At 61.4% G+C, this 115,343-nt stretch carries 93 protein-coding genes, 1 tRNA gene and 2 pseudogenes (1 of these 96 running past the window's edge); 43 read left to right on the forward strand and 53 right to left on the reverse strand.

Annotation, left to right across the window (positions count from 1 at the left end; all coding sequences use genetic code 11):
• Together tnpC and DPM33_RS28105 are read left to right on the forward strand one after the other, a co-directional pair.
• A pseudogene (gene tnpC, locus DPM33_RS28100) lies at positions 1 to 762 on the forward strand (IS66 family transposase); the annotation flags it as partial.
• A gap of 2 nt (positions 763 to 764) precedes the next feature.
• Positions 765 to 998: a hypothetical protein gene (locus DPM33_RS28105; RefSeq protein WP_112100666.1), complete on the forward strand. Its 234-nt coding sequence runs from the start codon at positions 765 to 767 to the stop codon at positions 996 to 998.
• A gap of 86 nt (positions 999 to 1,084) precedes the next feature.
• Here the strand turns inward: DPM33_RS28105 and nodU are convergent, their stop codons facing one another.
• From nodU to DPM33_RS28120, 3 genes are all read right to left on the reverse strand, one after another.
• Positions 1,085 to 2,767 (reverse strand): nodulation protein NodU, encoded by a 1,683-nt coding sequence (gene nodU / locus DPM33_RS28110; protein ID WP_112100667.1) that lies wholly within the window; start codon positions 2,765 to 2,767, stop codon positions 1,085 to 1,087.
• Between the two features lie 14 nt (positions 2,768 to 2,781).
• Positions 2,782 to 3,414 (reverse strand): nodulation methyltransferase NodS, encoded by a 633-nt coding sequence (gene nodS / locus DPM33_RS28115; protein WP_112100668.1) that lies wholly within the window; start codon positions 3,412 to 3,414, stop codon positions 2,782 to 2,784.
• Between the two features lie 350 nt (positions 3,415 to 3,764).
• Positions 3,765 to 4,355, reverse strand: coding sequence for a NodA family N-acyltransferase (locus DPM33_RS28120; protein ID WP_112100669.1), 591 nt, complete (start codon positions 4,353 to 4,355; stop codon positions 3,765 to 3,767).
• Positions 4,356 to 5,463: 1,108 nt separating this feature from the next.
• Here DPM33_RS28120 and DPM33_RS37645 point away from each other — a divergent pair.
• Together DPM33_RS37645 and DPM33_RS28130 are read left to right on the forward strand one after the other, a co-directional pair.
• Positions 5,464 to 5,844 (forward strand): tyrosine-type recombinase/integrase, encoded by a 381-nt coding sequence (locus DPM33_RS37645; protein ID WP_342634376.1) that lies wholly within the window; start codon positions 5,464 to 5,466, stop codon positions 5,842 to 5,844.
• Positions 5,845 to 5,925: 81 nt separating this feature from the next.
• Positions 5,926 to 6,399 (forward strand): hypothetical protein, encoded by a 474-nt coding sequence (locus DPM33_RS28130; protein ID WP_112100670.1) that lies wholly within the window; start codon positions 5,926 to 5,928, stop codon positions 6,397 to 6,399.
• 790 nt (positions 6,400 to 7,189) lie between these two features.
• Here DPM33_RS28130 and DPM33_RS28135 read toward each other — a convergent pair.
• From DPM33_RS28135 to DPM33_RS28175, 9 genes are all read right to left on the reverse strand, one after another.
• Positions 7,190 to 8,401, reverse strand: a complete 1,212-nt coding sequence (locus DPM33_RS28135; RefSeq protein ID WP_112100671.1) for a hypothetical protein — start codon at positions 8,399 to 8,401, stop codon at positions 7,190 to 7,192.
• Positions 8,401 to 9,114, reverse strand: a complete 714-nt coding sequence (locus DPM33_RS28140) for an SDR family oxidoreductase (protein WP_245442429.1) — start codon at positions 9,112 to 9,114, stop codon at positions 8,401 to 8,403. Before DPM33_RS28140 ends, DPM33_RS28135 begins: the two co-directional genes overlap by 1 nt.
• A gap of 20 nt (positions 9,115 to 9,134) precedes the next feature.
• Positions 9,135 to 10,460 (reverse strand): FAD-binding oxidoreductase, encoded by a 1,326-nt coding sequence (locus DPM33_RS28145; protein WP_112100673.1) that lies wholly within the window; start codon positions 10,458 to 10,460, stop codon positions 9,135 to 9,137.
• On the reverse strand, positions 10,457 to 10,879 hold the full coding sequence (locus DPM33_RS28150; RefSeq protein WP_112100674.1) for a GtrA family protein: 423 nt from the start codon (positions 10,877 to 10,879) through the stop codon (positions 10,457 to 10,459). The genes DPM33_RS28145 and DPM33_RS28150 overlap by 4 nt, the downstream gene beginning before the upstream one ends.
• On the reverse strand, positions 10,876 to 12,003 hold the full coding sequence (locus DPM33_RS28155; RefSeq protein WP_342634377.1) for a UbiA family prenyltransferase: 1,128 nt from the start codon (positions 12,001 to 12,003) through the stop codon (positions 10,876 to 10,878). Before DPM33_RS28155 ends, DPM33_RS28150 begins: the two co-directional genes overlap by 4 nt.
• Before the next feature lie 888 nt (positions 12,004 to 12,891).
• On the reverse strand, positions 12,892 to 14,880 hold the full coding sequence (locus DPM33_RS28160; protein ID WP_425373593.1) for an acyltransferase family protein: 1,989 nt from the start codon (positions 14,878 to 14,880) through the stop codon (positions 12,892 to 12,894).
• A gap of 286 nt (positions 14,881 to 15,166) precedes the next feature.
• Positions 15,167 to 16,081 (reverse strand): LysR family transcriptional regulator, encoded by a 915-nt coding sequence (locus DPM33_RS28165; protein ID WP_112100676.1) that lies wholly within the window; start codon positions 16,079 to 16,081, stop codon positions 15,167 to 15,169.
• Positions 16,082 to 16,497: 416 nt separating this feature from the next.
• Positions 16,498 to 17,397, reverse strand: a complete 900-nt coding sequence (locus tag DPM33_RS28170; RefSeq protein WP_112100677.1) for a dihydrodipicolinate synthase family protein — start codon at positions 17,395 to 17,397, stop codon at positions 16,498 to 16,500.
• A 48-nt stretch (positions 17,398 to 17,445) separates the two neighbouring features.
• Positions 17,446 to 18,681, reverse strand: a complete 1,236-nt coding sequence (locus DPM33_RS28175) for a trans-sulfuration enzyme family protein (RefSeq protein ID WP_112100678.1) — start codon at positions 18,679 to 18,681, stop codon at positions 17,446 to 17,448.
• Between the two features lie 80 nt (positions 18,682 to 18,761).
• On the opposite strand from DPM33_RS28175, the gene pdxR reads away from it, so the two are divergent.
• From pdxR to gmd, 6 genes are all read left to right on the forward strand, one after another.
• Complete coding sequence (pdxR, locus tag DPM33_RS28180) at positions 18,762 to 20,249, forward strand: MocR-like pyridoxine biosynthesis transcription factor PdxR (protein ID WP_112100679.1); 1,488 nt, start codon at positions 18,762 to 18,764, stop codon at positions 20,247 to 20,249.
• A gap of 220 nt (positions 20,250 to 20,469) precedes the next feature.
• Positions 20,470 to 20,961: an MOSC domain-containing protein gene (locus DPM33_RS28185; RefSeq protein WP_112100680.1), complete on the forward strand. Its 492-nt coding sequence runs from the start codon at positions 20,470 to 20,472 to the stop codon at positions 20,959 to 20,961.
• Positions 20,962 to 20,988: 27 nt separating this feature from the next.
• On the forward strand, positions 20,989 to 21,918 hold the full coding sequence (locus DPM33_RS28190; protein WP_245442431.1) for a PDR/VanB family oxidoreductase: 930 nt from the start codon (positions 20,989 to 20,991) through the stop codon (positions 21,916 to 21,918).
• Positions 21,919 to 21,931: 13 nt separating this feature from the next.
• Positions 21,932 to 24,328: a transketolase gene (locus DPM33_RS28195; RefSeq protein ID WP_112100682.1), complete on the forward strand. Its 2,397-nt coding sequence runs from the start codon at positions 21,932 to 21,934 to the stop codon at positions 24,326 to 24,328.
• A 157-nt stretch (positions 24,329 to 24,485) separates the two neighbouring features.
• Positions 24,486 to 24,677, forward strand: coding sequence for a hypothetical protein (locus DPM33_RS36415; RefSeq protein WP_167449252.1), 192 nt, complete (start codon positions 24,486 to 24,488; stop codon positions 24,675 to 24,677).
• A 181-nt stretch (positions 24,678 to 24,858) separates the two neighbouring features.
• Entirely contained in the window at positions 24,859 to 25,920 is a 1,062-nt protein-coding gene (gene gmd / locus DPM33_RS28205; protein WP_112100684.1) for a GDP-mannose 4,6-dehydratase, read from the forward strand.
• Positions 25,921 to 26,117: 197 nt separating this feature from the next.
• Here gmd and DPM33_RS37650 read toward each other — a convergent pair whose 3' ends face one another.
• Both DPM33_RS37650 and DPM33_RS28220 read right to left on the reverse strand, forming a co-directional pair.
• A complete protein-coding gene (locus tag DPM33_RS37650) occupies positions 26,118 to 26,612 on the reverse strand; it encodes an exopolysaccharide production repressor protein (RefSeq protein WP_342634378.1) in 495 nt (164 codons plus the stop codon).
• Positions 26,613 to 26,785: 173 nt separating this feature from the next.
• Positions 26,786 to 27,247: a phasin gene (locus tag DPM33_RS28220; protein WP_112100686.1), complete on the reverse strand. Its 462-nt coding sequence runs from the start codon at positions 27,245 to 27,247 to the stop codon at positions 26,786 to 26,788.
• Positions 27,248 to 29,352: 2,105 nt separating this feature from the next.
• On the opposite strand from DPM33_RS28220, the gene nifT reads away from it, so the two are divergent.
• Positions 29,353 to 29,580, forward strand: a complete 228-nt coding sequence (gene nifT / locus DPM33_RS28225; protein ID WP_112100687.1) for a putative nitrogen fixation protein NifT — start codon at positions 29,353 to 29,355, stop codon at positions 29,578 to 29,580.
• Positions 29,581 to 29,749: 169 nt separating this feature from the next.
• Here the strand turns inward: nifT and DPM33_RS28230 are convergent, their stop codons facing one another.
• Entirely contained in the window at positions 29,750 to 30,502 is a 753-nt protein-coding gene (locus tag DPM33_RS28230; RefSeq protein WP_112100688.1) for a carbonic anhydrase, read from the reverse strand.
• 1,035 nt (positions 30,503 to 31,537) lie between these two features.
• On the opposite strand from DPM33_RS28230, the gene nodB reads away from it, so the two are divergent.
• The 6 genes from nodB (at position 31,538) to DPM33_RS28265 (ending at position 38,509) form a co-directional block, all read left to right on the forward strand.
• Positions 31,538 to 32,191 carry a chitooligosaccharide deacetylase NodB gene (gene nodB / locus DPM33_RS28235; RefSeq protein WP_112100689.1) on the forward strand — a complete coding sequence of 218 codons (654 nt, stop codon included), beginning with the start codon at positions 31,538 to 31,540 and terminating at the stop codon, positions 32,189 to 32,191.
• A 16-nt stretch (positions 32,192 to 32,207) separates the two neighbouring features.
• Complete coding sequence (nodC, locus tag DPM33_RS28240; protein ID WP_112100690.1) at positions 32,208 to 33,560, forward strand: chitooligosaccharide synthase NodC; 1,353 nt, start codon at positions 32,208 to 32,210, stop codon at positions 33,558 to 33,560.
• A gap of 313 nt (positions 33,561 to 33,873) precedes the next feature.
• On the forward strand, positions 33,874 to 34,788 hold the full coding sequence (gene nodI / locus DPM33_RS28245; RefSeq protein WP_112100691.1) for a nodulation factor ABC transporter ATP-binding protein NodI: 915 nt from the start codon (positions 33,874 to 33,876) through the stop codon (positions 34,786 to 34,788).
• Between the two features lie 3 nt (positions 34,789 to 34,791).
• The gene (locus tag DPM33_RS28250; RefSeq protein ID WP_112100763.1) at positions 34,792 to 35,580 is read left to right on the forward strand and encodes an ABC transporter permease; all 789 of its coding nucleotides are present in this window, start codon (positions 34,792 to 34,794) and stop codon (positions 35,578 to 35,580) included.
• A 257-nt stretch (positions 35,581 to 35,837) separates the two neighbouring features.
• Entirely contained in the window at positions 35,838 to 36,848 is a 1,011-nt protein-coding gene (locus DPM33_RS28255; RefSeq protein ID WP_281004828.1) for a nodulation protein NodZ, read from the forward strand.
• 707 nt (positions 36,849 to 37,555) lie between these two features.
• Positions 37,556 to 38,509, forward strand: coding sequence for a GDP-L-fucose synthase family protein (locus DPM33_RS28265; RefSeq protein WP_112100694.1), 954 nt, complete (start codon positions 37,556 to 37,558; stop codon positions 38,507 to 38,509).
• Between the two features lie 541 nt (positions 38,510 to 39,050).
• On the opposite strand, the pseudogene DPM33_RS28270 reads toward DPM33_RS28265, so the two are convergent.
• Positions 39,051 to 39,221: pseudogene (locus tag DPM33_RS28270) on the reverse strand (co-chaperone GroES); the annotation flags it as partial.
• 302 nt (positions 39,222 to 39,523) lie between these two features.
• Here DPM33_RS28270 and DPM33_RS28275 point away from each other — a divergent pair.
• Positions 39,524 to 39,973: a Ros/MucR family transcriptional regulator gene (locus DPM33_RS28275; protein WP_245442435.1), complete on the forward strand. Its 450-nt coding sequence runs from the start codon at positions 39,524 to 39,526 to the stop codon at positions 39,971 to 39,973.
• A 257-nt stretch (positions 39,974 to 40,230) separates the two neighbouring features.
• On the opposite strand, the gene DPM33_RS28280 is transcribed toward DPM33_RS28275, so the two are convergent.
• Both DPM33_RS28280 and DPM33_RS28285 read right to left on the reverse strand, forming a co-directional pair.
• Complete coding sequence (locus tag DPM33_RS28280) at positions 40,231 to 41,646, reverse strand: mannose-1-phosphate guanylyltransferase/mannose-6-phosphate isomerase (protein ID WP_208648460.1); 1,416 nt, start codon at positions 41,644 to 41,646, stop codon at positions 40,231 to 40,233.
• 3 nt (positions 41,647 to 41,649) lie between these two features.
• Entirely contained in the window at positions 41,650 to 43,077 is a 1,428-nt protein-coding gene (locus DPM33_RS28285) for a phosphomannomutase (RefSeq protein ID WP_112100695.1), read from the reverse strand.
• 342 nt (positions 43,078 to 43,419) lie between these two features.
• Here DPM33_RS28285 and DPM33_RS37520 point away from each other — a divergent pair, with 342 nt between their 5' ends.
• On the forward strand, positions 43,420 to 43,551 hold the full coding sequence (locus DPM33_RS37520) for a hypothetical protein (protein WP_281004826.1): 132 nt from the start codon (positions 43,420 to 43,422) through the stop codon (positions 43,549 to 43,551).
• 770 nt (positions 43,552 to 44,321) lie between these two features.
• Complete coding sequence (locus DPM33_RS28295; protein ID WP_112100696.1) at positions 44,322 to 44,618, forward strand: helix-turn-helix transcriptional regulator; 297 nt, start codon at positions 44,322 to 44,324, stop codon at positions 44,616 to 44,618.
• Here the strand turns inward: DPM33_RS28295 and DPM33_RS28300 are convergent.
• The 3 genes from DPM33_RS28300 to DPM33_RS28310 form a co-directional block, all read right to left on the reverse strand.
• Positions 44,572 to 45,828 (reverse strand): tyrosine-type recombinase/integrase, encoded by a 1,257-nt coding sequence (locus tag DPM33_RS28300; protein WP_112100697.1) that lies wholly within the window; start codon positions 45,826 to 45,828, stop codon positions 44,572 to 44,574. The genes DPM33_RS28295 and DPM33_RS28300 overlap by 47 nt on opposite strands.
• Before the next feature lie 291 nt (positions 45,829 to 46,119).
• Positions 46,120 to 47,697 carry a glutamine-hydrolyzing GMP synthase gene (gene guaA / locus DPM33_RS28305; protein WP_112100698.1) on the reverse strand — a complete coding sequence of 526 codons (1,578 nt, stop codon included), beginning with the start codon at positions 47,695 to 47,697 and terminating at the stop codon, positions 46,120 to 46,122.
• Between the two features lie 56 nt (positions 47,698 to 47,753).
• On the reverse strand, positions 47,754 to 48,257 hold the full coding sequence (locus DPM33_RS28310) for a MarR family winged helix-turn-helix transcriptional regulator (RefSeq protein ID WP_112100766.1): 504 nt from the start codon (positions 48,255 to 48,257) through the stop codon (positions 47,754 to 47,756).
• An 86-nt stretch (positions 48,258 to 48,343) separates the two neighbouring features.
• On the opposite strand from DPM33_RS28310, the gene DPM33_RS28315 reads away from it, so the two are divergent.
• Positions 48,344 to 48,661, forward strand: a complete 318-nt coding sequence (locus tag DPM33_RS28315) for a hypothetical protein (protein WP_112100699.1) — start codon at positions 48,344 to 48,346, stop codon at positions 48,659 to 48,661.
• A 12-nt stretch (positions 48,662 to 48,673) separates the two neighbouring features.
• Here the strand turns inward: DPM33_RS28315 and DPM33_RS28320 are convergent, their stop codons facing one another.
• From DPM33_RS28320 to DPM33_RS28335, 4 genes are all read right to left on the reverse strand, one after another.
• The gene (locus tag DPM33_RS28320; RefSeq protein ID WP_112100700.1) at positions 48,674 to 49,312 is read right to left on the reverse strand and encodes a 5'-methylthioadenosine/S-adenosylhomocysteine nucleosidase; all 639 of its coding nucleotides are present in this window, start codon (positions 49,310 to 49,312) and stop codon (positions 48,674 to 48,676) included.
• 141 nt (positions 49,313 to 49,453) lie between these two features.
• Entirely contained in the window at positions 49,454 to 49,912 is a 459-nt protein-coding gene (locus DPM33_RS28325; RefSeq protein ID WP_112100701.1) for a PaaI family thioesterase, read from the reverse strand.
• A gap of 87 nt (positions 49,913 to 49,999) precedes the next feature.
• Positions 50,000 to 50,422: a TspO/MBR family protein gene (locus DPM33_RS28330; RefSeq protein WP_342634379.1), complete on the reverse strand. Its 423-nt coding sequence runs from the start codon at positions 50,420 to 50,422 to the stop codon at positions 50,000 to 50,002.
• A gap of 79 nt (positions 50,423 to 50,501) precedes the next feature.
• The gene (locus DPM33_RS28335; RefSeq protein ID WP_112100703.1) at positions 50,502 to 51,791 is read right to left on the reverse strand and encodes an RsmB/NOP family class I SAM-dependent RNA methyltransferase; all 1,290 of its coding nucleotides are present in this window, start codon (positions 51,789 to 51,791) and stop codon (positions 50,502 to 50,504) included.
• Here DPM33_RS28335 and DPM33_RS35960 point away from each other — a divergent pair.
• Positions 51,760 to 51,975: a hypothetical protein gene (locus DPM33_RS35960; protein ID WP_146770338.1), complete on the forward strand. Its 216-nt coding sequence runs from the start codon at positions 51,760 to 51,762 to the stop codon at positions 51,973 to 51,975. The two genes, DPM33_RS28335 and DPM33_RS35960, sit on opposite strands and share 32 nt — an antisense overlap.
• Positions 51,976 to 52,124: 149 nt before the next feature.
• On the forward strand, positions 52,125 to 52,802 hold the full coding sequence (locus DPM33_RS28340; protein ID WP_112100704.1) for an MIP family channel protein: 678 nt from the start codon (positions 52,125 to 52,127) through the stop codon (positions 52,800 to 52,802).
• 70 nt (positions 52,803 to 52,872) lie between these two features.
• On the opposite strand, the gene katG is transcribed toward DPM33_RS28340, so the two are convergent.
• Positions 52,873 to 55,083, reverse strand: coding sequence for a catalase/peroxidase HPI (gene katG, locus DPM33_RS28345; RefSeq protein WP_112100705.1), 2,211 nt, complete (start codon positions 55,081 to 55,083; stop codon positions 52,873 to 52,875).
• 175 nt (positions 55,084 to 55,258) lie between these two features.
• Here katG and DPM33_RS28350 point away from each other — a divergent pair, with 175 nt between their 5' ends.
• Positions 55,259 to 56,167: a hydrogen peroxide-inducible genes activator gene (locus DPM33_RS28350; protein ID WP_112100706.1), complete on the forward strand. Its 909-nt coding sequence runs from the start codon at positions 55,259 to 55,261 to the stop codon at positions 56,165 to 56,167.
• A 13-nt stretch (positions 56,168 to 56,180) separates the two neighbouring features.
• On the opposite strand, the gene DPM33_RS28355 is transcribed toward DPM33_RS28350, so the two are convergent.
• Together DPM33_RS28355 and DPM33_RS28360 are read right to left on the reverse strand one after the other, a co-directional pair.
• The gene (locus tag DPM33_RS28355) at positions 56,181 to 58,733 is read right to left on the reverse strand and encodes a glycosyltransferase (protein WP_167449253.1); all 2,553 of its coding nucleotides are present in this window, start codon (positions 58,731 to 58,733) and stop codon (positions 56,181 to 56,183) included.
• 140 nt (positions 58,734 to 58,873) lie between these two features.
• Complete coding sequence (locus DPM33_RS28360; RefSeq protein WP_112100708.1) at positions 58,874 to 59,695, reverse strand: sulfotransferase family protein; 822 nt, start codon at positions 59,693 to 59,695, stop codon at positions 58,874 to 58,876.
• Between the two features lie 247 nt (positions 59,696 to 59,942).
• On the opposite strand from DPM33_RS28360, the gene DPM33_RS28365 reads away from it, so the two are divergent.
• From DPM33_RS28365 to DPM33_RS28375, 3 genes are read left to right on the forward strand one after another with little or no spacing between them, the layout of a single operon-like run.
• On the forward strand, positions 59,943 to 62,675 hold the full coding sequence (locus tag DPM33_RS28365) for a hypothetical protein (RefSeq protein WP_112100709.1): 2,733 nt from the start codon (positions 59,943 to 59,945) through the stop codon (positions 62,673 to 62,675).
• Between the two features lie 59 nt (positions 62,676 to 62,734).
• Positions 62,735 to 63,592, forward strand: a complete 858-nt coding sequence (locus tag DPM33_RS28370; RefSeq protein WP_167449254.1) for a UbiA family prenyltransferase — start codon at positions 62,735 to 62,737, stop codon at positions 63,590 to 63,592.
• Positions 63,593 to 63,623: 31 nt separating this feature from the next.
• Positions 63,624 to 64,394, forward strand: coding sequence for a glycosyltransferase family 2 protein (locus DPM33_RS28375; protein ID WP_112100711.1), 771 nt, complete (start codon positions 63,624 to 63,626; stop codon positions 64,392 to 64,394).
• Positions 64,395 to 64,424: 30 nt separating this feature from the next.
• Here DPM33_RS28375 and DPM33_RS28380 read toward each other — a convergent pair whose 3' ends face one another.
• The 7 genes from DPM33_RS28380 to hisS all read right to left on the reverse strand — a co-directional run bounded on the left by DPM33_RS28380 (position 64,425) and on the right by hisS (position 72,793).
• Positions 64,425 to 65,285, reverse strand: coding sequence for a class I SAM-dependent methyltransferase (locus DPM33_RS28380; RefSeq protein WP_112100712.1), 861 nt, complete (start codon positions 65,283 to 65,285; stop codon positions 64,425 to 64,427).
• A 126-nt stretch (positions 65,286 to 65,411) separates the two neighbouring features.
• Positions 65,412 to 66,035, reverse strand: a complete 624-nt coding sequence (locus tag DPM33_RS28385) for a poly-gamma-glutamate hydrolase family protein (protein WP_112100713.1) — start codon at positions 66,033 to 66,035, stop codon at positions 65,412 to 65,414.
• 129 nt (positions 66,036 to 66,164) lie between these two features.
• Entirely contained in the window at positions 66,165 to 67,268 is a 1,104-nt protein-coding gene (locus DPM33_RS28390) for a calcium:cation antiporter (protein WP_112100714.1), read from the reverse strand.
• Between the two features lie 191 nt (positions 67,269 to 67,459).
• The gene (locus tag DPM33_RS28395) at positions 67,460 to 69,226 is read right to left on the reverse strand and encodes an AMP-binding protein (RefSeq protein WP_112100715.1); all 1,767 of its coding nucleotides are present in this window, start codon (positions 69,224 to 69,226) and stop codon (positions 67,460 to 67,462) included.
• A 73-nt stretch (positions 69,227 to 69,299) separates the two neighbouring features.
• Entirely contained in the window at positions 69,300 to 69,998 is a 699-nt protein-coding gene (gene hisG, locus DPM33_RS28400) for an ATP phosphoribosyltransferase (RefSeq protein WP_112100716.1), read from the reverse strand.
• The gene (locus DPM33_RS28405; RefSeq protein ID WP_112100717.1) at positions 69,995 to 71,116 is read right to left on the reverse strand and encodes an ATP phosphoribosyltransferase regulatory subunit; all 1,122 of its coding nucleotides are present in this window, start codon (positions 71,114 to 71,116) and stop codon (positions 69,995 to 69,997) included. The genes hisG and DPM33_RS28405 overlap by 4 nt, the downstream gene beginning before the upstream one ends.
• A 174-nt stretch (positions 71,117 to 71,290) precedes the next feature.
• The gene (gene hisS / locus DPM33_RS28410) at positions 71,291 to 72,793 is read right to left on the reverse strand and encodes a histidine--tRNA ligase (RefSeq protein ID WP_112100718.1); all 1,503 of its coding nucleotides are present in this window, start codon (positions 72,791 to 72,793) and stop codon (positions 71,291 to 71,293) included.
• Positions 72,794 to 73,132: 339 nt separating this feature from the next.
• Between hisS and DPM33_RS28415 the strand changes: the two genes are divergently transcribed.
• Entirely contained in the window at positions 73,133 to 73,360 is a 228-nt protein-coding gene (locus DPM33_RS28415; protein ID WP_112100719.1) for a hypothetical protein, read from the forward strand.
• Between the two features lie 94 nt (positions 73,361 to 73,454).
• On the opposite strand, the gene DPM33_RS28420 is transcribed toward DPM33_RS28415, so the two are convergent.
• Positions 73,455 to 74,093 (reverse strand): DNA-3-methyladenine glycosylase I, encoded by a 639-nt coding sequence (locus DPM33_RS28420; protein ID WP_112100767.1) that lies wholly within the window; start codon positions 74,091 to 74,093, stop codon positions 73,455 to 73,457.
• Between the two features lie 213 nt (positions 74,094 to 74,306).
• On the opposite strand from DPM33_RS28420, the gene DPM33_RS28425 reads away from it, so the two are divergent.
• Positions 74,307 to 75,047 (forward strand): L,D-transpeptidase, encoded by a 741-nt coding sequence (locus DPM33_RS28425; RefSeq protein ID WP_112100720.1) that lies wholly within the window; start codon positions 74,307 to 74,309, stop codon positions 75,045 to 75,047.
• A 367-nt stretch (positions 75,048 to 75,414) separates the two neighbouring features.
• Positions 75,415 to 76,335 carry a bifunctional 5,10-methylenetetrahydrofolate dehydrogenase/5,10-methenyltetrahydrofolate cyclohydrolase gene (locus DPM33_RS28430; RefSeq protein ID WP_112100721.1) on the forward strand — a complete coding sequence of 307 codons (921 nt, stop codon included), beginning with the start codon at positions 75,415 to 75,417 and terminating at the stop codon, positions 76,333 to 76,335.
• Between the two features lie 150 nt (positions 76,336 to 76,485).
• Here the strand turns inward: DPM33_RS28430 and glcF are convergent, their stop codons facing one another.
• From glcF to DPM33_RS28455, 4 genes are all read right to left on the reverse strand, one after another.
• A complete protein-coding gene (gene glcF / locus DPM33_RS28435; RefSeq protein ID WP_112100722.1) occupies positions 76,486 to 77,814 on the reverse strand; it encodes a glycolate oxidase subunit GlcF in 1,329 nt (442 codons plus the stop codon).
• Positions 77,815 to 77,824: 10 nt separating this feature from the next.
• Positions 77,825 to 79,030, reverse strand: a complete 1,206-nt coding sequence (locus DPM33_RS28440) for an FAD-binding protein (protein ID WP_112100723.1) — start codon at positions 79,028 to 79,030, stop codon at positions 77,825 to 77,827.
• Positions 79,031 to 79,268: 238 nt separating this feature from the next.
• Positions 79,269 to 80,765, reverse strand: coding sequence for an FAD-linked oxidase C-terminal domain-containing protein (locus DPM33_RS28450; protein WP_112100724.1), 1,497 nt, complete (start codon positions 80,763 to 80,765; stop codon positions 79,269 to 79,271).
• Between the two features lie 162 nt (positions 80,766 to 80,927).
• Positions 80,928 to 82,250 (reverse strand): DUF3422 family protein, encoded by a 1,323-nt coding sequence (locus DPM33_RS28455; protein ID WP_112100725.1) that lies wholly within the window; start codon positions 82,248 to 82,250, stop codon positions 80,928 to 80,930.
• 208 nt (positions 82,251 to 82,458) lie between these two features.
• On the opposite strand from DPM33_RS28455, the gene DPM33_RS28460 reads away from it, so the two are divergent.
• From DPM33_RS28460 to DPM33_RS28470, 3 genes are all read left to right on the forward strand, one after another.
• Positions 82,459 to 83,262, forward strand: coding sequence for a FadR/GntR family transcriptional regulator (locus tag DPM33_RS28460; RefSeq protein WP_112100726.1), 804 nt, complete (start codon positions 82,459 to 82,461; stop codon positions 83,260 to 83,262).
• 9 nt (positions 83,263 to 83,271) lie between these two features.
• A complete protein-coding gene (locus DPM33_RS28465) occupies positions 83,272 to 84,411 on the forward strand; it encodes an alpha-hydroxy acid oxidase (RefSeq protein WP_281004829.1) in 1,140 nt (379 codons plus the stop codon).
• A gap of 61 nt (positions 84,412 to 84,472) precedes the next feature.
• The gene (locus DPM33_RS28470; protein WP_112100728.1) at positions 84,473 to 85,240 is read left to right on the forward strand and encodes a metallophosphoesterase family protein; all 768 of its coding nucleotides are present in this window, start codon (positions 84,473 to 84,475) and stop codon (positions 85,238 to 85,240) included.
• 529 nt (positions 85,241 to 85,769) lie between these two features.
• Here the strand turns inward: DPM33_RS28470 and DPM33_RS28480 are convergent.
• Positions 85,770 to 86,468 (reverse strand): type 1 glutamine amidotransferase, encoded by a 699-nt coding sequence (locus DPM33_RS28480; RefSeq protein ID WP_112100729.1) that lies wholly within the window; start codon positions 86,466 to 86,468, stop codon positions 85,770 to 85,772.
• 86 nt (positions 86,469 to 86,554) lie between these two features.
• On the opposite strand from DPM33_RS28480, the gene DPM33_RS28485 reads away from it, so the two are divergent.
• The 4 genes from DPM33_RS28485 (at position 86,555) to DPM33_RS28500 (ending at position 90,762) form a co-directional block, all read left to right on the forward strand.
• On the forward strand, positions 86,555 to 87,202 hold the full coding sequence (locus tag DPM33_RS28485; protein ID WP_112100730.1) for a hypothetical protein: 648 nt from the start codon (positions 86,555 to 86,557) through the stop codon (positions 87,200 to 87,202).
• A gap of 132 nt (positions 87,203 to 87,334) precedes the next feature.
• Entirely contained in the window at positions 87,335 to 88,069 is a 735-nt protein-coding gene (locus tag DPM33_RS28490; protein WP_112100731.1) for a 16S rRNA (uracil(1498)-N(3))-methyltransferase, read from the forward strand.
• Positions 88,070 to 88,271: 202 nt separating this feature from the next.
• Positions 88,272 to 89,645: a glutamate--cysteine ligase gene (locus DPM33_RS28495; RefSeq protein ID WP_112100732.1), complete on the forward strand. Its 1,374-nt coding sequence runs from the start codon at positions 88,272 to 88,274 to the stop codon at positions 89,643 to 89,645.
• Positions 89,646 to 89,745: 100 nt separating this feature from the next.
• Positions 89,746 to 90,762: a DUF937 domain-containing protein gene (locus tag DPM33_RS28500; protein ID WP_112100733.1), complete on the forward strand. Its 1,017-nt coding sequence runs from the start codon at positions 89,746 to 89,748 to the stop codon at positions 90,760 to 90,762.
• Positions 90,763 to 91,069: 307 nt separating this feature from the next.
• Here DPM33_RS28500 and DPM33_RS28505 read toward each other — a convergent pair whose 3' ends face one another.
• Positions 91,070 to 91,360 carry a DUF1127 domain-containing protein gene (locus DPM33_RS28505; RefSeq protein WP_112100769.1) on the reverse strand — a complete coding sequence of 97 codons (291 nt, stop codon included), beginning with the start codon at positions 91,358 to 91,360 and terminating at the stop codon, positions 91,070 to 91,072.
• 181 nt (positions 91,361 to 91,541) lie between these two features.
• Between DPM33_RS28505 and DPM33_RS28510 the strand changes: the two genes are divergently transcribed.
• Positions 91,542 to 92,498, forward strand: coding sequence for a LysR substrate-binding domain-containing protein (locus tag DPM33_RS28510; RefSeq protein ID WP_112100734.1), 957 nt, complete (start codon positions 91,542 to 91,544; stop codon positions 92,496 to 92,498).
• Positions 92,499 to 92,602: 104 nt separating this feature from the next.
• On the opposite strand, the gene DPM33_RS28515 is transcribed toward DPM33_RS28510, so the two are convergent.
• Complete coding sequence (locus DPM33_RS28515) at positions 92,603 to 94,813, reverse strand: bifunctional diguanylate cyclase/phosphodiesterase (protein ID WP_112100735.1); 2,211 nt, start codon at positions 94,811 to 94,813, stop codon at positions 92,603 to 92,605.
• 119 nt (positions 94,814 to 94,932) lie between these two features.
• Between DPM33_RS28515 and xseA the strand changes: the two genes are divergently transcribed.
• A complete protein-coding gene (xseA, locus tag DPM33_RS28520) occupies positions 94,933 to 96,498 on the forward strand; it encodes an exodeoxyribonuclease VII large subunit (protein ID WP_112100736.1) in 1,566 nt (521 codons plus the stop codon).
• Positions 96,499 to 96,505: 7 nt separating this feature from the next.
• Positions 96,506 to 97,630 carry a DmpA family aminopeptidase gene (locus tag DPM33_RS28525; RefSeq protein WP_112100737.1) on the forward strand — a complete coding sequence of 375 codons (1,125 nt, stop codon included), beginning with the start codon at positions 96,506 to 96,508 and terminating at the stop codon, positions 97,628 to 97,630.
• Between the two features lie 27 nt (positions 97,631 to 97,657).
• On the opposite strand, the gene DPM33_RS28530 is transcribed toward DPM33_RS28525, so the two are convergent.
• From DPM33_RS28530 to DPM33_RS28540, 3 genes are all read right to left on the reverse strand, one after another.
• Positions 97,658 to 97,912 (reverse strand): DUF768 domain-containing protein, encoded by a 255-nt coding sequence (locus tag DPM33_RS28530; protein WP_112100738.1) that lies wholly within the window; start codon positions 97,910 to 97,912, stop codon positions 97,658 to 97,660.
• A gap of 197 nt (positions 97,913 to 98,109) precedes the next feature.
• Positions 98,110 to 98,186 (reverse strand) — tRNA-His (locus tag DPM33_RS28535).
• 343 nt (positions 98,187 to 98,529) lie between these two features.
• Positions 98,530 to 98,991 (reverse strand): phasin, encoded by a 462-nt coding sequence (locus DPM33_RS28540; RefSeq protein WP_112100739.1) that lies wholly within the window; start codon positions 98,989 to 98,991, stop codon positions 98,530 to 98,532.
• Between the two features lie 261 nt (positions 98,992 to 99,252).
• Between DPM33_RS28540 and DPM33_RS28545 the strand changes: the two genes are divergently transcribed.
• A complete protein-coding gene (locus tag DPM33_RS28545; protein ID WP_112100740.1) occupies positions 99,253 to 103,332 on the forward strand; it encodes a PAS domain S-box protein in 4,080 nt (1,359 codons plus the stop codon).
• 355 nt (positions 103,333 to 103,687) lie between these two features.
• Here DPM33_RS28545 and DPM33_RS28550 read toward each other — a convergent pair whose 3' ends face one another.
• Positions 103,688 to 105,646, reverse strand: a complete 1,959-nt coding sequence (locus DPM33_RS28550; protein ID WP_112100770.1) for an acetoacetate--CoA ligase — start codon at positions 105,644 to 105,646, stop codon at positions 103,688 to 103,690.
• A gap of 265 nt (positions 105,647 to 105,911) precedes the next feature.
• Between DPM33_RS28550 and DPM33_RS28555 the strand changes: the two genes are divergently transcribed.
• Positions 105,912 to 107,792 (forward strand): AsmA family protein, encoded by a 1,881-nt coding sequence (locus DPM33_RS28555; RefSeq protein ID WP_112100741.1) that lies wholly within the window; start codon positions 105,912 to 105,914, stop codon positions 107,790 to 107,792.
• A 39-nt stretch (positions 107,793 to 107,831) separates the two neighbouring features.
• Here the strand turns inward: DPM33_RS28555 and DPM33_RS28560 are convergent, their stop codons facing one another.
• The 6 genes from DPM33_RS28560 to DPM33_RS28585 form a co-directional block, all read right to left on the reverse strand.
• A complete protein-coding gene (locus DPM33_RS28560) occupies positions 107,832 to 108,650 on the reverse strand; it encodes an ABC transporter permease (RefSeq protein WP_112100742.1) in 819 nt (272 codons plus the stop codon).
• Entirely contained in the window at positions 108,647 to 109,612 is a 966-nt protein-coding gene (locus DPM33_RS28565; protein ID WP_112100743.1) for an ABC transporter permease subunit, read from the reverse strand. Before DPM33_RS28565 ends, DPM33_RS28560 begins: the two co-directional genes overlap by 4 nt.
• A 9-nt stretch (positions 109,613 to 109,621) precedes the next feature.
• Positions 109,622 to 110,761 (reverse strand): ABC transporter ATP-binding protein, encoded by a 1,140-nt coding sequence (locus tag DPM33_RS28570; protein WP_112100744.1) that lies wholly within the window; start codon positions 110,759 to 110,761, stop codon positions 109,622 to 109,624.
• Between the two features lie 82 nt (positions 110,762 to 110,843).
• A complete protein-coding gene (locus DPM33_RS28575; protein WP_112100745.1) occupies positions 110,844 to 111,941 on the reverse strand; it encodes a polyamine ABC transporter substrate-binding protein in 1,098 nt (365 codons plus the stop codon).
• 337 nt (positions 111,942 to 112,278) lie between these two features.
• Positions 112,279 to 113,229 carry a DMT family transporter gene (locus DPM33_RS28580; RefSeq protein WP_112100771.1) on the reverse strand — a complete coding sequence of 317 codons (951 nt, stop codon included), beginning with the start codon at positions 113,227 to 113,229 and terminating at the stop codon, positions 112,279 to 112,281.
• Positions 113,230 to 113,443: 214 nt separating this feature from the next.
• Entirely contained in the window at positions 113,444 to 114,886 is a 1,443-nt protein-coding gene (locus DPM33_RS28585) for a helix-turn-helix domain-containing protein (protein WP_112100746.1), read from the reverse strand.
• Positions 114,887 to 115,137: 251 nt separating this feature from the next.
• Here DPM33_RS28585 and aceA point away from each other — a divergent pair, with 251 nt between their 5' ends.
• Positions 115,138 to 115,343: the 5' portion of an isocitrate lyase gene (gene aceA / locus DPM33_RS28590; protein WP_112100747.1), read on the forward strand. Its footprint extends 1,084 nt past the window's final position; the window shows 206 of its 1,290 coding nt (coding positions 1–206); its start codon is at positions 115,138 to 115,140; the stop codon falls past the right edge of the window.

Below are 115,343 nucleotides of genomic sequence, written 5' to 3' on the forward strand. Positions count from 1 at the left end.
TGTTCTACTATTCCCGCGATCGCCGAGGAGAACATCCCGCGGCGCATCTCGCCGGCTGGAGTGGCATTCTGCAGGCCGATGCCTTTGGCGGTCATGGCGATCTCTATGCGACGGATCGTCAGCCGGCGCCTGTTCTGGAAGCCAGCTGCTGGGCCCACAGCCGGCGCAAAGTGTTCGAGCTGGCCGATATCGAAGCGGCGGCGCGCAAGAAGGCGCGCGGCGAGAAGCCCAACCTGGTCTATCCGCTCGCGGTTGAAGCCGTGAAGCGCATCGATGCCCTGTTCGATATCGAGCGCGCGATCAATGGCCTGTCGCCAGCCCAGCGCCACGCCGTGCGCCAGGAGCGGAGCATGCCGCTGGTCACCGAATTCGAGCGCTGGATGATCGAGACGCGCGACAAGCTCTCGCGCGGACACGATCTGAGCAAGGCCTTCAACTACATGCTGCGTCGCTGGTTATCTTTCACCCGGTTCCTCGACGATGGGCGGATTTGCCTGTCGAACAACGCAGCCGAGGGAGCCCTGCGTGGCATCGCTCTCGGCAGAAAGTCCTGGCTGGTTCTGCGGTTCCGATCGCGGCGGACAGCGCGCTGCCGTTCTCTACAGCCTGATCGTCAGCGCCACGATGAACGATATCGACCCTCAGGCCTGGCTCGCCGATATCCTGGCGCGCATCGCGGCACACCCAGCCCAGCGGATCGATGATTTGCTGCCGTGGAATTGGAGATCCGCAAAACTGCGGACCCAACCAGCGGCGGCCTGATCATGCAGCGCAATAAGGTGCATCACGTCCACACCATCGACCGTGTCGCCAGGGACCTCGGCGTCAGCGAAGAGCTCATCCAGGACCTTGCCCTCGGTCTCGAGCCCGAGGACGGCGTCATCTGGGTCTACGGAGCCAACGATGACGACGGGATCTTGGCCTTCACCGATGAAGGCATCGAGGAGGTCGAACTCCTCCTCGAAGAATATCATCGCGTCTCCGCATCGAAAACTTGACCTCAGCACCCGATGCTCATGGCCGCGGGATACGCACGTCTGCGGTCCTCACCGGATGCGTACGACGATCCAGCGCCAGCCTTCGTTTAGGACAGGTCAGGTTCGCTTGTCTTCGTCAGCAACAAGCCATCGCACCATACGTAGCCTACTTGTCCCCACTCGCAGGCCGCTGCAGCATCGGGAAAGAAACCCCGGCCGTTATAATTGGCACTCGTGTTGCAGAGCAGAGGGATGCCGGTAAGACTTTCATATTCGACCAGGAGTTTTGAGACCTCGTGATCAGAATGTCTCGATACGGTTTGGAGCCGAGCCGTTCCATCAAGGTGCACAACGGCAGGGATCCGTTCTCGCCACTCCGGACGGGTCGTATGATCAAAGAGCATATACGGATCTGGCGTGCCGGGTGTGAAAATCTTCTGCGCTCGATCTTCCAAGCAAATTGGTGCTACTGGTCGGAAATACTCGCGAAACTTCACCTCGTTCAGATGATCCTTCATCCAAAGTGAAGTCGCGGCGGCCAAGATGCTTCTGCCACCCAACGCCCTGGGCCCAAGTTCAGCCCGGCCCACCAGGAAAACAACCGGTTCATTAGATGCCAGTATCCCGGCGAGTTCGGCCAAGGTGCACGGAGCGGCCTTCCATCCGCGTGGGATCGCGCTGTTCCTCAGCTTAGGACCACTGTAGACTGACCAGTCCAGCGAAACGAGACCACGGTCGACAGCGAGCGCGCAGCAGGCAGCGCCAATAGCTGATCCGCTGTCATTGGGGAATGGGGGCACCCAAACCGATTCAAAGAGACCGCTCGCACGGAGAGCGCTGTTCCACTTGATATTCAGGCCGCATCCGCCGGCAATGCACAAATTGCGTGCTCCCAATTGGGAATGAGCCTGTAGAACAGTCGCCAACTCTCCGACAAGGAGCCGCTCAAGGAAAATATGAAATGACGCGAGTACATCCTCGGCACATTCGTTCTGCAACCGAAACGCGCCTGCACTGAAGTAATCATGCACACGCGCCAGCAATGCCTCGACATTATGAATATCTTCTCTATAACTCGCTGCAAGCGGATTCTCGCCAGAAAAGTGTTCTTCATAGAGCTCGCGGAAAACATCTACGATATTTTCCCGGGCGGTCCCTAGTGCGATATAAGCCATCAACTTTCCGGCGACACCTAAGTCCCAGCTTTCTGAACCCGGCTTCCTGTACGGCCCAAAATGGTGCCCGGCGATGGCATAGGCATGACCTATCATCGGGAACAGACACTCGACCAATCGGACTCCTTTTTGTTCTACATAGTAGAGCCTTGGAAATATGCAGCCATCCCACACTAAACAGAACGAAGGTTCTTCGGCCTCTGCAAACGGGCTGGTACAGTACGCCGAGACTACGTGGCTTATGACATGAGGAAAACTTTTGTAAGGCAGGATTGTGCCGCCCAATGCGAGGCCAGAACCGTCATGGGGTCTCAGAGGGTCCTCTGGCCACCGTTCGATATAGGGACCTCCGCTGAGAGTTATAGGAGCACCTTCGCTGATTACCTGGAACTGCGATTCAACTTCTCCGTCCCATCCGTCGATTACGAACTGATCAACGTCGCCTATGCTAAAGCCGTGTTCTTCCAAGGCTTCGACAATAGCATCGAGGTTGTCGATAGCCTGATATCGGGGGTTGTTGTTGCGCTTCTCCTGCTCGATGCAGAAGACAAGTTTCCCGTCTTCAACGAGGGCAACTGCTCCGTCGTGTGTCAGTTTAATTCCGCAGATGAGCATAAGGTCTCCATATTTTAAGCGGCAGCCGCATCGTTGAGGGAGGGATGCCGATATCGGGCAAGTAGACAGTCTTCGTTGGCGGACGGGCCGGTGCATCGCAAACGCTCGATTTGCACCAATTCCTCGTCCAAGATGGCTATGACGGTCTCGGCTCCCGCCACGTGTCCCCAGCGTAGGCAGTTCGCATCACCAGCCGAGCCGAATATTAGGTGACCGGTCGGCGCAAGCAGCTTTGCCAACTTTCTGACGGCCGTTCGCATGTCATCGACACTTCCGAGGTAGTAAAGCACCTCAGCCACCACTATCAGATCAAATAATTCATCGGCCATGAACTCCAGAACATCGCTTTTGATCCAGGAGACATTCGGTGGGTAATTTAGACGCGTCCGGGTTCGATCGAGCGCTTGAGGCACAACGTCAATCACGGTCAGTTGCTGGCAATGGGGCACAAGTTTTTCGGTGAACGCACCGGCAGCGCATCCTACTTCGAGCGCATTTGTGATTGGCTGCTGCGCAAGCGCCAGCCGCAGCATCTGTCTATATCGATACTGTTCGAATGGGTTACTATCAAGTCGCCATGGGTCGTCTGCAGCCAGTTCATCGTGCAGCAACTGATAGAGTCTTTTCTGGCTCGGATCGTTGGGCATCCTACGGCTGCTCCTGTCACTGATATTTATGTTTGCCTTCCGCCGCGCTCGCGTTGGCTCGATCGTTGAGGGTCCCAAAGGCCATTCGCAACGACCCTGATCCTTCCGCGCTGCAGGCGGACCTTTCTGCCGCTGCAAATACGCGAGCCGACACAGCAAAAGGGCCGCGAAGAGCCCTGCCACATCGCGTGCACGGTGAGGGATCAGCCAAGGCACCAGGAATTCAGAATGTCGCGGCACGCTATTTGGCTGAGCTCGGAGGTCAGGCATGGAGAATGGGTTGGGCCGCTTCAATCAAATACACATTGCGCTCGGCGCCATTGGGCGACGATCTGTAAGAATTTGCTCCGTCATAACTCTGGACCGTTACGGACAATTGTCGTGCCGGACGGCCATTGATCTATCGGGCGTGCTATCGGAAAAACTACGGCAAGAGGCTCCTCAATTCGCGTGGCGGGCAGATCGGGATAGACCTCTGGAAGCGTGGAATGCACGCGGACACCGGGCAGGATGGTCCCAACACCGCCGCGGCATAGCCTATCGACGCGTTTGTAGAGCGCGTGGCGAATTGTGCCGAACGCGAACGGGACTCCGAGCCGCTGCAACTCCGGATACATCATAAACATTGAATGAGTTAACCCAAGCCCTTCAAGGTTAGAACGGACTCCCCATAACCCCAACTCTCCCACCAGCAGATCGACCTCTCCGACCCTAATGAAACGTCGGAGCATTCCGATGTGGGCGGCGACTCCATAGGGGTCGTACCCAATCACGCGCATTTCAGGCCGCGCCCCGGCCCAGCTGCGACCCCCTTCAAAGGGCTTTGCATTGAATTCTCCGGTCGGCCCGTATGTATTACGGAAGAACTCGGACAGTTGTGCGTGATCGTCTACTTGCAATTCTGTTTCCCAACAGATCTTCCATTTCAAGTCAGGTGGCATTTTCTTTCTCCATCTGTCATTTCAATGTCGAGGGATCGCCTCACCGCCAAGCCGGAAAAGACCCATCCTATTAGACGTATATGAAGTAATAGCGACTTACAGCGAAATTGATTGTTTGGATGAAGACCATCCATCCTATGGATTGAGAATGTGTAGGATGCATTATGAGAAGAAGCCTAGATGGCGTTCACGTTTCCCTTCCACTTGACGCCTCGACCTCATCGGTCCACAGGATGCCGCTAGCGCCGATGAGAGACCGAGTTTAGCCGAATGAAACCTTACAGCTTGTGCTACGTGCATCCTGCAGTCTTGCACCAGCATTGGCGGGAGCTACTTTGACGCCGAGATCGGGATCGCGATCCGTTACGGTTTGCCGTTGGCGGGAGGTCCCCTTCGCGGATGGCCATTACACACGCGGTAGCCACGCCTTCCCTGCCAGTCGCACGCACTCCAACAGGCCGTAACTACCCCCCGGCAATAGCGGGCGCTGCTACGCGAAAATTTGGTCCGGTCTCCTAAAGAATCAATCTCGTCGACGAAGTTGATCGATGGCGCAGTCTTCTTCGCCCCGTCGAAAGGTCGTCGCATCGCATTCAGCAACTCTCCGAGATGGCCGGTGCGCTTGCCATGGGCCTGGATCCGGCAACCAGGTGGACACCGCAGGTGCGTGCCAACGAACTCGTCTTCCCGCATCCAAGCGGCCCCGACAGCAGGGTTCCCTTGTCCACGGCCGCCCATCGGAGACGGCCGGCTTGCCAATCGGAAAGGTCGACCGCCAGCTCGCTGCCCCGATCGGCAGCCGCCCAGTAGTGCAGGTTTGGAGATAGCTTCGCACGCAAGGCATGTTCTTCTTCAAAGCTAGTTCGGTCGAAAGCTGCTACGTGTTTGGTGATTGGCTATCGTGCCTTCCCATGCCAGTACCTGCGGCGGCACACGGCCGCTTCCGGTCCTATTTTCGCCCCGTCGAGTTCAACCTCAATGAAAGCGACGCAGCACCAGGGATGCATCGTCGCCTTCCGGGAAACCCGGCCCATGGCAGGGTAGGCACCATCGCGCGGTTCAGGAAGCCGCCGAAGTCACCGGCACCCTCAAGCGCGTCAGCCCGCATATGCTGCGGCACAGCTTCGCCACCCACCTGCTCGAGCAGGACGTCGACATCCGCGTCATCCAGGTGCTGCTCGGGCACAGCAAGCTCGAAACGACCGCGCTCGACACCAAGATCTCGACCCGGACGATCCACGCGGTCGCCGGGCCGCTCGACCCGCTGATAGCGCTGATGGACGATAAGTCGCCTGAGCGTTCGCGACAGGCGCTGGCACACCCAGCAACACAAATTCCCATAGCGCACAGCATGCGGCCCGCGGGTTCCTGCATGGGAGGCTTTCGTACGCCTGACGGCACCCGAAACCCGAAACCCTTCACAATGTCGGACATCGGACATGCCCTCGGGCTTCGTACTTTGCACTGCCTAGGCTTTTTTCTGGCATGATTTCTGCTGATCAAGGCGTAAGCACTCGCAGTCGGCTCACCACACGACCAGTCCGCCCTCTATCTGCATTGGAGAATCGAGATGGCTACACCCATTCAGCAGTTGACCAACCAGGTCGACGACAATCCCGGGCCCAAATACCAGCCCCCGTGGGATTTTCTGCCCGTCGACACGAACACGGGCGTAGGCGGAAAATACATCTACATTGGCTACATTTCAGGCGACAGTAATCCAGTAACGTCAATTAACTTCGTTGCCTACAGCCAGGCGCAGGCAAACCCGCCCTCGGGCTGGAGCTGGACGGGTCAAGATTTGAAACAAGGAGCAGGCGGCAAGTTTATCTATATGATTTGGAAAAACGGCGAGCCGGGCAAACAGCCCATCTCAGCGCTTCAACTGCTCGTGACGAACCAGCCTTCCCCCCCTTATATCGCTGGCTACGAGGCGATCAACCAAGACCTGAACCAAGGCGCTGGTGGACCGTACATCTGGCCATATTACAGCACGACCGTCCAGATGCAGGCCAAGGCAGAGGCCATCCTTGTGAAAGAATAGCCGGGTCTCGAAAGGCTCGTCCTGTCACGACAACATCGCCTCGGCAAAGCTGTTCGCATCGTGGTACTGCATCTCCTGTCCCCGTGTCGTGCAACCAGCAGATGCGCACATCTGAAAAGCCGGCCCGGCAGAGTGTTTTTCGGTGGCGTCACAGAGGGCGGCCAAGCCTGCGCTGGAGCCAGCTCAGCGCGCCGCCCCACTGGCTCACCAACCTGCTGGAGCAAAACGATGCCATACGGGCACGCCGCCATGCACCGGTATCGAGGCTGGAAATCGCCCTCATGCTAAGAAAGGCTCGCTGCCGGGAGGAGGTGACAGCGGACCGATATGTTTCCGACAGCGGCTCGGCCCTAGCAAAGGGACACGCAACTGTTCGCCCAGGCACTGAGCCCTGTGCCGCGCTTCACACCCGTCGCCCGCTCCCAGCCCAACGGCATGTCAGAAGCCTTCGTCCAAAACGTCAAGCGGCACTACATCCGCATCTCACCCCTTCCGATGCCGAAACCGCGCTCCGGCAGATCGGCGAATGGACAGACGGGTATCACGAAATTCATCCCCATTCCGGCCCCAAAGGCACTTCATCAGAGGTCTCACCCTAAGCCGACTGTCGAGTAAACGGCGAGCGCTCAAATGACCGGGGGGCAATGACCCTGGTTTGGTTTGGCTGTCCTGAGGCTATATGTGATGAAAACCTACTGCGTTGAAAGCCTCTGCATGTCCGCGTCGACGCTATAAGCAGTGGTTTGCGGGGGACCGCCGAGATAATCACCAGTGAGACACCAACCACACGTCACTCATTGGGCAAATGACGTTCAAGCGGTTCAATCAGTCTGCTTGCCGTCGCCAAGATTATCCATATCGCTAAGACGACTAAGGGTATGGCCGGATGTGCATAATCGGGAAACTGAGCAAAGAAGCCGGAAATGTCATTGTTCGGCCCCTGGGAGACCGGCTGCTGGTACGGCTCAAGCATATGGTTTGTTAGCAGCCAGCCAAAGAAGGCAAGCGTAAATGAGGTTATGCTTGACTCACGAAACGTTATTATCAGTAACGGCACATACAATGGAATGAAGCTATAGAATATTCTGGTTACATCAGACCCGCCAATTATCGACAGGATAACGCAGTACACCATCGCAATCGTGGAGAACAACGCGGCATCGTCGGATTTGATTTCTAAAACTTTCTGCCTGTCCAGAATAACGTATAATGGCCCGATCGTCATCGATAGCGCGGCCAATGACGCCAACGCATGATTGGGATCCGATATAAAGCGGTAGAACCAAAAGAGTGCTGTCACCAGTTGCGATTGCGATTGGCAGCCAGTCACCAAGAGCATAAGCTCCTTCAGAACGTACCCGGCCGCAACGATCGAGATACCCGTCAGCCACTTGGCACCAGATCTTTCTGTATCCCTTATATAAAATGCAACAAGCAAAGGCAACACATAGAAACTCGCCTCCCTGAATGGAATTCCTGCTATGCATACGAGGCTGGCAATTAGAAGTTTCCTTCTAAGTACGAAGAAAAGGCAGCAGGACATTATCAATAGGAATGGCGGATCCATATAGTCGTGGTAGAAGACTGTAAACTTTATCGGCGCAAAATATAAAAACAAAGACGCTGCCATCGCTGCCGATAAGCCTTTTATGCTCCCACGCCAGAGTGGGCGAGTCGCGAAGAGCAAAACAGCGGAGAACAGCACCGAGGCAATTAGATTGAAGCCATAAAAACCGAGTCGATTATGGAGAATGTTCACCAGGATCCACGGTGTCCCGACGCGAACGCAATAGGGAAAGGCTATATCGGACCCCGAACCACCTTCAGCAGCTAAAAACCGAAGAATTCTATCGTAGTATACTCCATCCCAACCCAGGCCATTTGACACTCGTACAGACTCTTGAGCAAATAAAATCCAGGCTAGGCCCGCCATTCCGGCAGTTATAAAAAATCCGGCGATAATCGACTCTATTCTTCTCCTGCTCATGGCAACGCTGACCATCACAACCTTAATCCCTTAAATAGCCTCTCCGGTATCAACTTGATGATCAGCATGATCAAATACCAGAATCGGCGAACATAGATGACGTCCTTCTTTCGCTTTACAGCTAGAACGATCGCCTCAGCTACTTCGTTCGGTTGAGCCGTGAGTCCTGCTGGCAGATTCATACCTTCAGTCATTTTGGTCGCAACGTAGCCAGGCAACACCGTCACAACGTGGACTCCGCGTTTTGCCAGACGATTGCGAAGGCCGGAGAGAAATGCTGTAAAGCCTGCCTTTGCGGAACCGTAGATGTAGTTTGTCGCGCGTCCGCGCTCTCCCGCAACTGAACTGAGGCCAACTAGGGTCCCATGTCCGCGTTCTTCGAACTGGTTGGCCAGCAGTGCCAGTATGTTGGCAGGCCCTTCGTAGTTGCTACGCATGACGCAACTGGCGAGGAGGTGATCGTGCTCGCTTCTTTCCTGACTTCCCATCAAGCCAACGATGCTCACCGCAACCTCGGGCAATTCGGGCAGCATGGCGAGGAATCGCGTATGAGATTCTGTCAAAAGTGCATCGAATTCGAGCAGTGTTACTGGAACTGAATATCGGAGCTGCAAGTCAGCCCTTTGGGCCTCAAGCGTTTCTGATTGCCGCGCGGCCAGTTGGATCGGATGGCCAAGCGCTGCGAACTTTCGCGCCACCGCTTCGCCTATATCCGAACGTGCACCCAAGATAAGGACGGACGGCTTTGTCACAACGAGAGTCTTTCTGCTTGCGCCGATTGAAACGCGTTTTTCCAGCCGCGCTCGGCCCTCAGTCGGACGAAGTCTCCGACCCGGCTATCGGCGGCACGTAGCGTTTCAGCGGACATGCGGCTGTCTTTGGCGAGATAGAAGCGACCGCCGTGCTCGACTGTAATGCGGTCCAACTGCGCCAATAACTGGTACACTTTGGTCGTCAGAGGAAAGTCCAGTGCAAGGGAGAAGCCTTCCATCGGGAACGAAACCGGGCTCTCCTGCGGACCGAACCGCTTGAGAACGGCCAAGAAAGATCCGGTGCCTGCCCGGGCCACTGTCTGCAGCAAGGTCGAGAGCGCTTCTTGCGAGCGATCTAGGGGAAGAGCGCACTGGAACTGAGCGAACCCCATGCGCCCGTAGATCCGATTCCAGTCGGCAACCGTGTCAAGGGGATAGAAATAGCTATCCCAGTCGACGAGTTGCTGTCCTCGATTCCAAGCGCCGCGTCGGTAGTACAGCGTATTGAAGGTGCGCAGGCTAAGCCTGTTCAGTGCAAAGCGGGGGAAATTGAAAGGGACCAAGACTTTGCGCTTGGACGGCGTATCGAAAGGGTAGAGCGACAGATGCGTTGGAAGATCGGAGAGCTTCGCATGGTCTCCCAGGAAAACGAGTGAGCGTCCAAGGTTTGCGCCCGTCGCAAGACAGTCGATCCACGCCACTGAATAGGTCGACCCCTGGGCTCGCTCTAGAGCGGCCATCGCTGAAATGAGGTCTGGCTCAGGTATTGTTGTCTGGCGGATCCATCCAGTTTCGACCGCGCGCAGTCGGATTGCCGCGCGTGAAATAATGCCAGTCAGTCCCATGCCGCCGAGAGTGTGCTTGAAGAGCTCTACGTGGCTTTCAGGTGAGCAGCGCTGGATTGAGCCGTCGGCCGCCATTACCTCGATCCAGTCTACGCATGCCCCAAAACTTCCATCCCTGCGATGGTTCTTGCCATGAACATCGGCGGCTATCATGCCGCCCAACGTCACGAACTTCGTGCCCGGTGTGATTTTCGGGAACCACCCTTGGGGCAGGAAAGTCGCGATGATGTCGCAAAGAGCAACTCCAGCTTCCGCGATTAGTTGGCCCGTTTTCGCGTCGAAGGCCAGCATTCGGTTCAAACGCCGCATGTCAATCGTCGCAGATGAATTGATGGCGCTGTCGCCATACGCCCTACCACAGCCGCGAGCGATCATACTCGGCTTTGAGACCACAAGCTTCTGGAGAGCTTCTAGGTCACGTGGCACGTAGACTTGCGCATCCACAACCGGTGATCTGCCCCAGCCCGAGAGCATCATCGAGCGGTCCTCAACTGCCGATGCGCAAACACGAAGCGTTTATCAAGCTGGTATTTGACCATATAGCCGGCCGTCAAACCAATCACAGCGCCCAGGTTTCGCATCAATTCAGTTCTCCATATCGCCCAAGCAGCTGCCTCAGCGCCCCAGAAGATAATCGTGGTGAACCCGCCTACCGCGGTATAGATCAAGAACTTCCAACCATCTGTTTTGAAGTCGATGCCCTCGTCGTAGAAAATCCAAAGCTTGTCGAGCAGGTACTTGACCAGCAGGCCGGCAAGGGTGCCCGCGCCCACGGCTAACACGAGAATGCCACCAGTATCCCAAAGTAGGAGAACAGCGTATTGGACGGCGACATTGATTACCGCAGCGACCGCCGCGAATGCCGAATAGCGTAACGCTAGGCTTCGCCGTTTCACATCAACACTCCGCCTGCGACGAATATCAAAATGATCACAAGGCAGAGCTGGCTTATACGATCCTTTGCGGCGTAGATCACTGGATCGTCATGCATGTTGCCACGGTGCGCCACCATGACGGTGCGGGTAATCCAATAGAGCAGAACTGCGCATATGCCCCAGAGCATCTGAGGATGTGGATAGAGCTCCATGACGACAGGTGAATTGACGTAATATGTCATCACCAGGACCGATACGTACCCTGCCCCTATCGCGATCATAGAGATGATTGGCAGATCATTGACGTGGTAGCCGCGGCCGCCAGCCCGCAGACGGCCACGCCCGGCGCTGTCAACCAATTCGCTCTGTCGCTTCACCGCGGCCAAGGAGAGAAAAAAGAACACGGAAAAGGCGATAAGCAAGACCGACAACGGAATTGATGTCGCAACGCCACCTGCAACGATGCGTATCGTATAGAGACCTGCGAGAATGCAGATATCGATGACGATGTGACGTTTCAGATGCAGCGAATAGGCTGCCGTCACAAGAAAGTAGCCCGCCACTACCAGGAAAAAGCCCCAGCCAATAGACATTGCGATGAGTCCACCTGGAATAATGAGCCCTGCGGCCATCCACGTGCCGTGTGCGGTGGGGATGTTGCGCGAGGCAAACGGTCGGTGCCGCTTGCGCGGATGCGCCCGATCCGCACTGACGTCGAGGAGATCGTTCAGGACGTAAACGCCAGAAGCTACCAGGCTGAAACAGACGAATGCCTCCAGTGATATCAGGAGGGTCGGCCAGTCAAGTCTATGTGCTGCCAGTGCCGGCAAGAACACCAGCACATTCTTTAGCCATTGATGAGGTCGAAAGGCTTCGACATAGTGCTTGAAGGACCCCGCTGCAGTTGTAGTCATTTCCGACATGGTCTGGTCACTCTTGCAATTGGTGGCGGCAAACCCGGCGAAGGTATCTGCGCTACGGTTGAACGTCGCGGCCGCACCATTTGCCTCGGCCCTCCAAAGACGGGGCGAGGCCTCAAAGTGCTGCGGCTGAACTGCTCTATTGGCCACCCTCGACCCACATGCTTGGTGGATGCTTCGAGTGGCAAAGCCCAGGGTCCCAGCGTCACATGCACTCGGGCGCACGCGAGTCTCTATTGTCTTCGCTACCGCCGGTCATGGTTAACCTTACCGTTTCCAACCCGGTATCTGCCGGACTGGGCTTGATGAGACCAGCTGGCTCGACAGGCGGACTCGCCACATTAGATGTTTCTGCTATGCCGCATCGAATAGAATCAGGAAAATTCATTGTTTGGATGCGAGGCATCTGCGTTACGGATAATATTGCCTGCTCGAGGGCATTGTGCGCAGAACCAGGTCATCAGCCTAAGCCTGCGAAAGCCCGGACCACGATCGCTCAACAACAACAGCCCCCTTGTTGGGGCGGCCCACAAATCTCAAAAACTAAGCCTTCGGCGTGGGCTGGCGTAGTTTTCGGTTACTCATTGGCCTAGCTGCCACAAAGAGCTTCCAGGTGGAGAGCCCTTCGTGGTTTCACGATTGAGCCGGGGGCGCCGCCGCATTCCTGAGCACTCGCCCCGTGCCCCTCGAGCATGTCGCCGTTGGTATCGGCGACGAATGGCGCTCTCTTGATCTTTTTGCTGGATCAAGGCCGCGCGGGCCGGCGTCTTCAGTCGTGTTCGCCGACGGGCTGTCGAGTATGCGCCCGTGGGGTACCATTCAGCGCGCGCAAGCATACGATTGCCGCGAGCTGTTGCCAGCTGACCAACGCAAACAGCCACGGTCGCGCCCCCAGTGAAATGGTGCACATCATTGCAAGCACGGAAAATTCCTGGGCCGACGCCATCTTGACAGCTCGACGCCGCAACGTTTCCGCCTTCACATGATGGCTCTGTGTCTGAAGCCTGACGTTGGCTAATCTAAGACCACCTCACGCCGACCGGGAAGAGAAAAAGCCTGAGTAGGGTGACTAACGCCCACGGCGAAGATCGTTGACCCTGTGCACCGGCTGCGTCAGTTGGTCTGTGCGCTGGTGTTCATCGTTCCGAAAAGCTCCCGCTGGAGCCGTCCGGTAAGCGTCGCCGCAAAGGGGGTCGCGATGTGGTGGCGGTCGCGGAAAGTCAGCCTGCCGCCAAGAACGGCGGGGCAGGTTGTTCCGTTGCAGAACAGGTCGGTGATGTCAACATAAGAGGCATTCGCAACGTCTGAAATAGCCTTCCTTTCCGCGTCTGGAATAGTCTCTTCCATCGCTTCGCGGCGCGGCGTGTCACAGGTCTCAACGGGCCGCTTTTGCCAGAGTGCGCGCGCGACGCATTTATTGAGATAGGTTTTGTGTAAAGGCCCGTCCCGCAGCACGACGATCTTGGTCGCAGTGCCTGCCAGGGCGTTCACAGTCTTGCGAAGCCCCTGCGCCCATGTGGCGGCGTCGATCTGGCGCGCAGATACCACGTTGATGTCATTCCTGACGTAGACGGACGAATATTCCGCAATGATCACCATGTCGGGCTTGCGTGTGGCGATCTCGCTTATCGCAAGATCCCTCCAACGATTGCATTCCTCGTAGTCACGCACGAGCATTGAATTCCAGATCGTGACGTCTGCCGCCGGACAGGAAGATTTCATGTATGTGACGAGCTTCCAGCGGTTACGGCTGACGATGTCGATGAGGGGCGTCGACCAGTGGTCGGCGTGCGAATCCCCGAAAAGAACGATCGTCTGACCAGGGTTTTCGGTACCGAACTCACAAGGCTTGGGCTGCACCTGTTGGGCGTTGAGAAGACAGCCTGCATCGGACTGCCGGGCCGCCGAATCGCGCTCAGCGCTTTGGAGGATAAGCTCCTGCTGAGGATCGATGTTGTGATTGGCCAGCCGCCCGCTTCCATAAGAAATTGCCGAGCAACACGCGGTCACAATCGCAGCTACACCGAGGGAGCGGCTCGCCGTGACCATCAGCCAAGCGTTGCTCCGCATCGGGTTTTCAATGAAGCGGTAGCTGGCCATGGCAAGGGCCAGGATCAGAGCGATGCACAGAGACCGCTCGAAGATGGTGAGTTCGGGTTTCAAGATGCCAGCATAGACAATCACCGGCCAATGCCAGAGGTAGAGCGAATAGGATATTCGTCCCACCCATTGCAGCGGCGGCAGCGAGAGAAGGACTTGCGGTCCCGCCCGGCCGGCCAGCGAGCCGCTGAGCAGCACAATTACTGTGCCGCCCACCGGAACCAAGGCTATCAGCCCTGGGAATGGTACGTCTTCCGTCATCCCGAGATAGGCTGTCACGATCAGGCCGATTCCTATCCAGCCCAAGACGGGGGTCAGCCGAAAGCGCTTTGCCGCTTCCACGGAAATCATTGATGCAAGGCCTCCGCTGGCAAACTCCCAGGCTCGGAATGGTGAAAAGTAAAATGCCCATGGCTCGGATATGGCAGTGTAGTGCCAGCAGAAAGCGAAGGAGATGGCGCCGATCAGCGCCATAGTTAGAAAAAGCCCGTATCGGCCCGGACTTAGCCGCGCGAAAAGCAGCAGCAGGGCGGGCCAGACAAGATAGAATTGCTCCTCGATCGAGAGCGACCAGAAATGAATGAACGGGTTGTTGAATGCATCCGGGGCGAAATAGTCCATGGCCCTGCTGATAAGCCACAGGTTAATCATATAGGTCGACGCAAAAAAGGACGCGTCAGAGTAGAGCTGCTGCTCAGGCGGCGAAAGAATCACGTAGCCGAGGAACAGCGTCGCCAGGATGACAAAACATGCTGCGGGAAGAAGCCGGCGAGCTCGTCGCGCGTAGAAGCGCAGCAGGCTGAACGAACCGGTGCGGTCGATTTCTAGCAGGATGTGCCTGGTGACAAGATAGCCCGATATCACGAAGAAGATGTCGACTCCAACAAAGCCGCCAGGCAGACGCGTCATGCCGAGGTGAAAGGCGACTACTCCCGAAACGGCAAGAGCGCGCAGTCCCTCAATATCCATACGGAAGTGGTTTGACTCCACTCGTTCAGCTATATTCACGATTTAAACGCCTTATGCTTCAGTCTGCTTAGATAATAATTCGAGCGAACACAGATAATTTCTGAGTGCAAAATCCCAAGGTTTGCGGCTGGGTTGCAGTTAAATCGGCACGTTATCTTTAGTGCTGACCGTAGAGCATTGTGAACGATCGAATGGCAGGATACGCTGCAGTTTGCTGGGAGTGTCGAGGACCGCCCCTCTGCGCCAGCAAGCAAAAGCAGGCGGGTTACGCCCGTTGGCCATGGCAGATGGCCTGTAGCTGCTTCAACTGTCGCCTGCCTTATTCCGCTGCCATGCGCGACGCCTCTTCTATCAATATCTGGCGCATCCAGACACTGGCCGGATCAGCGTTTTGAAGTGCGGGCCACTGAACTGATTCCGTGAAGTCAGCAAGCGGCAACGGAAGATTAACGATCCGCAACGGTGTCGTTTTCTCGAAATACTTTACCAATCGCAAGGGCATGGTGGCTATGCGGTTTGTGCCGCGCAGTACCTCTGGTATTAGGCTAAAGCCTGGCACGACGACTTCGATGCGTCTCTTGATTCCTCGTTCGAGCAGAAACCATTCATCGATCGAAGGTCTCAACGAGCGGCCGAACATAGCTACCACGTGCCCCATCGACATATATTGCTCGAATGTAAGCTCCTGCGGTACCGCATCGTTGCCGGGACAGGTCACGCATACAAGTTTCTCGTCGAACAACTTCTCTCTAGGATGCGGGTTTGCCATAAACAGGTCCGGCAACAGCAGAAAATCAACCTCACCGCGACGAAGAAGCTCATTTGGGTCATTATCGGGCGGCAGAAGATCAAAACTGACGGCAGGCGCGTCGCGTGCAACACGCGCTACAACCCTCTCGAGAAAGACAAGGGTCATGAAATCCGAAAGAATGATCCTGAAACGACGTTCGGATTGAGCTGGATTGAATGGCTCCCGAGAGATAATTGAACATTGAATCTGCAGAAGAACGTCACGGACCACCGGGGCGAGTCCTTCGGCTCGCGGTGTGAGGCAAAGTTCGCGACCATTCATTGTAAACAGGTCATCGCGAAAATATGCCCTTAACCGGCTGACGGCCGCGCTCATGGCCGGCTGGCTCAGATTGATGGTACGTGCCGCCGACGTGAGACTCCGTTCCGACATCAGCGCGTCGAGCGCGACAAGAAGATTTAGATCAAGCCCTTTGAATCGCACGTTTTAAACCATCCATATTTGAATCTATCTGCAGTCCACCGATCTTGAAGACCGACTTGGAAGTTCATGATGAGGCTAGTGGCACCATTGCCGCTGTTGGCCAGCGCTCCAAGCGCGGCCGAAAGAAGCGACGTTACGAACGCGGCTCCCGTTACAAAGACTAGATGCACCATCCAGGCGCGCTGGCGACGCCCGGTTCACTAAGCGTTGTGACCTGTCGAGAAAGGGGGCGGTCTTCCCAGCAGCCGCACCCTGTTTCTTTAGACTTGGAAGCTAAGCTCCATCGTCAGGGCAAGTCCTATGACCGATGGGCCGATTTTGATCGTTCTCTGCGTCGCAAGCAGGCTTATGAGAACAATCCCTGGAAATGCCCGGCAAGCAAAGAGAGCGTTCGTGATTGTCCCGCATAGCCATCTTTAGGTCAGATCCTGCCCGAGCAAGTTGAGGGAGTAAGCGAGCTTCTCCTTTGCTGAAAACGGCAAGGGGAGAATGGGACGAGGTGGCTCCGCTTGGCAGACGCCGAGTAGATCTGCCATCGTATAGACCGTCCTAATGCTTGAGAACTGCTTGAATATTTCCCAGATGGGAGCGAGACGCGCATCATTTCCGCGTGCGTTTTCAACATCGCCGTTTTGAGCGGCCCTGACAATGCGCAGGCAAACGTCGGGAAGGATGCCGGCGAGAACGCTGTACCAGGTGTCGGCTCCGCAGATCATGGCTTGCGCAGCATTCGAGTCCCCGCTGTAGCCGATTGAGAAATCCCTGGGTGTGGTGGATCTCTGCTGCGCCAAGTGGCTTGCAATCTGCTCAGATTTTTCCGTGGGGTTCTTGATCGCTACGATGCCGGGCACTCGAGACAATCGCTCGACCAGTGCAGCCGTAAAGCGGAAATGGGTGGTCCCCGGGTTGTCGTATATCACAATCGGAAGGCCGCTCTCGCGAGCCACGGCGGAGAAATGCTCGAAAACCTCGTCCTCCGTGAGTGGCGCATACGAAACGGCGGCAAGAAGACCTGCGGCGGCGCCTGAGGCTTTCGCGTCCTGCGCCAGCCTGACCGCCTCATCGGTGCGCAAGGCGCCCACGCCCGCTACGACCGGTACATTGCCGCCGGTTTCTTCTATGGCCGCGTTCAGAGCACGCAGCCGCTCCTTGCGGGACAGATACATGTAAGTCCCGGTGCTGCCGAGAAGGCCGATGGAATCGACGCCTGCTGTGCAAAGCCTAGCTACAAGCCTTTTCAGCGCGGCAGTGTCGACGTGACCGTCTCGGTCACTCGGCGTGATTGGAAATGCGGAAAGCCCACTCAAAAAGGCCATTCAATGCTCCAATGTCGTTATTGTGTATTTGCAATTGTTGATGGGCAATCACAAGCCCCGGAGGGCCTGGCGCAGGTCGCCAATCAAATCATTAACGTCTTCAAGGCCAACCGACAGGCGGATGAGGTCGTCCCCGACACCCGAAATCATGTGAGCGTCCTTGCGGACCGATTGCCGCGCCCGTGTGATGCTGGCCGGATGATAGATAAGGCTGTCCGTGTCGCCGAGGCTCACTGCGCGTGTCAACAATTTCAACCGGTCCAGCATTGTCCTTGCACCGTCGAAACCGGCATGAAGTCCAAACGCCAGCATGCCAGACCCCTGTGCCATTTGCTTGCGCGCGATGGCGTGATCGGGATGCGTTTCAAGGAAAGGATAGCTCACCCAGGATACGGCGGGATGCGCTTCGAGTATTCGGGCGATCGCCAGAGCCGAAGTGCCGTGCCGCTCCATTCGAAGCGAGAGCGTCTTGAGGCCGCGCAGGATCAGAAAGGCCGAGTGCGGTGCCAAGGTCGCACCGGTGATGTAGCGGAGCCCTGTCTCGTGCAAGCGGTAGAGCGTTTCAGCGTCGCCGAGCAGCGCTCCTCCCAACGTATCGCCGTGCCCACTGATGTATTTCGTCAGAGAGTGCAGGACAATGTCGGCACCGTGCTCGATCGGCCTCTGGAGTGCGGGAGAAGCAAAGGTACTGTCCACCGCGACTTTGACCCCATGCGTGTGAGCGCGCTTGGCGATCGCCGCAATATCGAGAATGCTGCTCAGCGGGTTGACGGGTGTCTCGAAATAGACCAGTTGGGTCCTTTCCGTGATCGCCGCATCGAGCTTCGACGGATCGGCCAGATCCACGGGGACGACCTTGATGCCGAAGCGAGGCAGACCCTGCTCGACCATCGCAACGGTATTCGAATAAAGGGTCTTGTGAACAACGAGCTCGTCGCCTTGCGACAGCAATGAGAGGATGAGGGTGCCGAAGGCGGCCATTCCAGTGGATAGGACGACGCCTGCTTCGGCCCCTTCCAGATTGGCAAGCCTCTGCTCCAAGATCTCTGTAGTTGGGTTATATTCACGCGCATAAAGCCTGCCGCCAAGGGCTGCAGCAGCATCATTTGCCTCGACGCTCTCGAAGCCATAGGTAGACGTCAGGAATACCGGTGGCTGAACCGCTCTCTTGAATGCCGCCGGGTCGAACCCATGATGAATGGCACGCGTATCAAATCCTAAGCTCGCAGTGTGGGAGCCATCGGGTTGTTCCTGATGCTCGCCGTGGTCGCTGTTGGATCTCATGGGCCATATATCCTCTTTGCTTTAGCCCAGACTTGGCATCATACTGGCAGGTAAGAAACTTCCAGTTCGGCGGAAAGAAGATGGTCCAGTCGAAAATGCAAGCTGCGACCGGACACGCGCCCCAGATGGGTTCGCGCAGGATTTACGAGGCGCTCAAGGAGCAGATCCTTCGTCGCGTCTACGAGGCAGGAAGCCAGCTGCCATCCTCGCGCAGCCTGGCGAATGAACTGCACGTGTCGCGAACAACGGTCACGATCGCCTATGAACAACTTGCCGCAGAAGGCTTCGTGGAATTACGACAGGGCGCGCGGCCCCGAGTGACAGCGTTACAACTGGGAGAGCGCCCGCGGGACATCAGCGCAGCGCGACAGGAGTATGGGCCGCTCTCGGCTTACGGCGAAAGACTTCGCGCCCTTTTACCTTGGCTCGACTATTTGCCCAGTAATCTGGCCGTCGATTTTCGGTACGGCGATCTTGCCCCATCCGATTTCCCGGCATTGGTTTGGAAGCGGGCCGTCAATTCGGTGCTGGCCCAACGACCGGGACGGCTTGCTTATGTGGACCCGCGAGGATCTCGGCGCCTGCGGCAAGCACTTCAGGGTTATCTTTGGCGGGCACGGACATTGCAATGCGACCTAGAGCAAATCATCGTGGTCAATGGCTCCCAGCAAGGGCTGGATCTCTGTGCTCGGATTCTGCTCGAGGCCGGCACCGCATTCGTGATGGAAAATCCCGGTTACCACATGGCACGCCAAATCTTTTCTAGCTCCGGGGCCTTGGCTGTGCCGGTGGACGTGGATGCGGATGGCTTGAAAACCGAGGATTTGGCAGGAATTGATGCCCGGATGGCCTATGTAACACCGTCCCATCAGTTTCCCTTGGGCGGGGTTATGCCGATTGGCCGTCGCCGTCAGCTTCTGGATTGGGCCGGCGACCATGACGCCTACGTTGTAGAAGACGACTATGACGGCGAATACCGGTACGACATCAGCCCGGTTCCGCCGCTCCAAACGCTGTCGGACGGGCGAAACGTGATTTATCTCGGCACAGTTTCGAAGACACTGTCGCCGATGATGCGCATCGGCTATCTCGTGGTGCCACCGCAATTGCAGGAGGTGATTGCAACCGCCAAGCAGTTGATCGACCGGCATACACCCGTCACCGAGCAGGAAGCGCTTGCCTCACTTATCGAAAGCGGCGCCTATGAGAGGCATGTTCGGCGCGCGAGGAGGCTTAATCGAGAGCGCCGCGAGACCTTGTTGAACGCCCTGGAATATGCATTCGGTAAGCGGATAACCGTCGAGGGGGCGGATGCTGGCTTGCATGTCGTAGTCTGGTTCAGGGAACTGCCAGGATCGGCTGAGGCCGTCTTGATGGATGCCGCGCGCCAACGCGGCGTCGGCGTTTACGGTATTTCACCGCTCTACGATTGGGCGTTAGGACGAACCGAGCCGCCAAAGGATCGCTTGGGCCTCGTAATGGGCTATTCTGCATTGACGCCGAGGCAGATTGAGAAGGGTGTCCAACTTCTTGCCGCAGCGTTCGACACTTTGAAGGTTGCGAGCTGACGCGCAGCCGCCAGCCGTTGAGCATCTCCCTGTACCCTCCATGGCCCGCGCCGTTCAAGCAACTGGACTAGGCATATGCCAGAAAACTGGCACTGTTGATAAAGCCAGTTTCGCGGCAGATTTCCCGCTCCAGCCGGATGTGGGGATAATCCCATCAGTTGCACGCGCCGGCGCGAAGACTCGCCTTAATCGAGACCTAACGGTACTGCGGGAGCCGCTTATGACTTGGCAGGGAACACTGCTCCACGTTCACATTGCCCCTGCCGCTTCCTACGAGATGGAAGAACGGGCTGAGGCACAGCTCGTTGCAGGCCGCGGAATTGTTGGGGACCGTTATTATCTCGGTATCGGGACCTATTCCCCCAAACCTGACGTTCGTGAAATCACGCTGATCGAGGTCGAAGTTCTCGAGGCAATCGCCAACGGAGAGCCGAAAATTCCGGGGTTCAAGGGCTTGCTCAAACCCGAAGAGCATAGGCGCAACCTGACGACCCGAGGCGTTCCGCTCAATCATCTGGTCGGCAAACGCTTCCAGATCGGCGAAACGGTTTTGCGGGCTGCACGGATGAATTTCCCCTGCAAGTACATCGAGGAGCTTCTCGGCATGCCGGGCCTATACGAAGGACTGCTGAACCGCTCCGGTCTCAACTGTTCGATTGAGGTCGGCGGCGTAATCCGCCCCGGCGACCCCATTCTGCCAATGGACGAGTGAAGCGACATGGGAAGTCCACGCATCATCATGAAGCTGATCGTTGCCGGCGTCCATGTCGAGCCAGGCGACGTCCGCGTGATCGAGTTGAAGCACCACCGAAGACCTCTTCTGCCGGCCTTCGAACCGGGATCGCATGTCGACGTCCACCTTCCCATTGGGAAGGTACGCCAGTATTCGCTCTGCGGAGATCCGGAAGATCTCAGCCGCTACACGATAGCGGTGAAGCGCGAAAACGGCGGCAGGGGCGGCTCGGCATGGATTCATGACCAGCTGACGCCCGGCGCCGAGCTGCCCGTGACCGCCCCTCGCAATCATTTCCCACTTAAGGAGAGTGACGGACCGGTCCTTCTTCTGGCAGGGGGTATCGGGATCACGCCGATCTTTGCGATGGCGCGCGCTCTCTGGCGGCAGGGCAAGCCCTTCGAGCTGCATTATTTTGCACGGAGCCGAAGCCTGGCACCCTTGCTCGGAGCTTTGGAGAAGACAATCAGCTCGGAAAACCTGAGGCTCCATTTGGACGATCAAGTCGAAACCCGGCAAGACCTTGAGGAACTGTTGTCGACAAGGCCCTCTGGCGCGCAGCTTTATTACTGCGGCCCGCCCGGGTTCATGGCAGCGGTCGCCCTAGCTTCGGAGGACTGGCCCGATGGTACGGTCAATTTCGAAGCCTTCCAGCCGCTTGTCCAGGACGATACACCACCGGAACCATTCATGATCGTCCTTCGCAACGGGGCCGTTGTGTCGGTTCCTGCCGACAAGTCGGCGCTGTCGGCCATCCGTGCCGCCGGCGTGTTGCTGATGGCATCTTGTGAGAACGGCGTCTGTGGAACCTGCGAGTGCGGGTATCTGGAAGGGCAGCCCATCCATCGCGATGCAGTGCTTCCAAGCAACGCCCGCAGCCATCGGTTCATCCCGTGCGTGTCGCGCGCGACTGGCGTTCTGAAACTCGACCTGTAAACGTGGGGGAGAGATGAGCTCCAAGATCAGCTACTTGAGCGAAATCGAACGCTGCGTTTCATGGCTTGCCGCATGGACAATCCACCACGCCAACCATATCCGTGAGGGAGACGAAGTGAAGGTCGGCGGCCATCAGGCTTCCTGCGCTTCATTGAGTACGATCATGACCGCGCTATACTGCTCAGTGCTTCGCACCCAAGATCGCGTCGCGGTCAAACCCCACGCAGCCCCAATATTCCACGCTCTCCAGTATCTGGCAGGCAACCAGACCCGCGAAAAGCTGGAAAACTTCCGTGGATTCCAGGGCGCCCAGAGCTATCCGTCGCGGACGAAGGATGTCGATGACGTCGATTTCTCCACGGGCTCCGTGGGTCTGGGGGTGGCACAGACGCTCTTTTCTTCGTTGGTGCAGGATTACGTCTCGGCACATGGCTGGATGAACGATCGACCCGAAGGCCGGATGGTCAGCCTGATCGGCGATGCCGAGATGGACGAAGGCAACATCTACGAAGCTCTGATCGAGGGCTGGAAACACGGCCTCAGGAACTGCTGGTGGATCGTTGATTACAACCGGCAGTCGCTGGACGCGGTGGTCCGAGAAGGCCTCTGGGCACGGTTCGAACAGATATTCACAAACTTCGGCTGGGATGTCGTCATTCTACGCCATGGCTCGCTGCAGGAGGCAGCCTTTGCCGAGCCCGGTGGGGACAAGCTGCGGCAGTGGATCGAGAAGTGCCCGAACCAGCTCTATTCTGCTTTGATATTCCAGGGTGGCGCAGCCTGGCGAAGGCGGTTGCTGGACGAGGTCGGCGACCAGGGGCCCGTGACCGCACTGATCGAGCGACGCTCCGACGAGGAGCTGCAAGCGCTTATGGCCAATCTCGGAGGACATGATCTGCCGAGCTTGCTCAAAGCCTTCGAAGCAGCTTCGCGGCACGATCGTCCAGTCTGCTTCATCTGCTATACAATTAAGGGATATGGCTTGCCGCTGGCGGGCCACAAGGATAACCACGCCGGTCGGATGACCCCCACCCAGATGGAGGGCTTCCGCCAGCAGATGGGCGTAAAGCCTGGACAAGAATGGGAAAAATGGGCGGCGGCCACAACCTTGACTGAGGAGCTCGACGACTTCGTCGCTCGAGCGCCATTCTTCAGGGAAGGCCGCCGCAGGCGATCCGCACCGGCAATCCCCGTCCCTCCCGCCCTTCCCTCGCCTGGTCAGCCAGGCAAGCCGCTTTCAACCCAGATGGGATTTGGCCAGATCCTGAACGATATCGCGCGCGGTGACACACCGCTTGCCGAGCGCATTGTCACAACCTCTCCGGACGTGACGGTGTCGACCAATCTCGGCCCGTGGGTCAATCGGCGCGGGCTCTTTGCCCGAGAAAGCATGGCCGATACCTTCAAGGATGAACGGATACCGTCGATCTACAGCTGGGAGCTCGGTCCAAAGGGGCAGCATCTCGAACTGGGGATAGCTGAATCCAATCTAATGATCATGCTCGGGGCACTCGGCCTTTCGCATGCGATCAATGGCGCTCGGCTCCTGCCCGTCGGCACTGTCTATGACCCGTTCATATATCGCTCAGCCGACCAATTGAACTACGCCTGCTACCAAGATGCGCGCTTTCTGTTGGTTGCGACGCCGTCCGGCGTGACTCTTGCTCCGGAAGGCGGAGCACACCAGTCGATCGGCACGCCATTGATCGGCATGTCGCAGGACGGGCTCTGCTCCTTCGAGCCCGCCTTCGTCGACGAGCTTTCGGTCATTATGCGCTTCGCTTTCGACTACATGCAACGGGACGGTGAAGGTGACCCTGGTGAAACGACCTGGCTGCGCGATCAGACGGGAGGATCCGTTTACCTTCGCCTTTCGACACGACCGCTGGAGCAGCCAGCACGACAGATCGATCCAGATCTGGAGCAAGATATTATCAACGGGGCCTATTGGTTGCGCCGACCGGGACCGAATGCGAGCATCATCATTGCCTATCAGGGTGTCGTTGCGCAGGAGGCGATTACTGCGACAGGCCTGCTCGCCGAAGATCGACGGGATATCGGACTACTGGCGATCACATCAGCAGACCGGCTCAACGCTGGGTGGCAGGCTGCGGAACGGGCCCGGCAACGCGGAGCGGTCGGGGCGATGAGCCACATCGAACGCCTGCTGGCGTCGTTGCCACGCGATAGCGGGATCGTCACAGTCATTGATGGGCATCCAGCAACGCTCTCCTGGCTTGGCGGCGTCTACGGCCATCGTGTGAAGTCGCTGGGTGTGGAGCATTTTGGGCAGACCGGCACGATTGCGGACCTTTATAGGCATCATGGGCTGGACACCAATGCGATCATGCATGCGGCTCAAGCTGTAAGCCACGGACGGACAATTCGCTATCTTGAAGCGCTTTCATGATCCACGCCTCGGCCTCATTTCGCAGGCAGCAAAACGGCGGTTCGTGTTGCTGGGGGCATCTGCCGCATTCACTTATCTCGTGTGAATGAGAACTCGCTAGCACAGTGCCATGATCACTCATCGGCAGAGGTTGAACGCAATCCAAGCTGGACCAATCTTGGCGCTGCTCGGGCTCCATCTGGTGGACAGAGAAGCATTCATCATGTGGATGCACGCCATCGAAACAATCGATTTTACGAAGAATAAAAGGAATGAAAAAAACATCGTTCGAGAAGCGATGCCAACAGGAAGTCTCTCGGCTGTGCGAACGATGAAAGAGGCCTTTCGAGACCAGGTGCCAATAGCATAGCACCGTTCTTTATCATTTGCTCCGTTCTTACACCGCTTCGAGGCACCACTGCCATATAAGTCGGCGTAAAGACAGAGAATACCGCATTGTGCTTGAATGTTACGGGGCATCATTTTCCGATGATCCTGCCCAAAGCTTCATCCCACGACATTTTCATGGTTTTTATCGACGGAAACAGAGAATGAGTTCATCTCGGCGCACAGCATTCATTACAGGGATTACTGGCCAGGACGGTGCGTTGCTTGCCGAACTGCTACTTTCGAAGGGCTATAAGGTCCATGGCCTCAAGCGGCGGGCGTCGTCAATCGGGAATACCCAGCGCATCGACCACCTCTACCAAGACCCGCATGCGAACCATGCCGATATGGTCCTGCATTACGGGGACATGACGGATGCGACGAACTTGATTCGCCTGCTTCAAGACACGCAGCCCGACGAAATCTACAATCTCGCTGCCCAGAGCCACGTGCAAGTCTCTTTCGAGACCCCCGAATATACGGCCAATGCCGACGCTCTCGGCACGCTGCGGCTGCTGGAAGCAGTCCGCATCCTTCGCCTCGATAACAGAACGCGGTTTTACCAAGCCTCCACGTCGGAACTCTTCGGTTCGGTCCAGGATATCCCCCAGCGGGAGACCACCCCCTTTTACCCACGTTCCCCATATGCCGTGGCGAAGCTTTACGCCTACTGGATCACAGTGAATTACCGCGAGGCTTACGGGCTCTATGCCAGCAATGGCATTTTGTTCAATCACGAAGGACCGACGCGAGGCGAAACTTTCATTACGCGCAAGGTGACCCGTGCAGTAGCTGCGATTATGGCAGGCCAGCAGGACTGTCTCTATCTTGGAAACCTGGAGGCTAAGCGTGACTGGGGCGCGGCTCGCGATTATGTCGAGGGCATGTGGCGCATCCTGCAACACCATGAGCCTGACGACTTTGTGCTCGCGACCGGTGAAACGCATTCGGTTCGCAGCTTCGTAGAAGCTGCCTTTAGACGAGTCGGAAAGGAGATCGTCTGGGAGGGCGAAGGTGTTGACGAGGTGGGCCGCGAACGCAGCAGCAATCGAACGTTGATCCGCATAGACAAGCGTTATTTCCGTCCGACCGAGGTTGACCTGCTGATCGGCGACGCCTCGAAGGCAGCCACCAAACTTGGCTGGAAGCCAAAGACCACTTTCGATGAGCTCGTTTCGGAAATGGTCGAGGCCGATTGCCGGGCCTTCGGCATCGGGCTCGATTAACGCTGAAAAGATAATGAGTTCGCTGGGGGCAAACGCTTGGGTGGCCGGCGATCGTGGTGCAGTTGGATCCGCTCTGGTGCCCCGGTGTCCCGGTTGCAGGACCCGCAGCGTCGCCCGATTTTGGCCATGCCATACTCACCTCTAGGAGTGCGTGCCGAGCGTTTGACCAGGCTGGGGCACATTTGAAGATTCGTTCCTCACCTCACCATAGTCTGGCGACTGGTATCGAGCTTCCTCGTGACTGCCGAAATGCTCAGACGCTTGCCCCAGTTCTGCGTGCGCGGCCGGACCGCCATCAGAAAGAGCACGCTCCCGAAATAGCCTACCTGAAGAAGCAGTGAACATGCCACAGTTGTGACAGTTACTCTGCGAATGGAATGCGACGCGACCCAGATTTTCCATGCCCCGTAGGTATCCTGTCCACCGACAAGCCGAAGGAGGCATTTGAGGAACGGGGTGGCAAGGGCTGCCTCGAGCTCGTTGATAGCAGGGCTAACGGCCGCATCGGACATGCCACGTTTATTTCTCTCGTTGCAGCCTATGCACGCACTTGATGCCTGTGTGGCCGGCCCTGAGTTCGAGATGTTCCACTTGCCGCCAGCGAGGAGCGTGTCCGGCGCCTTAGAGGAATCGGGCCGGCCAGTCGGCCTCGAGGCCGCAGCCGTCGAAGAGTACCTTCTGCCGTTGTTCATCAATGCAGCGTGCTTTTCGAGAGGTGGTTGGCTTTCGATGTCCCTTCCGTCTCTCTCGAACCGGACGCAATAACGGCTCCAGCGGAGGGTTTCCCGCACCTTCCCGGTTTATCTCGGTCCCTCTCTCGACCTCAGTCTCTTCCCGTCTAAATTCGATCAGCATGTTCGCCTCCCTATGCCCGGGGCCCGTCCCGCGGCAGCAGCTTCTCGAATTCGTCCCTGATTGGCTTGGAGATTTCGGCCACTGCCTTGGTGGTGAGTGCCTGGAATTCCTTGGCCTGCTCCAAACCCATCTCGACACGTTTGCGCACAAAGGTGGACTGCAGCTCGATAACTTCCGAAGGGAACTTGGCGCCAATCAACGCTCGCAAGTGCGAGAAGTCTGCCTCGCCGTTGGTCCGCAGGGCACCGAACGTCTTCTGTGACAGTTCGTTGCCGATTGCCTTTGTGGTTTCAACAGTCGAATTGAGTATTCTCCAGGCGTCTTCAACGCCTGACGCGAATTTCACAAACACTCCTGTCAACTGCTCGCCCCCATTTTCGGCAACAATACGAGGCTGACCGCTGGCTTTGCCAGTTTTCTGGAAATCCACAGTTTCATCGCTTCCGACGGTTTTGTCTTCGGGTCTGGCCATTCCGGTACTCCCTTCTAATTGATGATGCTATTGACCTAGCTGTAATATTTCTGTCTTGTTCATAATTTCCTGTGCATCGCAAGGCTTTGCACTCATTTCGCTTTTCGCAAGTTGATCACGTGGTTTTCGCGCGGCTCACATTCGTCGTCTCACCTCGCCTGACGGAAGACGACCAAGAGATAGACTGAAAATCTTGCTAAGTGTTAGCCTATAAGTTCATCATATGGAACCCACCATTAATTAGCTTTGATGATATATTTGCTACGTTGTTTAAGATTATTAACGCAGTTTTTTCGATTTGTTACATTTTCGAAACGCGCCTTACACCAAAGTGAAAGCGATCTGATACGCCGGCGCCATAATATTTCTCACTTACGCTCAGCCAGATGGAGACTGGGAATGGGATCGCATCTGTCACCGGTTCGGTAGTTCGGGGCGGTCAGTTAGCCGGCTGACCCTGATCGTACGGACCATGCCGGAGGGGGAGACCGTTTTCAGTTTCGTTCTGAGCCGGCTGAAATGGACCTCTGCGGTACGTGGACCGACATGGATGTTGTCCAGCTAGGCCGCGGCACTCAGCTGATCCGGTTATCACCCTTGGCTGGTTCTGAAGCAGATGCCGCAGCAGATTGGATTCGATGGGAATCTCGTGGGCGCCGCAGCGAACCCGGTGGGAAACGGGGTTCAACTCACGACTGCGACAGCAGAACAAGCTGCCACTTCGATCCTGTGGGAACTCGGCCGCGCAGCGCCAACCTCGATTGCAGACGATCGGGCAGTTTAACTGGCGCGATCGGCATCGCAAACCCCCGTCAATCCCTGCCTTTGAGAGATCGAGGTGCTGGCGCTCGGCGCCGGAGGCGATCAGGTGATGAATGACAGGCAGCCACTGATCCGTGGTCTCTTGCTTCAGGCGGCCGCAGATGATGGACCCTGTCGCACTTGCCGGTTGGCAGTCCAGCACGATCGCCTGCGGCCCACTTTCGTCGGCCAATGCACCGCTTCCTCCACGCCACCGGACAGCTCACTGGTGAAGCAGTCCATCTCCAGAATTGGCTTAGGATCAGACACTACTTTGCATCGTACGAACAGACCAGTCAGTGGCTTGGTTAGCGCAATCCTGGCTCAAGCTGCCAAATCGGTAGCCATCAAAGCTCCTCGCGGGCTGACATGATTCCCTCGAAAAGATGCCGTCATGCCGGCGCCCGGCATGCCGTGTCGGAGGAGGCTATGCTCTCGCGGTCGAGGAGATGCAACGATCCATCACCGTCAATAGCGCCGCCGTCCGAGGCGATCCTTTGGCGCGTCTGTCAAATAGGGCCACGATCACCTTCGAAGGTACCTCTTCTGGATCGCTGACGTAGAGCCGTGTAAAGAAGACAATCGGTGTTCCCGCTTCTGCGGCAATCCGGTTCTCTCTGTCACGCGACAATTGCGAACAGGATGTCGACCGGGTCCTCGAGCTCAGGCCGGCAATCGTAGAGAAGCTGCGCAATTCTTCGCCGCCGGAGCTACACTCGTGCCCGACGTCGCATGCACGAGGACGGAAAAGCTGGGATAATTTGAGTCGCTCGCGGCAGCTAGCATCCCAGAGATCAAAATCGGCAGACCCTCGGGGGAACCAGCGAAAATCGACGTAGTTTGCACCGCCATTGCGCTCGGTTTGCCAGTCCGGCTCTGGTCGCTTGTCGCCACCTTATTGTCATCGGCAAATCATTCTGGTGCAAACGGCTTTTGATCACGATCTGGGGAATAACAGTCGTGATTTCGACCTGGCTCTGGCTTCGGCGACGAGGTCCCTCCTAGAAAAGCGCCATTGCCAATCCTCACTACGACCGATTTGATGAAGCTCTACGGCAAAGTCTGCAACCTGCAGAGCTGCTGAAATCCAGTGAGGGCCAGCCACCATGTCCTGCTCCCGGGTTGCACCGCGCGATTGCCTCCGACCCGCCTGGGCGGCTGGCCGAGGTGGGTTGGTCTATGGGAGGTACTCGGCACATCGCACAGGATCTCTGGCACAGTCAGCGTGAACTGACGAGCATTGAAAAATCCATGGCTCCTCGCAACAACAAAGTCACCGGTGGCGTTCATGAAGGAACAGACAAATGAAGGTAATGATCCGCAGCACCGACGCCGGCTTATCAGTGTATCTTCCCAAGAAGGATCTCGAAGCGCCGATCATCAAGGTCGAGAACGACGACTTATGGGGCGGGACCGTAAGATTCAGGACCGCCTGGACGCTCATCCTACCAGACCTTCCTCGGGATACCCGTCGCCCGATCTCAGTCGAGGCAAAGAAAACTTCCGACGGGACTGATCCTGACGCGGGATGATAACGGCAGGACGAAACGACATGAACGCGATCTTGGCCGCGGGAGATTGAGTTTGGCCGTCCATGGGCGGTTGAGGACAAGGACAGGGACCCTCCTCGACTTGCAGGGCGACAGCATTGCCGTCTGTCGCAGCCGAGGTGCCTGTCCTGCAGTAACTCAGCCTATCACCTCAGCCGAGGCGCAAGATGAAGCGCCGATTAGGTGAGTTCATCGGTCGAGCGTTCGATGGGTAGAGCACGGTAAATCGTTCAATGTCCGCTGGGTCGACGTCGACTGGTTCCATTACCACCATCCACTCGACGTTTTCGCTGCAAGGCGGCGTCGTCAATGATCCCTCGTAGGTCCAATAGCCAAGCGAAGCCGGCAGAAGCCCGTTGGGATCGAGCGCGTGCATCGGCACCTCAATGCCGGACGTTGCGGGAAAGGCTGCTGCAAGCTCGGCAAAGCTGGTGTTTGTTGCGCCTGGCCTCAGAAAGACGCCCAGCACAGCCAGAGTATCGCCATCGGCAGCTTTGTGGACGAAATGCGCTTCCATTGGGAAGCTGTTGCCAGCCACCTGGTGTTCGCTGGGCGCATGGAAATGGAACTGCACCAGTTCGTAGACGCGATCGCCGCGGGTGAGCGTGCTGCCTGGCGGCATATTAACTTGAATGGTATGGCCGTTGTTCACCATCTTGCCGCGGCCTTTTTGCCAACCGACGGCAATCTGCGGAATGTCCGCCCTCACCGCGCTTGTGATATTGATGGGTGATTGCTGAGTGCCTGCCGAACAGGTGAAATTTTCCTTGTCCAAATCGGCCCAGTGCTCCGGTCCGTCAGGGCCTAGATATCCCCAATGAGACCCCGCCCCACGAGCGGCTTCGGCACAAATCGGACACATCCCGAGTGCCACAAAACCTTTGATCAGACTACGACGATGCATATTTCTTTCGCTCCTGAACATGAACTGAAATTCGAACTCGGGCGGCGATGGACGAGCTGCAGTCGCAGCTATGATGCCGCAATTATCGCGTGCCGCTGTGCCGAACAGCGTTGCCGCCGGGGCTTCTCCCAAATCGCAGACAAGACCGCACTGGCCACCCATGATGCGCCAAGCTCACCTCATTGTGAATCAACTTCGATGGATCGCTCCGATCAGGCCACTGCCAAATTACGACCTCGTAGCCACTGTCGGAAGGTGAGAGAAATCGAATTCTTGAATTTATAGCATGCACGCAATCAATGCATTCACGTAATGATCCGCAGCACTGCGGAAGGCCTCCATTGTTGACAGCGACCTCCGCTCGGTCGGCATCCCCTCGATATCACCTGGCTGCGGTTATAGATCAAGGCCCAGCCGACAATGGCAGATCATTGACTGATAGAGCCGACCCCTGAGCATCTCACCGTCCGGAGCGTAGGAAGAGGCTTGCCATAGCGCGGGTCCCATGCGCTGCAACACTGTGGCGGGCGGGGCATGCCAGCTCCCTTGTCGCACTCAGCTTTTCGTGGGTCGTGCACCGCCACAAGGTTCAGGGTAAGACCGGCGAGTTCATGTTTCAACTATTGATGACATGGATGGGTCTCATCGAAACAAAGAATTTTACCGATTTATGAAAAGCTTGCATACGGAACCCGCAATGGCTTAGGATTCGGGATATTTGTCAATGTTTGCGTTGGCTCAGATCAATATTTTCTGGCGCGCGGCCAAAACTAACAGGCGCCTAGAAACAACAACAAAGATGAGGCCTGGCGCTCCATTTGCTTTCTGCATGGTCCGGCACGCGCTGAGGATTCATATTGAGAGGTTCAGACCAGACGCTTGGCGGCGATCGCATCGGTGTTCGCATGCGATTGATCACTTCCCATGCCTGCATCGACCACCCAGGGCAGAAGGCATGGCTGTTGTCGCAGCCGATCATGCGGCCGATGAATGGTTGGCCGCCCGTACAATGAGTGATCGGAGCGATCCGGAGCTATGACGCATCTCGATTACATGTCCGAAGTGCCGGACGAGTGCTCTGACCGAACTAGCAGCGTGTACTTGACCTTTGATGACGGCCCCAATCCGGCTTTCACATCGCAGATCCTGGATGTGCTGGCGCAACATCAAGTGCCGGCCACTTTCTTTGTCATTGGCGCCTACGCCGTAGGTCAGCCGGAGCTCATTCGTCGAATGGTTGCAGAAGGGCACGAGACCGCCAACCACACGATGACTCATCGGGATCTGTCCAGATGCGAACCAGGCGAAGTCAAACGTGAAGTACTTGAGGCGAATAGGGTCATCAAAAGGGCGTGCCCAAGGGCCTCGGTGCGGCGCTTTCGCGCGCCGTACGGGAACTGGACAGAAGAAGCGCTCGCTGTGTTAGGGGCCGCTGGGCTGACGGCTGTCCATTGGTCGGTAGACCCGCGAGACTGGTCACGCCCCGGTGTCGACGCAATTGTCGATTCGGTGCTCACCTCTGTCCGGCCGGGCGCAATTATTCTCCTACACGACGGGTGTCCGCCCGATGAGATGATCCCCGGTACACACGCCAGTCAGCGCGACCAGACGGTCACGGCGCTGTGTCGTTTGATTCCGGCATTGCACGGCCTCGGATTCACAATCCGCGCGCTTCCTCAACCTCACTGAACGAAACCGACATCACATGAATCTGCTTGCCACAGCCAGTACGGCCGCCATCTCGTGCTATGCGCTACTCTCGACTGTTTATAAGGGCATGCAGGGAATTTATGCCCTTCCGACAAAACTTGCATCGGCGACGCACGACCCGGTCGGGCCGAACCTTTGGCCGAGCGTGGATGTCATTGTCCCCTGCTACAACGAGGACCCGCTGACGCTCTCGGCGTGCCTGGCTTCCATTGCAAACCAAGAATACGCCGGACAATTGCGAGTCTATGTAGTTGACGACGGGTCCGGAAATCGTGACGCCGTCGCGCCTGTGCACAGCACCTACGCACGCGATCCGAGATTCAATTTCATTCTGCTGCGCGAGAATGTCGGAAAGCGCAAAGCGCAGATCGCCGCAATTCGGCGCTCATCTGGAGACTTGGTGCTCAACGTCGATTCGGACACGACGCTCGCATCGGACGTTGTCACCAAACTCTCTTTGAAGATGCAGGATACGACGATCGGGGCGGCTATGGGCCAATTGACGGCAAGCAATCGAACCGACACTTGGCTGACCCGCTTGATCGACATGGAGTACTGGCTAGCTTGCAATGAGGAGCGCGCGGCACAGGCTCGTTTCGGTGCTGTTATGTGCTGTTGCGGCCCATGCGCTATGTACCGCAGATCCTCGCTCCTCTTACTGCTAGATCAATACGAGGCGCAATTTTTTCGGGGAAAGCCAAGCGACTTCGGCGAGGACCGCCATCTTACCATTCTCATGCTGAAAGCAGGCTTTCGAACTGAGTACGTCCCCGACGCCACTGCCGCAACAGTTGTTCCGGACAAGCTAGGGCCTTACCTTCGCCAACAACTTCGCTGGGCACGAAGTACTTTCCGGGATACTTTTTTGGGGCTGCGCCTGCTGCCGGGCCTCGATCCTTATCTCACATTGGACGTGGTCGGACAAAATCTTAGCCCGCTGCTTCTCGCCCTGGCTGTAGTGACGGGGCTCACGCAGCTGGCAATGACCGGCACCGTGCCTTGGTTCACTGTCCTGATGATTGCAGCCATGACCTTCGTACGATGCAGCTTGGTTGCGTTTCGTGCCCGCCAACTTCGATTTCTCGGTTTTGCCCTGCACACCTTTATCAACATCTTCCTCTTCCTCCCACTGAAAGCCTACGCATTATGTACATTGAGCAATAGCGATTGGCTGTCTCGCAAAGCAGCCAACCCGCCTAACGGGGGAATTAATCGTGACAGCTTCAGAGACCCGACCGCTGGAACAAATGTAAGGGGGGGGTCAGGACTTCCGGCGTCAATCCGCGGGACGGATCTTCCGCACGATTCCGCAAGGCTGGTGAAGTCTGGTGTTTGCAGCGAGGAGTGACCGCCGGTGGTGGCACTCCGGGGTCCTGAACTGACTCGAGAGGCCGATCGCATTGACGAGGGAATGCACCCCAGTAACCAGCTCAGTTATTCGAAGTGATGCTAGTAGCACAAACCTTTTATTCAAGCGAACTGCCGCCCTTATATGGAGTGACCACGCGCTCTGCGCGACCGTCGTTATACACAACGGGCGGATTGCTTTCATTGCAAAACCATGGAGCATCTTCCCCATGCAACGTTCTGCTTTGGACGAAATCGCTCATCATAAAGGGTTTCACTGACGCAACTGGTAACAGCAGGCTGGTATAAAGCATATGTCCACAGCAGCAATTGAACTTAGGGAAGTGGAAAAATCATACGGCGGCAAACTCGTCGTCGATAGGTTGTCGCTCACCGTCGCGCCAGGAGAGTGTTTCGGCCTGCTAGGGCCGAACGGCGCTGGAAAAAGCACCCTGACGCGTATGCTCCTGGGCATCACGCCGCCTGACGCGGGCAAGATCACCGTGCTCGGAGTCCCGGTGCCTGCACGTGCTCGTCTGGCACGCAGAAGCATCGGCGTGGTTCCACAGTTCGACAACCTCGATCCAGAATTCACAGTGCGCGAGAATCTGCTGGTATTCGGGCGTTTCTTCAACATGAGCACACGTCAAATCGAAGCAGTCATTCCGTCCCTCCTCGATTTTGCCCGCCTTGGGAACAAAGCGCATGCGCGTGTTGCGGATCTGTCCGGCGGGATGAAGCGACGCCTGACTCTTGCACGTGCGCTGATCAATGATCCGCAGCTAATCGTGATGGACGAGCCGACCACCGGCCTCGATCCACACGCGCGCCACCTGATCTGGGAACGGCTGCGCTTCCTGTTGTCGCGTGGCAAGACAATCATATTGACGACCCACTTCATGGAAGAGGCTGAGCGGTTATGCGATCGGCTGTGCGTGATTGAGGAAGGTCGTAAGATTGCCGAAGGCAGACCTCAAACATTGATCGAGGAGCAGATCGGATGCGACGTAGTTGAAATCTACGGAGGCAATCCACAGGAGCTGAGTTCACTTCTCAAGCCGTGTGTTCAGCGCGTCGAGGTGAGCGGCGAGACGCTCTTTTGTTATGCCCCCGATCCAGAGCAGATGCACGCGCAACTGCGCGGGCGCGCGGGTCTGCGTCTTCTGCAGCGCCCGCCCAACCTGGAGGACGTTTTCTTACGGCTGACCGGGCGCGAATTGGAGAAGTGAATGATGTTTGAAGGTTTTGCGGGGGCATTGCCCGCGAACGCGTGGAACTGGATTGCGGTTTGGCGCCGCAATTATCTCGCTTGGAAGAAAGTCGCACTTGCTTCGATTTTGGGTAGCCTCGCCGATCCGATGATCTACCTTTTCGGGTTAGGCTCCGGCCTTGGACTGATGTTAGGTCGCGTTGAAGGTACCTCGTACATTGCCTTTTTGGCAGCCGGAATGGTCGCGTCCAGTGCCATGACAGCGTCGACCTTCGAGACAATCTACGCGGCATTCGCCCGCATGCACTCTCAACGAACCTGGGAAGCAATTTTGAATACCCATCTTACCCTCGGCGACATCGTCCTCGGGGAAGTGGCGTGGGCAGCCACCAAGGCCTTCCTGGCCGGCACGGCAATTGCGATGGTTGCCGTCTTGCTTGGCGACGCAGAATGGCCGTCGGTCGTCTATACATTGCCAGTCATCGCCCTCACCGGCCTAGCTTTTGCGAGCTTGGCGATGGTCGTCGCAGCGCTTACCCCCGACTACAACTATTTAGTATTTTACCAGACGCTGTTCCTTACACCGATGGTTTTCCTATCCGGCGCCGTCTTCCCAGTCACCCAATTGCCCGAGGTCCTTCAACAGGTCGCCAGCGTGCTGCCGCTGGCACATTCAATCGACCTCATTCGACCGGCGATGCTTGATCGCCCGGCAGCTGGCATTCCCCTGCACATCGGTGCCCTTTGTATATACACGGTACTGCCATTCTTCCTGTCGATGGGACTGTTTAAGCGGCGCCTGATGCGTTGACACCAGCTCCGCTGAAGCCACCCCAGAAGCACAACAGGATCCGGACATAGGCCGCAGGGAAGCAAAAGCGGTGACTGTAAAGCAGGTGTCGCGTTGGGCTGTATCGTCACGTGCCTCTTACGCCGCCCACCAAGACCGCGGCCATACGACGGCCGGAGCATAACAGACACGCACCAACCTGTGCCGCATCGGAATTCCAGATGAATGGGCCTCGATGTCTCGCCCAATTTGGTCATCGCCGATCGCGATTGTAGTCAATTGAAAAGAGACAAAGGCAAACTCTTGATGGAGGCTCAGTGAACGCTCGATTTGTTGTATCTCGACGGCGAACCGGTTTCGGTGATTGCCTGTGGTCTCTAGCGGCGGCTTGGTCATACGCGCGGCGGACAGGGCGAACGCTAGCGATAGATTGGCGCGGCTCCTGCTATCTCGACGCCCCCCTGACGAACGCCTTTCCGGTGTACTTCGAGCCGATTCAGGAGATCTCTGGTGTGCCGGTTATTTGCGACGATCAGGTCAACCATCTGTCATTCCCCGGACCCTTTTTCCCGTCCTGGTGGAATAGGCCATCTATCGACTGCGTTTATCGCCCAGACGAACAGATTTTCCGGGAACGCGACGAGCTGAGGGAGCTCTTGGAGGCCCAAGGTGATACTGAAGCCAACACGGTAGTGTGTGATGCCTGCTTAATGTGGGGTTGCGACGAGGCCGCTGAACGACAGATTTTTGAAAGTGTCAAACCGAAGGCTGAAATTGGGGCGCGAATCGAAGCCTTATACCAGGAACATTTCAAGGGACACAGCATAATCGGGGTTCATGTCCGGCATGGCAACGGGGAAGATATCATGGCGCACGCGCCCTATTGGGCAGATCCGGAATTCGCCTTGGGCCAGATATGCGAAGCCATTCGCAAGGCTAAGGCGATAGTATACCCAAGATCTACGAGGGTATTCTTGTGCACAGATAGCGAGCGGGTTATTCATGACCTGTCTGGCGTGTTCCCGGATCTTTTCACCATTCCGAAACGCTTTCAGGCAGATGGAGTCGGGCCATTACACAGTGCAGCACTGGGGGTCGACGGCGGTTTTTCTGCTCTCGTTGAGATGTATCTGCTTGGGCGGTGCGACACCGCAATTCGGTTCCCGCCGACTAGCGCATTCTCGCGTTATGCCCGCCTCTTCGTGCCACGCATCATCGAGTTCGATTTGGACTATCCGGGTCGTTTGTCCTTGATTGATAACTCACGCGAAACATCGCCGACTTCATAGGGTCGTAGCATCCCCTTCAGATTTGGTTCCCGTGGGTGGACACGCTCAAGGCGTCGGGTTGGACATATATCGAGAAGAACGTATTTCAGGGGCCGATGCAATCGTCATTCATCGGGGGTACTCCTTCGGCGATCGGCCCGTGCCACACTTAGCCAATCATCCAGGGCTCGAGAACTGCCTGCTACGCCAGCGGCTGAAGCAGGCTGACGGCCTGGAGTCTGTTTTGGGGAGTGGTGGAAGAGTGACATCGAGCCGCCACCGCCGGGATTACCTCCACGTCAAGAACGGGGTTCTGCAAGCGTCGCGAAATCGTCGCCGCAACGAATAACTCGATGAAGGCTTTGAGCCGAGTGTATCCAGCCATCCACCGCGTAAATAAACTCTATTAAGAAAAACGATTTCCCCGAAGCCGATGAAGGTTGCATATAAGGATAGAAGATATGAATTCCTTAGAATAGTTGTCGATACTTGCGTTGGCTAAGGAGTGGCTTCCCGCGCATGGCGAACACCAGCCAAGGTATATGTCGGTGCGGTCCAGCTCTTCCACGATCTACGTAAACGAAACATAGCGAAGCCTTGGTGAAGAGCCTGACAAGTCACGTAGGTATTTACCCGGTTTCTCCGACCGCTGTCGGTGGACGTGGCACTCAAATTGCCACGGTTCACCACAATCCGAGTTATTGGTGCAATCTGGTTAGAAGCAAGATATGAAAAAGATCTATATCGCTGGCCATAGAGGGCTCGTTGGATCCGCCACTGCGAAGGCGCTTTCCAATTTAGGATCGTACGAGTTAATAACCCGGTCTCACGAGGAGTTGGACCTCTCAGACCGCGCCGCGACTCGCGAGTTCCTAATCTCGCAACGACCTGACTATGTCGTCATGTGCGCAGCAAAGGTTGGGGGGATTCTTGCAAACTCGCGGTTTCCCGTTGATTTCCTGCATAAAAACCTCGAGATTCAATTAAGCATCTTCGAAGCCGCCCATGCATCCGGCGTCGAACGGATGATTTTTCTTGGTTCATCGTGTATCTATCCCCGGAGCTGCCCCCAGCCAATACGAGAAGATTACCTCCTGACCGGTTCGCTTGAAGCAACAAATCGTCCCTACGCGCTGGCAAAGATTGCAGGAGTGGAAGCGTGTTGGTCTTTCAACCGACAGTACCAGACGCGCTATCTCGCGTTAATGCCGACCAACTTATTCGGTCCCGGAGATAATTATCACCCCGACAATTGCCACGTTCTGCCTGCTTTGATACGACGTTTTCATCAGGCCAAAGTGAACGGTGACTCCTCGGTCATCGTGTGGGGATCTGGAAGACCACGCCGAGAGTTCATGTACTCGTTGGATATCGGAGATGCCATTGCATTCCTGCTTGGCTTGCCGGATTCAGAGTTTGATGCCCTTACAGCTCCCGACACCGCGCCACTGATTAATGTTGGCGTTGGCAAGGACGTCACGATACTTGAATTGGCGCAACTGGTGAAGGCGGTCGTCGGCTACGAAGGCGACTTGGTGTTCGACACGACGAAGCCAGACGGCACTCCGCGCAAGCTACTGGACGTAACACGCTTGCATACCCTTGGCTGGAAAGCCAAAACGGCCTTTGGTGCAGGGTTGCAAGCAACGTATCAGGATTTTCTACGACATCATAATTGCTGACGTTAATGTCCGCGACCTGGTTGGCCGCATCGTTGTCGTTCCTGTCGCTGTCGAACCTGCCGCTGCGAGCGTGAGCCGCTGATCTTTAGGCCGTCCGAATGTGGATCGCGTGGAAATGTTTGGACGCCGCAGACAAGCCGGTGCACTTCCATGGTTGCGTCGGTCCCATAGCGTCTTGGTCGATTGCCGTAGGCACCATCCCCGAAACCCGCCTAGGCTATCAACCCCAGGACCGGCTTGACGCTCTGAACCGCCCGGTCCCGAATAGTCTTGATGCTGAGCGGCGTTCGCCGCGCGGGGCCCGTGCTCGCGGCGTCGCGCGACTGTGTCCGGAACTCCGGCGGCCGCCTCTCCTCCCCTCAGCTCTATCTGCGCGAATGCCTAGCATCCACCCGCGGCGAACCAGCATTGACGTGGCGAGCCAACAGGACGGCGCAAAATGTCCTGGCAGCAGGTCTTGTCGTAAGGCGCAGAACGGGAGAGCAGGCTCCGCTTAGCCTCACGTCGCCTTGTCTGAAGATCGCTTGCACGTTCACGTCGAGGGGACGAGGTTGACGCTCTCGTTGCGGGCGCCCGGGCCGACGGCGATGACTTCGCCTTCCTGTGGCTTTTCCTTGGCAGTGTCGGGGATGATGATACCGCCAGCGGTTTGCCCAGCGAGCAAAGGTGACTTGAAAAAAGGCCCGCCGGCGATCGCACGGCGGGCCTTCATCGAATGCAACGCCAATAGAGCGCCACAACGAGCGCTGACCGGAGAGGGGGGTCTGAAGCTCAGCGCCATCAAAGCATCTCAATAAGCTTCGCCGATGGGCAAGTCCGATTTTTGCATAGGAGGCATGCATACCAGGGCTGATATCTGGCACGGATTGTGAGACGGCCGCCGGTCCGGAACAATTGTTCGCATGGGAGATCCCATGGCTCGCAAGCATTGCCTCGCCCTCGCTTAGCTGCTGGCCCTTCTTGTTTTGGGTGACATTCCCGAATATGAACGAAATGCCACCATGGAGTTTTAAATTGAGCAACCAAACCGAATCCAACGACGAGCTAATCGGGCTAACCGCGGATATTGTTTCCGCATATGTGAGCAACAATCCCCTGCCCGTCGCGGGATTGGCTGACCTTATTGCTTCGGTTCATTCGTCATTGGCTGGTTTCGGTCAACTATCTGCGGCCGAACAGCCGAAACAAGAGCCCGCAGTCAATCCTAAGCGATCAGTGTTTCCCGACTACATCATCTGTCTTGAGGATGGTAAAAAGTTCAAGTCCCTCAAGCGCCATCTTAACGTTCATTACGGTCTGACGCCCAACGAATACCGAGAGAAGTGGGGTTTGAAGCCGGATTATCCGATGGTGGCGGCGACCTATTCTGCTCGGCGGTCAACACTGGCGAAAGCGACTGGACTCGGTCAGAAACCAGCGGCTAAGCCGGCGAAGGGCAATAGCGGAAAGCGTTCTCCGCGATGAACGCGCAGCCATGCCATGCACGAGCGACGTCCTATACGCTGGGCACTCAGCGGCATCAAATTCCATGATGGTCATCCTTTTTCCAACATGGAAAGCGCATCGGACAGCCGTGCGGACGAACGCCGTTGGTTTCGTCCAGCTGGATCGGACCCCGATGCCTCAACTTAAGCCATTATGGATCGTCACCGTAGCTGGGCAACAATCGTCGACTCTGCGTAAAATCGAAAGACGCTCCCGCCCTGCGAGCCGATCAACCGTCAGGCGCGGCCATAAACGTCATCGAACCGCACGATGTCGTCTTCCCCGAGATATTCCCCGCTTTGCACCTCGATCATCACGAGCGGAAGGATGCCCGGGTTTTCCAGGCGATGCTTGTGGCCGCACGGGATGTAGGTGGACTGGTTGATCGTGAGCAGGATTTCGCTTTCGCCGTTAACGACCTTGGCGGTTCCGCTCACCACCACCCAGTGCTCGGAGCGGTGGTGATGCGCCTGTAGGCTCAGGCGGGCATTTGGCTTCACTTCAATCCGCTTGATCTTGAAGCGGTGTCCTTCCTCCAACACGGTATAGGTGCCCCAGGGGCGATGCACGGTGCGATGCAGCGTCGCCGTCTCGTGCCCCTCCGCCTTGAGGCGGTTATAGAGGTCCTTCACCTCCTGTGCCTTGTCCTTGTGCGCGACCAGAAGCGCGTCCGGCGTGTCCACGATCAGAAGATCTGAGACGCCGACAACACCGACCAGCCGGTCTTCGCTATGCACATAACAATTCGCCGCATCGTGCAGGATTGCCTCGCCAGTGGCGCGGTTGCCCTTGCCGTCCGCCGGAACAAGCTCCGACAGCACGGACCACGAACCGATGTCCGACCAATCGAAACCGCAGGGCACGAAACCCACGTTGCTTGCCTTCTCCATCACCGCATAGTCGATGGAAACGGCGGGAACGGCCGCGAAGCTGTCCCTATCCACCTCAACCGTGAGTCTGTCGGTGCTGTCCGCCGTCCTGCCTTTCTCGAGAGCTCTGCGCGCATTGGACAAGATGTCCGGGCACAGCTCCTGCATGGCTTCGAGCATCGAGCGGGCGGTGAAACAGAACATCCCCGAGTTCCAGAAGAAACGGCCGCTGGCGACGAATTGGGCTGCCGTGGCCGCATTCGGCTTTTCCACGAACCGAAGAACTCCGTTCCCCTCAGCCTCGATGTAACCGAAGCCCGTTTCCGGGCGGTCAGGCCTCACGCCGAATGTGACGATCTGGCCGGAGGCCGCAAGCGCCGCCGCTCTCGCGACGCTTGCGCGGAAGCCGGCTTGATCGACGATCAGGTGATCCGCGGGGAGCACGACCAGGATGGCGTCCGGATTCTCATGCGCGAGGTGCAATGCCGCGAGCGCCACTGCGGCCGCAGTGTCGCGGCCGAACGGCTCCAGCAGGAACGTGTTCTTCACGCCCGGAGCCGCGATCTCCAAATATTCGTCGGCGGTGAGAAACAGCAGGTCACGGTTGGTGACCGTCACAACCTGATCGACGCCCTCAAGCTCCACGGCGCGCGCGTAGGTCTTTCGAATGAGCGTCCCACCCTCCGGCAACGGGATGAAGGGCTTCGGATGCAAGGCGCGGGAAATCGGCCATAGCCGGGAACCGACGCCGCCACTGATGATGACAGGAACGATATTGGTCAAACTTCAACTTTCCAAGATTTGAGCCCGGCCGAGAGCAAGTCCCCAACGGAGCAATTCGTCTGCGCGCGATTCCGCCTTTGCCTCGACATAGCAGCGTAATTCAGGCGCGTTGCCCGACGCACGGAAGTGCACAACTTCTCCGTTATGGGCGGTGATACGCACACCGTCACGGTTATCAATATTCGCGATGCCTCCGAGAACCGAGAAGCTCTTGTCGGCATAGGTTGCGCCAGTTGCCAGCTTGTCGAGAAAGGACGCGCTACTCTCGGTCGGCACGCCTTCAAGCCGACCGCTTGCGGCGGCGAGAAAGCGAAAATCGGCCGCTATTTCGGCGAGCGGACGGCCGGTCCTTGCAATCGCCGAAAGCACGCAAAGGATTGGCAATACCGAATCCCGCGTCTGCAAAGCCGGAAGGGTGCGCCCATCTTTCTCGACGCGCGAGCCGAGCAGAACGCCGCCATTCGCCTCGAACCCGACCACACATTTTCCGCCCTCGCCGAGAGCGGTCGCGATACCTTCAATGACGTAGGGCGAACCCACGCGCGTGCGCACAACTCTTGCAAAATAACCGCAGCGTTCCAGACCCGAGTTGGAACTGACTGGCGTTACAACCCGATCGGCGCCCAAGAAATGCGCGGTGATGGCACCTGCAAGATCGCCGCGCACGAAAATGCCGCCAGCGTCCGCCACGAGCGGCCTGTCGCCGTCACCATCGGTGGACACGATCGCATCGAACGCTTCCGCCGCCGCCCAGTGCTTGAGAAGCGCCACATCCTCCTGCCTAAGCGCCTCGGTGTCGACCGCAATGAAATGTTCGGCTCTGCCCAGAGCAATCGTCTCGGCGCCAAGCCCGCGAAGAACATCGACAACGATGTCTCTTGCCACGGAAGAATGCTGGTAGACGCCAACGCGCAGGCCAGAAAGGCTGCCTTTTTCAAAGAAGCCTAGAAAGCGGTTCATGTAGCCCTGGGACGGCTCGGCGGCTAACCGCAAGGGATCAATTGCTGACAGTGACGGTACGGTGTCTGCCATGGCCGCCTGGATTTCGATGATGTGGCGTTCATCACGCTTGTCGATCTCGCCATCCGCCCGGTAAAATTTGAGACCATTTCTGTCATCGGGAATGTGACTCCCCGTGACCATTATAGCCGGAGCGTTATTGCTGCTGGCGTGAAGCGCGAGCGCTGGCGTCGGTAACGCTCCACAATCGACCGGCACCTGCCCGGCTTTGGCGATCGCCGCGTGAACAAACTGTGCGATGTCTGGACTGGATGCGCGAAGGTCACGTCCGACATAGACCTTCGAGCCTTCATTTAATGCGCCCCGATCCTGGAGCATGCGCAGGAAGGCGACTGTATAGGTGTACGCTGGCAGCCCTCGAAGCTCGCTGACGAGACCGCGCAGTCCGCTGGTACCGAACCTCAAAGTCACCGTTCGCCATCCTTTCCAAAGAGATTTGGCACGGTGCAAGTTAGGCAAACGGACATCGATTTCGCGAACCCTGCGACAGCATTACGACGGACACGGAGCATCAGCTAACGCATCGCTATAGATTAAAGCCAGCTGTGCTAGCTTGTCGTATATCTCCATTTAATACTAGACGCTTTAACCTAATGAGCAAAGATATATTCCTCTGCTTTCAGCAAGGATAGTGCCTTTTAAGAAGGTCTCCTTAAGTTGCCGAGCCCCCCGGCCCCGCAAGCTGCTCGTGCTTAGGTTTCGCGACGTAGCTTGTCAATCTCCGGATGAGCCTGCGCATCAATTGGATCCGGAATGACGCAAGGCCGAGGGCCTGGCCTGCAAAAGCGGGCCAAGGTCAATGCGTTGGTCGAGCACGGCACGCAGATCGAAGCCGTCTTCAGAAAGGCTTTGTCTGGATATCTGCTCGAGGAGGGCCCGACGTGATTGGACCAGCCTTGGACTGACCGGAAACGGCCCATCGTTTGATGGCCGGAGCGCACCACCTGACCAGGCCCATCGGGCCAGACACGACCTGCATCGGCCCTGAGGCCTCATTGCGCCACGCACCGACAATAATCTTCGTCATCCCGCTGCGGCCAGTCGGGAACAGCGCGGCATGTCAGGTGAATATGCCGCACATTCTCCGCATGGGCAAGATTACTCACCGCACATCACGCGGCGAATAGAACAAAGCTCCGCTAGACACTTGCACATCGCCTATCGCCCAGAGTTTGACGCCAGTGACCGCTTACAGTATCGGGGCCGCAAAAGCTCCGGAAGTTTCAGGGGTCGACGGCGATGCCTCGGCCTGCGAAGTACCACCCGAACATGCGGAGATCCATGGCGACGTTCATCTGCGTCTCGCGCTCGAAGCCGGTAGGATTGTGAAAGACGACAGAGTATCTGATGCTGCAGTAACCCAGTACGAGATGGCCGCCTTTTGCAGGCGGGTGGGCGGCATCGGACCTCTCCGATCACTCGCGCGGGCCTCAAGCTTTACTTCCTCGATATGATTCGACGTTGCAGACGACGCGGCATGAGCAACTGGCGACTCCCAGGTGCGCGGCACGGCAACCCACTCGCGTCGAGGTTGTGGAGCGCTAGACCTGTCCCTTTCACCGGCCTCACCCGCCCGTGATACGACGCCGAGCCCGAAGCTCTTTTCCCATCGAACACAATCGTCTTCAATCTAGGTCGTTACTGAGGAGTAGAAGATGGTCCGATCAAATGAAGCAGCACTCCGCCGTACAATTAGGAGGCATCAACTCCGAGAAATGGTGCCGCTAGCCGACAGCACCATTTATGAAATGGAACAGCGGGGCGAGTTTCCGCGACGCTTCGCTCTCACTCCAAGATGTGTGGTTTGGGATCTAAGCGAGATTCAAGCATGGCTCGCTGCGCGCCGTTCAAAACCAATCCTTCGCGCCCCGAAACCGGACCTGAAGCAGCGTCGAACCCGACCGGTCAGAGAGAGGGATCAGGCCCCAGGAACGGCATCGAAGGCGGGATAAGCGTTGGAATCCGCTTTCTTCCGTCGACCCACGCATCCACCGTATCCGACCACTCCTGCATCATGTGGCGGCGCTGCAATTCATACTCGGCTTTGTTGTAGACGCCCCGCGACGAACGTCCGTCCTCGTGCGCCAGGCACTTTTCGATCCAATCGCTATTGAAGCCGAGTTCATTCAATAGTGTCGAGCCCGTTCGCCGCAAGTCATGCACGGTGAACGGATCCAGAGGCAACCCTTCAGCCTTGGCCCGCTCGACGACAGCGTAAGTGACCCGGTTAAAGGTTGCACGCGACATAGGGGCATCAGCATCGTAGCGCGATGGAAGAAGGTATCTGGAATTTCCAGCACAGGTCTTCAGAGCAATCATGATGTCGAGCACTTGGCGTGACAGGTAGACGTTATGAGCCTTCGAACGCTTCATGCGCTCCTTAGGGATCGTCCAGACCGCATTCTCGAAGTCGATCTCGTCCCAAACCGCGTCCTGCAGTTCGCTCTTCCGCACCATCGTAAGCAGGTAGAGCCGCATGCCCAGACGGATCGTGGGAAGTGTGGCGATGTGCTCGAGCTGCTTCAGCATCACGCGAATTTCGGAGGGTGAAAGCGAGCGCTCCTTCGGCACGAATGTGGCAATCGATGCAGGCCCTACTTCGTCAGCCGGATTGGTCACCTTCTCCCCGTGCAGAATCGCGAAGCCGAAAATCTGCTTGAGTATGTCCCGTACATGGATGGCAGTGGCCGGCGCGCCACGCTCAACGATGCTGCGGCAATGGGCTCGTAGATCCGCGGGTGTAATCTCCTTCAGGAGGCGATTGCGCCAGACCGGAAGAAGCTCGCGATTGAAGATGGAACGGCGCATGGCTCGGGTGCTGTCGGCCATTGGAGCGGCACTGAGCCATTTCTCGCCGAACTCGCCAAAACTCTTCGCCTCCTTTAGACGACGTTTCGCGCGCTGCTTCTCGATTGCCGGCGATCGTCCCTGCCTAACGGCGCGCTTCGCGTCGAGGCACTTCTCTCGGGCCAGAGCAAGCGAGATTCCGTCACGTCCATATCTGCCCAAATAGACCGTCTCGCGGCGTCCGTTGAGCCTGTAGTCCAGTCGAAACGAGATTGCGCCACTGGGCATGACGCGAACATACATGCCGTCGCGGTCCGCAATTTTGTACATTTTACCTTTTGGTTTCAGAGCCTTAAGGGCGGCGTCTGTCAACATTCCAACTGCCTCCTGAAAAAGTACCGTCAGAACAGTTTCGGGCTCCGCGACAGAAATTCGCTTTTATTTTCAAATGTTTACAAGCAAAAAAGTACCGCCATGAGCCTTACATGACAGACGGTACCTTGGAAAATCCGAGCGAGCAATACGCGGAAGGGCCGTCACGCGGTCCGCCACTACCGATCTCTGCGCACCGATTGTCGCCGATTGTCCGCGAACTGATTTATTTTTGATTTCAGTATGTTACGTCGTAGATCGGCGTATTTCCGGCGACGTCGGAGTGGGTCTGAATTATTCCCACTCGATCGTGCCCGGCGGCTTCGACGTCACGTCGTAGACGACGCGGTTGATGCCTTTCACCTCGTTGATGATGCGGGTGGCGGCGGCGCCGAGGAAGTTCATATCGTAGTGGTAGAAGTCGGCCGTCATGCCGTCGACCGAGGTGACGGCGCGCAGCGCGCAGACGAATTCATAGGTGCGGCCGTCGCCCATGACGCCGACCGTCTGCACCGGAAGCAGCACCGCGAAGGCCTGCCAGATGGCGTCGTAGAGGCCGGCCTTGCGGATCTCGTCGAGATAGATGGCATCGGCCTCGCGCAGGATCTCCAGCTTCTCGCGCGTGATGCCGCCCGGGCAGCGTATGGCAAGGCCGGGACCCGGGAAAGGGTGGCGGCCGATGAAGCTCTCGGGCAGGCCGAGCTCCTTGCCGAGCGCCCTCACCTCGTCCTTGAACAATTCGCGCAGCGGCTCGACCAGCTTCATGTTCATGCGCTCGGGCAGGCCGCCGACATTGTGGTGGGACTTGATCGTCACCGACGGGCCGCCGGAGAAGGAGACGCTTTCGATGACGTCGGGATAGAGCGTGCCCTGCGCCAGGAAATCAGCGCCGCCGAGCTTCTTCGCCTCTTCCTCGAACACCTCGATGAACAGGCGGCCGATGGTCTTGCGCTTCTTTTCGGGATCGGCCTCGCCTTCCAACGCCGAGATGAAGCGGTCGGAGGCATCGACCAGGATCAGCGGCAGATTGTAGTGCTGGCGGAACATCTCCACCACGCCCGCCGCCTCATCCTTGCGCATCAGACCGTGGTCGACGAGGATGCAGGTCAACTGGTCGCCGATCGCTTCATGGATCAGCAGCGCCGCGACGGAAGAATCGACGCCGCCCGACAGCGCGCAGATGACCTTACCCTTGCCGACCTGCTTGCGGATCGTCTCGACCGCGTGCTCGCGATAGGCGCGCATCGTCCAGTCGCCCTCGATGCCGGCGATGTTGTGGACGAAATTCCTGAGCAGCCTCGCGCCATCGGGCGTGTGCACCACTTCCGGGTGGAACATGATACCGTACATCTTGCGCTCGATATCGCCGAAGATGGCGAAGGGCGAGCTTTCCGACTTGCCGAGCACCTTGAAGCCCGGCGGCAGTTCGATGACGCGGTCGCCATGGCTCATCCACACCTGGTGGCGCTGGCCGGGCGCCCACAGCCCCTCGAACAGCGGGCTTTCCTTCTCGATCTCGACGAAGGCGCGGCCGAACTCGCGATGGTTGGAGCTTTCGGCGACGCCGCCCATCTGCACGCAGAGCGCCATCTGGCCGTAGCAGATGCCGAGCACCGGCACACCGGCGTCGAAGACGATCTGCGGCGCGCGCGGGCTGCCGATATCGGTGGTCGAGGCCGGGCCCCCGGACAGGATCACCGCTTTCGGATTGATGCGCTTGAACGCAGCTTCGGCCGATTGGAACGGCACGATCTCGGAGAAGACGCCGGCCTCGCGGATGCGGCGGGCGATGAGCTGGGTGAACTGGCTGCCGAAATCGATGATCAGGACAGTGTCGGGCAGGACGGTGTCGGAATGATTGGCTGTCGTCATGGCGAGCCTTTAGAGAAAGAAACGAGTCGGCGCAATGGGTCGCGAGGTCGCGCCGCTCACTTCGATTCCGAGGTTTCGCCTCGAATTCGGGCGGTCGTTTCCAGCAGGTCGCCTTGCCCCGCGTCGAGTGCGCGCAAAGCGTCCACAAGCGCCGCGAACCGCCGCTCGCCGATGCGATCTATGTAGCCGCGTTCGATCTGAAGCTTGATGCGGTCGCCGTCGCGCAAGGCGTCCAGCCCCTTGCGCGTATAGCGCACAAGCTTGCCGCGCCCGTCCCGCGGATCGGGCAGCCGCTCGATCACCCCTTCCGCCTCCAGCCCATCGAGCAGTTGCTGAACCGCTTGCTTGGAAACGGCGGAACGCTCGATCAGCGCCGACTGGCGCGTGCCGCCGCGGGGGATGTGGCCGAGCAGCCCGGCACGAGCGTCGGTGAACCAGGCATGGCCGTCGGCGCGCATGGCGGCGGCGAACTCCGCCTGCCAGGCGCGGCTCGCCTGCCATAGTCGCCAGCCGACGTGATCGGGAAGCGAATCGGATTTTTCGTCAAGCTCCTTGACCATTTGTCGAAACTCCGTATAGTCAAGATACTTGACGATATTCTTGACGTCGAGACCATTCGAAAAACGCAAACCCATGGACAGGGACAATGACGATACTGAACAGGGACACGCTGGCCATTATCATGGTCGGAACCACGCATGTCATCGACATGGGCGGCAAGAACGCTTTCATCCACTACGAAACAGAAGATCGAGCGCACATGCTTTTGCCGGATGGCAAACGCTTCCACGGACTTTGGACTCTTCTGGACGACGGCTACAAGGTGGAATGGAAGGACGGCCCGACCGGCGCGTGGAAACTCGATCACACACCGGGAGCAATCGACTACATCGACGCGACAGGCGCCTCTCGTGGGCGCATTTCACGCATCGATTTCGGCGATCCGCAGCGCCTTGCGGCTTGATCCGATTTGCAGTCAGCCACCAAGCAGGCCGCCGGCGATCGCCTGCTCCAGCAGGCCGACAGCCGCGGCCAGCTTCTCGTCGATGACGTGCAGATACTCCTTCCAGTCATTGACGTGGCGCAGATCGGCGGCGCCGTCGGATATGCCGCGCAACCCGATCAGCGGCACGCCGAACAACTGGCAGGCGCGCAGGCAGGCAAAAGTCTCCATGTCGACCATATCGGCATCGATGGCGTCATAGGCGGCTCCGGAGATGATCGCGCCGCCGGTCGAGAGCGCGGCGGTCTTGACGCCTGGAATGACGAAGGGCAGCGGCACTGTCACCGGCAGGTCGAGAAAAGGCGTCGCGCCCTTCTCGAAGCCGAGCGGCGAGGCGTCCATGTCGCGGTAGCTCACCGAGACCGCTTGGTAGATTTCGGCCTGTTCCAGCTTGCGGCTGCCGGCCGAGCCCAGCGAAACGATGAGGTCGGGAAGCGCCCCTTCGGTCTTCAACGCCGCGAGCTCGGCACCCAGCCGCACACCGGCCTCGACCGGACCGACGCCGGTCATCAGCGGCGTGAACAGGTTCTCGAGGTGCGGGCCGTATTCCGCCTCGGCCGCCATGACGAAGAGGACGGATTTGCCTGACAGACGCGACACTTGAACCGACATGACGACTCTACCCCCTATTTGTTACGACTACAAAAGGGGGCAACGTGCCCTCGCCGCGTCCCGGCCCTTCGCTATGGCTCCGGGCGTTCGTCGCTCGAAAAGCCCATTCGGGGGCTTTTCGTCCGCAGCGCGGGCCGCTCCTCACCCCTCGATCCCGTCGCGGCCGACCACCGTCATCATCGTACCGGTCATGGTGGCGATGAGCTTTGCCTCGCCATCGGCGGCGAAGGCGTAAGCCTGGCCGTCGGCGACGATGATGGTGCGGCCGGGCTTGGTCACCGAGCCGCGGAACAGGAAGCGCTCGCCCCGGCCCGGCGCCAGGAGGTTGACCTTGAATTCGATGGTCAGCACGCTGGAATTCTGCGGCATCAGCGAAAAGGCCGCGTAGCCGCAGGCCGAATCCAGCGCGGTCGAGATGACGCCGGCATGCAGGAAGCCATGCTGCTGGGTGAGCGCGGCCGAGTATGGCATTTCGATCTCGATGATGCCGGGCGTCACCAGCGTCAGCTCGGCGCCGATCGTGGCCATGGCTTTTTGCCGCGCAAAAGACGTCCTGACGCGTTCCTCGAAATCAGGAGCGGGTACGATCTTGGCTGCCATGATCTTCGCCTCACGTTTGCTGGCGCAAGCTTATTGCAGAGCCGGGAGCGGGGCGCAATCTCAATTGCTGCACTGCAGCAAGACCGATCAATTCAGCCAGAAGAGCGAGGCGTTGAGCAAAGTGGCAAAAGCCACCCAGGCCGCATAGGGCTCGAACAGCCAGGCGGACAGCCTGTCGCTCTCCCAAACGCGGGTGATGAAGAGCACAATGGTGGCGAGGAGCAAAAGGATGACGACCAGCGCAAGTCCCATCATCCTGGCGCCGAAGAAGGTCGGCGACCAGAGGAAATTGAGCACCAGTTGGACCGCCCAGATCCTCATCGCCCCGTTGCCAGGCTGCAGCTGCCATGTCCGCCAGCCGGCAATAGCGATCAAGACGTAAAGCAGCGACCAGACCGGCCCGAAGACCCAGTTCGGCGGATTGAACGGCGGTTTGGCCAGCGATGCGTACCAGGCACCCGGAAGCGTGGCATAACCAATCAGCAGGCCGCCGCCGAGGACGAGAAGCAAGAAGACGACAAGCGACCGGTATTTCAGCAAGCACACCCCCGGATTGACAGGGATAAAACTGGGGCGATGCAAGCTTGCGTCAAGCGGCCCTGCGCAAGGCATGGAAATAGAACCCATCGGTGCCGCTGAGCGCCGGCGACAGCGAGATACCGCCGGCGCCGGCAATGCGCGCGGCGCCTGCATGGCCAGGGAAATGGCCATCCCAGAGCGCCTTGTGGTCGACCGGCGCAAACTCCTTGTGGCGCTCGCGGAAAGCCGCGACCTGCTCGCCGTTTTCGGCATCGAACACCGAACAGGTGATATAGACCAGCAGGCCACCCGGTTTGACGTAAGCCTGAGCCGTGTCGAGGATCGTCTGCTGTTCTGCCTTGCGGGCGTCGAGCTGCCTTTCGGTCAGCCGCCATTTGGCGTCGGGCCGCCGCCGCCAGGTGCCGCTGCCGGTGCAGGGCGCATCGATCAGCACGAGATCCATGTGCCTGGCCAGCGGCGCAAGCTCCGCAGGCTTGCTGACGACCTGGATGTTGCGGTTGTGCGAGCGGCGGATGCGCTCGAAGATCGGCGCCAGCCGCACCTTTTCCGCGTCATGGGCAAAGAGCTGGCCCGTATTGCCCATCTCGGCCGACAGTGCCAGCGTCTTGCCGCCGGCGCCGGCGCAATAGTCGAGCACCTGCATGCCGGGCGAGGCACCGGCAAGTGCCGCGGCAAGCTGCGAGCCCTCGTCCTGCACCTCGAACCAGCCTTTCTGAAAGGCCGGCTCGGCCTGCACATTGGGGTGACGGCCGTCGCCGTCGATCGGCGGGATGCGGATGCCGTGCGGTGCGATTGCCGCAGGCGCCGCGCCCGTGCCCTGCAGCTCGGCCAGCACCTTGGCGCGATCGGCCTGGAGCGTGTTGACCCTGAGATCCAGCGGCGGGCGCTGCGCCAGTGCAGCACCTTCCTCGACCCAGGCGTCGCCATAGGCCTGCTCAAGCAACGGCGCGCACCAGTCCGGCACATCCGCCCGCACCGCTTCGGGCGCCTCGGCAAGCCTTCGCTCGGCCGCCGCCTTCAACTCGGCCGCGTTGAGCGGCGGCGGCGCGAATTTGTCGCCGTCGAGCGCGCCGTTCAGCGACTGCGCCGTCTGTCCCCATTCGAGCAGCAGCGCGCCGAAGCCAATGGCGCGCGGCGTGTCCTCGCCAAACTGCCAGCCGGCCGAGCGTTTGCGGCGCAGCGCGTCATAAACGATGTTGCCGATCGCCGCGCGGTCGCCGCCGCCGGCGAAGCGATGCGACAGGCCCCAATCGCGCAAGGCGTCGGCCACCGGCCGGTGACGCCGGCCGATGTCTTCCAGAACCTCTATGGCCGCCGCCAGCCGTCCGCCCAATCGCATCCCGTTTTCCGCTTACCCTGCAAATTTGTTCCAGCCCGCTCTTAAAGCGTTTCAGGTCTGGATTGAAAGAGTTCTGTTCAGCTTCCCCGGCGAAACCACATTTTCAAACCAGGCGATTTTTGCCGAACGGTTTTTCAAAGCGGGCGATGCGATCGGAAAACAAGAACAACCGACCAGAATATGAAAGGTCTCTAATGTCTTTGACTGGTATGCACAAGCAAGCCTACCGGCTTAACCTCTCAGCTTTCCAAGTTTTGCCGGCAGGAATACTCTTGCGGCGGTGATTCGCGGTGCGGAAAAGCGCGGTCTGGCGGATCCTTTGAGGAGAGGGCAATGAAGACCTATCTGGCAGAAGTTCTCGGCACGTTCTTGTTGGTGTTCATCGGTACAGCCTCCGTTGTCACGGGCGGTTTCGGCGGCGCGTTGCCGCTCGGCCAGGAAGGCATCGGGCTGGCGTTCGGTATCGGCCTGATCGCCGCGGCCTATGCGATCGGCCCGATCTCGGGGGCGCATCTCAACCCGGCAGTCACCCTCGGCGTCTTCCTGGCGGGACGGATGCCGGCCAAGGATGTCGTCCCTTACTGGATCGCGCAGGTCATCGGCGCCGTCATCGCTTCGTTGGCGCTGTGGATCATCGTTTCCGGCCAGGCCGGCGGCCACACCGGCGGCTTCGGCGCCAATGGCTGGGACGAGACGAAATGGGGCATGAGCTCGGCCTTCCTGTGGGAACTGATCGGCACCTTCACCTTCGTCACCGTGATCCTCGGCGTCACCAACGCCAGGCACACCACCGCCTTTGCCGGCCTGGTCATCGGCCTGACGCTGGCAGGCATTCACTTCGCCATGATCCCGGTGACCGGCACCTCGGTCAATCCGGCGCGCTCGATCGGCCCGGCGCTGTTTTCGGGCGGCGCGGCGCTCAGCCAGCTGTGGCTGTTCATCGTCGCGCCGCTGATCGGCGGCGCCATTGCCGGCGTCGTCGCCAAGGCCGGCATCTTCGAGAAAGACTGATAGCTCTACATCAATGCAAAAAAGGCGCGGGGCGATGGCCCCGCGCCTTTTTCGTTGGGAGGATACGATCTTATTTCGCGATGTCGAAGCGGTCGGCGTTCATCACCTTGGTCCAGGCCCTGACGAAGTCCTTGACGAACTTGGCCTTGGCGTCGCCCGAGCCATAAACCTCGCAGAGCGCGCGCAGTTGCGCGTGCGAGCCGAAGATCAGGTCGGCGCGGGTGCCGGTCCACTTGACCTGTTTCGTCTTGCGGTCGCGCGCCTCGTAGACCTCGTCCGAGTCCGGCTCGGAGCCGGCGGCCGGATCCCAGACAGTCGCCATCGACAGCAGGTTGACGAAGAAGTCGTTGGTCAGCATGCCCGGCCTGTCGGTGAAGACGCCATGCTTCGAACCGCCGGCATTGGCGCCGAGCACGCGAAGGCCGCCGACCAGCACCGTCATTTCCGGCGCCGTCAGCGTCAGGAGCTGGGCGCGGTCGACCAGTATCGCCTCGACCGACATCGGCAGCTTGCCTCTGCTGTAGTTGCGGAAGCCGTCGACTTTCGGCTCCAGCGCGGCGAAGGAGTGCGCGTCGGTCTGTTCTTGCGAAGCGTCCATGCGGCCGGGCGTGAAGGGCACCTTCACCTCATTGCCGCCGTCCTTGGCCGCCTTCTCGACCGCGGCAACGCCGCCAAGCACGATGAGATCGGCGAGCGAGACCTTCTTGTCGCCGCTCTGCGCCGCGTTGAACTCCTTCTGGATGGTTTCGAGCTTGGCCAGCACCTTCGACAACTGGGCCGGCTGGTTGACCTCCCAGTCCTTCTGGGGGCTGAGGCGGATGCGGCCGCCGTTGGCGCCGCCGCGCTTGTCCGAGCCGCGGAAGGTCGAGGCAGAGGCCCAGGCGGTCGACACCAGCTCGGAAACCGAGAGGCCGGAAGCCAGGATCTTCGCCTTGAGTGAAGCGATATCGGCCTCGCTGACCAGCTCATGGTCGATCGCCGGGATCGGGTCCTGCCAGATCAGCTCTTCCTTCGGCACGAGCGGGCCGAGATAGCGCACGACCGGGCCCATGTCGCGATGGGTGAGCTTGAACCAGGCGCGGGCGAAGGCATCGGCGAATTGTTCCGGATGCTGATGGAAGCGGCGCGAGATCTTTTCGTAGGTAGGATCGAAGCGCAGCGCCAGGTCGGTGGTCAGCATGGCCGGCGCATGACGCTTCGAGGCATTGTGCGCGTCCGGAACCGTGCCTGCGCCGGCGCCGCCCTTCGGCGTCCACTGATGGGCGCCGGCCGGGCTCTTCGTCAGCTCCCACTCATAGTTGAACAGGTTGTCGAAGAAATTGTTGCTCCATCTGGTCGGTGTCGTCGTCCAGGTCACTTCCAGACCTGAAGTGATCGCGTCGCCGGCGATGCCGGAGGCATGCTTGCTCGACCAGCCGAGGCCCTGCGCCTCGATGCCCGCGCCTTCCGGCTCGGCGCCGACCAGCGCGGCGTCACCCGCGCCATGCGTCTTGCCGAAGGTGTGGCCGCCGGCGATCAGGGCCACCGTCTCCTCGTCGTTCATCGCCATGCGGGCGAAGGTCTCGCGGATGTCGCGCGCGGCGGCGATCGGATCCGGCTTGCCGTTCGGGCCTTCAGGGTTGACATAGATCAGGCCCATCTGCACGGCACCGAGATGGCCGCTCAGCTCGCGATCGCCCGAATAGCGCTCGTCGGCAAGCCATTTGCTTTCCGAACCCCAGTTCACGTCCTGCTCCGGCTCCCAGACGTCGGCGCGGCCGCCGGCAAAGCCGAACGTCTTGAAGCCCATCGATTCCAGCGCGACGTTGCCGGTGAGGATCAGAAGGTCGGCCCAGGAGATCTTGCGGCCGTATTTCTGCTTGACCGGCCACAGCAGCCGGCGCGCCTTGTCGAGATTGGCGTTGTCCGGCCAGCTGTTGAGCGGCGCGAAACGCTGCTGGCCGGCGCCGGCGCCGCCGCGGCCGTCGCCGATGCGGTAGGTGCCGGCGCTGTGCCAGGCCATACGTATGAACAGCGGCCCGTAGTGGCCGAAATCGGCCGGCCACCAATCCTGCGAATCCGTCATGACCTTATGCAGGTCCTTGACCACCGCATCGAGGTCGAGGCTGGCGAACTCCTTGGCGTAGTCGAAGTCCTCGCCCATCGGGTCCGAGAGGTTCGACTGCTGGTGGAGAACGGCAAGGTCGAGCTGGTTCGGCCACCAGTCACGATTGGTCCGGCCGGCGGATCCATGCGCCACCGGGCATTTGCCAGCGCTGTTGTCGTCGGTTTTCGCGTCCATCTTAGTCTCCGATTCTGCCGAGGTTTTTGCCGAGGTTGAATTTTTGCCGAGGTTGATTTTCCCGAAATTTTTCGGGGGCAGCCATCGGCCGCGCCAACCTGGAACGATTCTAGACTAGGCCGGCCAACCGATAAAGACAAATTGCCTTTCCTGTTTGTTTTGATAATTTTTGCTTATGATTGGTCTCACCGTTCGCCAGATGCTTTATTTCGACGCGCTGGCGCAGACGCTGCATTTCGGCCGGGCCGCCAGGCTTGCCGGCGTCAGCCAGCCAGCACTGTCCTCGCAGATCGCCGAGATGGAAGAACGATTGAACTGTCGTCTGTTCGAACGCGGCGGCAAGACGGTGCGGATGACCGACGAAGCGCATGCCTTGCAGCCGCGCATCGAGCGCATCCTCGCCGATATCCGTGACGTCGAAGCGACGGCGCGACGCGGCCGCCCCGCGATGGAGGGCCGCTTCCGGCTGGGCATCATCCCGACGGTGGCGCCGTATCTTCTGCCGTATGTGCTGCCGGAGCTGAAGAAGAAGTACCCTGCCCTGCAGCTCGAGCTGCGCGAGGCGGTGACGGCATCGCTGGTCGAAGACACGGCCACCGGCCGGCTCGACGCTTTCATCGCCGCGCTGCCGCTCGACCATCCGGGCCTCGTCGCGCAAGAACTGTTCCCCGATCGCTTCTTCCTGGCCGTGCCGTCGGGCGACCCGGCTTTCGCCTCGCCGCCCGTGCCGCCGGAAAGCCCGGCGCTGGAGCGGCTGATGCTGCTCGAGGAAGGCCACTGCCTGCGTGAACAGGCCCTGGCGGTCTGCGGCAATGTTCGGCCGGTGGCGATGGCAAGCTACGGCGCGACCAGCTTGACGACGTTGCTGCAGATGGTGGCGCATGGGCTGGGTGTGACGCTGGTGCCGGAGATGGCGGCAAGTGCCGCCGGCGTCATGCCGGACCTCAGGATCGTGCCGTTCCAGGAACCGATGCCGCAGCGCCTGATCTGCATGGCCTGGCGCCGCAACAAGGCGCGGCAGGACGAGTGCGCGGAACTGGCGCGGATCATTCGTGGATTGGATCAGGCGGTGCTGGGGGGTTGAGGCACAGCAGGTCTCACTGCCCTATCAGCGCATTGCGATGTCCGTAGATCTGTTTCAGCCTGGTCTCGGCGATCCTTCCTACGGCCCGCAGGCTGTGAAAATTCTCGATGAACGACTTCGCCGCGCCGCCCACGGCCCTTGCCATGTCGCGATCGTCGGCAAGCGAGGCCATGATACGCGCCGCCGCTTCGATGTCGGGTTCGGCCCACTGCTGTCCCTCGACGAAATACGGATACTGATCCGGTTCGACGTCGATCAATCTGTAGGGGACCGGAAAGCCGGTTTGGCTGCTGACGAAATCCCTGCTGCCCGAGAAATCCGTGGCGATGACCGCCTTGCCCAGGGCCATAGCTTCGGCGATGCCCAGTCCGAAGCCTTCCGAACGGTGCAAGGAGACGAAGACATCGCAAGACGCGGTAAGGCTATGCATGGCGGTGCGGGTCAGGACATCGTCGATCATGACGATCCTGCGGTCGTCCTGCGCCAGGCGCCGCACGGCGTTCAGGATCTCGACCCTCTCGGTGCTTTGGCCCATCGTCTTGATGATGAGGGAAACGTTCCGCTTCCTGTCCTGCCCGAACGCGCGCAGATACGCTTCCAGCACGGCCTGGGGATTCTTGCGGGTCGGATAGGAGGAAAAGTCGAACGCGAACAGAAATGCGGTCGCGTCATGCGGAATGCCGAAGCGGCGCCTGTTCGGCTGCACGTCGGACGGTACCGAAACCGACACCGGCATATGGATCACGGGACGATCGGTTTCGGCGGCAAACGCATCCCGCACGAAGGTCGTCGGCGCCCAGATTTCGTCGACTCGCCTCAAGCCGTCTATCCATTGCGGATGGATGCGCGGCAGTTCCCAGAACGGTCGCAGGATGTTGTAGCGGTTCTGCAACGCGGCGCTGCCTATCCCACGAACCGTGGACCCCAGCATATCGGCATTGACGCAAAAGACGTTGACGGTTTTTGACGGCGTGTCGGTAAGCCGGTCCTGGAGCGCGCGATCCTTCTGCGAGGAACGCACCTGCTCATCAAAGTTCACGACTTCATAGTTGACGTCCGCGCTCTCGAGCGAGCGGGCAAGCGAGCGCATGGCCTCGCCGACGCCGATCTCGGCGAACGGATAACCGATGAGCGAGACGCCATGGCTGAGCGGCAACGATCCGCCACCGAAGGCGGCGGGCCAGGCGCGCCTGAACAATCCGTCGAGAAAACGCTTTCTCCTCTCCGACGGGATCAGCCTGTAGAGCCATCTGATGTTGGGCTGGACTTTCATCAGCAGCCGATAGGCGCCACGCGCGACGGCTGCCGTGAGCTTCGAGGTGCGTGAACGTTTCCTGGCCTGCGCCCCGACATCGGAAATTCTTTTCGCGACAGGCCGTATGAATTCCGCGGGGACTTTCGCTTCCGCTGCACCCCCCGAAGCGAACCAATACGCGTAGCTCAGCTGCGATTGGCTTCCCCGCAAGTCGAAATGGGCCCGCAGATCGGAGCGTGACGTCCAGAGGGCGTAGGCAAATCGCGTGACGACCCCGTCGGGATTCGGCTCAAGTTTCGCCGGGCGGTTGAGATAGGCGGGCAAATCCGAGAACGGGTCACCGGAAAAGGGTTCGAGCTGCTCGCGAAAAACGCGCCTGGCCGCATCCGGAATGCGGGTCCCGTCGGTGAAAGTTCCGAAACCGTAAGGGATGCTTGAGAAATGCTTCAGCCCGAATTTCTCGAGACGATCGTGATAATCGTCGAACAGGGCCTGCAGTTCAGGGGTGCTGCCGGGCCTCCATCGTCTCTGGTGCTTCGACAGGATCGACCGGTTCCCGGGAACCACGCCGCTGAAATGGAAAAAGGCAAGCGGCACACCGTCGACCTCATAGGCATCGCCCCGCCGTCTGACCGGGCGGCTGTCGAGGTTCCAATACGCCACGTTATAGGCCGGATTGCGCAGAATGCCCGTTCCCGGGCAATAGGCCGGCCAGAGGTCGATGAATTTCTGGTCGACGAAAAGGCCGTCGGCGACCCGGTTGGAGACGCATTCGGTGCGCAGGCGTGTTTCCCACCACTTCAGCAACCGAAGCGTCTCGGGCGTGTTGGCCAGCGCCATGAAGCCCAGATTGTAGACGCCTGCCTGCATGAACGTCAGATCGTTCGGGCTGTCCCGATGCATATTCGGCGCCAGCGCGTGCGGCGTGAGAACCGACGACGCGCCGCCGTCGAGAACATCGAACAGCTCGTCGAAACGGCGGTAGGCTATGATATCGGGATCGAGATAGATGACGCGATCATATCCCTCGGCAAACAGCCGACTGAACACAGTCGGCTTGATCGCAGTGTTCAACTCCATGACGTCGTAGCGGAAGCTGAAGGCCCGGCGATCCGGCAGGTCGAGTTCGTCGAAGAAGACACACTCGTCGAATTCGGGGAAATCGCCGGCGCTCAGGTCGTCGCGCCGCGTATCGGCGACGGCGACTATGCGCCCGACATCCGGGTGGTATGTGGCCAGGGACGAGGCAAGCGCGCGCGCATAGTGCAGATAGTTCCAGGAAGAGATCGTGAAGAACGCGGTCCTTGCCACACCAACTCCAGCCCAGTCCGCCTTTGACCCGCGGTCCATGGCGCAAGCCGGACCTGAGATCATATCGATGCGCCAAAGGCAAGCTTGCCCGGCGCCTGACTGGTTTCTCCGGCCGGCTCGCGGCCACCTGCCCGCCTGCCTCAATATCCCCAAAGGGCCGACAGGTCGCGCCCGATCAATCTTCCGGCAATCTTCACGTCCGGGGCAAAAAGCGCTCTCAGCTCGGCAATCAGCTCCGGCTCGACCGTCGGCGGTTCATCCGCCACCTGGTTTTCCCATACCCGCCGGTCGATCGCGACGCCAAGGAATGACCGCAAGCCTCGCTCCCACCGGCCCCTTCGCCAGAACCCGCGAGGTTGCAGCAGATCCTCATAGACCAGAACCAGGATCCGCTTCCTGGGAAAGCAACCGAAATAGCGTTCGAGATTCCGCCCGTAGAAGGAGTGCGTCATATTCAGCGCGGCGGAATACCAGCGATATGGCTCCAAGGGACCCGCCCGCAGATCGGACAGGCCTTTCCTGATGTAAGCGTTGACGTCGAGGCGAAGATCGATGTCCAGCGAAGGATCTTTCGTCTGCCGCATGTGGGTGTACTGCGAAAGCACGCGGGCTACCGGCTCGCGCAGCGTGGCGATGATCATGGCGTCGGGATTGTATGACCTGATGCTTGAGGGCACCTGCGCGTCCGACAGATAGACCGGCGAGAAGTCGGCGATGTAGCGGTGCTGCCCGCGCGCTCCGGCAAAACGCAGATCGTAAAGTGTCTGGGTCAGTTCGGGCGTGATGCCGAAGCCATTGACCTCTTTGCCGTCCGGAACAAAAACCTGTCCCGTCGCGGCCAGCATCTTGGCGAGGCTGGTGGTGGCCGTGCGAGGCGCCCCGACGCCAAACAGGTTCACGCGTCGGGCATCCTGGATGCCGCGCGTTCGCAAACCCTGCCGGGCGGTATTCTGGTCGCTCATGGTTTCTCCACTTCGCGGCAAATCGACCAGGCCGCAAGGCAGATAAAGGCCGTTTGAACAATTTGTTTCGTCTGCCGCTGCCGGCTTTGATGGGGATGTTCGCGGCAGCGACGCCCGTCTGGCCTCGCAAGCCCGCGAAGCCGTCCGGCAAACAGTCTTTTGTCAATGCATGGAAACGGGCTGTTGAAGCATCCGAACCGCGTCGATATAGGTCGGCTGCAACATCGCACGGCATGGGGTCAGGGCATTGCCAACCGAAGCAGGTTCGGCCCGTGCGCCGGGGCAAGAGCAATCATCCGGGCTTGCGCAGCGCAGCACGCTCAGGGATTTCGCGATCGCGATCCTGCTTGGACTTGCCGCCTTCGTGGTCTTCAACGCCAATATGCGGTCGATCCCGGCAGGCGACACATATGCCGCGCGCTATCTGCCTTTCTCGATCTGGCGCAACCACAGCCTGCTTCTCGATCCTATCGTCGACGTGGTCGCGCAGGGCCGCCAGCCGCCGGCGGTTCAAGGCAAGGGCAGCAGCGCCTATTGGATATTGAAGGGACGTGACGGTCATTTCGTCTCGCAATATCCTCTCGCCGTCCCGGTGATGATCGCGCCGGCCTATCTGCCTGTCATCAAATATCTGCAAGCAAGAAACTGGAATCCGCTGCTGCTCGACCGGGTCGCGCGGGCCATGGAGAAGCTTTGCGCATCGCTGCTCGCGGCCGCTTCGGTGGCGCTTTTCTACCTCTTGCTGCGGCGGCGCAGCACGCCGCGAATTGCGGCGCTTCTCACCCTGCTTTACGCCTTCGGCACGACGACCTGGGTGATCAGCAGCCAGGCGCTCTGGATGCATGGGCTGGCCGAGCTGCTGGTCGTCGTCACCATGCTGCTGATCACCGGGCGATGCAGCCCGGCGCGCGCGGCCGCGGCCGGCTTCCTCTGCGCCCTCATTGCAGTGAACCGCCAGCCCGACGCCGTACTGGCGGCAAGCCTCGGACTCTACGGCCTCTGGTGGGCCGGACGGAGGATTCCACTGTTGGTGATCGCGGGCCTGATCCCGGTTGGACTGGTCGTCGCCTACAATCTGGACGTCGTCGGCAATCTCGCCGGTGCCTATGCCCTGGTCGGTCGTTCCCACGACTACAATTACAATGTGATCGAAGGCATTGCCGGCCTGTTGTTCAGCCCGATGCGCGGCCTTTTCGTCTTCTCGCCGTTTCTGTTGTTCGTGCCGCTCTTCCTGGCGCCAATCCTGCGCGACGCGAAGATGCGCGGCCTCACAATCGCGATGCTGTGCGCCATCGTCGTGCAGGTGGTGCTCTATGCTTTTGTCGACTGGCGGCAGGGTGTATCGTGGGGACCGCGCTGGCTCACCGATTTCGTTCCGATGCTGATCTGGATGCTGCCGCCGGTCCTGGCGGCGCAGTCGCCAAGGAGCCGGGCTGCGTTCGCGCTGGCCGGCTGCGTGGCAATCGCCATCCAGGCGATCGGCGCGTTCTGGTACACCGGCGCGTCGGACAATGTGCTGATTGCTGCGACGGGCGCGGACAAGATGCGGGCAGCTTGGGATATCAACAATGCTGCCTTTATCGCCGAACTGAGACATCCGCCGGCTCCGATGGATCTCTTCGCCGAGCTCGCCGGCAGCGTCGACCAGATCAATGTCATTCAGATCCCGCCATCTACCAACGTGATGTCGCGACGGGTCGAGGCCCTGGGCTGGGCGCTCGTCGACAGGAAAACGCCCCTGGACGTCGCGGTGTCGGTGGATGGCCAACCGATGGGCGGTACGGTCCAGTTTTTCGAACGCAGCGACGTCGTCAAGGCTCTTGGAAGCTCAAATCCGGCGGGCTGGCGTGTCGCCTTCCCTGCCAATCAACTGGGACCTGGCGAGCATATCCTGACGGCGCGCGTCCGCGCGCAGACCGGCAGCGTGCCGCGGCTGCTCGTGGAGCGCAAATTTAGCCTGGCGCCGGATGCGGAGATGATGAATGTCGCGCTCAAGGCAGAACAGGCCTTGGCCGGACGTCTGCAGGCGCCCGGCTACTGGCTGACGTCGTTCACCAGCGGCCTGGAGTTCGTCAAACCACATCCGGAGCTGAACACATATCTGAATAGTTTGGTCCTCGACGTCATGACGCCGGTGGCGAAAGAAGCCGGGATCGAGGACACGCTGGTGCGGGTGCGCCGCTACCTGAGCGACCAGATCGAGCCGGATGGCCTGGTCCGATACCATGGCCGGCCCGACGCGCCGACGATCGGAAAGCTCGGCTGTGCCATCACGCCGGACGCCGACGACACGGCCCTGGTCTGGAGAGCCGCTCCCGGCAAACGAACGGAATTGCTGTCGAAGGCGCTGGCCACCCTCGACCAGTATAAAAGGCCGGACGGCCTTTATCGGACCTGGCTTGCGCCGCGTGAGCGCTACCAATGCCTCGATCCGGGCAAGGATCCGAACCCGGCCGATCTCGGCATCCAGATGCATGTCTACATGCTGCTGGCCCGGCAAGATCCGGCCGCGGCGCAGGCGCTGTGCGAAGCGATGGCGCGCAAGGCGAATGACGACGATGTCTGGGTGTACTACGCCAAGGCGCCGCTTCTTCTCGCCCTGCGGCTCGCGGATCTGCGCAAGGCCGGCTGCAAGCTGAAAATCGCGCCATCGCGGCTGCAGAGTGCAGTGCCCGGGCAGGATATCTGGATCCGGGTGGCCGAGCTGATTGGCCAAACGGAGAACGGCGACGCCACGGGACAGAGCCGCCTGGAGACGGCCCAAATTCTCGGCAAAATCGCCGAGAACGATTTCTCCTTGCTCAACAGCGCGCCGCCGCTGTTCTATCACAACGATCTGAGCGCCACGGTCCGGCGATTCTACTGGTCACAGGAACTCGGCTATGCGCTCTGGCTGAGGCTTTACTTCGCCAACCAGTCCGGGCAGACAACGCTGTCGTGCCGCCCCAGCGGCCCCGAACAGAAATGTGGTGAAATATGACACCGCTCGAACCGGCAGTCGCGATCCGTTCCAGATCGATACGATCGTGGTCCCTGCTGTTGTCCAGCATCCGTTTCGACGAAGTCTGCGCGCTACAGGGCACACCGCTGATCGGAGCGACGCTTTCGATCGGCGCCCTGACGATGAACACCATGCTGGAGGCGGGCGTCGTCGTCGCCGGCAATCTCTGCCTCGTCGCGCATGTCTTTCTGTTCAACGACTGGTCCGGCATCGACGGCGACGTCAACGATCCCAAGCGGGCGGCGGACACTTTTGCCGCAAAAGGCCTGCCGCGAAGCGAGGTTGGATATCTCGCGCTTTCGCTGCTGGCGCTCAGCCTGTTGCTGTTCGCGATGGTCGGCGCGACGCCTTTCTTCATCGGGCTGGCGATCGCCGGCCTGAGCGCGCTTTATTCGGCGCCCGGCCTCCACCTCAAGGGCACGCCGCTTTTCAGCTCCGCCCTTCACCTTTCGGGCGGCGCGCTGCATTTTCTCCTCGGCTACGCGGCCTTCTCGGCAATCGACGCGCGTGGCCTCCTCATCAGTTGCTTCTTCGCGCTCGTCTTCACAGCCGGTCATTTCACCCATGAAGCCCGCGATCACGAGGGCGACATGTTCAACGGGATCCGCACGAACGCGGTCGCCTTCGGCAAGATGCAAGGCTTCGTTGCCGGCCTGGCGCTTTTTACGGCGGCCTATGTCCTGCTGGTCGGCCTCGCGTTTTACCGCTTGGTCCCGCACGTGCTGATGCTGGCCGCGCTGCTCTATCCGCTGCACCTCGCGGCCTCGTTGCGGGCGCTGCGGGCCGGCCTCGGCTTTGAAAGCCTGGTCAGCCTGCAGCGCTGCTACCGCGTGCTCTACGCAATCATAGGCATCGTGACGGTCGTTGCCACGCTGACACCCCTGTCGGCACCATAATCCGCTAAACAGCCAGGCGCCGCTTCGTCCAATGCTTTCGATCATCGTCCCGGTCTTCAACGAGGTGGCAACCCTGCCGGGCGTACTTGCCATGGTCAGCGAGGCGCTGCCGGCCGTCGACAAGGAAATCATCGTCGTGGACGACGGATCGACCGACGGAACCCGCGAGTGGTTGCGGACCAATTTTCCGGACGGTCCTCGCGGCGGCGGCACCATCAGCGTCGACGCGCACAATAACCTGGTCGTCGCCACGGCTCAGCCGGCGGCCAGCATAATCATTCGACCGGCCTACCACCAGGAAAACAGCGGCAAGGGCGCCGCGGTGCGTACCGGACTTGCGGCCGCGAGCGGCGACGTTGTCGTCATCCAGGACGCCGACCTCGAATATGATCCCGCCGATTGGACCGTGATGTACGATCTCATCGCCAGGCGCAAGGTGGCCGACGTGGTCTACGGCTCGCGCTTCCATGGCCGGCCGCACCGTTCGTTGTACTTCCACCATTATGTGGCGAACAGGTTCATCTCGCTGACGTTCAACCTGCTCTACAACCAGACGCTCACCGACATCGAATGCTGCTACAAAATGTTCACGCGCGCCGTCAAAGAGCGGCTGCGCCTCACCTGCGATGATTTCGGCTGCGAGATACAAATGAGCGCGCAGATCGCGCGCGCCGGTGGCCTGCGCATCTATGAGGTCGGCATCAGCTATTACGGCCGGACCTATGACGAGGGCAAGAAAATCGGCTGGCGCGACGGGATCAAGGCACTCTGGTATCTGATCCGGTTTCGCGTTTCCCCCTGATGCCAGCCGGGACCGCCGGGCTTACACGGATCAAGAACGTCCGATCTTGGATGGATCCTGGGTGACAACCGGCGGCGGCTTCTTGCCATAGGGAGCAACGTCCTCGCCGAGTTCGACCGGCGCGCCCTGCCCCTTCTTCCGGATGTGAAGCACCCATTGAAAGCCCCTGATCCCCGGAGGCTTCGCCAACGTCACCTGCAGGCCGGCGCTCGCAAGCAGCTCCACCAGCCAGGTCCGGTCGAATATCGTCGCATTGGTCGGATCGAATTCGTTGATGTACAGCGCGTTCTGGAAATCTTGCATCATCGGGAAATTCTTCTTCTCGAACAGGAACCAGGTCGAGACGAGAATTCCGCGATCATGAAGGACCCGCGCCGTCTCGTCGATGTAGTGCTCGGTCTGCCGCTGGGTGGTGTGGGTAAAGACCGACCAGGCAATCACCAATGTCGCGGCGCCGTCCTCGACCGGGAACGGGGCGAAGCGCGGCAGGGACGGATCGGGATTGAATCCGGGATTGAAGACGTTGTGATGCGCGAAGGTAAAATCGGGGTTGGCGGGCGTCAAATTCTCCTGGCACCACTTCACCATGCCTTCGTGCAGGTCGATACCCTGGTACCTCGCCGGCGGCGGCGACTGCTGCATCATCTGCCTGGCAAGCCGGCCGCAGCCCGAGCCGAAGTCGAAAACATTGTCGTAGGCACCATCCGGCAGGCCGGCAAAGACAGGCGCGCGGCGCGGGTTGTCGAACATCTCAGGGTCGGTCGGACCGACCAGCTGCCGCATTTCAAACGGCGGAATGGGCAGTTCGGCCGGCAAGGGATTTGCGCCGCCATTCTCCGCCGCCACCCCCACTTGCCGCGTCCACAGACCCTTCATCGACCACGACGACATGGGGATCAACTCCAGTTCCCGAGTGCGGTTCGCAGAAACCGCTCCGTCTCTTCGTTTCGACGCAATTCCGCACGGAGAGCCGCTGCGCGCTTTTCCCGGAATTGCTCCGGTGAAAGGCGATGCGGCTTAGGACACCGCCCATGATTGAACACCATTTTGGGCATCGAACATCTCGATTGCCTTGCGAACAGCATCACAGAATCTTTCCAGAAGTTCCGGCTCGTTGCCGATTCGACGGCGCAGCGAGAAGGGTATTTCCAGTTGCGCTCCTTTCCCCGTCAATCCCCGGTTGACGATGTTCAAATCCTGGATACCGGGAAACGGATGGTCATCCTTTCTCGTCTCGAAGCCGGCGGCCTGCAGACGCCAGGCTATTTCTGAAACCAACGCGGCGTCCTTGCCGCCCATGTAGACTGCCGAGGGATCTTCGCGGTCCTGACGACCGTGGATAGCGACGACGGTGGACTTCGTCCGCAACAGTTCGAGCGCGGATTCCTCGTCGAAATTCCTGGACGTTATGTGCAGCTCCCGATTGCTTTCCGGCATGAGGCCCTCAAAGCAATACATATCGAGATCACGCCCTGCTATCGTCTCGGTGATAAGGGATGTGCGGGGTTCGATTTTCCCGCCATGGGGAGCGATGACAATCGCATTGCCGGTTCGCGCGCCGCGCCGGACGACGATGCGATAGTCCACGTTTTCGGTTTTGGCGGCCTTCAATGCCGCGAAATTTGGGAACTCGTTGTCCATGACCTTATCCAATACGCGTGCCGAGCGATCGCGCCCTCCGGCTCGTTGCGAAGGCTAACTATTTCAATCCCGCTCCACGCCGTCTCTGTACCACCAGCCCAGCTCATCACTGCATCCGATCGCCAGCTGTCACGGCACAAATGTCAGAAATACGTAGGTAAAAAACACCACGATATGGACCATGCCCGTCAGGAATGTCGTTCTCTCGGTGCTGAAGCTTACATTGCATATCAGGAGCGCCAAGACCAAAAGGACTGCATCAGCCGACGGAACGCCCAAGGTCAGCCCTCTGCCCGTCAGCAGGCTGGCGGCCGCGACCGCCGGTATCGTCAAGCCGATCGTGGCGCAAGCCGAACCCATCGCCACGTTCAAGCCGCGCTGCAGCTCATTGTTGAGCGAGGCGCGAACCGCCGAAATGGCTTCCGGCATCAGAACCAGCCCCGCGATCAACGCCCCCACGATGCTGTCGGCCTGGGTGACCTGGTAGGCAACGAGCGTATCCTCGACACTTGCGGCGACCTGCTCGGCAAGCATCACAATTCCGACCAGCCCGCTCAACAGCAGCAGGGCGGCGACAGAAACGCTTTCGTGAGAGGCAGATCGCATCGGCGCTTCGTGTGCCTGTCCTTCGACGAAGTCTTCGCGGTGCCGGACGGTCTGGGCGAACACGAAACTTGCATAGAGCACCACTGAAAGCGTGCTTACAAAACCAAGCTGAGCCGCCGAAAACGTGCCGGGGTCAGTGGTTTGAGTATAGGTCGGCAGGATCAGGATCATGACGCTCAGCGCAATCAGGACAGCCAGATACGCGCTGGTGCCTTGCCGAACGATTGCCTGCTTGCGATGACGCCAGCCGCCAAGCGTGAGACACATGCCGACCACGCCGGTGGAGGTAATCATCACGGTCGAGAAAACGGACTCACGTGCCAATGTCGGGTTGTTCTCCCCATGCAGCATCATGGAAACGATGATCGACACTTCGATTGCCGTCACGGCAAAGGTCAGCACCAATGTTCCGTATGGCTCCCCTACGCGCCGGGCCACTGCCTCGGCGTGGTCGAGCACCACGAAAATGGTGATGAACATGATCGCGCTCGAAAGCGCTCCGACAAGGACCCTGACGTTCAGCGAGCCTTCGTCCACCGAAAGGCCGCTGGCCCTGACCGCGACAGCCATCGCCAGGGCGGCCAATGGCATCGTGTAGGAAGTCACTGAACGTCCGAAACCAGTCATTCGAGCCCCCAAACGCAGCCCCTTTTGCGCGAACTTAGCGGAAATGCGTGCAGGGAGCATCCAGCCTAAGCCTGAAACGCCGCAGCCCGGCGTCCGACGCTTCAAGCGACGTCGATCCACAGCCGCCGGCGACGCCGCAGGGTTGCGGCGTGGCTGTATTCAGCACTGTGACAAAATCGATATGCCCCTTCTCACGCCGTCTTCTGCACCACCAGTCCCAGTTCCTCGACCATTGCCTCGCGCATCAGGAACTTCTGCGGCTTGCCGGTGACGGTCATCGGCAGTTCGGTTCGGAAGCGGATGTAGCGGGGAACCTTATAGTGGGCGATCTGGCCGGCGCAGAAGGCCTTGATCTCCTCGGCGGTGGCAATCTGGCCGGGCTTCAAGACGATCCAGGCGCAGAGCTCTTCGCCAAATTTGTCGTCGGGAATGCCGAAGACCTGCACTTCCTTGATCTTGGGATGGCGGTAGAGGAATTCTTCGACCTCGCGCGGATAGACGTTCTCGCCGCCGCGGATGACCATGTCCTTCACCCGGCCGACGATGTTGCAATAACCCTCGGCATCGATGGTGGCGAGGTCGCCGGTGTGCATCCAGCCGTCGGCGTCGATCGCCTCGCGCGTCTTCTCGGCGTCGTCCCAATAGCCCTTCATCACCGAATAGCCGCGCGTGCAGAGCTCGCCAGGCTCCCCGACCGCGACGGTGGCGCCATCGGCGCCGATCGCCTTGACCTCGACATGCGGGTGGATGCGGCCGACGGTGGAGACGCGCTTTTCCAGCGGATCGTCGACGCCGCTCTGGAAGGAGACCGGGCTGGTTTCGGTCATGCCGTAGGCGATGGTCACCTGGCTCATATGCATCAGCGACACCACCTTCTTCATCACCTCGATCGGGCATGGCGAGCCGGCCATGATGCCGGTGCGCAGGCTGGACAGGTCGAAGGTCGAAAAATCGGCATGGTCGAGCATGCCGACGAACATGGTCGGCACGCCGTAGAGGCCGGTGCATCGCTCCTGCGCGACGGCCTTCAGCGTCGCGCCGGCATCGAAGCCCTCGCCGGGGAACACCATGGTGGCGCCCTTGGTGACGCAGCCCATCGTGCCCATCGACATGCCGAAGCAATGATAGAGCGGCACCGGGATGCAGAGCCGGTCGTCGACCGTGAGCTTGATCGCCGAGGTAACGAAATTGCCGTTGTTGACGATGTTGGAATGCGTCAGCGTCGCGCCTTTCGGCGCGCCAGTGGTGCCTGATGTGAACTGGATGTTGATGGCGTCGCCCGGCTTCAGGCTTTCGGAGATGCGGTCGAGGCTGTCATGCTCGTCGCGGCCGGCCATGGCCAGTACATCGCCGAAATTGAACATGCCGGGCGAGTTGTCGTCGCCCATGCGGATGACGATCTTCAGCGCCGGCAGCTTTTTCGCCTTGAGCTTGCCCGGCTCCGCCGTGGCGATTTCCGGGGCCAGCGTCTCGATCATGCCGAGATAGTCGGAGGTCTTGAAGCTGACCGCGGTGACCAGTGCCTTGCAGCCGACCTTGTTGAGGGCATATTCGAGCTCGGTCAGCCGGTAGGCCGGGTTGATGTTGACCAGGATCAGGCCGATGCGGGCAGTGGCGAACTGCGTCACCAGCCATTCCCAGCGGTTGGGCGACCAGATGCCGACGCGGTCGCCCTTTTCCAGCCCGAGCGCCAGGAAGCCAGCGGCCAAAGCATCGACCGCGTCCGACAGCTCGCTCCAGGTGAAGCGCTTGTCCTGGCCGACGAAAACAGCGGCGTCGAGTGTGGCGTATTTGCTCACCGTGTCGGAGAACAGTTCAGGGATGGTCTTGCCGAGCAAGGGCACCGAGCGGTCGCCCGAGACATGCGCCTTACCGCCCACCGGGGCAATGAAGGTACCACTCGCGCGATGCCCGCGCAGATTCGTGGCGTTCATAAGCTCGTCGAGTTTGATCGCCATCGCCGTCTCCTCCCGGGATGACTGAGCCTATCAGCCTGCAATGGCGGTGGAAACCCGCCGAAGGTAGGGAGGGCTAAGCGACCAGAGCGCTCATTTTGGCTGCGATATCGCGCAGCCGCGCCTCGTCCGCGGCATCACGCTGCTTCTTCGAAGCGACGAGACAGGCCTGCGATTTCAGGATCGTGCCATCGCCCAAGACCTTGAGGTGGTTGGCGCGCAGCGTCGAGCCGGTGGTGGTGATGTCGACGATGACGTCGGCCAGGCCGGCGGCGGGCGCGCCTTCGGTGGCGCCGAGGCTTTCGACGATGCGGTAGACCTGGATGCCGTGCTTGAGCGAAAAGAACTGCTGCGTCAGCCGCCAGTATTTGGTGGCGATGCGCAAGCGCCGGCCGTGGCGCTGGCGGAAATCGGCGGCGACATCGTCGAGATCGGCCATGGTATCGACATCCAGCCATATATCCGGCACGGCGACCACGACATCGGCGTGGCCGAAGCCGAGGCGCGCGACGATCTCGGCGCGCGCCTCCCAGTCGGCCAGGTTTTCGCGCAAAAGATCCTCGCCGGTGATGCCGAGATCGACGGCGCCCTGGCCGATCTCGCCAGCGATCTCGGACGCGGAGAGAAAGGCCACCTCGACATTGTCGAGGCCGTCGATGCGGGCACGGTATTTGCGGTCGTCCTGCGGCAGCGTGACCGCCAGGCCGGCCTTGGCCAGCACTTCGATGGACTGCTCCTTGAGCCGGCCTTTCGAGGGGATCGCCAGCGTGATCATCGCGTGCCCTCCCGCAGGGCGTCGATACGGTCGAGCCAGACAGAGAAGCCGACGCCGGGGATCGGCTTCTTGGCGCCGAGCAGCGTCAGCAGCCGGTCGTAGCGACCGCCGCCGGCCACCGGCCGGTCGCCGCCTTGCGCCACGATCTCGAAGACCAGACCGGTGTAGTAGTCGAGCGGACGGCCGAAGGCGGCATCGTAGCGGATTTGCGCCGCGGACAGGCCATGCGCCTCGATCGCCTTGGCGCGAGCGGCGAAATTCTCCAGCGCCGGGCCAAGCGAGAGGCCGGCATCGGCGGCGAATTTTTCGAGCGCCGCGGTCGCGCCGCTGAGCGCCACGTCGATCTCGAGAAAACCTTTCAGCGCCGAGAAGGCGTCGTCTGACAGACGCACGCTGCGCAGTTGCGCCTTCTCGATCAGCCTGCGCGCTATGTCGGCCGGCGCGCGGCCGCCAGAAGCCGACAGCCCGGCCTCCTCCATGCCGCCGGCAATGTGCCCGGCGAGGCCGTCCGCATCGCCGTCGAGCACCAGCAAGGCGACCGGCCCGGAGAGCTGGCTGTTGCGCGGCGGATTGGCGAGATCGGCAAGGGCCGCCTCCAGCATCGGCGCCGAGCCGAAGGCGCGCGCAAGCCGCATGCGCCAGCCGCGCGGCAGACCAAGGGCCGCCAGCACCGCTTCGAACAGGGTCTGGTCGCCGAGCGTTATCGCCAGCGGCTTTCCGGGCAGCACCAGGGACAGCAGCGCATGCGCGTCGGCAAGCGAACGGGCATCGGCGGCGGCGGTGTCACCATCGCCGAGATCCTCGATGCCGGCCTGGAAGAACTCGTTGCCGCCCTCGCGGCGCTGGCGGAACACTTCGCCCAGATAGGAGTAACGGCGCGGCGTGCCGGCCTGGCTGGCGATGTGGTCGAGGCAGACCGGAATGGTGAATTCAGGACGCAGGCAGAGCGTCTTGCCGGTCTCGCTTTCGGTCAGGAAGATGCGGCGGCGCAGGTCCTCGCCGGCCATGTCGAGGAACGGATCGGCCGGCTGCAGGACTGCGACTTCGACCGCGCGCGTGTCGCGGGTGGCGAAGAGGTTGGTGATGTCGGCGGCGATGGCGGGGTAGCGGGAGGTCATAAAGGGCCACCTCCCCTTCTCCCCTTGTGGGAGAAGGTGGCCGAGCGAAGCTCGGTCGGATGAGGGGTATTGGAAGAAATGAGGCGTTGGCGTTCCCTGGAACACCCCTCATCCGTCTCGGCGCTGCGCGCCGATCCACCTTCTCCCTCAAAGGGAGAAGGAAAGGTCGGCGCCCTACCTTCCACGTGCCCGCTCCTCGGCCTGCGCCGCCAATATCCTCTTCACTTCAGCGACCAGTTCACCCTCCGCCACCGTCACCTGAGCCGGCCTTGCGGCGCGCCATTCGGCGTTGTCGGTGATCTCGGCCGACATGCGCGCGCCTTCGATCAGGTCCTTGATCTGCACCTCGCCCCTGGCGCGCTCGTCGCCGCCCTGGATGATGGCGACCGGGCTGCCGCGGCGATCCGCGTATTTCAGCTGCGCCTTCATGCCGGCGCCACCGAGATACATTTCGCAGCGGATACCGGCGGCGCGCAGGTCGGCGACCATCTTCTGGTAGCGACCGAGGCTTTCGGTGTCCTTGTCCATAACCAGCACGACGACGGGGGCGATGACGTCGGAGGTGTCGAGCTTGCCGAGGTTCTTCAGCGCCGTCATCAGGCGCGAGACGCCGATCGAAAAACCGGTCGCCGGCACCGGCTCGCCGCGGAAGCGCGAGACCAGCCCGTCATAACGGCCGCCGCCGCCGACCGAGCCGAAGCGCACGATCTGGCCTTCGTCGTTGGGGATCTCGGCCAGCAGCTCGGCCTCGAAGACCGGGCCGGTGTAATATTCGAGGCCGCGGACGACGGAACGATCCATCAGGACGCGGTCCTCGCCATAGCCTGCTGCCCTGACCAGGGCCTCGATCGTTGCCAGTTCGCCGACGCCTTCCTGGTACACGGCATTGGCGCTGACGCCAGAATCCTGGCCGGCCTGTCCGTTCCTGGCCGTCGCGAGCAGAACCGCTTCGGCCTGTGCGTCATCCAGTCCGGCGCCCTTGGCGAAGTCGCCTTCGCCTTCCTTGCCGCCGTCCCAGCGCCCTGGGCCAAGCAGCAGCTTCACGCCTTCCGGGCCAAGCTTATCCAGCTTGTCGATGGCGCGCAGCACGGTCAGCCGGCGGCCCGCATTGTCCTCGCCGCCGAGCCCGATGGCCTCGAGCACGCCATCCAATACCTTGCGGTTGTTGACGCGGATGACGTAGTCGCCGCGCTTGATGCCCAGCGCCTCCATCACATCGGCCATCATCATCGCCATCTCGGCGTCGGCGGCGACGCCCGGCGTGCCGATCGTGTCGGCGTCGAACTGCATGAACTGGCGGAAGCGGCCGGGGCCGGGCTTTTCGTTGCGGAACACCCAGCCCGAGCGGTAGCTGCGATAGGGTTTCGGCAGCTTGTCGAAATTCTCGGCGACGAAGCGCGCCGTCGGCGCGGTCAGGTCGTAGCGTAGCGACAGCCACTGCTCGTCATCGTCCTGGAAGGAGAACACGCCTTCGTTCGGCCGGTCCTGGTCGGGCAGGAATTTGCCCAAAGCATCGGTGTATTCGATCATCGGCTGGTCGACCGGCTCGAAGCCGTAGAGCTCATAGACCGAGCGGATGGTGGCCATCATCTTCTCGACGGCGCGGATGTCTTCGGCGCTGCGGTCGGCAAAACCGCGCGGCAGCCGCGCTTTCGTCTTTTCCGATTTGTCGGCCATGATGAAATCTTTTCCAGTCAGCAGTGACTTATTTCGAGCGCGCGTTTCCTAGACGATGCGGCTTTGAGCGGCAAGGGTGCCGACCTCTCCTTCTCCCCTTGCGGAGAAGGTGGATCGGCGCACAGCGCCGAGACGGATGAGGGTGTTCCAGGGGAGTGAGACACCGGCTTCCCCTGGAACACACCTCATCCGGCCGCTTCGCGGCCACCTTCTCCCACGAGGGGAGAAGGAAGAACCGAAACAAAACCACACCAAAACGAAACAATTCCGCCATGGCTGCGGCATCGTGCCGACACAATCGAGGACGATAAAGCGCGCCGAAACAAGGGGTTCGGGGCCATGACCACGGCTGAAGACATCATCGAGAGCGAGACTGCAAGGCTGAGGCCTGCCGGGGTTCCGACGCTGAAACCGGCGCAGCAGCCGGCCGGGCCGTTCGAGGTTGCGGCGGCTAAGCCGAGCGCGCGCGATGCGCTGGTGACCGGGCTTTTGGTCATCTATCCGGCTTTCGCGGCGGTGGCGGCGATCCTGGCCGGGCTGTTTTTGGCCGGCGCCAGCAGCGTTTGATTTTGGGGCCACCGAGAAATCTCGAAGGTCGGCGCCGCCCCTCATCCGCCCTTCGGGCACCTTCTCCCCGTAAACGAGGAGAAGGAAAAAGCATTCATTTCGGCCGCTTCAGCTTCTTGCGCTCTTTCTCGACCTCGGATCGGCAGTAGCAGCCTTCGAGATGGTCGTTGACCAGCCCCATGGCCTGCATGAAGGCGTAGACCGTCGTCGGGCCGACAAAGCTCCAGCCGCGCTTCTTCAGTTCCTTCGATAGCCTGACCGACACCGCCGTCGTCGGGTTGGCGCGCAGATGCGCGAGGTCGACGATCTCCGGCCGCTCGTCCGGTCCTGGCTCGAACTGCCAGAACCAGGCGGCCAGGGAGCCGAATTCGTCGACCATCTCGCGGGCGCGTTTGGCGTTGTTGATGGTCGAGACGATCTTGCCGCGATGGCGGATGATGCCGACGTTGCCGAGCAGGCGCTCGACATCCGCGTCGGTGAATTGAGCCACCTCATCGAAATCGAAACCGGCGAAGGCCTCGCGGAAGTTCTCGCGCTTGCGCAGGATGGTCAGCCATGACAGGCCCGACTGGAACCCTTCCAGGCAGATCTTTTCGAACAGCCGCTGATCGTTGGTGACAGGCCGGCCCCATTCATGGTCGTGATAGCGGAGATAGTCCGGCAGATTGCCGTGCCAGAAGCAGCGCGCCTTGCCGTCGGGACCATCGAGAATGCCGGCATTTTCAGTTGCCATAACGAGCAGATCCATTCGTTAATGCGCTTCAGCGCTTGGTTTACCGTGGCTTTACCAGATTCCTGAACCGGCCGGTAACCACACCAAAAGGTTTACTGACAAAGCGGCATTTTACGCATTCCGATTCATGTTTTGCTTGCCGCTCCGCGCCAAGGATCGCGAAACCGAGGGCCACCCCGCCCCGGACGAGTTCGACGATCAAGGTGCGTTCCGATGAAGACAGCGTTTTGTTCCCTGCTTGGCGCGGTGGCGGTCCTTGCCGCCGGCGCCACCACCACGCTTGCCAATGACCGCTACGCTGACATGCCGCCGGTGATGGTGAGCCCCGACCTTTCGGCGCCCTGGGTGCTGCAGCTTGGCCATGCGCCGGGCATCGTGCGCCCGACCCGGCAGGCAACGCAGCAGCCGCTGCGCCGGCTGTTCCAGGCGCAGCCAGACCAGCAGCGCACGGCGGCCGTGCAGCAGCCGGCCAAGCGCATGGTGATGCGGCCGCAGATCGACCCGATCTACCTGCCGCAGGAAGTCGCCTATGACGGCCCGGCGAAGCCCGGCACCATCGTCATCGATACGCACCAGAATTTCCTCTACCTCGTCGAGAAGAACGGCAAGGCGAGGCGCTACGGGGTCGGCACCGGTAAGCCCGGCTTCGAATGGTCGGGCACGCACAAGATCACCGACAAGAAGGTGTGGCCGGACTGGCGCCCGCCGGCGGAGATGATCAAGCGCGAGGCGGCCAAGGGTCGCTACCTGCCGACCTATCTGGCCGGCGGCATGGAAAACCCGCTCGGTGCGCGCGCGCTCTATATCGGCACCACCGAGTATCGCATCCACGGCACCAACCAGCCCTGGACGATCGGCGGCGCGGTGTCTTCCGGCTGCATCCGCATGCGCAACGAGGATGTCGTCGATCTCTACGAGCGCGTGAATGTCGGAACCACGGTGGAGGTGATATAGTCATAGCCAGTCAGTCGGTTAGGCGGCGCGGCACTTTTCGTCTCCTGCTGTTGCCGCCAAGTCATAGTGCGATCCCGCGGGATGTGCTTTAACGGTGAAGGGTTTACGGGGGACGGGCCGTGTGGGGATACGGCCGGTCGCGAAAAGGCAGCGCAGGGAAACCGCGCTGCCTTTTTCGTTTTCGCGTTTTCATTTGATGGATGGCGCGGCAAGTCGCCCCGGAAGCAGGCGGTTTCGCTTTCGGGGCTGATTTCCCGGCGCTCATCTGCTATTGCAGTGCACAAATCTCGGTAGTTACGCAATTCCGGACGCAAAGCCGCTTCAGCGCTTGTCCTCGAATTGCTCCAGAAGGCAAAGGGTGCCAGCCATGACCCGGACCGACGACAGCCGCTATCTGAAAGGCGGCCCGGTCGCCCAGCGCATCATCGCTTCGGTGCGCGAGGACGCAGCAATCGCGGCCGCCGAAGGTTTTCCGCCGAAGCTGGTCTCGATCACCGTCGGCGATACCGCCGCGGTCGACGTCTATGTGCGCAACCAGCGCGCCAAGGCAGCCCTTGCCGGCATCGGCTTCGAGGAACGGCGATTCGCCGCCGATATCACCGCCGGCGAGCTGGAAGCGGCGATCCACGGCCTCAACGCCGATCCGCGCGTCACCGGCATCATCATCCAGCGGCCGGTGCCGGCGCATATCCCGATCAAGACGCTGCAGGCGGCGGTGCATCCGCTGAAGGATGTTGAAGGCATGCATCCGGCCTCGATCGGCAACATCGTCTACAACCAGCTCGACCTGGCGCCTTGCACGGCGGCCGCCTCGGTCGAATTGCTGAAGGAGACCGGCCTCGAGCTCAAGGGGCTCGAAGTGGTCGTGGTCGGCCATTCCGAGATCGTCGGCAAGCCGATCGCCTTCCTGTTGATGAGCGAAGGTGCGACGGTGACGGTGTGCCACCACATGACGCGATCCGTCGCTACGCATGCGCGGCGCGCCGACGCGCTGTTCGTCGCCGTCGGCAAGCCGCGCCTGATCAAGGCCGACATGGTGAAGCCGGGCGCCTGTGTCATCGACATCGGCATCAATTCCGAGATCGGACCTGACGGCGAAAGCCGCATCGTCGGCGACGTCGACACCGACAGCGTCAAGGAAGTGGCGTCGTGGATCACGCCGGTGCCCAGCGGCGTCGGCCCGCTGACGGTCGCGATCCTGCTGCGCAACACGATGGTAGCGCTCAACCGCCAGCGCGCGCTCTATCGTGCGACCTATGGCGTGGCGGATCAGCTCGCGGCGGAGTAAGGCGGCACGCCCCTCACCCAGCCTCCGCTTCGCTCCGCTGACCTCTCCCCGAGGGGAGAGGAGATTGTCGACGCCGGCGCAAGCCTCTTCTCCCCACCGGGGAGAAGGTGGCCGCGAAGCGGCCGGATGAGGGGGAACCGGCGACGAGGATCACTCTGCTGCCACAGGCCCTCGCTGAGAAACACCCTCAGGCTTCGGGCCGCCATAAGCCCAGTCCAACAGCTTGATCGTGTGCACCACCGGCAGCTTCGCGGCGGACGCGATCTGGGTGATGCAGCCGATATTGCCGGTCGCCACGATTTCAGCTCCCGTCGCGTCGATGTTCTTCACCTTGCGGTCGCGCAGTTTCGCCGAGATCTCGGGTTGCAGGATGTTGTAGGTGCCAGCCGAACCACAGCACAGATGCCCTTCGCGCGGCTCGCGCACGACGAAGCCCGCTTTGGCGAGAAGCTCCTTCGGCTCGCGCGTGATCTTCTGGCCGTGCTGCATCGAGCAAGCGGAGTGATAGGCGACAACTGTCCCCGGCTTGCGCACCGGTTCGGGCAGGGCGAGGGTGGTCAGATACTCAGTGACGTCCTTGGCCAGCACCGAAACGCGCGCGGCCTTTTCCGCATAGGCCGGATCGAGACGCAGCATGAAGCCGTAATCCTTGATCGTCGTGCCGCAGCCCGATGCGGTGATGATGATGGCGTCGAGTCCGCGCTTCTCGATGGCGCGCGTCCAGGCGTCGACATTCTGCCTCGCCCAGGCGAGGGCGGCCGCCTCGCGGCCCATGTGATGGACCAGCGCGCCGCAGCAGCCCTCGCCTTCCGGCACCACCACTTCGACGCCGAGCCGCGTCAGCAACGAAATGGTCGTGTCGTTGATGGCGGGATCGAGCACCGATTGCGCGCAGCCGGTAAGGATGGCGACGCGGCCACGTTTCTTGGCCCCCTGCCCGGCATGCGTACCGGGCGAAGCCATCGGCGATGCCGGCGGGAGCGACGACGGCGCAAGCTTCAGCATGGCCGCAACCGGCTTCAGCGCCGGCAGTTTCTCGAACAGGCCGATGAACGGCCGACCAAGCCCGGCAACCTTCAACGCGGCGCGGAAGCGGCTCGGGTAAGGCAGCACGGCAGCCAGCATGGCGCGCGTCAGCCGGTCGAGCAGCGGGCGCTTGTAGGTCTCCTGGATGTGGGCACGGGCATGGTCGACCAGATGCATGTAGTTCACGCCCGAGGGGCATGTCGTCATGCAGGCCAGGCAGGACAGGCAGCGGTCGATATGGGTGACGATCTCCTTGTCGGCAGGCCGGCCGTTCTCCAGCATATCCTTGATGAGGTAGATGCGGCCCCGCGGCGAATCCAGTTCGTTGCCGAGCGTGACGTAGGTCGGGCAGGTGGCGGTGCAGAAGCCGCAATGCACGCATTTTCGCAGGATCCTTTCCGATTCCGCGACATCCGGGTCGGCAAGCTGCGCGGCGGAGAAATTGGTCTGCATACTATCAGTCCTAAGCCATGCGGCCGGGGTTGAGAATCTGCTTCGGGTCGAACTCGGCCTTCAGCCGCGCAGACAGTGCTGCCAGATGCGGCGGCTGCGGCTCGAACACCGGCAGCGCCGCGCGATGCGGTGCGGAGGCGCGCACGAGCGTCGCGTGGCCGCCGCCATATTTTCGGATCAAGCCTCGCAGCAATTCGGCCTCAGGATCGTCCTCGCGCATCGACAGCCACACCAGGCCGCCCTGCCAGTCGTAGAAGGCATCGACCGCAGCCTGCATGCGCAGCGCCATCACCATGTGATGCGCCTGCGACGGCGCCATCGAGACGCGCCAGACCGGTCCGGTCTTGCCATCTGCGAAAGGCCAGCAATCGCGGATGTCCCGCCAGATCGTTTTCGAGGCCTCGCCGGCGATCTCTTCCAGGGGGCCTGCCTGGCCGAGCAGTTGCTTGAGCGCCTCTATGCGATAGACGACCGACGGACCAAAACCCTCGACGCGCAGCAGTGTCGCGGCGTCGCTGCCATGCCTGCCACTAGCAACCCGCGCTGCGATCCGCTGCGGCAAATGCGCGGCGCTCGAGACTTCGGCGCTGGACCCAAGCGCCAGCGCCATGGCGGCGACGGCGGCATCGTCGAGCAGGCCGCGAATGGCCAAGGTCACCTCCGTTTCCGCCGCCGGCAGGACCTTGAAGGTGACGTCGGTGAGCACGGCCAGCGTGCCCCAGCTGTTCGCCATCAGCTTGGAAAGATCGTAGCCGGTGACGTTCTTGACCACGCGGCCGCCCGACTTGAAGGCCTCGCCGCGGCCGGAGACGGCGGCGACACCTAGGATATGGTCGCGCGCGGCGCCTGCCTTGAGGCGGCGCGGGCCCGACAGGTTCGAGGCAAGCACGCCGCCCATGGTTCCCCTGCCCGGCTCACCGCCAAGCAGCGGGGCGTAGTCCATCGGCTCGAAGGCGAGTTGCTGGCCGTTTTCGGCAAGCAGTTGTTCGATCTCGGCGAGCGGCGTGCCGGCGCGCGCCGACAGCACCAATTCGGCCGGTTCGTAGAGCGTGACGCCGGCGAGCTTGGAGAGGTCGAGCGTGTGTTCGGTCTGCAGCGGGCGGCCGATGCCGCGCTTGGAGCCATGGCCGAGGAGTTCCAGCGGCGTTTCCTCGGCCGCCGCCCATTGGACGGTGGAGAGGGTTTCGGCGGAAGAGGATGGGGTGAAGGTGGTCATCGGAAGGATGACCCACTTGCGAGCACTGAGAAGCCGCGTTCCTTCGCGCCCCCCTCTGTCCTGCCGGACATCTCCCCCACGAGGGGGGAGATTGGCAGCTTCCGCGACCGCGCCTCACTTGCAACGTCGGAGATTAGCGAAGGCCGCGATGACAGCCGATCTCCCCCCTTGTGGGGGAGATGTCCGGCAGGACAGAGGGGGGCGCGACAGAACGCAGACATGCGAGTTTGAGCCCCCATCAAAACCTCGGAATGTCCGGAAACGCTACCTCTCCCCGATGCACGTGCATTCTTCCCAACTCAGCGCAGCGGCGCAGTTGCGGAAACACTTTCCCCGGGTTGAGCAGATGGTTGGGATCGAAGGCGCATTTGACCCGCATCTGCTGGTCTAGGTCGACCTGGTTGAACATCTCCGGCATCAGGTCGCGCTTTTCGACGCCGACGCCGTGCTCGCCGGTCAGCACGCCGCCGACCTCGACGCAGAGGCGCAATATGTCGGCGCCGAAGCTTTCGGCCTTGTCGAGCTCGCCCGGCACGTTGGCGTCGTAGAGGATCAGCGGGTGCAGATTGCCGTCGCCGGCATGGAAGACATTGGCGACGCCGAGGCCGTATTTCTCCGAAAGGTCGCGCATGCCGGCGAGCACGCGCGGCAGTTCCTTGCGCGGGATTGTGCCGTCCATGCAGTAGTAGTCCGGCGAGATGCGGCCGACCGCCGGGAAGGCGGCCTTGCGCCCGGCCCAGAAGGTCAACCGTTCTTGCTCCGACTGCGAGATCCGGCAGGTGGTCGAGCCGTTCCTGTAAGCGATCGCCTCGACAAGCCCGATCAGGTGGTCGACCTCGACGCCCGGACCGTCGAGCTCGACGATCAGCAGCGCCTCGACGTCGAGCGGATAGCCGGCGTGGACGAAATCCTCGGCGGCGTGGATCGCCGGGCGGTCCATCATCTCCATGCCGCCGGGAATGATGCCGGCGCCGATGATGTCGGCGACGCACTGGCCGCCCTCCTCGCTGGTCGGGAAGCCGATCAGCAGCGCCCGCGCCGTCTCCGGCTTCTTCAGGATGCGGACCGTCACCTCGGTGACGACGCCGAGCAGGCCTTCGGAGCCGGTCATGACGCCGAGCAGATCGTAGCCTTCCTGGTCGAGATGGCTGCCGCCGAGCCGCACCACCTCGCCATTCATCAGCACCATTTCGATGCCCAGCACATTGTTGGCGGTGAGCCCGTATTTCAGGCAGTGCACGCCGCCGGAATTCTCGGCGACATTGCCGCCGATCGAGCAGGCGATCTGGGAGGATGGATCGGGGGCGTAGTAAAAGCCCTCCTGCTCGACCGCGGTGGTGATGCCGAGATTGGTGACGCCCGGCTGGGCGACGACGATGCGGTTGGGATAGTCGATCGCCAGGATGCGGTTGAAGCGGCTCATCACCAGCAGCACCGCATCTTCGAGCGGCAGCGCGCCGCCTGACAGCGAGGTGCCGGAGCCGCGCGGGACGACGCGGATGTTGCGGTCGCTGCAATATTTCAGGACGCGCGAGACCTGGGCGACGGTTTCCGGCAGCACCACGACCAGCGGCAGTTGCCGGTATGCGGTGAGGCCGTCGCTCTCGAAGGCGCGCATTTCGTTGGCCGCGTCGACGACGCCCTCGCCTGGCACGATGATGCGCATGTCGGCGGCGATCTCGGCGCGGCGGCGCAGCGTCTCGGCATCTGGCTTGGGCATGGCTAGGCCGGACATCGGGCAGCCCTCATCCGTGTTGACTGGTCAAAATCTTTTACCAGCCTGACAGTTTTGTTGCAAACGCTGCTTTGGTCGCATCGGGCCGGGAGCGTAACCACAGGCTTCCGCAGCGGCAATCTGCCGCTGCGGTTCGACACGCAAATGAGGGACCTCCGCCCGCTATTCGCCCGGATGCCTGGCCGGCTCGGAGTGCATCTTGCGCACACGGCGCACGCCCCACCAGACCAGCAGGATGGCGACGGGCACCGACGCCGCGGTGACGACCTCGGGCGCAAAGGCATGGCCGAAGATCGAGGCGCCCTTGGCAACGTAGCCGATGAGACCGACGACATAGTAGGAAACGGCAGCGACGGACAGGCCTTCGACGGTCTGCTGCAGGCGCAGTTGCAGCCGGGCGCGGTTGTTCATCGAGGCGAGCAGGTCGCGGTTCTGTTTCTCGACCTCGACATCGACCCAGGTGCGCAGCAGCGTGGTGGCGCGGGTGAGTTTGCGCGACAGGTTGGCCTGGCGCTCCTCGACCGAACGGCAGGTGCGCATGGCCGGCGCCATGCGCCGCAGCAGAAAGCCCGCCCAGGTGTCAAAGCCTTGCACCGGCTCCTCGTCCAGCGCCTCAAGCCTTTCGGTGACGATGCCGTCATAGGCGCGGCTGGCGCCGAAACGGTAGAGGCTGGACGCGGCATCGGCCTCGAGCTCGGCGGCGAGTTCGGTGAGGTCGGCGAGCAAGGTCTGGCTGTCGCGGGTTTCTGCCGCCTTCATTTCCAGCGTCGTCGTCGCCAGCCGGTCCTCGATGCGCCGGGCGCGGCCGGATAGTGTCAGCGCCAGCGGCAGGCCAAGCATGGCCAGCGTCCGATAGGTCTCGATGTCGATCAGCCGCTGCGACAAGGCGCCGGTGCTGGCCGGCGTCAGGCCACGGTCGAGCACCAGCATGCGGGTGAGGCCGTCGCCGTCCTGGCGGAAATCGGTGATGATGGCGGCAGCGCCGCGTTCGACCAGGGAGTAGCATAGGCTGGTCGGATCGAAGCCGGCGATCAGCTTTTCGCTCGCTTGGGTCCATTTGCGGATCTCGAGGCGGATGCCCGAAATCACCGTGCCCGGCGGCGAGAAGCCGTTGCCGAAGGGCGAATCCTCCTGCCCCCGGCCGTTCTCCGCCAGCGGCCCTTCCCACAGATAGGTCGAGAATTCCGTATGCCGTTCCCAGCGCAGCGTGCCCTTGCCCCATTTCATGGCGTGGTGGCGGGCATGACGCTCGGGTGCCGCGATGCCCAGGCGGCGCGACAATTCCGAGAGCACGGCATGATCGACGGCCGAACCGCCCTCGGTCATGAAGGACAGCTGGATGAGCACCCGTGGTTTGTCGACCAGCGGATGCGGGCGGGCATGGACCTCACCCAGCGCGCCGGGCCGTCCCTCATGCGCCGGAAAGCCCATCACGCTGCCCTGCGTACGCGGCTGGAATTCGAGGTTGGACGTCTCGTCCGACACGGCTGGTCCCCCTGTTCTCGACCTTTCGTGCAACCCGGTCGTCTTGCGGCAATCGGCGGGACGCGTAAACAGCAAATATCAGTAGCGGAGGTCGGCGGAGAGCGGCGCGCGATGCGGCCGCGTCGCGGAAATTGGATAAATAATTTGACCAGTTGGCGAGAGACGCTTTAATCTGGGAAACATCCGTTCCACTCTCCAGGCGCCTCCGTTGAGCGATATTTTCTCCAGGATCGAGCATTCGCGCACCGCGGACGAGGTGGTGCAGCAGATCGAGAGCCTGATCCTCGAAGGCGTGCTTCGCACCGGCGACCGGCTGCCCGGCGAACGCGAACTGGCGCGACAGTTCGACGTGTCGCGGCCGATCCTGCGCGATGCGCTGAAGGCGTTGGAAGGCCGCGGGTTGCTCACGACCCGGCCCGGCGGCGGCACGCATGTCGCCGACGTCATCGGCCAGCTTTTCACCAAGCCGGTGACGGACCTCATCTCCACGCACCGCAAAGCTGTGACCGACTATCTGGAATACCGGCGCGAGATCGAAGCGGTGGCGGCCGAATATGCGGCGCGGCGCGCGACGCCGGAGGATCTGGCGCTGCTCGACCGCATCATGGCGCGCATGGACGAGGCGCACCGCACCGGCGATTTCGACGATGAGGCGGAAATCGACGTCGAGTTCCATCACGCGGTGTGCGAATGCGCGCACAACATCATTTTGCTGCACACGCTACGCTCCTGCTACCGGCTGCTGTCGGAGGGTGTCTTCCAGAACCGGCTTCTGGTGTTCACCGTGCCCGGCGCGCGCGAAGCGCTGCTCGAGCAGCACCGGGCGATCCATACCGCGATCAAAGCCGGCGATCCGATCGCGGCGCGCAAGGCGGCGATGGACCACATCACCTATGTCGAGCGCTCGATGGCGGAAGCCGAGCGCAGCGGCGACTGGCAGCGGGTTTCCAGGTTGCGCCTTAGGCAGCGCTCCGATGCCGGCGACATCGAACCCACACGCAAACGTTCCTAGCGGGGACCCATCATGAGCGAAATCCTCACCATCGCCGACCTCAAGGACCTGGCGCGCCGCAGGGTGCCGAAGATGTTCTTCGACTATGCCGATTCCGGCGCCTGGACGGAGAGCACCTACCGCGCCAACGAAGAGGATTTCAGCAAGATCAAGTTCCGCCAGCGCGTGCTGGTCGACATGAGCAACCGCTCGCTGGAATCGACCATGATCGGCGAGAAGGTGTCGATGCCCGTGGCGCTCGCTCCGACCGGGCTGACCGGCATGCAGCATGCCGACGGCGAGATGCTGGCGGCGCAGGCGGCTGAGGCGTTCGGCGTGCCGTTCACGCTGTCGACGATGAGCATCTGCTCGATCGAGGATGTCGCTTCAGTGACCAAGAAGCCGTTCTGGTTCCAGCTCTATGTGCTGCGCGACAAGGATTTCGTGCTCAACCTCATAGACCGCGCCAAGGCGGCGAAATGCTCGGCACTGGTGCTGACGCTCGACCTCCAGATCCTCGGACAGCGCCACAAGGATATCCGCAACGGGCTCTCGGCGCCGCCCAAGATGACGCTTGCCAACATCGTCGACCTTGCGCTCAAGCCGCGCTGGTGCCTTGGCATAGCCGGCACCAAACGCCGCACCTTCCGCAACATCGTCGGCCACGCCAAGGGCGTCGGCGATGTCTCCTCGCTGTCGTCCTGGACGACGGAGCAGTTCGATCCGCAACTGTCGTGGAAGGACGTCGCCTGGATCAAGGAGCGCTGGGGCGGCAAGCTGATCCTGAAGGGCATCCTCGACAAGGAGGACGCGCTGATGGCGGCCGAGACCGGAGCGGATGCGATCGTGGTCTCCAACCATGGCGGGCGGCAGCTCGACGGCGCCGCCTCCTCGATCTCGGTGCTGGAAGAAATCGCCGATGCGGTCGGCGACAGGATCGAGGTGCATGTGGATGGCGGCATCCGTTCCGGCCAGGACGTGCTCAAGGCGCTCTGCCTCGGCGCCAAGGGCACCTATATCGGCAGGCCGTTTCTCTACGGCCTCGGGGCGATGGGCAAGGACGGCGTCACCAAGGCGCTCGAGATCATCCGCAAGGAGATGGACATCACGCTGGCCCTGTGCGGCAAGCGCCTCGTCACTGACATGGGCAAGGACCAGCTCCGACGCTAGCGCGTTGTTCATCGATTGGTCCTAGCGTGTCGGTGACAATTGACACGGAAAAGACGTTCCCTTGACCGAGACCGGCATCCACTATCTCGACGCGCGCGGGCCTGACGGCATGCGGCTCTATGCCATTGGCGACGTGCACGGACGCCACGATTTGCTCGTCGCGATGCACCGGCGCATCGAGAGCCAGCTGGAATACGCGCCCGCCACCGACTGGCGCATCATTCATCTCGGCGACTATGTCGATCGCGGGCCGGATTCAAAAAGTGTCGTCGATTTCCTGATCGAGATGCAAAAACGCGATCCGCGCAACATCATGCTTGCCGGCAACCACGATATCGGCATGCTCGAATTTCTCGCCAATGCCGAGCCGGACGGCCTGTTCATGAACTATGGCGGCGTGCAGACGGCGCAGTCCTATGGCGTGGATTTCACGCGGGACATGCATTGGTTCGGCAAGGCTGAGGCCATCGCGCGGGGACATATGGCCCTGGTGAAGGCGGTGCCGCGCAGCCATATCGACTTCCTGCAGTCGCTGCCCTTTTCGGTGAGTTTCGGCGATTTCTTCTTCTGCCATGCAGGCATCCGCCCCGGGGTGCCGCTCGAGAGCCAGAGCCGGCAGGATCTGATCTGGATCCGCGACGCGTTCCATGACCACCCTGGACTTTACCCCAAAGTGATCGTGCACGGGCACACGCCCGTCCCGGAAGCCGAGGTGATGGCCAACCGGATCAACGTCGACACGCTGGCCTGGAAATCGGGAACGCTGAGCGCGCTCGCCGTCAATGGCGGCGACAAGCAAATCATCGACGTGCAAGCCAAAGCGCTTTAAGGGTGTGCAGATATTCAGGTGAGGCTGGCCTGACCTGAATCTTAACACACCTTCGACGCGATCCCGGCGCGGGCGTGCTTCCAGACTTTTGACGAGACTGGGCTCAGTCGAGCGAGGCCGTCACGCCGTAGCCGTCGACGGCACGGTGATTGGTGGCTGCGTCGGCGGCATAGATGCCCAGGCCGCAGAGCACGATGGCAGACAGCATGACAAAAGACAGGAGAGCTGCTTTCACGGACGTCATCTCTGGTTAAGCTTTCTGCATCTGGGCACGAGGCGGTTACCAATGCGTTGAAACGATAAAATGCGTCTCAATGTTTCGACGATTTCGCGCTTCTAAGCAGATTCTGTATCGCCGGTGTGTCGGCTGGATCACACAAAAGGTTCATGGCGGTTGCACCGACGATACAAAGCGCGCCCTCTTAGGGCAGGGCTCGGACACGAACCAAGGAAGAAGAGCGTTGTCCCCAGGCGGAAGCCGTGAGGCGTGCCAATTATGCCACGGTGCGGGTGATGAGGGGTTCGACGATCAGATTGTCGCCACCCAGGCGCGGGCTATCGCGAGGCCGGCGGCGTCGGCATCAGGCCCGTTGCGGGCTATCTCGTCATCGAGCTTGCCGGCCCAATGGGGATGGCGCTCGGCGATCAGCGACGCGAAGCAGGTGCTCCAGTCGCGCGCCATCGGGCTGTCCACCTCAAAATGGAACTGGAAGCCATAGGCGGCGCGGCCGAGGCGGAAGGCCTGGTTTTCGGCGACCACGCTGCCTGCCAGCCGCACGGCGTTTTCCGGTAACCCGAACGTGTCGTCATGCCATTCGAAAATCGGGAAGCTCTCGGGTAAGGCGCCCAGCACCGGGTCCGACTTCGCGTCCGGCGTCAGCGACACCTTGTGCCAGCCGAACTCGGTGGCGCCGCCGATCTGGTTCTTGCCGCCGTAGGCGCGCGCCAGAAGCTGGCTGCCGAGGCAGATGCCGAGCACAGAGCGATCCTTGTCGGCGAAATCGCGCGTCAAGTCGAGCAGGCCGGGAAAATAGGGGCACTTTTCGTCGTCGAGCGCATTCTGCGCGCCGCCGAGCAGGACGATTGCGTCATGCCCGCTGCTGTCGCGCGGCAGCGCTTCGCCGTCATAGGGCTTGCGCAGATCGATGTCGGCGCCGGCTTCCGCAAGCGCCGCGCCGATCTGGCCAAGGCCCTCATTGTCGAAATTCTGGACGACCAAAACCCGCATCGAAAACCTGCTGACATGAAAACGCTGGGGCGAGCGATATCATGCGGCCCGACTTTCAGCCAAGATGCGGATCGAGAGAGAAAACTATGCCACTGCAGAACCGGGTCGATCCCTTCGGCGCCATCCATGCCGTGCCGGAGCGCGGCCTGTTCACCGGCAATCGCGGCATCATCCACGATCCGGAAACGAAAACCTTGCTGAGGAAGCGATGGGCGTTGCCGGCCTGGATCGTCTGCGTCTGCCAATTCCGCAATGTGCGGCGCGAGCCGATGGGCCGAAACCGTCCCGGGGGCAAGGCCGGCTGGACCGAGCTGTTCTTTCTCGACGAGGTGACGGCATTGGCCGCCGGCCACCGGCCCTGCTTCTTCTGCCGGCGTGAACGGGCAACCGACTTCGTCGGTCGCTTCGGCGAGGCGTTCGGCATCGCGGAGCCGCGCGCGCCGATGGTCGACAAGCGGTTGCACAAGGAACGGCTGGCCTCAGGTGGACGTCCGCCGGCTGTAATCGCGCCCGGGCTTGGCGGCTTGCCCGACGGCACGATGATCGCGGATGGCGACAACGCCTATGCGCTGCGCGCCGGCAAGGCGCTTAAATGGTCGTTCGCGGGCTACGCCAATCCCGCGGCCTTCGATCGCCTCGCCGGCAAGCAGCTGCGCCTGCTGACGCCAGCAACGACCATCGCGGTGCTGCGGCAAGGCTTTGCACCGGTCTGGCATCCGACTGCCGATATTTGACGGCGACCCGCGCCTCGGCATTGCCAAGCGGATATTCGTGGGATGATCCACGAATATCCGCTTAGATTGCCTTGTTTTTCGCAGGTTCTGATCGCAAAACCGCGGGACACTTTTGCGGAACCTGCTTGGGCCATGCGCGCCAATTACAAGATGCAGCGGCTGTTCGTGCCGGACGATCTCGGGGTCGGCCTCGAATTCGAGGCCGGACAACAGCAGAGCCATTATCTGGCGCATGTGCTGCGGCTCGGCGAAGGCGCCGAAGTTCTGCTTTTCAACGGCCGCGACGGCGAATGGTCGGCTTCGATCGCCGCCAGATCCAAGAAGGCGGTCAAGCTGAGGGTGCTGGAGTTGCAGCGGCCGCAGCCGCCGCTGCCCGATCTCGTCTATTGTTTCGCGCCGCTGAAGCAAGGACGGCTCGACTACCTCGTGCAGAAAGCTGTCGAGATGGGCGCTGGCATGCTGCAGCCGGTCATCACCCAGCACACACAGGTGGCAAAGCCCGGCATCGAGCGGCTGCGCGCCAATGTCGTCGAGGCGGCCGAGCAATGCGGCATACTGGCGGTGCCGGAGGTGCGCGAAGCGGAAAAGCTCGAGCGATTGCTCGCCAACTGGGACAAGGAGCGGCGGCTGATCTTCTGCGACGAGGATGCCTCGACCAACAATCCGCTGCCGGCCTTGCAGGCGGTCAAGGAGAAGAAACTTGCGTTGCTGGTCGGGCCGGAAGGTGGATTTTCCGACGACGAGCGCAAGATGCTGAGGGCCCTGCCTTTCGTCACCGCCATCCCGCTCGGACCACGCATCCTGCGCGCCGACACGGCGGCGGTGGCAGCATTTGCCGCGATCCAGGCGACGATCGGCGACTGGTGATCAAATCCTGTTGAGGCCTGGCTCAGGATTTTTTGCTTGATCGGCTCCTGACATTTCGTCCATCTAGCGCCGGCGGCCTTCCGGCCCCTGCAGCACCGCGCATGCTTTTCGACGCACGAAGGGCGCTGTAACACTTAGTATGTGCAGGACGCCTGGCGGAAGTCGATGCCGATTTCCGGGGCAAAGCGCTCGGAGGGGCCTCATGGCGCGCGACACGACCGATATCCAGCCCATCGAAGGCATCGACGAACTGGTCGGCTATCTGGCCGCCGGCAACAAGCCGCGCGACAAATGGCGGATCGGCACCGAGCACGAAAAATTCCCCTTCTATGTCGACGGCAACGCGCCGGTGCCTTACGGCGGCGAGCGCGGCATCCGCGCCATCCTCGAAGGCATGCAGGAAAAGCTCGGCTGGGATCCGATCATGGATGCCGGCCGCATCATCGGCCTGGTCGAGCCGACCGGCCAGGGCGCGATCTCGCTGGAGCCCGGCGGCCAGTTCGAACTTTCCGGCGCGCCGCTGGAATCGATCCACCAGACCTGCCGCGAGGGCAATGCGCACCTGGCGCAGGTGCGCGAGATCGCCGAGCCGATGGGCATACGCTTCCTCGGGCTTGGCGGCAGCCCGAAATGGTCGCTGGCCGACACGCCGAAAATGCCGAAGTCGCGCTACGAGATCATGACCCGCTACATGCCGAAGGTCGGCACCAAGGGCCTCGACATGATGTACCGCACCTGCACGATCCAGGTGAATCTCGACTTCGAGAGCGAAGCCGACATGCGCCGCAAGATGCAGGTGTCGCTGAAGCTGCAGCCGCTGTCGACGGCGCTGTTCGCCAATTCGCCCTTCACCGAGAGCCGTCCGAACGGGCTGCAGAGCTGGCGCGGCGACATCTGGCGCGACACCGACAACCAGCGTTCCGGCATGCTCGAATTCTGCTTCTCGCCAGATTTCGGTTTCGCCGACTATGTCGAATGGGCGCTCGACGTGCCGATGTATTTCGTCATCCGCGACGGCCAGTATCACGACATGACGCATATCACCTTCCGTCAGTTCATGACGGGCGCCGCCCGCAATGACGTGCCCGACGGCCTGCCGACGATGGGCGACTGGGCAAATCATCTCTCGACCCTTTTCCCCGACGTGCGGCTGAAGCGCTTTCTCGAAATGCGCGGCGCCGATGGCGGACCGTGGCGGCGCATCTGCGCGCTGCCCGCCTTCTGGGTCGGATTGCTTTACGACGAGCAGGCGCTGGAGGCCGCAGAGGCGCTGACCGCGAGCTGGACCTACAAGGAAGCGCTGGCGATGCGCAACGCCGTGCCGGAGCTAGGCATCGCGGCGCCGTTCCGCAACGCCACCTTGCGCGACGTCGCCCGCGACGTGCTCGCGATCGCGCGCACCGGCCTGAAGAACCGGGCCAAGAAGAACCGCGACGGCTATGACGAGACGTCGTTCCTCAACACGCTGGACGAGGTCGTGGCGCGCGGTACCACCAGCGCCGAGGAGATGTTGTCGGCCTACCACACGCGCTGGGGCGGCTCGATCGAGCCGGTGTTCATGGAATATGCCTATTAACCCTTGGCCATGCGCTTGAGCTTGGTGCAGCAAAAGCCGCTTCAATCAGGGATGGAAACAAACTACCTTCTCCGGGAAGGATGGTCCGGAGGAGAACCCAATGCCTTCCCTGTTCGACATTTTCGCGCAAGCTCAGAACGGCAACGCCATGCAAGCGCTCGCGCAGCAATACGGGCTTTCCATGCAGCAGACGCAAGCCGCGGTGCAGGCGCTGCTACCCGCCTTTTCGCAAGGTCTGCAGCGCAATACCGCCGATCCTTACGGGATGGGCGCCTTCATGACGGCGATGGCGAGCGGCCAGCACGCAAAATATTTCGAGGACGCCACCCGGGCTTTTTCGCCGCAAGGCATCGATGAGGGCAACGGCATTCTCGGCCATCTGTTCGGCTCGAAAGACCTGTCGCGCGCGGTGGCGAACCAGGCGGCGCAGGCGACGGGACTGAGCCAGCAGGTGCTGCAGCAGATGCTACCGGCCATGGCCTCGATGATGATGGGCGGACTGTTCAAGCAGACCAACAACCAGATGCAGTCAGCCGGCGGCTTCGGCGGCAGTGGCAATCCGCTCGGCGAGATCATCGAGCAGATGATGCGGCAGAGCGGCGTGGCACCAGCGTCGCAGACGCGCCAGGCGCCGCAACCGGCGCCCAATCCCTATGGCGAGAACCCGCTCGGCAAAGCTCTGCAGGACATGTTCGGCGGCGGTGCGCCGCAGCCGCAAAGCCAACCCCAGCAGGCGCCCAATCCTTACGGCGAGAACCCGCTCGGCAAAGTGCTGCAGGATATGTTCGGCGGTGGAACGCCGCAGCAGACGCAGCCGCAGCAGACGCAAAGTCCCTATGGCGACAATCCGCTCGGCAAGATCTTCGAGGAGATGCTGCGCCAGGGCGGCGGCGGTTTCGGCCTGCCCGGCGGACAGCCGGCGCCGCAACCGCAACAGCGTCAACCGCAGCAAAGCGCGCCGCAACAGCCGCAGACAAACCCGAGCGGCCGGCCGCGAAACCCGTTCGACGACATCTTCGGCAAGATGTTCGAAACCGGCGCGCAGCAGCGCGACGAGTATGAAAAGAACGTCGGGACGATCTTCGACCAGTTCAAGCGCGACATGGACCGGCGGTAGGTATCGCGCGACCTAAGGTGTGTCGCCATTCCGGTCAGGCCGAGTCGAAAACGGTGGGGTCCGAGAACCGGAGCGGAGCGTACTTAAGTACGTGAGCACCGGAAGCGAAGGAAGCCGCCGTTTGCAGGCCGGCCTCGCCTGAATGGCGGCACAGCTTAAAAAAATGCCCGGTCCTGGAGGAAGAACCGGGCAATGTGCAGGCGGGCCGGCGGGGAACCGGCAGGGAGTGTGGGAGCCTGCATGAAACTTGGTCGCGCCGAGCCGTGAAAAGGTTCAACGCGACCGGAAATCCAGGCAACGCGGCCGTTCAGGCGACCCGACGAGCGAGATCCTCGATCGTGTCGGCGCGCTCGCTGGCGATGGCGCGCAGCTTCACCGTCGGATCGCGGCCGAACGGCACGCCGACGGCGACGTGAAGGTCGGCGCGGGTCAGGCCGATATCGGCAAGCTCGGCGTCCGACATCTCGCCCAGGCGATAGAAGGCGCGGCGATTCTTCCAGGCGACATAGGCGTTGGCGAGAACATTGATCACGCGCGTCGCAACAGCCGGACGCGTGGTGATGCGCTGGGTCTCGGAAGCGAATTCAATCGTGGTCATGTCAGTCTCTCTTACGCAGTAGAGCGGACGAAACCAGGCGATCGGCGCCTTTGGGAGAAGCGCCGTTCCGGTCTCGATACACATGCCTTCATGTGGACGATGCCAATTTGCCATCGCGCGATTGATTAATCCAACGAATGTTTTTAATCTGTAGCATCAACATCAATGATGGGTTGGACCGATGAAAGCGCCGCTCGACCTCGATCAGTTGCAAACCTTCATCTCGATCGCCGACACCGGCAGCTTCACCCGCGCGGCCGAAGAGGTGCATCGCACGCAGTCGGCGGTGTCGATGCAGATGCGCCGGCTGGAGGAGCGGATCGGCAAACCGCTATTCGAAAAGGACGGCCGCACCAACAAACTGACCGAGGAAGGCGACCGGCTGCTTTCCTATGCGCGGCGGCTGATCTACCTCAACCGCGAGACCCTGGCCGCCTTCGACGACCAGCGCCTCGAAGGCACGATCCGCATCGGCACGCCGGACGATTATGCCGACCGCTTCCTGCCCGAGATCATGGCGCGCTTCTCGCGCTCCAACCCGCGCGTCGAGCTGACCGTCGTGTGCGAACCGACGCCGGGGCTGGTCGAACACATCAAGCGCGGCAATCTCGACCTGGCGCTGGTGACGCATAACGACACGCGCGGCCAGTCGGAAGTGGTGCGGCGCGAGCCGCTGCTGTGGGTGACCTCGGCCAACCACGCCACGCATGAGCAGGAAATCCTGCCGATGGCTTTCGGCCGGCCGAATTGCATCTGGCGGCGCGCCGCGGTCGACGTGCTCGACCGGCAGAGCCGCGAATATCGCGTGCTGTTCTCCAGCTTCTCGGCCACCGTCATCACCGCCGCCGTGCTTTCGGGCCTCGCCATCTCGGTGCTCCCGGAATGCGCGCTTCGGCCCGGCATGCGCGTGCTCGGCGAAGCCGACGGCTTCGGTCAGCTGCCGGACTGCCGCATCGGCATAATGCGCGGCCAGACCTCGCAGCCGGAGATCGTCGATGCTTTAGCGCGCCATATTGCCGAGAGCCTCGACAACATTTCCGTTCCGATCAGCGAAGAGGCCGGAAGCTTCGACTTCGCCGCGCTCGCCTTCGCCAAGATGAAGCGGGTCAAGGCAAACCAGATCATGCCCGGCTGGTAAGGCGGGAGCAATTCCAGGAAAAGTGTGAAGCGGTTTTCCGTCAGGAATTGCGTTGAAACAAGGAGATAGAGCGGTTCTCCGTTTCGGTGAAACGGAGGAGCGCTCTATGCGCGAACGGCGGACCGCTCCGGCTTGGCGTGCGAGACACCCGGCAGCGCCAGCAACTGGCTGGGCTCCAGCGGCGGTGACAACAGATAGCCCTGCAACTGACGGCAGCCCATGCCGACCAGCAGGGCCTTCTGTCCATCGGTCTCGACGCCTTCGGCGGTCACTTCCACCCGCAGCGCCTGCGCCAGCTCGATCAGCGTCTTGACGATCGCGCGGGCACTTTCGTCCTCGTCGAGCAGGCGCACGAAGGAGCGGTCGATCTTCAGCTTGTCGATCGACTGGCGGCGCAGATAGCTCAGCGACGAATAGCCGGTGCCGAAATCATCCAGAACGATGCGGACGCCGGATTCGCGCAGGGTTGCGATGACGGAGCTAATCGTGTCGTTGTGCTCGAGCAGCACACCCTCGGTGGTCTCGAGTTGCAGCCGGCCCGGGTCCAACCCGGTTTCGCTCAGGACCGATGCAACCAGTGCGGCGAAGCCGGCATCGCGCAACTGCACGGGCGAGATGTTGACGGCGATCCACGGTAGTTCGGTCGTGACCGCGAAGCGGCAGGCCTCGGTCAGCGCCCATTTGCCGAGTTCGCCGATCAGCCCGCGTTCTTCGGCGATGGCGATGAATTGCCCGGCAGGCAGCGCGCCATGCACCTCATGACCCCAGCGGATCAGCGCTTCGGCGCCGAGAATCCTGTGACCGTCCACCGCGAAGACAGGCTGATAGGCGAGCTTTATCCCGCCGTCGCCATCCAGCGCCTTGCGCAGCTCCGCCTCGACCTTGCGCTTGCGCAGCAGCAGATCGTCCATGTCGCCGGCGAACACCTGATAGCGGCCACGGCCGTTCTTCTTGGCCTCGTAAAGCGCGATGTCGGCCTTGCGCAGCAGATCGTCCGCGTCGGTGTCCGATCCGGACGAAAGAGCGATGCCGATGCTCGCGCTGACGAAGACCTGGTCGTCGATCAGCCTGAACGGCTCGCGCAGCTTCAAGAGCAGTCTTTCGGCTATGTCCTCGGCGCTTGTGACGTCGGGAACGTCGAGCAGGATGATGGCGAACTCGTCGCCGCCGAGCCGGGCGACGGTATCGACTTCGCGGATCGTGTGCTTGAGCCGCGCCGCCGTCTGGCGCACGAGCTGGTCGCCGGCCGGATGGCCGAGCGTGTCATTGATGTGCTTGAAGCGATCGAGGTCGAGGTAAAGCAGCGCCACGCGTGCTCCATCCTGGCTGGCGAACAGCAGCGTTCGCCGCAGGCGATCCTCGAACAGCGCCCGGTTGGGCAGACCGGTGAGCGTGTCGTGGAAGGCGAGATATTGCGCTTCATCCTGGCTGGTCTGCAGAGCGGCCGACGCGCGACGCAACCTGCGCAGCACGAACACCAGGACACCGCCCGCCATAAGCAACGCGATCGCCAGGGCCGGAGCGATCTTGCGCACCAGAGTGAGGCCGGGCCGCTCCTGGTTCCAGCCGATATAGCCGAGGATGACGCCGCGCGAATCGACCAGCGGGACGGCGGCCGGGCCAACCGGGTCCGACAACGGCACCAGCCGCGCGCCATCGAGCAGATATTTGGCCGCGATCTTGCCGATGACGGCATCGTTGATGAACTCGGCCGAGACATCCAGATATTCCGTGCCGGCCGCCTGGGTGACGCGATCCGTGCTCGGCACCAGCGGCATGATGCTCAGGATCGCGGGCTTCCCCTGAAGCGACACAAGGTCTTGCGCGACCATCTTGGCCGGCTGCCCGGACGCGTCGGCCTTCGGTGGCTCAGCCAACATGCGGCGCAGCGTCTCGATGGTCGGCTGCAGTTCCGGCTGATCCTCGCCGAAGGTTGAAGCCTGAACGACCTTGCCCTCCCGCATGGCGTGGATCACATGGTTGGCGGCATCGAGGATGTACACCCGGTTGTGGCCGTAGTAGGTATACATCCAGGTACTGAGGTTTTCCTCGATCCAAGCCTGATTGCCCGCCCTCACATTGGTTACGGAATCGTCCCAGACGGTTACGCTTTCCTGCTCGCGCTGGACCGCGGCAATCTGATCCTTCAGGCCGTCGGCGATAAAAATCTTCTGGCGTTCGAGCGAAGCCTCGTCGGCCTGGTCGGCGGCGTAGAAGCCGAAACCGACCACGATGGCCAACGCGAAAGCGGCAAGCGTCAGCACGGTCAGCGTGACCTGATGCGTCAACGGACTGCTGTTTTGTCGTGCGCTCATCACGTCCCTGGCTGGTTCTCCTGCCGCAGTCAAAGCAAATCGGGCTTAAGATCACGTTAGAATATTAGCGAGGTTTCTTCGCGCTTGACGCGCGCCGATAAGCGTTCCCCAATCACGCGATGAGTGAAACTGCAACCGAATCACGCAGCAACGCCACCGAATACACGGTGAGCGAGATTTCCGGCGCGCTGAAGCGCACCGTCGAAGACGCCTTCGGCAATGTGCGGGTGCGCGGCGAAATCTCCGGCTATCGCGGACCGCATTCTTCCGGCCACGCCTATTTCGCGCTGAAGGACGATCGGGCGCGGATCGATGCCGTCGTCTGGAAGACCACCATGGCGCGGCTGAAGTTCCGCCCCGAGGAAGGCATGGAGGTGATCGCCAGCGGCAAGCTGACGACCTATCCCGGCAAATCCAACTATCAGATCGTCATCGACAATCTGGAGCCGGCAGGCGCCGGCGCGCTGATGGCGCTGCTCGAGGAGCGCAAGCATCGGCTGCAGGCCGAAGGCCTGTTCGACACCGGCCGCAAGCGGCGGCTGCCGTTCATGCCTCGTGTGATCGGCGTCGTCACCTCGCCGACCGGCTCGGTGATCCGCGACATCATCCACCGCATCAAGGATCGGTTTCCGCTTCACGTGCTGGTCTGGCCGGTCAGGGTCCAGGGCGAGACGACGGCCAGGGAGGTCACGGCCGCCGTCAACGGTTTCAACGCGCTGACGTGGGACGGCCCCATCCGCCAGCCCGATCTCCTGATCGTGGCGCGCGGCGGCGGCAGCCTCGAAGACCTCTGGGGCTTCAACGACGAAGGGCTGGCGCGCGCCGTTGCTGCGTCCGGTATCCCCGTGATTTCCGCCGTCGGGCACGAGACCGACACGACGCTGATCGACTTCGTCGCCGACATGCGCGCGCCGACGCCGACAGGTGCGGCCGAGATCGCCGTGCCGGTCAGGGCGGACCTGGAGGCTACTTTGGCCAGCCTCGGCGCACGGCTCAATGCCTGCGTCTCGCGGCATCTGGAGCGCAAGCGCCAGGCTGTGCGCGCGGCGGCACGGGCGCTGCCTTCGCCCGACCAGTTGCTGGCCCTGCCGCGCCGCCGTTTCGACGATGCGACCAGCCGGCTGGGCCGCGGACTGACGGTGAACATCGAGCGCAAGCGAGCGACGCTGGAGCGGCAAAGGCTGACACCGGCGACCCTGTCGCGGCGCCTCAACGAAGCGCGCACGCTGACCGGCCGCGATATCGCGCGTGCTCGCGCGGCGTTCTTCGCCATCGTGCGCGAACGGCGCGCACGCTTCAAACGCACGGCTGCAAGACTGTCGCCGGCGCCGATCGTGCGGCGCCAGAAGCAGCAGGCCGACACGTTGGCCGCGCTGACGCGACGCCAGGATCAGGCGACGGCGCGGCGGCTGGACAGGCTGCGCGCGGCGCTGACCCAGGCGGACCGGCTGCTTTCGACGCTGTCGCACAAAGCCGTGCTGGCGCGTGGCTTCGCGCTGGTCAAGGATGCCGACGGTTCGGTGATCAAGCGGGTCGAAGACCTGGCGCCGGGGGCGGCATTGCAGCTGGAATTTGCCGACGGCACCGCCGAAGCCATCGCCACCAGCGGCGGGGCGCGGCCGAAGCTGGCCGCGAAGCCGTCCGCGAAGGCCAAGAAGCCGGGCAATCAGGGCTCGTTGTTCTGAGGACCGCATGAGCAGCCACGACCCGCATCTTCAAACGCCATTGGGCAAGCCGCGCCTGCGCGCCTTCGGTGTCGCCCTCGATGGCACGCCCGGCCGTCTCAACGCCATCACCGATGTGGCGGGAGTATCTATCGGCTACACGACGCTGATTTCAGGCAACGGTCCGCTGCGGGTCGGCGCTGGACCGGTGCGGACCGGCGTCACCGCGATCCTGCCGAGGCCGGTTCAAGAGCTCGCGACGCCGGTGTTCGCCGGGGTGTTCAGCCAGAACGGCAATGGCGAGCTGACGGGAACGCATATCATCGAGGAGACCGGCGCGTTCAACTTCCCGATCACCGTCACCAACACGCATTCCTGCGGCGTCACCCGCGACGGAACGCTGCGCGGGATGAGCCAAGTTCTACCCACCGCGGTGGACAGCGCCTGGGGCCTGCCGGTGGCGGCCGAGACCTATGACGGCTTCCTCAACGACATCAACGGCCATCATGTCGGCTTCGAGCATGTCGCCGGAGCGCTTGACGGGGCGACAGGCGGCGGCGTCGAGGAAGGCAGCGTGGGCGGCGGCACCGGCATGATCGCCTTCGGCTTCAAGGCCGGGTCCGGCACCGCCTCGCGCCTCGTCGATTGGCAGGATAGGCGTTACGCGCTCGGCGTGTTCGTGCAGGCGAATTTCGGCAAGAGGCACAATTTCACCATTCGCGGCGAGCGTGTCGGCCTCGATCTCGCCGAGCCGGCCATCCGCCAGGGAACGCCGCGCGCCGAAAAAGGCTCGATCATCGCCATCGTCGCCACCGACGCGCCGTTCCTGCCGCACCAGATGAAGCGGCTCGCCCGGCGGGTGCCACTCGGCATCGCCATGACCGGCGGCTACGGTTACCACAGTTCGGGCGATATCTTTCTAGCGTTCTCGACCGCCAATCCTCAGGCGGCGCTAGGGGCTTCGGGCAGCATTGGCCGCGCGGAATTCATCCCGGACGTCGACATCGATCCATTCTTCGACGCAGTCGTGCAAGGTGTCGAGGAGGCGATCCTCAACGCGTTGGTCGCCAATGAGGATATGACGGGACGCGACGGCAATTTCGTGCCGGCGCTGCCGAAGGAATGGCTGAGGGAAAAATTCGGCGAGAAATGACGCCATCGCCGACTTGTAGCGGGCGGTTTACTCCGCGGGCTTGCCCGGCTTGGCTTCGCCGGTGCCCTCTTCGGCGGCTTCCTCGAGCCGCGATGCGATCAGTTCCTGGATGTCGCCGACTTCTTCCTGGATGTCCTCCAGGAGAATGCCTGCCTCGGCGGCCTTGGCGCAGCATTCCTTGGCGAGCGTCTCGGCCTGCTGGTCGATCTTGATCGGCGAATGCTGGCATTGGACCTTCTCGCCAATCCATCCGCGCAAGAACTCGATCGCATGTTCACTCATACTGCTTCTTCCCTAGCGGCCAAGCCGGTTGGTAGCCATGAACGCCCGCACCCTGACAAAGGATGCATGGCCCATTCGAGCCGAGTCGGCCTCTACCGGCAAGACATCTTGCCCATGGGACAAGTGATCTTGCCCATGGTCTGCGGAGCCGAAGGAATGGAAGGGTTCAAGGCGCACGTTCAGATCAATGAGAATGATGGTACCGTTGGCTGGGATCGAACCAGCGACCTCCGGATCCACAATCCGGCGCTCTAACCAGCTGAGCTACAACGGCACACCTGCCTGAGCTAGATCGAGGTGAAAGCTTCATTCTCCGTGATCCGCTCTGTCGTTCGGCGATGCGTCAAATACGGGCTATCGGATTCTAATTCAAGGGCCTTGATAAGGTAAAGGATTGGTTTCCTCATTCGCCTTTCGTCAAGGCAAAAGAAAAGGCCGGCGGGAGGAGGTGCCGGCCTTTTCCTGTTACGAGCCAGCGGGAGGAGGTGCTGGCTGGTCACCCCGGAAACAGAGGGAGGAGGTTCCATTTCCGGGTATCTGGTCGCTCAACCCTATCGCACGACTATTTGTCTGACGAAATGCGACGTTTTGATGCATCGCAGGGTTGTGCGCGAAAATCAGGCAGCCTTGACGTCCTTGATCGCCTTCTCGAAGGCGGTCTTGACGGGCTTGGAGACGTCCTCGACCGCCTTGGTGGCAACGGTCTGGAACTCCTTGGCCTGCTCGACGGCCATTTCGACGCGCTTGCGCAGGAAGGAGGTCTGCAGCTCGACGACTTCTGAAAGGGTCTTGGCGCCGACCAGCGCTTCGAGGTGCGAGAAGCTGGCCTCGGCATTGGCGCGCAGCGCGGCGATCGCCTTGAGCGAAACGTCGCTGGAAACAGTCTTGGCGGTCTCGTAGGTCGACTCCAGAACCTTCTGGGTCTCCTCGGCGCCGGTCTTCAGCTTGGCATAGGCTTCCTTCGACTGCTCGACGCCCTTCTCGGCGAAGGCGCGCATCTGGTCGGTGGCTTTGGAAGCGTCGAAGCTCGGGAATTCAACGTTTTCGAGGGTCTCGGTCTTGGCGGTGGTCTTGGACATTTTCCAACCTTTCGGGGTAGCGGCTTTGACAGAAAGCCGTCTCGTTCATGTATGATGGCAATATAAAGGATTTTTTGTGCATTGCAACATCTTTGTTGCACCGCACCATAAAAATCTTCCCATACGTCAACCACCAAGGCCGTTAACCAAGAGCCCAGAGATTTCGACCATTGCAAGCCAGGGCTTGTGGACCTTCGGACCGTGGCCTTTTATTAACAAAGCGTTAACTGAAAATGCCCGCTTCGGAGGGTTGGCCAGCGCATGCCGCCTGAAAACTACTCCTTCCTCGACGTCGCCGTGCTCGACGCGGTACGCCAGCGCTTTGCCGCCGGCGACGCATTGTCCATTTTGTCGACCGACCTCGAACAGGTGATCTGGGCTAACGGACCTGGGGCGTCGATGTTCGGCTATCCGGATATCGAGGCCATCATCGGCGCCTCGGCGCGGCTACCGCTGATTGCCCGGCGGCAGGTCATGGCGACCAGCGGTTTTCCGGATATCGGCAGCGACCGCGCCATCACGGTGAGGCTCGCCACCGGCATGGTGAGCCGCGCCGTCGGCTTCCTGGCCAGCGCCGTGACGATGCCGGACGGCGAGAAGGCCATCATGCTGGCGGTGCCGGCGGCGCAGACCAGCTCGCGCAGCGCCGGCGAGATCGCCAGCCGCGCCATCGGCGGCTTCACCGAAGCCGGGCATTTCATCGCCTTCGTCGACGCGCGAGGCGGCGTCGAGGCGGCCTCGGACGGCTTTGCGGCGCTCGGCATCGAGCCGGCCACGCTGGCCGCCCTGGTCGCGGATGCGACGGCCAGCGGCGACCGCCTCGTCAAGCGCCTCGTGCCGGGCAAAGCTACCTCCTACCCGGCCGGTTTTGCACGGCTCACCGACACCCGCCATCTGCTGGTGGTGATCGACGAGGACCAGCTCGACAGCGCTGAAAACGACCAAGGCGACCAGCCTGTCGCCAACCAGAGCGAAAAACCAGTCGGACAACCGGTTGTGGGGCCGGAGGCGGCGGCACCATCGGGTGGAAGCGCGGACGTCGAGCCCGAGCCGATACAGGACAACAGTCCGGCGCCGGCCGTGGCGGCCCTGGAACAGGCCGAAGTGCCCCCGGCGGCTACCGAAGAGGATGCTGAGCACGCCGTGGCTGCCGTAAAGCCGGAAGAAGCTGCCCCGACAGGGCCTGAGGACGGCGCCGCCGCGGAAACCTTGGCCGACCAGCGCCCCGCCCGGAGCGATCATCAGGCCATCGCCTCCGACCAACAGGCCGCCGATGCCGGCCAGCACGACCATTGGTATTTCAACGCCGGCGAAGACGATGCCGGGCAAGATCAACCGGAAACGGTGGCGAAGGACGAGAACAAAGCCATCATGGCCGAAGGCCGCCGGCGGGACGCCGGCGAAACCGCAGCGCGCGAAACCGTCACGCCGGCGCAGCCGGCCCCGCCCCGCGAGATCGACCGCTCCGCGCCGCCGCTGCGTTTCGTCTGGCGCACCGACGCCGAAGGCAAGTTCAGCGCGCTGTCGCCCGAATTCGCCGACATCGTCGGCCAGCCGGCCGCCGATGTGATCGGCCGCCGATTCAAGGACGTCGCCACCACTTTCGGCCTCGACGCCTCAGGCGAGATCGCCGGCCTGCTCGAACGCCGCGACACCTGGTCCGGCCGCTCGGTGCTGTGGCCGGTGGCCGGAACCGGTCTGAAGATACCGGTCGACCTGGCGGCGCTGCCCGTCTATGGCCGCAGCCGCGCCTTCGAGGGTTTTCGCGGCTTCGGCGTCGCGCGCGCAGCCGACGCCGTTGTCGACCCGGAAGCGCTTGGCATGGCCCTGGTGCCGAACGCCGCCCCTGCCGGAGGCGAGCCGTCGGTCGCGCAGCCCGAGACGCCGCCGGAACAGCCAAAATCCGAAGATCCGTTCCAGGGCGAAGTGCCGGCGCTGACCATCGTGCCGAAGCCGGAGCGGCGCTTCGCCGACAAGGTGATAAGGCTGGCCGAGCATCGCCAGCCGGCCAACGACAAGCAGCCGGGAAGCGACACGCCCGCAAATCACAAGGGCCTGTCGATCCTCGAGCGCAGCGCCTTCCGCGAGATCGGCGAACGACTACGCAGGGACAATTCCATCCCGGCCGAGCCGAGCGCTGCCGAATTCGGCAAGCAGCCCGACGCGCTTGTTGCCGGCAAGGGCGAGGCGACGGCGAAGGGACCGACCGGCGAAGCGCAGGCTCCGGCAAACGAGCCGCCTAAACTGGAAGCGGCGGAGCACGAGAGCTCAGCGCCGGAAGCGACTCCGCCATTCGCGCCGGAAGCTTCGGAGACCGTCGACGCGAAGGCCGATGCGGAGACCGCCGAAGCACAGACCGAGGCGGAAGACCAGGAAGACCTGGCGCGGCTCGACGGCATCGATGACGCCTCTGAGGCCGGCGACACCGGCCAGGCCGAGACCCCGGCCGTTTCCGGTTCGCTGCTCAGCTATGCGGATGGTGAGGAATCCACCGAAGCAGCCGATGTCGAACCTGGCTCCGAGGACGAGCAGGCAGCCGGCGCCGGGCAGGCGGCCGATCACGCTGACGCGAAGCCGCGGCAGTTGGTCGAACAGCCGGCAACACGGCCGGTCGCCGTCGAGCAATCCGCGCCAAGCTCGGCGGCGGACGACGACAGCATGACCGCCGACGATTTTCGCGATGCGCAAGACAATGAGGATTGGGCAGGTTCCGATGTCGATGCCGGGACGGCGGCAGCAGAAGAACAACCGGAAGCGGCAGCGCCGGCGCGGCCGCGGCTCGAAGTGCCGCCGCTCAAACTCGCAGGCTTTGTGCCGTCCGCTTTTTCGACTGGAGAAGAAGCCAAGGCGCCCGATACGTCCATCCTCGCCCGGCTGCCGGTGCCGCTGCTCATCCACTCGGGCGACGCGCTGCATTATGCCAATGAAGCCCTCCTCGAACTCACCGGCTACGACGCGCTGGACGACCTGGTGGATGCCGGCGGCCTCGGCGCGCTGTTTGCCGATCCTTACGCCGAGGACACTGCCGCGGAGGAAAGCGACCGCTCGCTGAAGCTCAAAACCCGTCAGGGCCAGGAATTTCCGATCGACGCGCTGCTGCGCTCGGTGCCGTGGCGCGGCGGCAAGGCGCTGATGCTGGTGGTGCGGCGCTCCGGCGAGGACGACGCGGCGCATTTCACCGCCGCGAATGACGAACCGGCGCTGCAACCGGACGTGCCGGAATTGAAGTCGCGCATCGCCGAGATGCGCACCATCATCGACACCGCCACCGACGGCGTCGTGCTGATCGGCCGCGACGGCAACATCCGCTCGATCAGCCGGCCGGCGGAAGCCCTGTTCGGTTTCGACAGCGACGAGGTCGCTGGCAAGCCCTTTGCCTCGCTGTTTGCCATCGAGAGCCAGCGCGCGGCGCGCGACTATCTCGCGGGCCTTTCGGAGCCGGGCGTGGCGAGCGTCTTGAATGACGGCCGCGAGGTCATCGGCCGCGAGGCGCAGGGGCGTTTCATTCCGCTGTTCATGACCATCGGCAGCCTTCCAAACGACAGCGGCTTCTGCGCCGTGGTGCGCGACATCACGCAGTGGAAGCGGGCCGAGGAAGACCTGACGCAGGCACGCGCCGTGGCCGAGCGCGCCTCCTCGCAAAAGACGGATTTCCTGGCCCGCATCAGCCACGAGATCCGCACGCCGCTCAATGCCATCATCGGTTTTTCCGAGCTGATGGTGGACGAGAAATTCGGCCCGGTCGCCAATGACCGCTATCGCGACTATCTGCGCGACATCAACCGCTCCGGCAACCACGTGCTCGACCTCGTCAACGACCTGCTCGACATCTCCAAGATCGAGGCCGGCCAGCAGGAGATGGACTACGAGGCGGTGTCGCTCAACGACACGCTGGCCGAGACGGTGGCGATGATGCAGCCGCAGGCCAATCGCGAGCGCGTCATCATCCGCTCGAGCTTCGCCTCGCGGCTGCCGGAAGTGGTGGCGGATTTGAGAAGCGTTCGCCAGATTGCCCTCAACATCCTGTCCAACGCCATCCGCTACACCCAGGCCGGCGGCCAGGTGATCGTGTCGACCGCTTACGAGGCCTCGGGCGACGTCGTCATGCGCGTGCGCGACACCGGCATCGGCATGACCCCGGCCGAGATCGAGCAGGCGCTGAAGCCGTTCAAGCAGATCAACGCGCTGAAGCGCGGACGCGGCGACGGCACCGGCCTCGGCCTGCCGCTCACCAAGGCCATGGTGGAGGCGAACCGCGCGCGTTTCGCGATCACCTCGACGCCGGGCGAAGGAACGCTGGTCGAGGTCGGCTTCCCCTCGACCCGCGTGCTCGCCGAGTAAGTTTGTACGGCATCGCGTTTCGGCTAGTGCGGTTCACCGTTTCACGCAAACGGCGAACCGCTCTATCTCCTTGTGTTGACGCAATTCCTGACGGAAAACCGCTCACACTTTTCCTGGAATTGCTCCAAAGAAAAAGGCGTCCTGGAGGACGCCTTGAGAAATGGGATGCTGTCACAACGGGGGCTTGAGCTGAACCTCAGGGGACGAGGAACGGGATTTCTCCCTCAAGTTACACGCGACTATCGGGGTCGTCCCTTAACAAGTCCTTACCGGCTCCCAAAAAAATTTACGAATGTGTACCACCCGTGAAATCTAGGTAAATTCGTTGGATATATTTCGTTAACCATGACGGGTGTCAGGTCGCGAGTTCAGGCAGATCGCGGAACAGCTCCAGCGCCTCCGGATTGGCGAGCGCTTCCTTGTTCTTGACGGCGCGGCCGTGCACCATGTCGCGCACCGCGAGCTCGGTGATCTTGCCGGATTTGGTGCGCGGGATGTCGGTGACGGCGACGATCCTGGCCGGCACGTGGCGCGGGCTGGCGCCGGTGCGGATCTTGGCGCGGATGCGCTTTTCCAGATCCTCGTCCAGTCTCACGCCGGCGGCCAGCCGGACGAACAGCACGACGCGGACGTCATTGTCGAAATCCTGGCCGATGCACAGCGCCTCGAGGATCTCCGGCATCTGCTCGACCTGATTGTAGATCTCGGCCGTGCCGATCCTGACGCCGCCCGGGTTGAGCGTGGCGTCCGAGCGGCCGTGGATGATCATGCCGCCATGGGCCGTCCATTCGGCGAAGTCGCCGTGGCACCAGACATTGTCGAAACGCTCGAAATAGGCCGCGTGATACTTTTTGCCCTCGGGATCGTTCCAGAAGCCGATCGGCATCGCCGGGAAGGCTTTCGTGCAGACCAGCTCGCCCTTCTCCTGCCGGATCGGCTTGCCGTCATCGTCCCAGACGTCGACCGCCAGACCGAGGCCAGCCCCTTGGATCTCGCCGCTCCAGACCGGCTCGGTCGGCACGCCGAGCACGAAGCAGGACACGATGTCGGTGCCGCCCGAGATCGAGGCCAGATGCACGTCCTTCTTGATGCCGTCATAGACGAAGCGGAAATCCTCCGGCGACAGCGGCGAGCCGGTGGAAGAGAGCGTGCGCACGGTCGACAGATCGTGGCTGGCGATCGGCTTCAGCCCGGCCTTGCGGACCGAATCGATGAACTTGGCTGAGGTGCCGAAATAGGTCATCTGCTCGGCATCGGCGAAATCGAACAGCACATTGCCGTCGGGGTAGAACGGCGAGCCGTCATAGAGCAAAAGCGTCGCGCCCGAGGCCAGGCCCGAGACCAGCCAGTTCCACATCATCCAGCCGCAGGTGGTGAAATAGAACAGGCGATCGCCGTCGAGCAGGCCGGCATGCAGCCGGTGTTCCTTGACGTGCTGGATCAGCGTGCCACCGGCCGAATGGACGATGCATTTCGGGATGCCGGTCGTGCCGGAGGAAAACAGGATGTAGAGGGGATGCGCGAAGGGCAGCCGCTCGTAGCTGACGGTCCTGGCGGCGAAGGGCGAGAGCGCTTCCTCGAGCGCGGCCGCCTTGTCGATGGTGGCGGCGACATCCGCGGAAGTGCCGAGATAGTCGATGATCAGCACCTTGCGCAGCGTGGCGAGCTTGGCCGCCACCGCGCGGACCTTGTCGGCCACCTCGATCGCCTTGCCGTTGTACCAATAGCCGTCCGGCGCGATGAAGACGATCGGCTCGATCTGGCCGAAACGGTCGAACACGCCCTGTTCGCCGAAATCGGGCGAGCATGACGACCAGACCGCGCCGATCGAACTTGCCGCCAGCATCGCGGCGATGGTTTCGGGCATATTGGGCATCATGGCGGCGATGCGGTCGCCGGCTTTGACGCCGAGCGACAGGAAGAGCTGCTGCAGCCGCGAGGTCAGCGCATGAAGCTCGTTCCAGGACAGCCGACGCTCGACCTTGTCCTCGCCGCGAAAGATAATGGCCTGGCCACTGCCGGTCTTCTTCAAAAGGTTCTCGGCAAAATTCAACTTGGCGTCGGGAAAGAAGGCCGCGCCGGGCATGCGCTCGCCGTCGACAAGGCTGCGCTCGCCCTTGTCACCAACAAGGCCGCAAAAATCCCAGACCAGGCTCCAGAAGCCCTCGCGATCCTCGATCGACCAGCGGTGCAGCTCGGCATAGCTGGAGAATGACAGTCCGGCCTTTGCCTCCGCGGCCTTCATGAACGCAGTCAGGGGTGCTGCTTCGATCCGTTCCGGGCTCGGGGTCCACAAAGGTGTGTCGGCGGCCATCATCGCTCCTCCCAAAGCGCGTCGCGTTTTGAGCCATTTCGCTCAACATCGCATATGCCATCGTCCCAAAAACGGCGCGCAACCGCTAACGGGATCGTGCAGCCCGCTTATGCATATTGCAGCGCAGCAGAGCAAGATTTTGTTCGCCCGGCCCCTGGCAAGCACTGCGCAAATGCCATCGCAAGGCCATAAAGACTTGAAAAGCGTCGGCGCTCGGTTACACCCGTCGAGCGATTTTGTCGGCAATAGAAGCATACGGGGCGAAATGCCATCATCTTTGATCCGGCGCGGGGTGTGGGCGATCGGCGTTGCCGTGCTCGTCATCGCGCTCGCGGTCGCGGCGCTGCCGCTGATTGCCTCGACCCGCATCGTACGTGACCGCATCGCCTGGGAGTTGAGCGCCTGGAGCGGCTTTAGAGTCACCATTGACGGCTCACCGCGCATCGAGGTGTGGCCGAAATTCCGGGCCATCCTCAGCGACGTGACGCTGTCGCAATGGACCGAGACCGACGCGCCGCCGGTGATCGAGGCCGATCGGCTGGAAGTCGACCTGTCGGCGATGGCGGCGTTGCAGGGCGACGTCGCCTTCTCGACGGCAAGGCTGGTGCGCCCGACGATAAGGGTGCAACGCACCGAAAGCGGCTTCTATCTGCCGCCGCTTCCGACCGGCGGGCGCATCACGCGCTCGATCGATACCGCACGCGGCGTGGTCACCGCCAACCCGCAGAAACCCGATCTCGGCAGATTGCCGTCCGATCCGTTCGGCATCGTCGAGTTCCGCGATGGCCGCGTCGTGACCACGGCCGACGGCAAGGACACCGAAATCCTGAGCAGCCTGAACGGTCAGGTGAACTGGGAAGCGATGAACAGCGAGGCATCGCTGACCGCGACCGGTATCTGGCGTGGCGAAAGCGTGCAGGTCGATTTCTCCTCGGCAAAACCGCTTGTGCTGTTTGCCGGGGGAGCGGCCCCGATCACCCTGTCCTTCAAGGCGGCGCCGGCGACATTCTCCTTCGACGGAACCGCCGCGATGTCGGACAATGCCTATCTGGACGGGCAGGCAAAGTTCGCAGCGCCGTCGCTGCGGCGCGTGCTGGAATGGTCGCAGGCAGGCCTCGCGCCCGGCGCTGCGATCGGCGCGGTCTCGATCGCGAGCAAGGTGAACGCCTCGGCGGGGCGCGCGAAGTTCGAGAACACCACGGTCACGCTCAACAACAATCCGGGCATGGGCGCGCTGGATTTGTCCTTCGCCGAGGGGCGCCCAGTGGTCGCCGGCACGCTCGCCTTCGATACGCTCGATCTCAGGTCCTTCCTGTCGGCCTTCACCCCTGTGGCGCCGACCGGCGAGGTCGGCCCCGGCGACATCGACACCAGCTTCGCCGATCGCATCAATCTCGACCTCAGGCTGTCGGCGGCGCATGCCACGGCGGGGCCGGTGCAGCTCGCCGACGTCGCGGCGACCGCGCAGGTCAAGAACGGCCTTGCCGTCTTCGACATATCCGATGCGTCGGCCTTTGGCGGCACCGTCCAGAGCAGCCTGCGCTTCGACCGCAAGCCGGAAGGCACACAGGTCGAGATGCGGCTTCTGGCATCGGATGTGGATACGGGAGCCTTTGGCACGGCGGCGGGTATGACGCGGCTGGTGCCGGCCGGCACCGGGACGGTGTCGGTCATCCTCAAGGGGCCGGGCAAGGCGTGGAACTCGATCTTCGAGAACGCCGACGGATCGTTCTCGGCGACTTTCGGGCCGGGCACGCTCAACGGGCTCGACCTGCCGGCCTTCCTGAAGCGCAACCAGCAAGGCGGCTTCTTCGCGCTCGATGACGTCGCCAATGGCTCGCTGCCGATCGACGGCGCCGAGATCAAGGCCAACATCTCGAAGGGCGTGGCGCGCCTCGACAAGGCCGAGATCAACGCGCAGAAATATAGGATCTGGCTGTCCGGCATCGCCTCCTATGTCGGACGCGGGCTGGCGCTCTCGGGCGGCGTCGTGCCAACCGGACAACCGGCGCAGCAACCCCAGCCTGCCAGTGGCCAGGCGGCCAGTCCGGCGCCCGCGCCGCCGAGCCAGTCGCTGTTCTTCGTCGGCGGCAACTGGAGCGCGCCGTTCATATCGCCGATCGCTCCCGGCGTGTCTGGCCAGTAAAGAAGGCAGGGGAGCAAAAGAGCGCCCCTGCTCCCGCAATCAGCCGCGCTGCGCGGCCTGCTCGTCGAGCTGGCGCTGGATCTCGCGGCGTTTGTTGGCGATCGAGGCGATGATGACGCCCACCGCCACCACCGCGATCAGGATGGTGCAGGCGGCGTTGATTTCCGGCGTCACGCCAAGGCGCACCTGGCTGTAGATCTTCATCGGCAGCGTGGTGGCACCGGGGCCCGAGGTGAAGCTGGCGATGACCAGGTCGTCGAGCGAGAGCGTGAAGGCCAGCATCCAACCGGAGATGATCGCCGGCAGGATGACCGGCAAGGTGATCTGGAAGAAGGTTTTCACCGGCGGCGCGCCGAGATCCATCGCCGCCTCCTCGAGCGAGCGGTCGAACGTGACCAGGCGCGACTGCACGACGACGGCGACGAAGCACATGGTGAAGGTGATGTGCGCGAGCGTCACGGTGAAGAAGCCGCGGTCGAACCCGACGGCGACGAAGAGCAGCAGCAGCGAGAGGCCGGTAATGACCTCCGGCATGACCAGCGGCGCAAAGACCATGCCGGAGAAAAGCAACCGCCCCCTGAAGCGCGTGTAGCGCGTGAGCGTAATGGCGGCGAGCGTGCCGAGCACGGTTGCCACCGTGGCCGAGATGACGCCGACGCGCGCCGTGACCCAGGTGGCGTCCATCAGGCCCTGGTTGTGGAACAGCGAGACGTACCATTTGGTCGAGAAGCCGCCCCAAACGGTGACCAGCTTCGATTCGTTGAAGGAAAAGACGATCAAGAGCACGATCGGCAAATAGAGAAAGGCAAAGCCCAGCACGATCGAGGTGATGTTGAAGCGGCTCCAGGTCGCGTTCATCTGCCCTGCTCCTGTGCCTTCGCCTGCGCCTGCTGGAAGAACATGATCGGGATGGTCAGCACCAGAAGCAGGATGACAGCCACCGCCGACGAGACCGGCCAGTCGCGGTTGGAGAAGAATTCGTTCCAGAGCGTCTTGCCGATCATCAGCGTCTGCGAGCCGCCGAGGAGATCGGGGATGACGAACTCGCCGACCGCCGGAATGAACACCAGCAGGCAGCCGGCGACGACGCCGGGCAGCGACAGCGGGAAGGTGATCTTCCAGAAGGCGCCGGTCGGCGGGCAGCCGAGGTCCTGCGCGGCCTCGATCAGCGAGTAGTCCATCTTTTCCAGCGAGGAATAGAGCGGCAGCACCATGAAGGGCAGGTAGGAATAGACGATGCCGATGAAGATCGCGGTGTAGGTGTTCAGAATGACCAGCGGCTGGCTGATCAGGCCGGTGGCGAGCAGGACCTGGTTGAGCAGACCTTCAGGCTTCAGGATACCGATCCAGGCATAGACGCGGATCAGGAACGAGGTCCAGAACGGCAGGATCACCAGCATCAGCAGGGTCGGGCGGATCGTCGCCGGCGCGCGCGCCATGCCGTAAGCGATCGGATAGCCGACGATCAGCGTGAGTATCGTCGAGATGCCCGCGATGATCAGGCTGGTCACATAGGCATTGAAGTAGAGCGCGTCCTGGGTGAGCCAGGTGTAGTTGTCGAAGTTGAGCGCGCGGAAGCCGGCGAAGAATCCCGCGACGCCGTCCTTGAAGTCGAGCACCGGCGTATAGGGCGGCATCGAGATCGCCGTCTGCGACAGCGATATCTTGAAGACGATGATGAAGGGGACGAGGAAGAAGAACAGCAGCCAGAGATAGGGAATGATGATGACGAGGCGGTTGACGAAACCCTTCGCCAATGTCGTCAGCAGGGCTTCAGCTGGTTGGGTCGACGACGAGGCCGTGGCGGCGATGTGGGTCATGGCCGCCTCCTATCTCGTCAGCACGACGCCGGCGTCGGGCCGGAAGGAAACCCAGGCACGGTCGTTCCAGGTCAGCGGATCGTCGGTGATGCGCGAGGCGTTCAACGCGCTCGCGCGCACGATCTGCCCGTCGTCCAGCTTGATATGATAGACGGTCATGTCGCCGAGATAGGCGACATCATAGATCTCGCCTTCCAGCGCATTGACCGCATCCGCGGGCTTCTTCGAGGAGACCTTGATCTTTTCCGGCCGTATCGCGAACACGATGTCGGCGCCGGCGGCGGCCGCGCCGCCATTGTCGACGACGATCTGAGCACCGGTCGCGCCGGTGATGCGCGTCGTGTTTGCGCTGCGCTCGGCGACCTTGCCTTCGAACATGTTCACGTTGCCGACGAAATGCGCCACGAAGCGCGAGGCCGGCGCCTCGTAGATCTCGGCCGGCGTGGCGACCTGCATCACCTCGCCCTTGTCCATGATGGCGATGCGGTCGGCCATGGTCATGGCCTCCTCCTGGTCGTGGGTGACGACGACGAAGGTGAGGCCGAGCTCCTGCTGCAGGTCCATCAGCTCGAACTGCGTTTCCTCGCGCAGCTTCTTGTCGAGCGCGCCGAGCGGCTCGTCGAGCAGCAGAACCTTGGGCCGCTTGGCGACCGAGCGGGCAAGCGCCACGCGCTGGCGCTGGCCGCCCGAGAGCTGGTGCGGCTTGCGCTTGGCGAACTGCTCGAGCTTGACCAGCTTCAGCATCTCGGCAACGCGCTTTTCGATATCAGGCCCCGGCATGCCTTCCTGCTTGAGGCCGAAGGCGATGTTCTTCTCGACCGTCATATGCGGAAACAGCGCATAAGACTGGAACATCATGTTGACCGGGCGCTTGTAGGGCGGGATGCCGCGCAGGTCCTGCCCGTCGAGCAGGATGCGGCCGGCGGACGGTTCCTCGAAGCCGGCGAGCATCCTGAGCAGCGTCGACTTTCCGCAGCCCGAAGCGCCGAGCAGGGCGAAGAATTCGCGCTCGAAGATGGTCAGCGACAGATTGTTGACGGCGGTGAAGTCACCGAACTTCTTGGTCACCTTGTCGAACTGGATGTACGGCTTGGCGTTCGGGTCGTTCCATGGCGCGAAATCCCTGCGGATGCTGCCAAGCGATTTCATGGTCCCCACTCCGTTATTTTTTAAAAAATTCCCCAAAAGAAAGCGACCCCGGCAGCTGGCTGCCGGGGTCGTGTCTCGGTGCTTACTGGCCGGTGACGATCTTGGTCCAGGTGCGCGTGATGATGCGCTGGGTCTTGGGATCGTAAGGCGCGACGGTATAGAGCTTCTTCGTCGTCTCCTCGTCCGGATAGACCGAAGGATCTTCGAGGATCGCCTTGTCGATGAATTGCTGCGAAGCCTTGTTGCCGTTGGCGTAGAGCACGTAGTTCGATGACTTGGCGATGACTTCGGGCGTCATCATGTAGTTGATGAACTCGAGCGCGTCGGCGACATGCGGCGCGTCAGCGGGGATCGCCATCATATCGAACCACATTTGGGCGCCTTCTTTCGGCACCGAATAGCCGATCTCGACGCCCTGCTTGGCTTCCTGGGCGCGGTTGCGCGCCTGGAAGACGTCGCCCGACCAGCCGATCGCCAGGCAGATGTCGCCGTTGGCCAGAGCGTTGATGTACTCGGACGAATGGAACTTGCGGATATAGGGCCTGACCTTGAGCAACGCTTCCTCAGCCTTGGCAATGTCATCCGGCGAGGTGCTGTTGGGATCGAGGCCGAGATATTTCAGCGCCGCCGGAATGATGTCGGCCGGAGAATCCAGCACATAGACGCCGCAATCCTTCAGCTTGGCCAGCTTGTCCGGATTGAAGAACACGTCCCAGCTGTCGATCTTGTCGGTGCCGAGCGCGGCCGTCACCTTCTTGACGTTGTAGCCGAGGCCGACCGTGCCCCACATGTAGTTGACCGCATATTCGTTGCCCGGATCGTATTTGGCGGTGCGTTCGGAAATGACGTCCCACATGTTGGAGATGTTCGGCAGCTTCGACTTGTCGAGTTTCTGGAACACGCCTGCCTGGATCTGGCGCGCCAGGAAGTTGGCGCTCGGCACGACGACGTCATAGCCGCTGCCGCCGGCAAGCAGCTTGGTCTCCAGGATCTCGTTGGAATCGAAGGTGTCGTAGACGACCTTGATGCCGGTCTTCTTGGTGAAGTCGTCAATGATCGAAGAGTCGATATAGTCCGACCAGTTGTAGACGTTGACGACGCGGTCTTCGGCATGGCCGCCTGCCGTGAAAAGCGTTAGAAATACCGACGTCGCCGAAAGCCATAGAGCTTTGCGGATCATGATGTTCTCCTTTGGTGAGTGTTCCCTCGCCGGCTCGTCGCGATATGGCGGCGCGGCGTTGGTTTCAGAGTATTGAGCCTTCCGGAGAGCGACAAGCGTGGACTGTCCACGCCAGGCTCTGTCACGGCATCAAGGTTGAAGGCATTCCCGCCTCCCCGGCGAGGCACCCGGGCTGCGTCAGCGGCATTCGCCGCGGCGTGAGCAGAGCTATGACGATTCTGTCCGGTCCCGAGCAGGCCGGCGGAGACACTTGGCAAGATACGCCTGTCTTGTTGTTGCCGTAATCGCAGCCTGCCCGCCCGGCAACTGGGTTGTCAATGGGGAAGGCTGTCTATCGTCAATTGGGTGACGGCAGGCCGGTGATGCCGGGACGCGCCGGTCGCGCCTGGCGTTTGAACTCCAGGCCGATATGGACGAGCAGCGCAGTGACCACGATGGCGCCGCCGATGATGGTGCGCACCGACGGCACCTCCGAATGGACGAGCCAGACCCAGATCGGCCCAAGGATCGGTTCGAAGGTGCCGAGCAACGCCGCGATCGCCGCGGGCACCAGCCGCGCTCCCATGGCGAAGAAAGCAAGGCCGATGCCGAGATTGACGACGCCGAAGGCAAAGAGAAAACCCATGTCGCGCGCCGACACCGCGAATTCCGTGGCCTGGGCGGCGGCAAAAGCACCGGCAAGCAGCGCGCCGAGACAGGTGGCCGGCACCATGCGAACGTGGGAAAAGCGCCGGGTGATCACGGTCGCGAACGAAAACATCACCGCGATCAGCAGCGCCAGGCCATCGCCGATCGGCGAGACGGCGCCGCCCAGCGATTCCGAGACCATGATGGCGACGCCGGCGATGACGGCGGCGATGGCAATCCAGGTGCCTTGGCTCACGCGCTCGCGAAACAGCAGCCAGGCGAGCAAGGCAGCGAGAAGCGGCACGCCGGCCTGCATCAGGAGGATGTTGGCGACCGTCGTATGAGCGAGGGCAACGATAAAGCTGGTCGAGGCGGTGGCGAAGCAGAGGGCCACACCGAGGCCGGGCAGACCCATGTCGCGGAACAATTTCGAGGTGCCGCGCCAGCCGTCGCGCCAGACCATGAAGGCGACAAGGAAGGCAACGGCCCAGAGCGATCGCCAGAACACCACGGTCCAGCTGTCGTCGACATGGATAAAGCGGGCGATCGTGCCGCCAAAGCTCCACATCAGCGCCGACAGGAAGACCAGCAGCATGCCGATCCGTTCCTCGCGCGGCGAGACGGCTGGCAAGGCGGCACTGGGCGAGGCGGTATCGGACATGGACATGACTGTCAGCGAGTTATTTGCACTACGATGCACCAGGGACGACAGGGATCCTGTGTCTCAGGCGACAGAACTGTGTCTCAATCGCGTAGCGCAAAGTAGAAAGCCGTGCGTGATCCAGCATTCGCTGAAATGTGGGGCAACCTCGCTACGGCACACCTTGGCGCATGCCGGGATCCCGCAACCGATGCGCGAGTTTGGGCGGCGTATATCAGCCCTGGAAATCGAAGGCGCTGAGGCCTGTCACCATCTCGTCGAGGCCGAGCGGGCGCGTCACCGGCGGTTCGGCGCGCGCCAGGCAGCCGACGCGTTCGCAAAGCCGGCAGGCGGGGCCAACGGGCGTGGCGAAACCCTGCCCTGGCTTGCCGGCAACCGCGGCCGGCAGCGCCGAGCCATAGACGAGCTCGTCGCGAAAGCCGATATCGCAGCCGAGCAGGAGCGCGGTGCGCCGCGGCCGCTCGGAGAAAGCGCCTTGCGGGCCCTCCAGCGTACGGGCGATGCAAAGGAACTCGGCGCCGTCGGGCATCTCCACCGCCTCGACCAGGATCTGGCCCGGCTGCGAGAAGACCGCATGCACGGGAAGCTTCGGGCATCCACCGCCGAAGCGGCTTTGCGGATAGCCCTGGCTGCCGGCCTTGCGGAAGCGGTTGCCGGCATTGTCGACCTCCAGCATGAAGAACGGCACGCCGGACGTGCCTGGACGCTGCAGCATGGTCAGACGGTTGGCCGCCTGCTCGAACGAGACGCCGAAGCGGGACCGCAGGACGTCGATGTCGTAGCGGGCGCGCAGGGCGGCGGCATGGAAGGCCTGATAGGGCATCATCAGGGCGTGCGCGGCATAGCGGCCGAGTTCGAAGCGGGCGAGCCGGCGCGCCTCGTCAGTGCCGAGCTTCAGCGCCTGGATCTCGCCGGCCACGGCCACCGACATGCGGATCAGACTCGCCTCCATGGCGATTTCGCGCAGCTGGTCGAAAGGCGACAGTCGCTCGGACAGGAACAGGCGCTGCGAATGGCGGTCGTAGCGGCGGCGCCAGTTGGGCATGGTGGCGACCGGCAGCACTTTGACGACGATGCCGTGCTCGCGCCTCAGCCAGGCCTTCAATGCGCCGAACAGATCGTCGCCGGGGTCGAGGACCGATGTGAAAGCCTCCGCCTCCTCTTCCAGCGCGGCAAAGTGGTTCGGCCGGCGCTCGAACACTTCGTGCACCTCGTCGGCGGGCAGGCGCGCGCCGGACAGCGCGGTCGCCCTGCCCTCCCTCGCCAGCAGCTGGTTGAGGTCGGACAGGCGTTCGGCCTGCTCGCGATAGGCCCGAAAGAGCTTTACCATCGCCGCCGAGGCGTTCGGCGCCGTCTCGGCGAGGTCGATCAGTTCCTGATCGCCCGGCAGTTCGCCGGCAAGAAGCGGATCGCTGAAGGCTTCGCGCAACGCCGCGATCGAGCCTTTTGTCTCTCCCTGCAATTCATGCGGATCGACCTTGTAGACGGATGCCAGCTTCAGAATGAGCTGCACGGTCAGCGGCCGCTGGTTGCGTTCGATCAGGTTGAGATAGGAGGGCGAAATGCCCAGTCCCTCGGCCATCGCCGTCTGGGTGAGGCCCCTGGCAGTGCGCAGCCGGCGCAGCCGCGGCCCGGCAAAGATCTTCTGGTCGGCCATCCCCGCCACCCTTGACAAGAATTTACACGAATATCGCGTCTGGTTCGCGCTTCGACGCTTTTACAATCGTGACAAATTTACAAGCCGAGCCAGTCAATGGCAACACAGCTTTTCCTTTATTTTTTGCGCCACCTGACGGTTTCCTTGGGCATTTTTCGCGCTGCAATGTAAATAGTGTCACATGCAGACGTTGTGAGGCACGCCCAGGCGACGTACCGCTGAAGCAGTTTCCAAGCGACCCGGAGTGACCAATGACCGATTTTTACAACATCGTTCCTTCCGCGCCCGAAGGCCGTTTCGACGGCATCGAGCGCCCCTATTCTCCAGAGGATGTGAAGCGGCTGCGCGGCTCCGTGCAAATTCGCCAGACGCTGGCCGAGATGGGCGCTAACCGGTTGTGGAAGCTCATCCATGACGAGGATTTCGTCAACGCGCTCGGCGCGATGTCCGGCAACCA

Source organism: Mesorhizobium hawassense, from assembly GCF_003289945.1.
GTDB lineage: Bacteria > Pseudomonadota > Alphaproteobacteria > Rhizobiales > Rhizobiaceae > Mesorhizobium > Mesorhizobium hawassense.

Bases quoted from the DNA above. Each gene is read 5' to 3' on its own strand.
- DPM33_RS28580 (WP_112100771.1), bottom strand. From the start codon at position 113,229: ATGTCCGATACCGCCTCGCCCAGTGCCGCCTTGCCAGCCGTCTCGCCG.
- DPM33_RS28340 (WP_112100704.1), top strand. From the start codon at position 52,125: ATGAAGACCTATCTGGCAGAAGTTCTCGGCACGTTCTTGTTGGTGTTC.
- DPM33_RS35960 (WP_146770338.1), top strand. From the start codon at position 51,760: ATGGCCGCCGCCAGCCGTCCGCCCAATCGCATCCCGTTTTCCGCTTAC.
- DPM33_RS28315 (WP_112100699.1), top strand. From the start codon at position 48,344: ATGACGATACTGAACAGGGACACGCTGGCCATTATCATGGTCGGAACC.
- glcF (WP_112100722.1), bottom strand. From the start codon at position 77,814: ATGCAGACCAATTTCTCCGCCGCGCAGCTTGCCGACCCGGATGTCGCG.
- DPM33_RS28145 (WP_112100673.1), bottom strand. From the start codon at position 10,460: ATGATGCTCTCGGGCTGGGGCAGATCACCGGTTGTGGATGCGCAAGTC.
- DPM33_RS28530 (WP_112100738.1), bottom strand. From the start codon at position 97,912: ATGAGTGAACATGCGATCGAGTTCTTGCGCGGATGGATTGGCGAGAAG.
- DPM33_RS28420 (WP_112100767.1), bottom strand. From the start codon at position 74,093: ATGGCAACTGAAAATGCCGGCATTCTCGATGGTCCCGACGGCAAGGCG.
- DPM33_RS28485 (WP_112100730.1), top strand. From the start codon at position 86,555: ATGCCACTGCAGAACCGGGTCGATCCCTTCGGCGCCATCCATGCCGTG.
- DPM33_RS28570 (WP_112100744.1), bottom strand. From the start codon at position 110,761: ATGAAATCGCTTGGCAGCATCCGCAGGGATTTCGCGCCATGGAACGAC.
- xseA (WP_112100736.1), top strand. From the start codon at position 94,933: ATGAGTGAAACTGCAACCGAATCACGCAGCAACGCCACCGAATACACG.
- DPM33_RS28230 (WP_112100688.1), bottom strand. From the start codon at position 30,502: ATGCATCGTCGTAGTCTGATCAAAGGTTTTGTGGCACTCGGGATGTGT.
- DPM33_RS28175 (WP_112100678.1), bottom strand. From the start codon at position 18,681: ATGAGATCCAACAGCGACCACGGCGAGCATCAGGAACAACCCGATGGC.
- DPM33_RS28320 (WP_112100700.1), bottom strand. From the start codon at position 49,312: ATGTCGGTTCAAGTGTCGCGTCTGTCAGGCAAATCCGTCCTCTTCGTC.
- DPM33_RS28120 (WP_112100669.1), bottom strand. From the start codon at position 4,355: ATGCCACCTGACTTGAAATGGAAGATCTGTTGGGAAACAGAATTGCAA.
- DPM33_RS28105 (WP_112100666.1), top strand. From the start codon at position 765: ATGCAGCGCAATAAGGTGCATCACGTCCACACCATCGACCGTGTCGCC.
- DPM33_RS28310 (WP_112100766.1), bottom strand. From the start codon at position 48,257: ATGGTCAAGGAGCTTGACGAAAAATCCGATTCGCTTCCCGATCACGTC.
- DPM33_RS28510 (WP_112100734.1), top strand. From the start codon at position 91,542: ATGAAAGCGCCGCTCGACCTCGATCAGTTGCAAACCTTCATCTCGATC.
- DPM33_RS28360 (WP_112100708.1), bottom strand. From the start codon at position 59,695: ATGAGCGACCAGAATACCGCCCGGCAGGGTTTGCGAACGCGCGGCATC.
- DPM33_RS28430 (WP_112100721.1), top strand. From the start codon at position 75,415: ATGACCCGGACCGACGACAGCCGCTATCTGAAAGGCGGCCCGGTCGCC.
- gmd (WP_112100684.1), top strand. From the start codon at position 24,859: ATGAGTTCATCTCGGCGCACAGCATTCATTACAGGGATTACTGGCCAG.
- DPM33_RS28505 (WP_112100769.1), bottom strand. From the start codon at position 91,360: ATGACCACGATTGAATTCGCTTCCGAGACCCAGCGCATCACCACGCGT.
- DPM33_RS28190 (WP_245442431.1), top strand. From the start codon at position 20,989: ATGAAGCTGATCGTTGCCGGCGTCCATGTCGAGCCAGGCGACGTCCGC.
- DPM33_RS37650 (WP_342634378.1), bottom strand. From the start codon at position 26,612: ATGAACAACGGCAGAAGGTACTCTTCGACGGCTGCGGCCTCGAGGCCG.
- DPM33_RS28585 (WP_112100746.1), bottom strand. From the start codon at position 114,886: ATGGCCGACCAGAAGATCTTTGCCGGGCCGCGGCTGCGCCGGCTGCGC.
- nodU (WP_112100667.1), bottom strand. From the start codon at position 2,767: ATGCTCATCTGCGGAATTAAACTGACACACGACGGAGCAGTTGCCCTC.
- DPM33_RS28295 (WP_112100696.1), top strand. From the start codon at position 44,322: ATGGTCCGATCAAATGAAGCAGCACTCCGCCGTACAATTAGGAGGCAT.
- DPM33_RS28220 (WP_112100686.1), bottom strand. From the start codon at position 27,247: ATGGCCAGACCCGAAGACAAAACCGTCGGAAGCGATGAAACTGTGGAT.
- DPM33_RS28185 (WP_112100680.1), top strand. From the start codon at position 20,470: ATGACTTGGCAGGGAACACTGCTCCACGTTCACATTGCCCCTGCCGCT.
- DPM33_RS37520 (WP_281004826.1), top strand. From the start codon at position 43,420: ATGACGCAAGGCCGAGGGCCTGGCCTGCAAAAGCGGGCCAAGGTCAAT.
- DPM33_RS28560 (WP_112100742.1), bottom strand. From the start codon at position 108,650: ATGAACGCGACCTGGAGCCGCTTCAACATCACCTCGATCGTGCTGGGC.
- nifT (WP_112100687.1), top strand. From the start codon at position 29,353: ATGAAGGTAATGATCCGCAGCACCGACGCCGGCTTATCAGTGTATCTT.
- DPM33_RS28565 (WP_112100743.1), bottom strand. From the start codon at position 109,612: ATGACCCACATCGCCGCCACGGCCTCGTCGTCGACCCAACCAGCTGAA.
- nodC (WP_112100690.1), top strand. From the start codon at position 32,208: ATGAATCTGCTTGCCACAGCCAGTACGGCCGCCATCTCGTGCTATGCG.
- DPM33_RS28425 (WP_112100720.1), top strand. From the start codon at position 74,307: ATGAAGACAGCGTTTTGTTCCCTGCTTGGCGCGGTGGCGGTCCTTGCC.
- DPM33_RS28350 (WP_112100706.1), top strand. From the start codon at position 55,259: ATGATTGGTCTCACCGTTCGCCAGATGCTTTATTTCGACGCGCTGGCG.
- DPM33_RS28335 (WP_112100703.1), bottom strand. From the start codon at position 51,791: ATGCGATTGGGCGGACGGCTGGCGGCGGCCATAGAGGTTCTGGAAGAC.
- DPM33_RS28575 (WP_112100745.1), bottom strand. From the start codon at position 111,941: ATGATCCGCAAAGCTCTATGGCTTTCGGCGACGTCGGTATTTCTAACG.
- hisS (WP_112100718.1), bottom strand. From the start codon at position 72,793: ATGGCCGACAAATCGGAAAAGACGAAAGCGCGGCTGCCGCGCGGTTTT.
- nodI (WP_112100691.1), top strand. From the start codon at position 33,874: ATGTCCACAGCAGCAATTGAACTTAGGGAAGTGGAAAAATCATACGGC.
- DPM33_RS28545 (WP_112100740.1), top strand. From the start codon at position 99,253: ATGCCGCCTGAAAACTACTCCTTCCTCGACGTCGCCGTGCTCGACGCG.
- DPM33_RS28540 (WP_112100739.1), bottom strand. From the start codon at position 98,991: ATGTCCAAGACCACCGCCAAGACCGAGACCCTCGAAAACGTTGAATTC.
- DPM33_RS28130 (WP_112100670.1), top strand. From the start codon at position 5,926: ATGGCTACACCCATTCAGCAGTTGACCAACCAGGTCGACGACAATCCC.
- DPM33_RS28135 (WP_112100671.1), bottom strand. From the start codon at position 8,401: ATGGTCAGCGTTGCCATGAGCAGGAGAAGAATAGAGTCGATTATCGCC.
- DPM33_RS28490 (WP_112100731.1), top strand. From the start codon at position 87,335: ATGCGCGCCAATTACAAGATGCAGCGGCTGTTCGTGCCGGACGATCTC.
- DPM33_RS28495 (WP_112100732.1), top strand. From the start codon at position 88,272: ATGGCGCGCGACACGACCGATATCCAGCCCATCGAAGGCATCGACGAA.
- DPM33_RS28440 (WP_112100723.1), bottom strand. From the start codon at position 79,030: ATGACCACCTTCACCCCATCCTCTTCCGCCGAAACCCTCTCCACCGTC.
- DPM33_RS28555 (WP_112100741.1), top strand. From the start codon at position 105,912: ATGCCATCATCTTTGATCCGGCGCGGGGTGTGGGCGATCGGCGTTGCC.
- DPM33_RS28405 (WP_112100717.1), bottom strand. From the start codon at position 71,116: ATGACCTCCCGCTACCCCGCCATCGCCGCCGACATCACCAACCTCTTC.
- DPM33_RS28300 (WP_112100697.1), bottom strand. From the start codon at position 45,828: ATGTTGACAGACGCCGCCCTTAAGGCTCTGAAACCAAAAGGTAAAATG.
- pdxR (WP_112100679.1), top strand. From the start codon at position 18,762: ATGGTCCAGTCGAAAATGCAAGCTGCGACCGGACACGCGCCCCAGATG.
- DPM33_RS28375 (WP_112100711.1), top strand. From the start codon at position 63,624: ATGCTTTCGATCATCGTCCCGGTCTTCAACGAGGTGGCAACCCTGCCG.
- DPM33_RS28525 (WP_112100737.1), top strand. From the start codon at position 96,506: ATGAGCAGCCACGACCCGCATCTTCAAACGCCATTGGGCAAGCCGCGC.
- DPM33_RS28450 (WP_112100724.1), bottom strand. From the start codon at position 80,765: ATGTCCGGCCTAGCCATGCCCAAGCCAGATGCCGAGACGCTGCGCCGC.
- DPM33_RS28250 (WP_112100763.1), top strand. From the start codon at position 34,792: ATGTTTGAAGGTTTTGCGGGGGCATTGCCCGCGAACGCGTGGAACTGG.
- DPM33_RS28380 (WP_112100712.1), bottom strand. From the start codon at position 65,285: ATGTCGTCGTGGTCGATGAAGGGTCTGTGGACGCGGCAAGTGGGGGTG.
- katG (WP_112100705.1), bottom strand. From the start codon at position 55,083: ATGGACGCGAAAACCGACGACAACAGCGCTGGCAAATGCCCGGTGGCG.
- DPM33_RS28390 (WP_112100714.1), bottom strand. From the start codon at position 67,268: ATGACTGGTTTCGGACGTTCAGTGACTTCCTACACGATGCCATTGGCC.
- DPM33_RS28265 (WP_112100694.1), top strand. From the start codon at position 37,556: ATGAAAAAGATCTATATCGCTGGCCATAGAGGGCTCGTTGGATCCGCC.
- DPM33_RS37645 (WP_342634376.1), top strand. From the start codon at position 5,464: ATGCTGCGGCACAGCTTCGCCACCCACCTGCTCGAGCAGGACGTCGAC.
- DPM33_RS28415 (WP_112100719.1), top strand. From the start codon at position 73,133: ATGACCACGGCTGAAGACATCATCGAGAGCGAGACTGCAAGGCTGAGG.
- nodS (WP_112100668.1), bottom strand. From the start codon at position 3,414: ATGCCCAACGATCCGAGCCAGAAAAGACTCTATCAGTTGCTGCACGAT.
- DPM33_RS28480 (WP_112100729.1), bottom strand. From the start codon at position 86,468: ATGCGGGTTTTGGTCGTCCAGAATTTCGACAATGAGGGCCTTGGCCAG.
- DPM33_RS28325 (WP_112100701.1), bottom strand. From the start codon at position 49,912: ATGGCAGCCAAGATCGTACCCGCTCCTGATTTCGAGGAACGCGTCAGG.
- guaA (WP_112100698.1), bottom strand. From the start codon at position 47,697: ATGACGACAGCCAATCATTCCGACACCGTCCTGCCCGACACTGTCCTG.
- DPM33_RS28500 (WP_112100733.1), top strand. From the start codon at position 89,746: ATGCCTTCCCTGTTCGACATTTTCGCGCAAGCTCAGAACGGCAACGCC.
- DPM33_RS28515 (WP_112100735.1), bottom strand. From the start codon at position 94,813: ATGAGCGCACGACAAAACAGCAGTCCGTTGACGCATCAGGTCACGCTG.
- hisG (WP_112100716.1), bottom strand. From the start codon at position 69,998: ATGATCACGCTGGCGATCCCCTCGAAAGGCCGGCTCAAGGAGCAGTCC.
- nodB (WP_112100689.1), top strand. From the start codon at position 31,538: ATGACGCATCTCGATTACATGTCCGAAGTGCCGGACGAGTGCTCTGAC.
- DPM33_RS28195 (WP_112100682.1), top strand. From the start codon at position 21,932: ATGAGCTCCAAGATCAGCTACTTGAGCGAAATCGAACGCTGCGTTTCA.
- DPM33_RS28395 (WP_112100715.1), bottom strand. From the start codon at position 69,226: ATGGCGATCAAACTCGACGAGCTTATGAACGCCACGAATCTGCGCGGG.
- DPM33_RS28170 (WP_112100677.1), bottom strand. From the start codon at position 17,397: ATGGCCTTTTTGAGTGGGCTTTCCGCATTTCCAATCACGCCGAGTGAC.
- DPM33_RS28385 (WP_112100713.1), bottom strand. From the start codon at position 66,035: ATGGACAACGAGTTCCCAAATTTCGCGGCATTGAAGGCCGCCAAAACC.
- DPM33_RS28550 (WP_112100770.1), bottom strand. From the start codon at position 105,646: ATGGCCGCCGACACACCTTTGTGGACCCCGAGCCCGGAACGGATCGAA.